We start from the raw sequence: 115,343 nt of genomic DNA, 5'->3' as shown, positions 1-115,343 counted from the left end.
TCAATCTCGACAACGATCCTAAGTACAATAAAAGATTCAAGCGCCGCATGAACTACAGAGACATGCAGACCATCCTGTTTGAGCGTTTCCCTGATCTGAAGAAAGCCTATGAACTGAAAGAAGGCTATATTCTCTTCAACGAGTCCTGCTGCGTGCAGAATGCAAAGGAAAAGCTTGCAGATCAGATCCGGCAGTTTGCAGATTCCGGAATCAGTGAATATGCTGGCTTCTACAATCTTTTGATTAACTGGAATGAAGAGATCGTCCATTCATTTTCTGCTGTCAGCGGCAGAAGAATCAACAACAGCTATATTGAATCAAGAAACAATCAGCTGGAAAGACTGATGATGAATGCAAACGGGTTTAGAAATTTCAAAAGAACCCGTAACAGAATACTTTACTGCCTGAATAAAAAAGACACTTTTAAAATTTAAAAACAGCTACAGTATATAACGATAATACAAGTGATTTTGAACAGAAAAGGCGATCGAACCGATCACCTTTTTCCTCATATAAACCACAGATTTGTCATAGTCATACCACACACTCTGTTATAACTTTCCACATGGTTGTGATAGCCTGACCCACACGCTGTTTATAGCCTAGACCACAGAATTATTTAGAATCCCCTATTTTTGATATAGCTCTTCTCTTACTTATTCAGATTTTTTAGATTTAATTTCTTTTACTTCGAAGATGATACCACTGAAAGGTGCAATTTCAATTTCACAGCTGTAATCCAAAAAATTATGAGGTACTTTTTTTGTACGTAAAGCTTTTTTATTTCTAATATTGCTTCCGCTATAAATATCCGTATCTGTATTTAGTACTTCCTTTAGTGTTGAATTTTTTTCCACACCGATCCTGAAATTAGCATAGTGGTTTGGTGAGAAATTCAAAACAATAATAAATTTCTGATCCTCATTCATACGCTGATAGATAAACATATTATCTGCCTTATTATCAGCATCGATCCACTTAAAGCCTTCCCATGTATAATCCAGTTCATAAAAAGCAGGATTCTCAACAACGAGTTTATTTAAGTCTGCAATGTAATGTGAAAAGGAATCATGCATTGGATATTCTAACATAAACCAATCATTTTCTTTTTCTTCATCCCATTCTCTAAATTGAGCAATTTCATTACCCATGAAATTTAATTTCTTTCCTGGATGTGTCATCATATACATATACAATGTTCTTGCTTGGGCAAATTTCTGTTCATAATTGCCCCACATCTTATCTACGATCGTATGTTTTCCATGAACAACTTCATCATGTGATAAAGGCATGATAAATTTTTCAGAATAGAAATAAGCCATTGAAAAAGTAACCTGATTATGATGATATTGACGATAGATCGGATCTTTTTCAAGATATTTCAACGTATCATGCATCCATCCTAAATCCCACTTGTAATCAAATTCTAAGCCGCCATCCCATGCAGGTGCGCAAACTTTTGGAAAATCACTCGAATCTTCTGCAATTAAAAATACTTCCGGATGGAGCTTATGAAGATTATTATTCATTCGCTTGATGAAATATAAAGCTCCTTCGTTGACTCCCTTATCCTTATTTCCTTGCCAAAAGATCATATTTGCGATCGCATCCATGCGCAATCCATCTACATGAAAAATATCTAGCCAGAAATTGGCTGCTGACATCAGGAATGAGCGTACCTCTTCTCTCCATAAATTAAAGTTGCTGGTTCCCCACTGTGAATTTGCATCATTATCATTATCATATTCATATAAAGGGGTCCCATCAAAGTAATTTAATGAATAATTATCCTTAACAAAATGTACAGGTACAAAATCCATGATGACACCAATATCATTCTGATGAAGGCGATTGATCAGTTTCTTTAAATCATTGATCTTTCCATAACGGCTTGTCACTGAAAAATATCCGCTTGTCTGATATCCCCATGAACCATCAAAAGGATATTCATTTAACGGCATGAATTCTACATGCGTATAATTCATTTTCTTGACATAATCAATTAACTCATCTGCAATCTCATCATAATTAAACCACTTACGTCCATCTTGAGGCTTTTTCCATGAGCCAAAATGCATCTCATAAATATTCATTGGCTGATCAAGATTACGAGTACGTTTTTTCATCCACTTAGAATCCTTAAAAATCGGTGTATGAATCTCTTCGATCACAGACGCAGTATCAGGTCTTAGCTGTGAGTAAAAAGCATAAGGATCTGCTTTGTCAGCTGTATTGCCTAATGCCTGAATGATACGAAATTTATATAGCTGGCCTTTTTTAGCACCGCCAATAAATAATTCATACACTCCTCTCTCATCGATGCGTTTCATCTTTGATTCTTCACTATCTGTCCAGTCATTGAATTCACCGATAACATAAATATTCTGGGCATGAGGTGCATATGTTCTGAATACAACTCCGTCATTTTCTATATGTGCGCCAAAATACTCATAAGCGTTGCACATATTTCCTTCAAAAAATTCTTTTAAATCCATTGCCTTCACCTCTCTATTGGATGGCATCAGACATGGCCTTCTGATATGCTTCTGTCTTCTCTTTAGCCTCCTGAATGGAATTTCCTTTTACACAATAATAAAATTTACATTTTGGTTCCGTACCGCTTGGACGAACCGCTACCCAGCTGCCATCTTTTAGATAGAATTTTAATACATCTGAATTAGTAAAACCATTCAGATCCGTTTCCTGTCCATTTTCAACTCGTTTAAGTGTCTTATAATCCTCATAAGCCACAACAGCTGTTTTGGCAATTTCTTTAGGTGTATGTTCTCTTAAAGTTGCCATGATCTGTTTGATACGCATAGCACCTTCCTGTCCTGCTAAGGAAAGTGATGTCTGGCTTTCCTGATAAGTACCTAATTCAGCATACAAGCCATTCAGCACATCTACCAGTGTCTTGCCTTGCGCATGATAATAGCAGGCAGCTTCCGCAAGCATCAAACAAGCCTGAGGAGCATCTTTATCACGTACAAATGGTGAAATGAGTGATCCATAACTTTCTTCATAGCCAAAAACATATTCTTTTTCATGAGTCACTTCATATTTCGCAACCTTTTCACCAATAAATTTAAAGCCTGTCAACGTCTTTTCTGTTTCTACACCATATTTAGAAGCAATCTTCTCACCTAAATCACTAGTCACGACCGTATTAAACATAACAGCATTTTTTGGCATTCTGCCCTTTTCAGTTAACTGTGAGAAAATATATTCAATCAAAACAGAACCTGACTGGTTGCCCGTCAAAAGCACATATTCACCATTATGTTTAACAGCAACGCCCATACGGTCAGCATCCGGGTCACAGCTCAGTACAATATCTGCATCTTCTCTAACTGCATATTCTAAAGCTAAATTATAAGAAGATGGTTCTTCCGGATTAGGAGTTGGTGTATTTGAAAAATCAGGGTCTGGTGTACACTGTTCTTCTACAGCCACATAATGATATCCTGTACGATCATAAATTTCTTTTACCGGAATATTGCTTGTTCCATGCTGAGGTGTAAAAATAATTTTGATATCATCTTTATTTACATCTGGATTCAATTGAATCGCTAAGACATTCTTGTAATATTCTTCATCAACTTCTTTGCCAATGATATGAATCAAAGATTCATCTGCTTTATCCGTCTTAATTGCCAATTCATCTTCTACTGCATTGACAAGGGCAATCACTTTACTAGCCAAAGCAGGAACCAGCTGGCAGCCCTTTTCATCATAAAGCTTATATCCATTGTATTCTTTTGGATTGTGAGAAGCAGTAATCATGATACCGCCTGCACATCCTAAATGACGTACAGCAAAGCTCAGCTCCGGTGTTGGTCGCAGGCTTTCAAAAACATAAGTCGTAATTCCAAAGCTAGAAAGTACTTTTGCGCTATCCATCGCAAATTCATAAGACATATGACGATTGTCATAGCCGATTGCAACGCCTTTATCCTTCGCATCTTCACCTAACGATAAGATATAATTCGCAAAGCCTACATTGGCTTTACGGATCGTATGTACATTGATACGGTTCGTACCGGCTCCTAATAGTCCTCTCATCCCTGCTGTACCAAACTCAATGTTGGTATAAAAAGCATCATTTTTTGTTTTTTCATCCATGTTTAAAAGCTCTTCTTTTAAAGCTGGATCGATATTTGGATGGTTCACCCATCTATTATATTGTTCTAAAATCATATGATTCCCTCCTGATATTTTTATTATACAACATGTGAAAGCGTTTTAGTTAAACAATTTTCTTTTTTTGTCTTGTTTTCTTTTAAATCTATTCTAATTCAAGTTATATTTTTTGATATAATAATATGTTGTGAGGTGGAAATTATGAATCAATCTGCTAATTTAGGACAAGGATCAGTAGGAAAACTCCTATTTAAGCTTGCCTTGCCTGCCATTGTTGCGCAAATCATCAATGTTTTATACAACATGGTCGATCGTATGTATATCGGCCATATTGAAGGCATCGGGGATATAGCCTTAACTGGTGTTGGTGTGACGATGCCGATCATCATGGCCGTGAGTGCCTTTGCTGCTCTTGTAAGTATGGGGTCTGCCCCAAGGGCCAGTATCATGATGGGACGCAAGAAAAATGATGAAGCTGAAAATATCCTTGGTAATAGCTTTGTACTGCTGATCGTTATTGCTATCATCACTACAGCACTGATCCTAATTTTCGGCTGGGATCTGCTTCTTTTCTTTGGTGCGAGTGAAAATACTGTTCAGTACGGATGGAGTTATCTTCAGATTTATGCATGTGGAACTATCTTTGTACAGCTGACCTTAGGACTTAATGCCTTTATCAGTGCTCAGGGTTTTTCAACTGAAGCTATGAAAACAATTTTGATCGGTGCTATTCTTAATATTATTTTAGACCCTATTTTTATGTTTCCATTGAATATGGGAGTTCAGGGGGCAGCACTGGCAACAATTCTCTCACAGGCTGTTTCTTGTGTATGGGTCATCTTATTTCTATGTGGAAAGAAAACTTCACTGAAATTAAAAAAGAAATATATGACATTAAGACCATCTGTTTTCTTGCCTTGTATTGCATTAGGTTTATCACCTTTTATCATGCAATTTACAGAAAGTGTCATTACGGTTTGTTTTAATACTTCATTATTAAAATATGGCGGCGATATCGCTGTTGGGGCAATGACGATCCTTTCCAGTGTCATGCAATTTTCAATGTTGCCGCTGCAGGGTATGACCCAGGGCTCGCAACCCATTGTATCTTATAATTATGGAGCTGGAAATCTAGATAGAGTTAAAAAGACCTTCACTTATCTTTTAGTCAGCTGTATGATCTATTCGACAACTCTTTGGGCCATCAGCGTATTTACACCTCAATTGTTTGTCAGTATCTTCACTGATAAGCCTGAACTGGCTGCTTATACTCAACACGCCTTACAAATTTACATGTCTACAAGCTGTTTATTTGGGGCCCAGATTGCCTGTCAGCAGACTTTCATTGCTTTAGGAAATGCGAAAACAAGTGTATTCCTGGCTGTTTTACGAAAAATTATCCTGCTGATTCCATTGATCTATATTCTTCCAAATTTCTTTGCCGATCAGGCAATTGCCGTCTTCATGGCAGAACCGGTAGCAGACTTTTTAGCTGTATGCACGACTGTTACATTGTTTACGATTTATTTCAAACATTTATTAACTCAAAAAGCAAATTAACGTTTGCTTTTTTTTTACATTCTTAAGCACTCTGTAAGGATTTGAGCCACCTCCTGGATCTTTAAATGACAATTCTGATCCACCCATTTTTTCAAAGTAATCGTAAATCCTGCCTGATAACAGATAAAGCGTAATGCCATCACCTCTTCATCATAAATACCGCGATCATGAAAATAAGGTACGATTATTGCTTCCCACATTTCTTCTAAACCATCTTTTAAAGGAAAAGTAGTATTCATTTCAAAATATAGCTTATAAAAATGTTGATTTTCTTTCACATGCAGAGCAAAGATCTCATAAGAACGAAAAGACATAAATTCTATCTTTTCAGGTTCGTTGTCATACGTCTTTATTAACTGTTTAAATATGGAAGACTGTACATCTTCGATCAGTTCAACAATATCTTCATAATGCTGATAGAAAGTTGTCCGATTGATTCCTGCATGACGACAAATCTGAGCAATATTTACTTTCTTTTTTTCATAAATGATTTCTAAAAGAGTATCTTTAATTTTTTGATGTGTCTGCTGATAATGCTTATTCTTTTTTTGATTCATATTTCCTCCAAATAGTCAACACATGATGTATTTTTGATGATTGATGAATTCATTTTATGATTTTATAATAAATTTAGCAAGTATGCTTGATTAATGGAGGTTTAAAAAATGAGCAAAAAACTTGAGAATAAAGTCTTTCTAATTACCGGTGCCGCAAGTGGCATGGGAAAAGCAACGGTTACCAAATTTGAAGCTGAAGGAGCTTATATAGTAGCTGTTGACCGTAACACATCTGTTATAGAGGTATGGGACGGACATGATCAAATCACTCCTTTAATTGCTGATGTCACAAAGCTGGATGACATTAAAAATATGGCGAAAACAGTCAAAGAAACCTATGGTCATCTTGATGGAGTATGTAACATTGCAGGTATCAATGATTTAAGTTATCCATTATTAGAAACAGATGATGAAAGGTGGGATAATGTTATGAACATTGATTTAAAGGCACCTTTTAGAATTCTTAGAGAAATGATGCCATTGATGATTGAAAATGGCGGTGGAAGCATCGTCAACATCGGTTCTTACGCTGCTTTAAGGGGTAATCATGGTCCTAGCTATACGGCTGCTAAAGCTGGACTGGAAGGATTAACAAGAAGCATTGCCTTTAGTTTTGCGAAAAATAATATTCGCTGCAACATTGTTCATCCTGGTGGATGTGCTACAAATCTTACTCTAGGCGGTCAAAAATATCACGAAGCTCAAGCATGCTTATCAAATCTAATCAAAGCAATGCCAGTCAAAAGCTTTGGACAGCCTGAAGAAATTGCGAATATCTGTGCCTTCTTATGCAGTGATGAAGCGACATGGATCAATGGTGCAGTAATTTCAGTTGATGGCGGTATGTCTGCTTGTTAATTATATATAGTCCCTCTTTTAAGAAAAAAGAGGGACTTTTTATAAAAAATCTGTCCTAAGACAGATTTTCTGAAGAATTAACTTTAGGTTTTCTATAGTATATTATAGAAAATAATAAGATTGATAAACATCCAATCAAAAGTCCGATTAGAATATCACTCAGATATGAATATCCCAAAATAAGCTGACTGATTGCAGCAAGCAAGATCCAAGAAAAACTAATCATAGATAGAATTGTTTTTCTGTCTCTAAATCTTCTGGCAAATTCCGGTACCAGATTGATAAGCAAGATATCCGCTGTTAAAGCCATAGTAATAGAAGGAAAACTTCTATTCAAAAAACCTGTTGGCTCAAAAGAAAAACCTGACAAATACCATGGTTCAAAAACATTCACTGTTCCATCTAATCTACGAAAAGGTATTCGATCAAAAAAAGCAGTACCTATTAGTGTAATAAATAAAATCAAAGCAAAACTGCTAAGCCCTAACTTTGAAGCCTTCCTAAGTGCTAAAGCATCATGATCACAAATTAACTTTGTTACCATATAACAACATACAAATATGCCTATATCTATTGCCATTATCAAAGTGATAGAATAAAGTCCAAGATTATAAAGAAAAACGTAACCACAAAGAAAACCAAATACTGCTGTTAATAGAAAACCACCTGCTGCACTTAACATTGAATAAGCTGAATAATCCCTGCTGCGGCTATTAAAGATACCAGCACTGAAAAAAGCCATCAAAAGATATGCCGGCAGTTGTGCAAAGACATGAATGCTTCGGCATATAAGCGAAGAACGATTGTACAATTCTTCACTGATTTGATAATCAAAATAATATGAAACTACAAGAAGCATGACCAATATAACAAAGAATATTTGAAATTCTTTTCTAATTTTCATTGTAATCACCTGACTTAATAATAGGGAGAAAAGAAATAAATGTCAACCTAAACTGATTTATTTATGATCCGTACTTCCAAATCCTCCGCTTCTTTCACCTTCACTGCGATCATCATCCGCTTTCTGATATTTCATGAAAATCGCCTGCCCGATTCGCTCATGTTTAGAAATCATAACCGGTTCATCTTTGAAATTATAAAAAGCAAATTTTATTGCTCCATCGTTATCGCTATTCCCATAGTAATCTGCATCAATGATACCTATGCTATTAGCCATCACAAGCCCCTTTTTAAATGGATTAGAACTACGATTACATAACATCAAAAACTCATCTTCTGGCATATATGCTTTAAGACCTGTTTCCACCAAATAAGGTTTATCCCCTAATTTAAAAGGCATGATCACACAATCTTGCGCAGCTTCTATATCATATCCCGCTGATCTCTGTGTACTTCTTTGCGGAAGACAGATATTCATATCCTCAAACCCTTTCGCAACTTCAAATCCTCTATTTCGCATGTCGGCCCTTCTTTCTGTTCTTAAACTCCTGAAGTCTTTCTTCCAGCAACGGTCTTACTTTCTTCGAAACATAAACCTCATCATCACTTGTAAGCTTAACACGATATCCTCTTAAAAACTTCTTCTTATCTTCTATTTTTAATACACTGCGGTATTTGAACATTTTCCCTGCATAAAGAAAACCATTATCATATAATACAAGCGTACGTGTCAGAACTGATTCTGCAATAAACACTACACAAAAAAATGCTAAAACGATAAACATCATGCCATACAAATAATTCTGATCCATGAAAAAATAGATTCCAAATACGACCATTAACACAGCAAATACAACATATGCAAGAACTATATGCATATAATCTTTACAAATTTGAACATTTTCTTTATTCTTTTTAATTTCTTCTACTGTTTTACGCATTACAATAAGTCCGCTAAATGCTTCTTTACCTTCATACACTAAAAAAGCAGCGACCAGCAATATGATGATCAAACTGACAATATCCATAATAACCCTCTTTCCTAATGCTAATAATATATCATAATCACACTCAAAAATGTAGTTTAATTTTATAATTCAATGAAACGAATATTATTCATCTGTTTCATAAATCATATCCCCTTCATAACAAATCATGATTGATAATTCATTAAAGTCATTTTGTTTGGGAAGCATAAGATAGCCATTATATACTGCAAAGTTGTATCCATAACTTTCACCAATCACTTCAAAAGAAAAATCTTCATATCGCTTGAGAAACTCTGTCAAAGTCATTTTATGTCCATAAAATTCACCTAGTTTACCATTATTATTTAATAAATAAACAAAACAAAAATCAAGGTTGATCTTTTCTAAAAGAATCGTACCATCAACCTGTTTATATGGTTTTTTAGATTGTATAAAACCATGTTCAAAAAATAATTTTAATGAATGATCCATCACTTTCATTTTTTCTATTCGCATATCATGAAGACTGTATGGTACATCCGCTTATATCGTGTTTTCATTTTATAACCTCATTAAAATAAAAACATATCGAATCGATATGTTTTTATTGATCTTCTTTAATTATGCGATGATTTTCTGAGCACGCAGAATATCTTCGATAGCTGTCATAGCAGCTTCTTCATCTTCACCATTGAAAGTGATCGTAATTTCAGACTGCGTAGGAATACCCAGTGACATAACACCCATAATAGATTTCATGTTTACTTCACGGCCTTTAAAAGCTACGCTAACCTCACATTTAAATTTACTTGCAGCGCTTACAGCCACTGTTGCAGGACGTGCATGTAATCCAACTGGATCAATAACTTGAACAGTAATTTGTTTCATATTTTACATTTCCTCCTAAATAATCATCATTTGTATTTTAACCCAAATTGCAAACAGTTACAAGCATATTTTCTCATTTTCTTATTCAATTTCTTCACTAGAAAAACATCTGATTCCATTTTCTTCCAATAGCTGTGTACAAATTCCTTTTCCGGCAATCTTTTTTCCGCTAAAAGTGCCATCATAAACCCAATGAATACCACAGCTAGGAGAATTCTCTTTTAAGATTGCTGCCCTGCATCCATGCTCCTTTATGATCTGAAGAGCTTTTTCAGCGCCAAGATGAAAAGCTTCGTCAACGCTCTTTAGTGACTTTGAATATACTTTACCATCAATGATCTCACTAGGCTCACGGGGAATCGGCAAACCACCAAGACATTCCGGACAAATAGCTACAAACTCTTTATCCTTTAGATAAGCCATAATTTTCTCATCCTTACAATGACCGCCATCATATCGACAGTTCTCACCCAAAAGACATTTACTAACTGCTATCATTACATCACCTCTCAAATTATATCAAAAACTTAAAAATATCACGATTCAATAATTTTAATTTCACACTCTAACTTCTTAGATGTTTTTTCATAAACAATTTTTTGTACTTTCTGGATCAGCGTTAAAAAATCATGAAAGCTGGCATGTCCACGATTGATCAGAAATCCCGCATGTTTTTCTGATACTGCCGCATCACCTACACGATAACCTTTTAAATTGCAGTCATTAATAAGCTGGCTTGCATAAAAATCCGGACCTCTTTTAAATGTTGAACCCGCACTATATTGATCAAGCGGCTGCTTTTCGATCCTTTTCGCAATCAATTCTTTCATTTTCATACGAATCATTTCCGGATCGCCTTTTTTCAGCCGAAAAACTGCCATCGTGATGCATTCATCATTATCAGAAAAGATAGAGTGACGATATTTAAATGCACATTCTTCTTTAGAATATTCCTTTTTGATCGTTTTTACACGTTCAACGACATCACTGATTTCCCCGCCATAAGCTCCAGCATTCATCAATATTGCTCCGCCAGTGCTCCCTGGTATTCCATAAGCAAATTCCAGCCCACTTAAACCTTTTTGATAAGCAAACAGGCAGACATCCATAAGTTTCGCACCTGCATCAGCAATAATCATATCTTTATGACATTCAATATGATTCATTTGTGTCAGAATCATAGCTGTTTCAAATTCACGCTCATCACTGATCAATACATTGCTGCCATTTCCTAAAATGATCGGCTGATAAACCGCTAAGATTTTTTTTACTTCTTCTTCATTTTTGGGAAAGAAGATCTTTTTACATTTTCCTCCTATATGAAGTGTCGTATATTCTTTTAAATATTCATCTTTTCTTATTTCAATCTTGTCCATACTTTTATTATATGGAAGAATATGATAAATGCCTAATAGAATGCCTAAACCAATTAAAATATTTTATTTCTATGTACGCTTTATTTTGCATTCCTTCATAAGTGACATAAAATCTCTCAAAGAAGGATTTCCTTGCACTGATTTATAATAGATACCAAAAGAAACATCTTTGATACCCCTGATAGGAATACGCTGCACATTCATATCTGGCGGTAAAAATAAATCAGGTAAAATCGATATTCCTAATCCTGCCTGAACTAAAATTGTCACCGTTTCTGCACTCTCACAAAAATAGAAGTCCGAAGGCGTCCTGCCATCCATCAGCTCCCCTTGAATACGGGCAACATCATGCTGGGCTTTAGCAGGATCTAACAACACGAGTTTTTCTTTTTTTAAATCATCCATCGTAACCATCTTCTTTTTGGCAATCGGATGATCACAAGGAGCTGCACAGACAATAGATACTTTCGCAATCTCACGATAATTAGCACGTATTCTTTTTGAAGAAGATCCTTTAAAGCCAATAATTGCGTCAACATCATCTTCTTCTAACAGTCGATATAAATGTGCAAACGGAACAACCTGCAGACGTGGATGAAGCCCTGGATGAAGTTCTACTAATTTTTTTAAGATATCAGGCAAAAGAAATAAATGAACATAGCTATAACAGCCGATTGCAAGAAATTGAAGATGCTCATCACGGGGATCTTCAAATCTTTTTATGGCACGCTGAGAAAGTGCCACGATCTGCTTTGCATCATGAATAAATATTTTCCCCTCTTCTGTCAGCTTGACCGTACGTGTCGTCCGTTTAAACAGTTTTACATTTAAATCACTTTCAAGCGAACGAATCTGCTGAGTGACTGCCGGCTGGGTTACATGTAACTGTTCAGCAGCTCTGGCAAAATTTAAAGTTTCTGCTACCGCTAAAAAACAGGATAATTGAAAGGTATTCATCTTACACCCCCATTAATAAGTTTTCCTTATTAATAATAGCATTTTCTAAATTCGCATTCAAGCTTGTATCACTATAATAGTTCAATCTTCTTTTTTCCAAAAAATTATTAAAATTCTACAAAAAAAGACAAACCATTCTGGTTCATCTTTTCTACCATAATTATTATCATATTTACTTATTTGGCCGATACGTTTTAAAAGTAAAACCTTGTATCGTTTCTTCACCCATAACTTCTTTCTTTTTTATCGAACGATTCAGTGTCAATGTATTTAGATTAGTAAACCCTAATTTATGATATAAACGAAGTGCTTCAATATTAGCAGGAACAACCTCTAAATAAAGCGTTTCAAATCCTTGTTTTCGAATATATTCCCATATCCATTCAATGGCTTGTGAACCAATACCTTGACCACGATATTCTTCTCTTACAAAAATATCCTCCAACCAATCAATACCCGACCCACGACTTCCTAAATGAACAAATCCACACATAAGACCATCCACATAAATAAGAAATAATAGATGTCCAATACTGGTCCAATGTTTCAAGTCTTCCAAAGCATCACCTTCTGTTGGTTCGCAGTTGTGTGTTTTCCAGAAAGCTATGATATCAGCAATTAATTCTTTCTCATATTCATTCGTATATAATTTTAAATTTACTTCCATAATTCCCTCACTCATTTAAGATTGACTGTGTTTTCTGTGCAATTGCCTGTGACGTAAATAATTCATAATACATCCCTTTTAGCTTCATCAATTCACTATGCGTTCCCTTTTCCATGATCTTACCATGATCCAGTACTAAAATCATATCTGCATCAACGATCGTAGAAAGACGGTGTGCTACTACAAAGCTTGTCCTGTCTTTCAATAAAGTTGCAATCGCATTTTGAATCAGCTTCTCACTTTCTGTATCAATACTGCTGGTAGCCTCATCAAGAATTACGATGCGCGGATCAGAAAGTAACGCTCTTGCAAACGAAATCAATTGTTTTTCTCCTGTTGAAAGAAGATCGCCACCTTCACCTACTTGACTATCGTATCCTTTTTCCATCTTCATGATAAATTCATGAGCATGGATCAGCTTCGCAACTGCAATCACTTCCTCTTCACTGGCCTCTGGTTTTCCAAATCGAATATTATCTAAGATCGTTCCAGAGAAAAGTGAAGGTGTCTGTAAGACATAACCGATATTCGAATGAAGCCAGCCAATGCTACGATCCTGTACATTATGACCATCGATCCATATTTCACCTTTTTTCGGTTCATAGAAACGACATAAAAGATTCACGATCGTACTCTTGCCACTTCCTGTTTCCCCTACTAAAGCTACCATGCTTCCCTGCTTCACATGTAAATCAAAATCACGCAAGACCGGTTCATTTTCATTATAATAGAAATCAACATGGTTAAAATCAATATCACCATATAGTTTTTCATAGTTTTCCACCTTAGGATTCAACAAGGTTCCATATTTTTCAATAACATCTTCACGATCTTGTATTTCTATCGGTTCTTCAATCAGTGAGATAATACGTTCCCCATTTGCCTGTGCTACCTGAACCTCACTCATGATTCGAGCAATCTGTTTAAGTGGTTCAAAGAATAAATCAGCATAGTTGATAAACAATGAAAGAGTTCCAAACTCAATCGTTTGTAAAAGAACTTCCTGTCCGCCAATCGTCATCAGCATTGCAATGACCAAAGCTGCCAATAAAAAGACAATCGGCTGAAAGATAGAATTCAAATAAACCGCTTTTAAAGAATGTAATTTAAAAGAATGGGTCTTTTCCATGAATTCTTCAAAGTTTCTTTCTTCAACACCTAATGTTTTCGTAGTTTTGGCACCATTGATGCTTTCTGAAAATCCTGCTGTTACTAAAGAATTAGCTTTACGAGTCGCCCTTTGTTCCCGCAAGATTCTTTTTTGAAAATACAAAGAAACAACAAATAAGATAGGTACGATTGCCAATACTGCAAGTGCCATCTTCCAATCAATGATCAACATAACGATCGTCAATTCAACGATCAAAAAAGCTCCCCAAATCAAATCGACAAAGCTCCATGCCAATGTTTCCGCAATTCTGCTGCAATCTGAAGAAATCCTTGCCATGATCCATCCATTGGCTGTACGATCAAAATACGGAAAAGATAACTGTTGTACATGATCAAAACATTTTTTACGGAGATTCTTTCCAAAATCACTTTCCACATGTCCTGCATACTTAAAAAATGAAAACAGACAGAATGATTTAAAAGCAATCATACCAATATAAACAATACAAAAAACAGTTAAATTTGCATTTTCTCCTTTATTGATAGCAAAATCATTAATAGCACTTCGATTCAATAATGGAAATATGACATCATTGGCTGCAATAAAAATATTAAAAATAATGAGCCAGATTACCAGTCTTTTATGCTCCCATAAAATTTTAAATAGTTTTTTCCACAAAACTAAATCAAATTTTTCAGACGTATATTCTTTCTCCTTTAAAATACTACTCAAAAGAATCACCCCCTTCATTTTGAATTTCATAAATTCGCTTATAAATGCCCTCTTGATGAATCAGTTCATCATGGGTTCCCTGCTGAACGACACGGCCTTCATCTAAAACAATAATCTGATCAGCACTCTTAGCAGAATTGATACGATGCGTGATCATAAGTGTAGTAACCGGATAATCCAGTTCATTAAGAGCTTTTTGAATCGCTGCATCTGTTTTAGAATCCAAAGCACTCAAAGAATCATCAAAAACAACGATAGGACTCTTTAAAATCAAAGTTCTTGCGATTGCTACACGCTGTTTTTGCCCTCCTGAGAGCGTCACCCCTTTTTCACCAACTTCTGTATCATATCCTTGGTCAAATTCCTGAATAACATGATCGATACTTGCTGTCTTTGCGACACTGCGAATTTCTTCAAAAGAAGATGTCACAGCTACCCCAATATTATCCTTGATCGTTTTAGAATATAAAAACGGTTCCTGTAAAACGATCTGTACATTTTTTCTTAACCAGGATTTATTAATATCACGAATGTCGATGCCATCAATCGTAATACTTCCACTATCATAATCATAAATCCGATTTAACAAATGAATCAGCGAGCTTTTACCACTGCCTGTGGGTCCCATAATAGCCACTTTGGTATGTGCTTTGATACGAAAACTAATATCATGCAGCGTTGCAACTGTCGCATCCGCATAAGCGAAATTCACATGAGAAAACTCAATATCCCCGATAATTTCAGGCTTTATGCCACTTTCTAAATCCTCACATTCTTCATTTAATACCTCTTGAATACGGCCAATAGAAACGCTAATCTTACCCATATCAGAAATAATACGGCCCAACTGTCGAATTGGCCAGATAATCATACTTTCATAAGAAATGAAAACCGAAAATGTTCCTACCGTGATTTCTCCATTCATTGCCATAAAAATGCCAGCAAGCACCATGATAAAAATCTGAATCGTACCAATCAAATCACTCACAAACCAATAGATAGCCAAGACATGAATCATTCGATAAAGAAGATTTCTGAATTCTTCATTTGCAGTTTCAAATTTTTCAATTTCGTGAATTTCCTGATTAAAAGCCTTAACAATTCGTGTACCATTTAAGTTTTCCTGAATAACAGCCATCATTCTAGCTTCACTTTCATCACATTCAAGAAAAGCCTTCTTTGATACCTTATAAAAAATATAAGTAACAAGAAACGTTAATGGTGTCATACATAAAGCAATTAACGCTAAAGGTATATTTCTTGAAAATAAAACAGCAGCACTTAATCCTATAATGATAATGGAATATAATAATTCTGAAATCTGTCCAGATAAAAATCTACGTATCGTATCTATATCAGAAGTACTTCGCTGAAGCAGATCCCCGCTATCCTTCATCTTATGATAACGAAACGGAAGCTTCTGCATATGATTATAAAGTTCATTACGTGCATTCTCAGCAAACGTTTCCGATAAAATACCACAGTTTCTAGCTCGGCGATGAATTCCAAAACCAACAAGTGCATATGCAGTAATGACCAGTAATCCGCCAATCCACAGATTCGAACGCAGATGATCAATTCCACCTAAAGCATTCACAATATTCAACACCAGACCTTCTTCTAATGGAATTCCCTGAATCACATTATCAATCATATAAGAAAGAATTAATGGAGCTGCCAGAAGTCCTGAGACATAGATGACAACATCAATTAAAAGCGCTGCTACCTTAAACTGATGTGGTTTAGAAAACCGTATAATAAATTTTAAGTCTTTCATATTATCCCCCACTTACCTACAAAAAAAGGTGCACACAAGTGCACCCTATCTATACGATATCAAAAAATCAATGAGTCTTGACCTCAATCGCATATTGAAAAAATACACCTGAAAATTCAGTATCTACATAATTTAATTCCATCACTAATGAATCTTTAAACATGAACATGTATTTACCTCCTTTCCTGTGTACTTTATGTACAGCCTATTTCATCATACTATCAATTTGTTATAAATGCAACCATATTTTTCCACGATATATACATCTTCTGGTTTCCATTCATCAAAATAGTAGTAAATCACAAAAAAATAAAACAGATCATCGTATTTGCTGATGACCTGTTTAAATTGTTTTTTATAAGACTATGCTTCTATATACTCATTCACAACTTCGTTTTCTTTTTCTTCTTTTTTATTCAATTTTAGTCTTTTTTGAGGTAATGGAATCTCTACTCCTAAGATTAATTTAGTAGCCCAGTATAATATGAGAAAAACCAGAATTGGTATAAAACATGAAGTAATGATCATGACTGCCACCGTTTCAAGAAGATTGCTTAATAAAGCTTCTCCTTTATTTACCAGATCGCTGACACCACTCGTTAATGAAGAAATTCCATCACCAATCATATTTCCCAGATTATCCAGCCAGTTACCTTCTCCTTCTTCATTTTCAATTCCCTCACTTTCTTCCGTCAGTGAATCACTATCTTCAATATTCTGCTGGAGCGAAATTTGATGTGTTTGATCGATCAGCTTAGAAAGCTGTACACTCGTAGGCACCACTAATATCAAAACGACGCTAAAGGCACAAAGCTTTTCTCCAATCATTTTAGCCCTTTGACTTTTTAATAAAATATATCCTATACCGCAAACACTGGCAATAGGGATCAAGAAATTGAAAACAATGTATCCCGATATCGTAAGTAAATATTTTTCTATAAATATTCCACACAAAAATAATTAGAAAATATAGATTAAAATCCATTAACTGTTCAGCAATAGGTGCTCCTGCATCAGTGGGTATCAGGGATATAGCTGCCGAAGCAGCTGTTGTAGAAGCACTTAATGTAATAATATCACTACTTTTTTGATCGAGATAGATAATGCTTCCGGCATGCATGTCAACATTTGTAAATGCCGGTTCTAATACGAAAACTGATACCAGAATTCCTAAGATCAGGAATATGATCATAATTATTTCTGCTTTTGTAAGATTTTTTAATTTATCGAATAATTTCATACTACCATCTCCCTTTACATCAACAATCACTATTCAATAAAATTTGATGATTCTATCCCATTATTTTCCATGCTTCTACAACATAGCAATTCTATTTTTTCCCATTACTTATTAAACTTCTTAACTCTATAATACTTTCCACATATGTTTTCTCACTATTTGCTGTGGGTGGGGCAGGCATACCATGATCAAGAATCCACGTAATCAGGTTTATCTGTTCTTTCAATTTTGTGATTTTATTTTCTATAGCCTCCTTCCGTTGTAATAAAATCACCTTTTGCTCATCACTTGATACATGTAAAATATTTTTGATTTCTTTTAGTTCAAACTGTATTTCCTTATAAACTAAAATCTCCCAAATCCTTACAAGATCCTGCTGGTCAAAGATACGATGATTATTTAATGATCTTTCAACTAAAAGTAACCCCTCATCATCGTAATACTGTAGTGTCCTTCTACTTACACCTGTCAGCTTGCTAACTTCACTTATACCTTTCATTACGGCCTTTCCTTTCCCCGCATCTTAAGCTTACACTATCACGCAAACGTGATAGCAATACATGCGGCATAAAAGGACATGTAAATTCTGCGCATAAAAAAAACAATCCCACATGAGCAGGACTGTCCTCTTGTTGAATAACTCTTATTTTTAAATCAGATGCAGTTGAACAAAAGCATTATAAAGGCCATCTTCATCGACCCCATCTGTCACCATATCTGCCATGGCTTTAATTTCTTCACCGCCACTAGCCATCGCTACACCTAGCCGACAATACTCTAGCATTGGTATGTCTACCTTCGCATCACCAAAAGCAATCGTATCTTCTTTTCTTGCACCGATATGTTTTAAAAGTTTTTCAATTGCATAAGCTTTTGTCACATCTTTTACACCAACATCTCCAAATAAAGCAATTTCTCCTTTACCTCCCCATGTTGAACATTTTAAATCCTTAAATTCCTTTATAGAATCAAGATGATCCTGATAACTATTTAAAACAAAACTAATCTTACTAACATCCTCACGATATAAACAAGCTCCAAAAATCATATCCGGAAAGACATCACGAACACTTATCTTTTCAATATGATCTTTTCCTTTACGTCGGGAATACTCTTGAATTGCCGACCTTCCCCTTTCTTCAAAATTTTCACTGGCAAATAAGCCATTCTTACTTTCTAAATAAAATTCAAGATTCCTTGATTTCAGCCAATCTACAATATGTTTACATTCCTCATAGCTAAGTTTCAAATCTAAAATAGTTTTCCCATGATCTTCTATATAACCGCCATTGGCCCCAATCATACCATCTAAGCCAATATTCCAAATCTCGTCATAGACTTCCGCCTTGCTTCTTCCTGTACATATATAAACACGATGACCATTTCTTCTTGCTTTCACAATCGCTTCTTTTGCGGAAGCAGGAAGATTATTTTCATAATCCACAAGTGTTCCATCTACATCAATAAAAATGACCTTACATTCCATAAAAGCCTCCTAACCAGGTATATTATATCACCTAAACAAAATTAAATCAGTTTAAAAAAACACCTGAACGGTGTTTATATTATCATATTTATGCTTCAATAATATTTTCTTTAATATATTTAAAAATTGCTTCATCTAAACGTTCATACCATTTTCTTTTCAAACCTGCAAAGATACGATACTCCATCATCACTTCAACGATTGATGAAAAAGTATCCATTACATTTACGATCCATGCTTCTCTGCAAGTAGGTGGAATAACCGTCAGAGGCCACATATGTTTCTTTATAATTTCTTCTTCTATTTTATTTAATTGATAATCTTGACGAGCATTCACAAGTGCAAATGTAGGATGACGAAATCCATGGAACCGATGCCACTTCTCTGAAACATGCCAGTCATAAAGAAAATAGTCATGTAGAAGTGCTCCTCTGATCAGTGAAATTTCATCAGCCTTCAATCTGAAACGTCGGTTTAAACGCCAGCTGTAATAAGCCACCATCAAAGAATGATCTAAGGTCGTAATACTTCCATGCTGGATATAACGATGCATTACATGCAACTGTCCTTCACTCATTAATTGAATGACTGTTTTAGAAAATAATGTAAGCTGTCTATCTGACATCGAATCCCTCCTGCATGTTCTATTATACTTATTTTGTCGATAAATGCTACAGGATTTTTAAACCAGTTCACTTTGATTAACAAAAAACTTTTAAACATATTCAATGGCTTTTTTCCCTGACATATGTTCAATATCTATACGTACGATCAAGGCTGCCGGACCTGCTTTTCTTATTTCTTCATTCTTTAAATGCTCAGCAACATCTTTTGAATACTTATTAGCTAATGCATCAAAAGCTTTTCTACGTTCATCTTCATCATTAACGATCAATGCTGACCCATAAACAATGACACTTTTAAAATAAGTCGTAAACTTTTCAGGTACGATCGTATCATCATCCACAACACAAAAAGATACTTTAGGATTTTTTAAAATAGCATCAATCTTATGTCCGCTTTTGGCACAGTGAAAATATAATGTTTGATCAACTTGCACATAGCTTAATGGAATCGGATAAGGATAACCTTCTAGTCCATATACACTTAATATGCCATGAGTATTTCGATCGAGTATTTCAACAATTTCTTTTTTATCCATTTTCTGTTTAAATCGTCTCAACTCTTTCATAGTTCCTTCCTGCTTTCTTTTCAAATTTAATAATTCTGCTATTTCATCAACAACTTTTTCCACAAATAAATGGTATTTATTTTGACCATGATCTTCTTTAATTAAAAGTTCATTTTCTCCAGGCTCTTCAAGATCATAGAAAAATACATTAGAAAGATTTTTAGAAATACTGTCCAAAGGCTGAGATGCAATAAATTTCTCATGACTTTCATCACATAAATAAAAGCTTTGATCTTTTGAAATATCTTTATCATCACGACAGTATTCAAGCTCACCATCAGCCAGTGCATATGCATCGATCCACGCACAGCGTAGCTTACCGCCATGCTTACAAGCTAACTGTTGATAATAATTTTTCATTTCAATAGGACTTAATTCTTTTCCCTGGGGACTTTTCACATGTGAACCGACTTGTATCGGATGATCTATGGGAAAGTCCAGAAAAAGAAGTGAACTATCTAACGCTATAGCTGGAAGATTACTTTTTCTTGAATAATGATGTGCCTTGATCAAAGCATTTTCATAAGAAGTTAGACCATTTTCAACAGGTTCTTCAATTCCTAAATCTTTTCCCAAAACAAATTCACAATCATAATCCTTAAAATATTCTTCAAAATATATCTTCTTTGCCATTGAAGAACTGCCAACAACAATTTTCATTCTAATACCCCAGATTTTGATTTACACATATAATATGTATTCTTTTTTCAATAGCACTGCTCGTAATCAATGTATATTCACGACATATTTTTACCGGTGAATTACAATGAACACAGTGTCCTGCCTGTACACAGGGATTTTTCTTATTTAAACGGATATTATTTTTTACAGCTGCAACTTCCTCTACTCTTTTTACAGCTTCATCAATGTTTTCAACAATTTTATTAACACCTATAATTACAATGACCTTTTTAGGGCCAAAAAGCATGGCAGCTACACGATTTCCATTACCATCAACATTATATAATTCACCTTTTTTTGTAATGGCATTTGAACTTGTCAGATAAACATCCGCACTAAAACATTCACGATAGAGTTTTTGCACATCTTCACAGTTTTCACGATCCAAATAAGTAATATCTTTTCGACTTTTTAAAAGATCGATAATGCCACATTCATTTAAAGTTACGCTGCCGCCATGACTGACAACATCGCCTTCATGGATCATTTGATTCACTAATTGACAGCCTTCCTCTATCGTTTCCACATAATCAAAACCAAAACGATTAATTTCACAATTTCTTTTTAATTCATCAATAATCATAGCGCCCTCACATTATAAACATTACTAAAAACTGGGCAATAAAATACCCTAATCCCATCGATAACGCAAATAAAAGGATTTGTACCTGCACAGGTTTTTTCACATTACAGAATTTTTCGAACTGAATGCTGCTAAGTCCAATAAATGCAAATGCAAAACTAAATAAATAAATAAAAACGCTTAAGATTTTATATAAATTCATATCAAAACCTCCACATCATCATTATACACTAAAAATTAAACCATTGCCTTATAAAAGATTTTGGTTTTACCTCTGCCATACAAAAACTGTTCTTTACAAAACTGCCTTCTATTTTAATTCCTTTAGTATCTCCCAAATAGAAAAACAAGGTCGATTTATAAAAATAAACTTCACGATCCTCAGTCGTTAGTTCATCTACAGCATTTTCAAGCAATTCATAGAAACTATTTTCACCAACATGATCTAACATATCATTAACAAGATCAACAATTTCTTTTTTTCTTTCTATCAATTCATCTTCATTAGAATCAAAAACAATTATGAATCTCAAATCTTTTGATTTAGATTCTACAGGCATACTAAAAAATAAAAAACACAATAAAATTGATAAAATCGCTTTCCGCATAAGATCACCTAATTAGATATTTCCCCGGAAATAAAAAAATATACAAAAAGCATTCAATGATGAACATCAAATGCTTTGTTTTCTTAATCATATGGTTTATAAGTCACTTCTTTTGTATTAAAATCAATAAAAAGCTGAAAGGCATTACGATTCTCATCTTCATCCCAGATTTCCACAAACTGCGGCGTTACTTCTATCAGAATTTCTGTATCAACATGAGAATAAGCATTATAACTTTGCCATAAATATTCTTTATATTTCTTTTCGAATACCCTTCCTTCTTCATCAACGACCAAGCCTAGATTTTTCGCAATTCCTTCTACTTGAACACCGTTAAAGCACATTGCTACTCGATTATTTTGAAAAAGCTGCTGTGTCTTACGGAAGTTCTTATCTGTCTTAAAATAGATCTTATCATTATAGAAAATACAGCTGACATTACGAACCATTGGATAATTATCTACACAACTTGCTAAAGCCATAATTTTCCAGTCACCTAATTTTTGATCCATCAATTTTTTTGCTTCATTAAATTCCATCATTTTTCACTCCTTTATTCTATATAATTCCCTGTAATGCTAGTACTACAAAGAATGCCGTAGCTATAATAAATAAGCCAAGAATTATAAATCCAGTATTACTTTTGCCATTATTATCCTTCTTTTCAACTAAGTTAGTATAACGCAAAGCTCCTACGATCGGTTTGTATAATAATAACGTAATACCTGCATTTAAACCACTTTTCAAAAGATTAAAGGGGATAATTCCTGGAAGCATCATGGCTACTACCGCTTCTCGAGGCATTCCATAATATATCGGTGTCACAATGTAATTCCAAATGACCATCATGACGGTCATACTAATAACCCCGGCTACTAATCCTATTAATGCACCTTTTTTATTATGCATCTTCTTATAGATAAAGGCAGCCGTACAGGCAAAGGCACAAGTAGATACCATATTCATCACAACATCTAATATCGTTCCGCCACGATACATTAATTCAAGTACAGATGTAATTCCGCTCATTAAAAGTGAAATCATTGGTCCATAGATAAATCCGCCAATTACGATAATGATATCTTTTGGATCATAACTCAAAAAAGAAACAGCTGGAACCATAGGAAAATGAATCAATACATTGATGACAACCGCCATGGCACATAGAATACCTATTGTAGTAATTTTCTTTGTATTCATCGTATCCCTCCTATCACAAAGAAAAACGTGCCTAAAATATCCTTCTAGGTACGTATACTTGCTATATAGGAATACAACAAAATACTCTTCTTTCATCCAGACTTTAACTGTTGCTATCGGAGTTTCACCGATTCGGCCAATCATTTGGTTCGCGGAGTATACCGCCAGTAGAGAATTTCACTCTGCCCTGAAGTTATTTTATGCATTTTTATAATACTCCTCTTGTAAAGAATTGTAAAGTACCTTTGAATAAAATTGAAGAAACTATTGAAAAAAAGAAATTAGAGAAGTACAATAATAAAGCAATCGGGATGTAGCACAGCTTGGTAGTGCGCTTGTTTCGGGAACAAGAGGTCGTCGGTTCAAATCCGGTCATCCCGACCATGAAATTACAAGTGGGTAGGACCCACTTTTTTAATAATAAAAGAGATCTCCAATAATAGAAATCTCTTTATAGAATTACACTTTTTTTATAAACTTGTAACAGGCATTACGATTGGCTGCCCATTTTCATCAAGTAATGGTGTAAAGCCAGCTACATTTCCGTTTCTATGAAATATATAATTGACACCTGTTTCTGTATCTACCCAGATTTCAAATACTTCAAGACTACCCTGCACATAAGTTTTCTTAAAACGGTCCATACAAATTACCTCCTGAATAAGGGTTCATGAACCTTATTTCTTTTCATATTATATTTATCTTCATCTTCATTCTCAATAAATCTCACATTTTTGTCATAAGTAATAAAAAAGGAGAATTACTCTCCTAAATTGTTAAATATAAATAACATTCGGTCTTTACCGCTCATATCTTTGATTACTTCTATACGGCTATTTGGAAAATACTGTCGTGCTAAAGCTGTTAGATTTTCCTTCTGATTATAACCCATCTCAAAAGCCAGCATACTTTTTTCTTTTAATAATAACTGACTTCTCTCAAAGATAACTCGATAAAACTTTAAACCATCTTCACCGCCAAATAAAGCTACATGTGGCTCATAATCTTTTACACTATGTTCCACTTCTTCATGAGTTGGAATATAGGGTGGATTTGAAACAAGAATATCAACTTTCAAATTCTGTTCAATGAGAGGTTCACACATATCACCTACTAAAAAACTCACATCAGCATTTAGATTTTCTGCATTTTTCTTAGCTGTTTCTATAGCTTTTTCTGAAATATCACTGGCTGTTACCTGAAGATTATTTTCTTCTTTTTTTAAGGTGATCGCAATGGCTCCACTGCCTGTACCAATATCACATAGCTGCACTTTTTTACCACTAAAATATTCATCATAGTAAGCCAGTACATTCGCAACCAACTCTTCAGTTTCAGGACGTGGAATCAAAACATCTTCATTAACAATAAACTTATAGCCATAAAAATATTCATAGCCTAGAATATGTTGTAAAGGTTCTCCCGTCAGCAACAGTTCAAATTTCTCATTAAATTCTTTAAGAACATCTTCACTGATTTCATCTTCAAATTCCATGTAAAGATCATGATTTTCTTTACCGGTAATTTCCATCATCAAAAGCATAGCGGCATTTTCTGAGAGATTTCTTGCCACCATCTGCTTTTTCGCATTCATCAGACATTCACGATAATTCATTTTTATTTTCCTGCCAGTTTTAATTTCTGATCATATTCTTCTAAGGCAGCTAAAATATCTCCTAACTTACCTTCCATGACACGATCTAACTGATTCAATGTAAAGTTGATACGATGATCTGTCACACGGTTCTGTGGATAGTTATAGGTACGGATCTTTTCACTACGATCTCCTGTACCGATTTTATTTCTTCTCTCTTCACCAGCTTTTGCTGCTTCTTTTTCCATGTGATCTTCATAGACACGGGCACGAATCAGACGCATCGCTGTTTCTTTATTTGCATGCTGACTTCTACCGTCCTGACACTTAACAACAATACCTGTAGGCTTATGAACGATACGTACAGCAGAATCTGTTTTATTAATGTGCTGTCCGCCTGCTCCGCTTGAACGGCAAGTTTCAATTTCCAGATCGTTTGGATCAATTTCAAAATCAGCTTCTTCTACTTCTGGTGATACTAATACTGTAGCTGTAGAAGTATGAATTCTTCCTGCAGATTCTGTCTTAGGTACACGCTGTACACGATGACTTCCACTTTCAAACTTTAAAGCACCATAGGCATGCTGTCCTTTAACCATAAAACTGATAAGCGAAAAACCTCCTGCTTCTGCAGGACTTTCTTCCATCACTTCTATCTTCCATCCAACAGTTTCTGCATAACGGCTATACATACGATACAAATCACCAGCGAAAATATTTCCTTCATCACCGCCAGCTGCTCCACGAATTTCCACAATGGCATTATTTTCATCCATAGGATCTTTTGGTATCAATAAAATTTCTAATTTCTGATGAAGTTCTTCTTTTTTAGGCTCCAATTCTTCAATTTCCATCTTTGCCATTTCTTTCATTTCTTCATCTTTTTCCATAAGTAATTCATGAGCTGCTTCTAATTCTTCATTTACTTTTTTATACTCAGCATATGTTTCAACAACTTGTGTCAAAGACGCTTGTTCTTTGGCATATTTTGCCATCAAACGATTATCTGATAATGTTTCAGGCTTCAATAAAAGCTCTCCCAATTCATTATATCGAGAAACAATGCTTTCAAGTCTTTCTATCATTGGATTCATGAACATTCCCTTCCTTTCTTATTAACAAAATTATAAATCACATTAAAACTAAGATTTTTCACCAATCGTTTTTTTCCCTGGAACACAATGACAATGACGACAACGTGCCTCATAAGATTCACTTGCTCCTACAAGAATTACCGGATCCTTATAATTTGCCGGTTTTCCGTTAATAATTCGCTGCGTACGAGTAGCAGGAGCTCCACATTTTGTACAGACGGCAGTCAGCTTCGTTACAAACTCTGCTTGCGTTACTAAACGTGGCATGATACTAAAAGGCTCTCCACGGAAATCCATATCTAAGCCGGCACACATCACACGTTTTCCCTGATCAGCAAGATAATTACAGATATCTACGATCCCTTCATCAAAAAACTGTATTTCATCAATCGCAATTACTTCTGCATCTTCACAAAGTTTTAATATCTCTGCCGAATCTTTGATTGCATAGCTTTCAATGCTTGTACCAGCATGCGAAACCACCTTATCTACGCTATAACGGTTATCAATGCTTGGTTTAAATACAACGATTTTCTTTTTCGCAAATTGTAAAACATTGATTCTTCGAATCAGTTCTTCCGTTTTGCCCGCAAACATGCAGCCGGTAATAACTTCAATCCAGCCCTCTTTATATTGTTGATACATAATTTCACCTCGAATACTCATACATTATACACAAAACTCAGGCAAGAAAAAAGGACTTAATGTCCTCTTTTTCTTATTTAAGTCCGTATTTCTTATTGAATTTCTCAATTCTACCTGCAGCAGCTGCAAATCTCTGTCTTCCAGTATAGAATGGATGACAGTTTGAACAAGTATCAACTCTTAATGATTTAGCAGTTGATCCTGTTTCAAATTCAGCGCCACATGAACTACATTTCACAGTAATGCGATTGTAAGTAGGGTGAATTCCTTTTTTCATCTTTCATTCTCCTTCCGCCTTGAGTGTCTTATCGACCCAAAGTAAGTGCTAATACATGATACCATCAAAAGAAAGTTAAATCAAGTATTTTTTATGATTTCATCAATAAGAAATGTTTAAATACAGATAGTCCGGAAGAGGCATTCGTGTATCTTCTTGATTCATCCGTAAAAAACCATGAACTGACCCTTAAACTAATGAACTCTCAAAAAAGAGAACAGATTGAAAAATTATTTGTTCACGCTACAAAAACATACCTTCAGGCTTTAATTGAAAATAAAGTTCATGATCTTTCACTTAATTATAGTGATGTTGAAGTAGCTCTTAACTTTTATGCCTTTGGCATAAGTGGTCTGTTACTGATGTATTGTCAGCAAAAAGATCTGGATACGAAAATTCTTGCCAAGCAAATATGTCGCTTCCTTCCATCTCAAAATCAGTTATAATCAATAAATATAAAAAGGCATCAGCTGATGCCTTTTAGTTTGCAGATACTATTATTCAAGATTTTCAAGCCATCTTCTGGTCAATTGTTCATAATGCTTATACAACAAACCAAAACGATAAGGATAGCGGGATTTCCATGGTTTAGCCCGACCACAGAAATGAAGGATCACCGTATGTGAAAATATCCAGTTTATATCTGTCTTTCCTGAACTGCGAGCTAAGTAGCTATTATATTTACGAGCGTCATAATTCCAGATCGAATCATCTAAAGGTAAAATTCTATGACCAAACATTGCATTAAGAATATCCTGATCAGGAAGTACCAGACTCATACGCCGAGTTGTGGAAAAGGTGATGACTTCCTCAGGTATGATTTCCTTTCGACAAGCCTCTAAATCTATTAAAAGAACACCTGAATTATAATAATCACTATCAGTACCTAAACGTAATCGATTCACATTATTAGCTAATTCTGTTAAACCTGTATGTGAAGCTGCCGCAAAAAGATTACCTTGCATTTCTGTTTCCCATAAAGGACGTAAATCATTGATAACGATAATATCAGGATCTAAATATAGTATACGTTTTAAGTCTTGCGGAAGAAGATGTGCAGCTAATAAACGATAATACATTTCCTGAGGATAACGTTTTGTTTCAGGAGCATTGCTAAAGATTGCAGAATCTACAGCAATTGAAAAAAATCCATAATCAAATGATGCACATTGTTTTTTTACACTTTCTAATTTTTCTTCAGGTATATCACTGTGCATCAGATAAATTTCCATTTTCTCTTGAGGATTATTTACTGCAATTGATGTTAAAAGAACTTGAAAGCGAAATAAATAATTTTGATCTAAAGAAACGAGGATTCGAATGATATCCTTTTCTGAACCTCTTTTATAGATCATCTCCATTCACCACACTTTCATTATCACTTTGAGATTGTATATCACAAGAAATCTTGAGTGATTTTCAATTATAGAATAACAGAAGATCACAGAAAAAGATACATAAACATTTACTTTTTTTTCTTTACAAAAATATAGTTTTGTCGTTCTTTTTTACATTTTTCAAATTCTGTTCATACAGATCTTTAAAACTGCAAATGGAACAATAGAATATGTTTTGATATAACATATTCATCGAAAGGAGCAAGACTCATGAAACTCAGTGAAGAAATATTTGCAATCAAGCTTTATGAACTAGAACAACAGTTTGGAAAATTGCAAAGCCAGCTTTATATCTGTCAGCAGCAAGATCACTCTAAAATCAAGCAGCAGCTTCAAAACATAACAGATGAATATCTCGAAAATGAGCTGTTATTAAAGAAAAGTGCAGCAGGAAGCCGATCATCGACAGTGACTTTATTGGCAGTAAAACCGTATGCGAGGCTGACCTAGAAGAAAGTATTGAGGTTGTTATTGCTGGATATCAGAAGAAAAATGCCATCTTAAGCGATAAAGAAAAGATGATCGTAGCTTATCATGAAATCGGTCATGCCTTAGTTGCAGCGATGCAAAACCACTCTGCTCCCGTACAAAAGATTACGATCGTTCCTCGTACTTCAGGTGCCTTAGGTTATACGATGCAGGTTGAAGAGGGTGAACATAACTTAATGAGCAAAGAAGAAATAGAAAATAAAATTGCTACTTTAACCGGCGGCAGAGCTGCTGAAGAAGTCATTTTCAATTCAATTACTACAGGTGTCTCCAATGATATTGAACAAGCTACTAAATTAGCCCGGGCAATGATTACACGCTTTGGTATGAGTGATGAGTTTGATATGACAGCTATGGAAACTGTCACAAATCAATATTTAGGTGGTGATACTTCCTTAGCCTGCTCCGCTGAAACTCAGGCTCAGATTGACAAACAAGTGGTAGCTTTAATTAAGAAACAGCATAATAAAGCTTGTCAAATATTAACAGAAAATCGTCACAAGTTAGATGAATTAGCAAAATTCCTATACGAAAAAGAAACAATTACCGGAGAAGAATTTATGTCTATCTTAAATGCATAAAATATCATATTTTTGATGTTTTTATTTTCAGATAATCTAAGATCCAAAATATCATTGGTTTAAACACAACATAAAAAATATACCCAATGATTCCTCCCATCACATTTGTAATGATATCTGTTATATCTGAAGCTCTGACATCACTGATCATAGGCTGCAGGATTTCTATACCTAAGCTCATCAGAAACACCCACAATATCGTTTTAGAAAATGAACCCTTCCTATTTTGTGTGATTGGAAACAGAAAACCAAAAGGTATGGTCATGATCACATTCAATATGATTTGTCTTAAAAAATCACCTCTTTCTTTTGAAACATCAATAAATGGCACCAGATTCATAGGTACATAAGAGTGATTGAGTATAAATGGGATAGAAGTTATCATTGGCATCAAAGTAAAATACAGAACGAAAGAAAGATATATATACATAAGCGTATTGACGAATAATACATCGTTACTTTTTCTTTTCCACCTTCTAAAAAAGACACAAATATACAATAATGTTAAAAACATAAAATCTATCAGATATTTCATCATAACACCTCATAAAATTATCTCAACATCTTATAAAAGAGCGAAAGCAATTAATGCATTCGCTCTAAAATTATGATCTAAATAAAAATAGAGGAGCGATTTTTTTCTTCAACTGACCATCGCCCATTTAAGATCACTAACGCAAATAAAGCCAGGTATCCAAATAAGATGGCAAAAGCAATCATATTCCCTTCATGAAGCTTCTGCCAGAGAAATATAAATTCATTCTCAAAGCTGTTCATCCATCTTCCCTCTGCAACAAACAGAAAATTCAATAAAGGTAATGCTAAAGTAAGCAAACACTGAACCATACTTGATATGATCAAGGAATGGTTTTTATTCTGATTTCCTTTAGAAAAATATGCAAATGATGTAAATAAAGCAATCATCATTAAAATCCAATATATATAAAACATAACTACTCCTTTATTTGATTTATCAATGTATTTAATGATGTCGCATCTTCTTTATCAAGATAAAAATAAACCATTCTGTTATCATTACTTCCATTACTATAAACAATATCTAAAGTAACACAAGAATCATTAACATAATAATATCCATTATTCATTTTATGATTTAACGAAGCCTTGTTTTGAAGCACTTCAATATAATCAAATAGTGCTTTGTCATTTTCATCCATATTCTTTACCAGTACCCGTACATCCTTATCAAGAATTTCCGTACAGCCATTAGCTTCATCGCCATAAAACTCAAAAGTAACGGCCCTATATTTCGAATAATCAATGACTTGACGATTAATTCCAAAAAATTCTGTATTTCTAGAAATAAAATTAAACCCATTAAACAATACCATTAAAATGACAAACTCTGCCACCATCATAGGCGTCAATCTCATGCTTCTTCTTGCGATTCCCTTAACAATAAAGAAAATGACAAACAAAGATACAACAATTAAAATATTTACTGTTAAATCATTGCCCATTAAATTAAAACAAAGTATCAAACTTGCAAGAGCTATATTAGAAAGCAATGGATATGTGACAAAATCTGTTGTCAGCTGTTCAGCACTTTCACCTTTTTTATTTTTAAAGATGAAATAAGCACCGGCAACTGCTCCGCAACCGAGCACTAGATAATAACCCATCATGATCCAGTCAACTTCTGAATAAAGAAACTTATTTTCAAATGGCAGCACTCGTACAATTGAACTTACTACAACCAGTCCATTCATTGGTGATAATAGTTTTAAGACCAGATCAGGAATGTTTGAAACCGAAACCATCCCATTATTTACTGTCTGTGTACTTAAAAAGATATTAACGGCCAAAAATACAAAGATCGGCAAAATCGTTACTGCTGCACTGATGATGCAGGCATCAAGAACATTGTTACATTTCAAAACAAAGAATGTATTGATACTATAAATTATAACAAATACCGCAAAAGCCATAAGAAGTATAAGCAGTAAATTAAAGTAAACATATACACTGCTGTGATGGTTTACTAAAAGAAGCAGTCCGCCAATAAGATAATTGATCAGGATTGGCACACATACCCCTAGTATTGGTGCAATAAAATGAGTTTTAAAAAGATGATCACGATTAATCGGAATCGCATAATACGTATCAACATGACGTTTCGTCAGTGAAAACTTAAATGTAAAGATAGGCAGCACGATCGCAAATATCCCTAATACAAATAGACAAACATTAAATATAAAGACGGTAATCTGAACATCGCCAACACCATTGGTAGTTAGTAAATTTGTAAACATGACAAAGGGATAAGCCATGAAACATACAAAGAAATATAGAATCAATAGCTTCTTTTTTCTAAGGAATAAGTTTTTAAAATAATTTGTTGTTACCTTATTCATTAACAAATACCCCCTTTCTTTCCATTTCATAAATAAAGATTTCTTCTAAATTTACAGGTAAGATATCCATCATTAATGGATCTAAAGATTGAATCTGATGCTTAATTTCTTCCAGATTACCTTTTACTACAAGGGTAATGATTCTTCCTGTTTTCGCATAATGCATAATATCCAGTGATTCAAAATCTTCACGATTCTTTTCTTCTCTAAAAGCAATCTGTATTTTATGAATAGCTTCTTTGGTATCATCGATCATACCGCTTGTTTCAATATGAGCATCTTCAAGTATCGCAAAAGCATCACAAATATCCTCTAGCTCTCTCAAGTTATGTGAAGAAATAATAATGGAAATATCTTTCTTCTCGATACATTCACTGATTGCTCTTTTAAATAATAGACGCATCATTGGATCAAGTCCGTCAAAAGACTCATCTAAAAGAAGGAGTTTTGGTGATATTGCCAATGCCATAAGAATAAAAGCCTGACGTTTCATACCTTTAGAAAAGTTATTCATGACCTTATTTTCATCCAATTTGAAGATTTTCAAATATTTCTGATAAAGCTGTTCATCAAACTGTGGATAAAAGATCTGATAGAACTCTTTCATATCTTTGATCGTTGCATTGTACATATAATATGGATCATCACTAAGATAAAGTATATTCTGTTTTAAATATTCATTTTCATGAATCGTTTCCCCATCTAAGGTAATACTTCCTTCATCACACTGATATACATCACAGATACATCTTAATAGTGTTGATTTTCCTGCTCCATTAGGACCGATCAAACCTAAAACTGAACCATTCTGTACCGTCAGCGAGCAGTTTTCAAGTACGGTTTTATTGCCAAGCTTCTTTGAAACAGCTTCAACCTTTAGCATATCCATCATCCTCCTTGTAGACCTTATTAACAACTTCCAGAATTTTCTCTTTTTTAATTCCGACGTTCTTACAATCTGCCATTTTTGTTTTTAATTCCTCCAGCTTATGTTCATACACCAGATCTGTGACATTTTCACTCTTTACAAAAACACCTTTTGCCGGTACGGTGTAAACATAGCCTTGCATTTCAAGATTCGAATAGGCTTTCGCAACGGTATTGGGATTGATACCAAGTTCTTTTGAAAGTGTACGTACTGATGGCAGCTGATCATCTTTTCTTAAAATGCCTAATGCGATATAATCTAAGACCTGATGCTGCAGCTGTATATACACAGGTGTATCATCTTTAGTTTGAATGACAAACATGTTTTTCCTCCTTCCGTCTTACTGTACTATTACAGTATTACAGTTTTATTATTTTGTCAATCCTTTTTATGAAACAAATGGAAATATTCACAATTTGGATTGTTTTATTTGCCTATTGATAACAATTTGTCTACAATATGATAGAGAGAGGTGATTTTATGGAACAAGAAGCTATACGTGCTTTAATACTCTCAACACTTGCCGGATTTTCTACAATGATCGGAGCACTGATCATTTTCTTTTCTGATCGAAAAAATGAGAAGCTAGTTTCAGCTTCATTGGGTTTTGCTGGGGGAGTCATGATCTCTGTTTCTTTCATGGAACTGCTTCCTAGTTCAAAATCTTATTTCAGTACATTTGCGAATGAACAGCTCAGTACGATATATATGGTGATCAGTTTGATACTGGGTGTATTGTTTGCTTCCTTATTGGATAAATTTATTCCCCATGAAGAAGAAAAGGATACACATGAGCTGAAGCATGAAAATCTTTATCGTGTTGGAATTGTCAGTATGATGGCGATTGCAATTCATAACTTTCCAGAAGGTATCGCAACCTTTATGGCAGGCTATGATTCTGGTTCATTAGGGATGGCCATTGCTATTGCGATTGCTTTTCACAATATTCCTGAAGGTATTACTGTTGCTTTACCAGTCTATTTCGCAACGGGTTCTAAGGGAAAGGCTATGTATTATACTTTTCTTTCCTCAATTTCAGAACCGATTGGGGCTTTGATGGCATTTTTAGTATTACGCCCATTTATCAATGATGTTACTTTAGGAATCATTTTTGGTATTATTTCTGGAATCATGCTGTATATTGCTATTGAAGAGTTGCTGCCTTCAAGCAGAGATTATGGCTATCCACGCCTTGCCTTATGGGCTGCTTTTGCCGGAATCTGTTTAATGCCATTGACATTAATGTTTTAGAAAAGAGACTCGAGTCTCTTTTTTCTTGTCAAAAAAATGAAAAAAGCGCATAATAATCTTAAAAAAAAGATAATCCAACTGACAGTTGAGTAAAATACAACGAAGCGTTGATAGATTCAACTGGCAATCTGTTCTCTTTTCCTCTTCTTAATTCTATAATGAAGGCATGAAAGGTGGTAGAAACTATGAAATACTATTATCATGAAGAAGAAGTCAGAGATGAATTGAAAAGAGAACAGGAAAAAATGATCGCAGCTCTTCTGAGAAAGGAAAGATAGCCATGAAAACACTAGGAACAAAAATTGCCGAATATCGCAAGCTTAAGAAAATGACACAGGAAGAATTAGCTTCTAAGCTGAATGTCTCCTCACAGGCAGTCAGCAAGTGGGAGAATGATCTAAGCATTCCCGATCTGCCGATTCTGATCGAATTATCGGATATTTTCAATGTATCTTTGGATGAACTGATCCGCCAGAAAGAGAATGCAGAAATAGCAAGAGTCGTAGAGCCCCAGCTAAGAAAGGATCCGGAGCAGATGATGGTGAAGATCGTGATCAATTCAAGCGATGGAGATAAGGTGAGGATCAATCTTCCCATTCCGCTTGTCAAGGCAGGGATGGCGATTGGAATGAGCATGCCCCAGGTAAACGGCAAGGAAGCATTGCAGGGGATTGACTTTGAACAGATCATGAAGCTGGTAGATCAGGGGCTGGTAGGAAAGCTGATCGAGATTGAAAGTGCAGATGGAGATCACATAGAGATCTTTGTGGAGTAATATGAAAATCTATATACATGAACCAAAAGAAGAGAAGGACATACGGCTTACAATCCCCAATGGAGTGATCTTCAACAAATTAGGAGCCATGATCGCCGGCAAAGTCATTGAAGAGAATACTCAAGAAAATACGATCACCAAAGAACAGCTAAAAATACTGATGAAAGAAATAAAAAGATATGTCAAACAATTTGGACATTTTGACTTGGTACATATCGAAACAAGTGATGGAGAAATCATTAAAATCACTTTGTAGGAGGTGTTTTATGATGAAATTAAAAGGAATTATAGAAACAGATTTTAGATTTGCCTTAGTACAGATTGCATTTGGTGAAAAAGATGGGAAAGATTTTGGACAAGTTTCATTCCCTATAATGGGTGATATGCATAACGATGTTGATGAAGCTAAGTTAACAGATACTACAGCTGATTTCATATTTGATATCAACGGAATGCCTAGCAATATTCATTTAGAAATAAATAATGACCAATAGCAAGGCACTTTTGAAATGAAGTCAATTTCATTAAAGTTAGACCTTACGATCAAACAAATCAGTGATGAACCAGATTTCGCAGAGCACGCTTATATCATTCCTCAAATCAACATAGAAAAGCTTCGCCAACACAATGAATATATAAATGAGCCTTGTAAGGAAATCTTAAAATATGAATTAAATAATCAAAAAGTATTTAATTATGTCAAAGAAAAAGGAATTGATGTTGAAAATCATCATAACTTTTCAACTGTTTGTGCTCTACAAAAAAAGGTGGCTGAAATCTACCACCATGATGGTGCTAACTATAGTCATGATAAGGAAAATATCGGTACGATTGCCCAAATTGAGTTTGCACAAAAACAAAATAATTATACAAACTGTCGAGGCATGGCAATTATTCTTTCTGGTGTTTTAAGAGCCTATGGTTTCCAGGCAAATGTTGTCGAATGCCATAGTGATGATGTTAACAGTCCGGAAATTCATGTAGTTTGTGAAGTCTTCTGCGAAGATTTAAATAAAACGGTTCTTTTAGATCCTTCTAATAATCTGATTTATTATCTAAACTCTCAGCCCCTTTCTCTTATCGAATTAAGAGAAGCTATTATCAATGATCAAAGTGAAAAGATTACCCTAAATGAAGATTCTTCTCATAATGGTGAAGATGTTTCAATTATTCAATTATTAGCTTATATGAGTAAAAATCTGATGTTTCTGGTAAAAGGAATCAAATCAGATGAAACTCATGAATTGCGTGATGAAAACAGAATCTGTCTGGTACCTGCAGATTATTTAGATAAAGATTATCCAAAAGCTTCCCTTCGTACAAATAATATTCAAAAGTTTTATATTTCGAAATAATACTAAAAAGCTCTTATCAGGGTATTCTTACCTCTAATAAGGGCTTTTTATTTTTCCTATTCAAATGCATCCACTAAACGAATTGCTTCTAATACATCATCTCTTTGAATGACCATCGGCATCCGATTCATGGAGTATTTTTTACTCATGCTATCATCGATCATTTCCAATAACTCTTCATCACTAACATCATCAAGACCAAGATCTTTCAAATGACAAGGTAACCCAACAATATGATAGAATTCCCTAAGCTCATGAATACTTTCATCATTTTCCATGAAAAGCTGTATTAACAAAGAAAAAGCAACCAGTTCACCATGCAAGGCTTTCTGACATCCCTTTGATAATCCATAACTCAAAGCATGAGCACCACTACCGCCACTATTCGCAAAAGATATTCCACTCATATAAAGAATAGCTTCAAAACACTTTGATAAAGCTTCTGACATGAGACCTTCTTCAAAATCGGCTTTTGCCTGGATTCCATACTTAAGAATCGTATCTTTACACATACAACATAATGTTTCGATAGAAGCAGGCAGTTTATAATGCCTTGATTCATAATAAGTAGATAATCCGTCTCCTAAACCACTGATAAAAAATCGTAAAGGTACCTGTGAAAGGATTACTTCATCTGCCAATACTTTTTGTGGACATCCACATTCAATATATTCTCCATCAATTACCGCAACCGAAGTACATGGGGCATCCGTAGCAGGACTTGTTGGTACTAAGATGCAAGCAGCATCATGCTGATGAGCCGCAAACTTTGCCTGATCCATCATTTTGCCTCCGCCAATACCTACAACAACATCACAGTCTTTTATATCTTGCATGTCAAACACAAACTCGGTATCTTCTCTCAATCCATTCACAATCGTTTTACGATATTTTTCAAATACATAAACATCTGCAAGGACACTTATCTTTTGATACTCACTTACATATTCTTTTAAATGAGATAAAAGTCCATCTTTTTGAATATATAAACCAACATTTTTTATTTCCATAGCAACTCCTTTTTAATAATATACCACTTTTACTTTTAAGATGATAGTGATAAAATACTCTCATGAAATATTGTGTTGAATGTGGTACAAAACTGATTTATAAAGAGCTTGAACATGAAGGAATGATTCCTTATTGTGAAAAATGTCATGAATATCGCTTTCCCATTTTTTCAAGTGCTGTAAGCATGATCATCTTAAATCCTCAAAAAGATAAGATCCTGCTTATTAAACAATATGGAAGACCTTTTTATATATTGGTCGCTGGTTATATTAATAAAGGTGAAAATGCACTAGAAGCTGTAAAACGTGAAGTTTTTGAAGAGGTTCACTTACATGTTCATGACTTATCATTTAATTCTAGCGAATATTTTGAACCGACAAATACCTGTATGTTTAATTTTTTATGTATTAGTGACAGTGAAGATTTTTCATTAACAAATGAAGTCGATGAAGCAGCATGGTTTTCTTTTGAAGAAGCACGTCAATTTATTAAAGAAAACTCTTTAGCTAAAAGATTTTTGATTCATTATTTAGATCATCAATAGTTATTTATTTTCTCGTATGATCCTACACGGATTGCCAGCTGCAATAACATTGGCTGGCATATTTTTTGTTACTACACTGCCGGCACCAATAATAGTATTATCACCAATCGTTATACCTGGAAGTATCGTACAATGACCTCCTATCCAGACATTTCTGCCAATAGTCACCGGTTTTCCAAATTCCACATCCTGTTCCCTTTCTTTCGCATTTAAAGCATGCATCGCTGTATAAATATGTGTACCCGGACCTATTAATGTATGTTCACCAATCTTAATAGGACATACATCTAAAAATACACAGTCATAATTTATCAGCACATTTTTTCCTAAATAGATATTATAACCATAATCACAATAAAAAGGTGGCTTGATCCAGAAATTACCCTCTGTATGCAATAACTTCCTCATTCGTCTTGATCGCATATTGATTTCATTCAAGGCTTTTTTATTGTAACGAGCACAGATGCGATTGGCTTTGGCACGCTCTAATACTAATTTGGGATCAGCAGCATTATAAACTTCACCTCGTATCATTTTTTCTTTTTCACTCATAATAATTTCTCCTTTTCGTATCTCTATTATATACGATAATACGAAAAAAAGCTCATGCTTCTTATTATCTGCATAAGCCTTTTATGATATTTGATCTTTGACAAATATATCATTGGTGTTTCTCACACTAAGTATTCAGCTAAGGGCGTTATTCTGTCAAGAGAACTGCGATTCCTTGCAAGCGAGCGACACTTACGCAATCACAGCTAAGCGTTAGCTTCAAAGCTCTGAATCCTCCTGGGACCAACGTTCAGGGACATAGGATCTTCCATCTGCTAATATAACCTTTGTGCAGTTTTCCCCTACTTGCACGATCATCCGGACTTATAGAACATTGCTGTTCATCAACTGCAAAGGGCTTATTTGGTATCTATAGCTAGTCACTGGCTACCACCCCATTAACATCACTACCCTACACATACACTGTACTGTCGGCGATGACCCCATCTGGATGATCTACATTACGATAATAACTGAACCCTACTTCAAACTTATTTTTGAGTGTTGTCACTCATCCAAAAACAACATTACTGGTGTTTTAACGATACCCTTTAAGAGCCTCCCCTTAAACTCATCGTTTCAAGCCTGATCCTTATAGGAGTGTCTCTCCTATCTTTCATAAGGTTCAATGATATATTTGTCAAAGATCAGCAGGATTTCCCTTGCACAATTATTATAAATTAAAATCAATAAAAATAAAATGGTCGAATACATTAATTCCACGACCCCATTTTATATTATATTTAAATATTATTTTTAGTTTTTTATATTGAAATATAACCCCTTTTTAGGTATATTATTCTTATGAGCGAAAAAATAAAAATATATCTTACAAATGAATTAAAAGAAACTTTATTAAAAGATGCTTCAAATTTTGGTTTTCTCAAATCTAATGGAGAAGTGAATATAAATAGCTTTCTCAATACTTTAATAGTTAACTATTATGATGAACATCAAAATAAACAGAAATATCTCCATACATTGATCCAAAATATCCTCAATCACTCTTCTCTTTCTACTGAAGAAAATCATCGTCTCTCAGAAGAGATTACACATCAGATTCAAAATGTTAAAAACCAGCGGATATCAAAAAAAGCATCTGTTTCTATTTCATTTAAACCTACTAAAAAATCTGAGACAACGATAGAATATATTGAAAGAGTTTTACTTCAGAATCAAAGCATATCTTCTTATTATGCTTCCATGTTTGCCTCATATGCATCATTGCCGCAAGATAAACGTGAACTGATTCTTTTCAAGGATTTAAAAGAAACCTTAGACGAAGCCATCAAGAAAAAACAAACGATCATTTTTACACTTAATAAAGGAAAAGATAAATACATGGCTGCACCTTACAGGATTGCCGCATCCTTTGAAGAACTACATAACTATGTTTTAGCAACCATCCTCAATTATAATGACACTGTAACATTACAGCCTTCAACATTCCGTCTTTCAAAAATTGAAAGATTAAGCATTCATGATCATAAACATGAATTTAGTGAACAAGAGAAAAATGTTTATACAAGAGCTTTACGTAATGGTGTACAATTTCTTTATCATCCAAATGATCAGCTCGTTAAGGTACACCTCAATGAGCCTTATGGAAGAAGAATGTTTGAACGTTTTTATGTCCATCGACCACTGCCACTCAAAATTGAAGGAAATGATTACTATTTTGACTGCTCTTATGACCAGCTCATCAATTATTTTGCACGTTTTGGAAGTAATGCAATCATTGAATATCCGGCTGATCTTGCTTCAAGAATGGGAGAACTGTATTTCTGGGCATCTAAAAAATATCCATATGAACCTAATAAATAGTATTTAAAAAGAGATTATTTTATATCTTTAGTGATAAATAATCTCTTTTTTACTATTCTTATGAAAAAATGATAATTAATACTGTAAGTGTAATAATACTGATGATCATACTTAATGAACTAACAGCAGCCGGTACAGGTGTTTTAGAATCAATCATATAAGAATAAACCGGGGCTACAGAAGAAATTGGCGCAAATAGACTTAATACGATCATCTGCTTAGCAGCAGTTTCAACAGGAAGGAAAATGAATACCAGAACTGATATCAGGATCATCAAGCCGTATCTTCCTATCAGAATATTACGAATTTTTATCACTTGTGATAAATCAAGTTTTATTTCCAACGAAATACCAATCATCAACATTGCCAGAAAAGCATTCGCATTACCAGCAATACTGGTGACACTGATTAATTGGGATGGCAATGTTAAATTCAATAATGACATGATAAATAAAATAACATAAGTACAAAACGGGACCGAGGAAAGAAGTCTTTTTATAAATTCAATAACGATCTTGATCCCTTTTGATTTAACCACCATAGAACTCGCTACAGAATAAGTGCCACCTAAACACATGATGGCATTTCCAGTATCAAACATAATAACATAGGCTAATAAATTTGATGGAAAAAAACTTTGTACAAAAGGTAAAGCAAATGTGCCAATATTATAGCCCGACATATTGATCATATAGATAGCTTTTTCTGTCAATGTTCCATTTTTAGCCATGATGAACCCCACAAGAATCGTTAAGATATTAGCACCAAATCCAATAACTAAGGCCATTAACAGAGATGATGAAATATCAATATGACCTACTGAGCTAAATAGTGAACATGGCAGTGTAATATTCATAATGATAAATGATAAAAACCGAGCATGTTCTTTTTGAAAGATTCCTTTTGATTTAAATATATATCCTATGATGATAATAAATATAAAACCTATTGCTTTAATCAATATATCCAGCATATTTTCACCCCATTTAAATACTGATTTATTTTACCACTTTCTCCATTAAATTTAAAATGAAAAAAGCAATCAAAGGATTGCCTTTTCCATTAATCTCAGCAATTCCTTGATTACTCCTTGATTTTCATTTGAATCAATCATTTTATCAGCAGCTTGTTTCGCTTCTTCACCTGCATTAGCTACCGCATAGCCACAACCAGCCATAGACAACATCTCTACATCATTTCCCCCATCACCAAACGCAATACATTCATCCAGCGATATATCAAGATCATGACATAGTTTCAAAAGAGCATTCCCCTTATTTTGTCCTTTGACAATTAAATCGATACATCCCTGACCACCGCTTGTTGGAACAATATGATCAGGTAAAGATAATTGACTCATCAGTTCATTTGTCTCATCAAAAGGACACATCAGTGCAAACTTTAATATATGATCTCTGACAATTCCTTCTTCAAAATTTTTGACTCGTTTTAGTTTATGATAATAACGATGGATTTGTTCATAAAAAACTAAACCGTCTTTCTCTAAAACATATGCCGAATTTTTACCACATACCACTATTTTTATTTGCCTATATTTCTGAAGTTCCGCCAAAACATCTCTAACTGTTTTAGGATCTATAACTCCACAATAAAGCTCTTTACCTTCACTCATGATCCATGCACCATTTTCCGCAATATAACTGATCTTATCACCATATTCTTCAAAAAAGCTTTTTAGCTGATAATACTGATTCCCAGAAGCAACGGCAAAGTGGCCATTCTTCTGATGAAAGTATTCAAAAAAGCGATGGAATGATTCTCGATCATATGTTTTATCATGGGTAAGAAAAGTGCCATCCATATCTACGGCAACAAGTTTTATGCTCATGCTTTCTTATCTTCCTCTTCTTTCTTTTTCAGATCACGCCCATAATATTTATCAATTTCTTCTTTCATGTTGTCAGGTATTTCTTTAGGTATTGGAATCACAAATGAATTTGCCATTTCACTTACAAATTCACAGATAAAAGAGGTGTCCTGAAGAAGCATTGATTCAGATAGATGTTCCATTACATCATAACGTGAATGAATTTCTCCAGTACCCGGTGAAGTAATACGTGCAAAAGATACTGCAGGTACACCATTATCTGCAAATGGTGTAGAATCACTCGAATAAACTCCCTGAGATACTTCAATCGGAAATCCTTTGATCTTTCCAAAATAATCCATATAATGAACAAGTGACATATCACTTGTACAAACTGCAATTCTACGTCCCATAATAGAACCAATCATATCAACATTGACACATAACTTGATATTTTCCATTTCTTCCTGGTGAGCTGCTACATATGCTTTTGATCCTAAAAGACCTCTCTCTTCGCTGCCACACCAGATAAGACGTAGATTATGTGCTAATTTTTTATCTTTTAATTCTTTCGCAAGTCCATACAGACAAACACTACCCGTCGCATTATCATAGGCTCCCTTTGAATGTGGCACAGAATCATAGTGGGCAGTACAAACGATCATATCCTCGCTTTCTTTTGTAATATCACAAATCAAATTGTGCGAAGATACTTTTTCAATCGTCTGTTCCACTACGATACGAACTTCACTAGCTCCCTTAGCTACCATTTCCATTGCATCTTCTACCCTGATATTGACACCTGGCAGGTTGCCAAACTCTTGTAAAGATTCACGCAATTCTCTTGGATCAAGATCATTTTCTTCTCTATCAATATTACCATTATAAGTAATAAAGCCAACAGCTTTTGCTTCTGTAATAGCTTTAAAAGTTTTCATACCTAAATATCCATTTACCAAAGCTATCTTACCACAAACCTGTTTCTTACTGACTGCGTTATCGCTTTCAAAATAACAAAGTTCTCCAACAAGCCCTTGCGTATTGACACAGCCCATATAAGCCGTTGCTTCATATGTTTTTTGATATGGTTTTAACACCTCTAAAGAAACCTTTGATACATGATTGGTTACTACATCAAAATCCTCGATATAACTTTCTAATCCTAATTGTTTCAATTCATCTTGAATGATATGACAAGCCTCCAGTTCTTTGTCAGTGCCACCTATTCTTTCAAAATATAACTTTTCTAATAATTTATATTCTTTGCTTTCCATGATACTACCTCCAATAATGCTATTATAAACTTATTTTATATAGCGGTAAACTACCAAAGTACAGTTTAAAGATACATTTTATAGGATATGTTCTCTTTTTTCATTCACAAGTCTGATAAATTCATCATTTTCTTTTAATGAAATATACATTGACTGATTTTTTGTTTCTATATAGATCCTATCTAACGAATTTGCGCTGGATGCGATAAAACTATGACTTTTCTTAATCGTTTTTATATCCTTCAACATAACCTTTTGCTTACTGAACATATAATGAAAAATAAAATAATCATCATATAATTCAATTTTATTATTTATCATACATGGAATAAAAATCAAATCACCAATCAAATAATAAATAACAAGTATAATCAGTAACCCAAGATCCCATGGCCAAGAAGCAAAAGGAATCACATTATATAAGATAAAAGTGAAATAAAACCAAACAGCATTTTTCCCTTTAAATGTCCTCATAAGATTACTCCTTTTACTGCTCCCATTATAGCACCATTTATTTTAAAAAGATAAAATCTGTATAATTTGTCACAATAAATTGAAATAAGCAAAAAAAACGCATTTATTATGCGTCTTAGGGAAATGAATTTCTCCCTCACTTATAGTACGATGTTAATTCTATTCTTTATTCATTTCTTAATTCTATTAACATATCACGTAGTTCTGCAGCTCTTTCAAAATCAAGATCCTTCGCTGCCTGCTTCATTTCTTTTTCCAGTGAAGCTAACAGTTTATCCTTCTCTTTCTTGCTCATCTTACTTTTCTTCTTCAAATAATTTGCACTCATCTGCTGAGTTTCTTTTGAATGCATGACTTCCTGTACAGGTTTCACAATTGTCTGTGGTGTAATATGATGTTCTTCATTGAACGCCTCTTGAATTGAACGACGACGATTTGTTTCCTCAATTGCTTTGCGCATACTTTCAGTCATAGTATCTGCATACATGATAACTTTACCCTGCGCATTACGGGCTGCACGTCCAATGATCTGAATCAAAGAGCGTTCACTTCGTAAGAAACCTTCTTTATCGGCATCTAAGATGGCAATGAGCGACACTTCAGGAATATCTAGACCTTCTCTTAATAAATTGATACCAATTAAAACATCAATTTTCCCTAAACGAAGATCACGAATAATTTCACTTCTCTCGATCGTTTTGATTTCATGATGTAGCCAAGCTACTTTTAAATCTAACTGTTTTAAATAATTTGTAAGTTCTTCAGCCATTCTAACAGTCAAAGCAGTGATCAGAACTCTTTCATTCTTCTGGATTCTTTCGTTGATTTCATCTACCAGATCATCAATCTGATGTTGAGTTGGACGAACCTCTACAATTGGATCTAAAAGTCCTGTTGGACGAATAATTTGTTCGATGACTTCTCCATGCGTCTGTTCAAGCTCATAATCTCCTGGAGTTGCCGATACATAGATGACCTGATTGATCTTTTCCTGAAATTCCTCAAAGCGCATTGGACGATTATCTAAAGCACTTGGTAAGCGGAAACCATAATTTACAAGTGTTTCTTTACGGGCACGATCACCATTATACATACCTCGTATCTGTGGTAATGAAACATGACTTTCATCAATGATCAACAAATAATCATCCGGAAAATAATCTAATAGCGTGTAAGGACGTTCTCCTGCCTTCCGGCCATCGATATGTCTTGAATAATTTTCAATTCCTGAACAAAACCCAAACTCTCGTAAAGCTTCTACATCATAACGGGTACGCTGTTCCAAACGCTGTTTTTCTAAAAGCTTACCTTGCTTTTCAAGTTCATCCAGTCTTTCCTCAAGTTCTTCCTCAATCGTATCACAGGCGTGAAGAATGATGCTTTTTTCAGTTGCATAACCACTTGCAGGATAAACAACATATACGGTATAAGCATTTAATACTTTGCCGCTCACAGGCTCAACTTCGCAGATGCGTTCGATCTCATCATCAAATAGCTCAATACGCAATACATAGCTATCTGTATGCCCTGGTGCAATTTCAATAGAATCACCTCTTACACGAAAGCTGGCTCTTTCTAAATCAATATCATTTCGATGATACTGTCTGTCTACTAATTTTTTTAATAATTCTTTACGATCGATCGTTTCTCCTACTCTTATCGTAAAAAACATATCCTTATACTGTGCAGGATTGCTGGCACCATAAATACAAGCAACCGAAGCTACGATGATCGTATCTCTTCTTTCCAAAACTGCATTCGTTGCAGCCATTCTAAGCATATCCAGCTCCTGATTTGTAGTTGCTGTTTTATCAATATATATATCACTGCTTGGAATATAAGCTTCAGGCTGATAATAATCAAAATTTGATACGAAATATTCTACACGATTATGTGGAAAAAACTCTTTTAATTCCGCATAAAGCTGTCCTGCCAAGGTTTTATTATGAGCAAATACCAATGTTGGTTTATTAACCGCTTGTATGACATTGCTGACTGTAAATGTCTTACCAGTTCCTGTCGCTCCTAATAAAACCTGACTTTTCTTTCCCGATTTTATACCTTCTACGAGTTTTTCGATTGCCTGAGGCTGATCCCCTTGAGGCTTGTAATTGGACACGAGTTGAAAATCCATATAACGCTCCTTTCTGATGAATGAGGCATAGATTAAATCTATGCCCGTTTTATTTATTTAAATTCTTCAAGTGCTCTTATTTTCTGTATATCTTTGCTTTCATCTACACGGCTGACATAAATAACCTTAGAGAGAATCACTGTTAGAAGTTCATCATCCAATTCATCCTGAGCTTCTAATCCATAATCTGCCTCGAACTGTCGCATTGCCTGTAGTGTTTGTGTAGAGAAATAACCATCTTGACGATCAATATCATAGCCTAAATAATCTAAATAAATTTGCATTACTTGGCAGGCTGTGGATACGCTATCTACACTTACTGCCTCAAAATCCTGAGGAGCAGCGGTTAAAAGAGCTTCTTCTGTTTCTACCAGAATATCCGGAGTAATTCCAACATTGTTGATTGAATTACCATTTGGTGACAGCCAGATTGCTTTTGTATACTTCAGCATGCTTCCATCACTAAATGGAATCGTTGTCTGAACCGTTCCTTTACCATAAGAAACATCTCCGATAATGGTTGCATTTAACGTTTCTTTTAAGGCAAGCGCTAAAACTTCAGCAGCACTAGCTGTATCCTGATTGATCAAAACTTCAATCTGATCATATTCATAGGGCTCTATATCTGAATTTGTTCTATCTTCAATAATATTCTTATCTTTATCCTGTTCCTGTAAGACAATACTTCCTTTTGGAAGGAAATAAGATGCGATATCAACGACCGAAGTTAAATAGCCGCCGCCATTATCTCGCAGATCAATCAATATTTTTTTGATTCCCTGTTCCTCAAAATCAGCAAGTATCTCTCCGACAACAGAGGCTGTATTATCCGCAACTGTCAAAATTTCCAATACACCGACATCTCCGCTGACATAACCATTCGCACTTGAATTTACATCACCACGAGTACACTCAAGATCAAGCATTTCATTTCCACGCTGTACAGTTATCGTTACCTGACTTCCCGCTTCACCTTTTACTGCTCCTGAAATGTCTTCAATCTCTTCAACGGCAACACCATCCACTTTGCGAATAATATCGCCTACTCTCATTCCTGCATTCTCAGCAGGAGAATCTTTAAACACTCTTAAAATAATATAGTCTTGGGTTGCTGTTGAATATTGAACACCTATGCCTACAAACGCACCTTCCATGCTTGAAAGAAACTGCTGTGCATATTCACTATCTAAATATTGAGTGTGAATATCAATTTCTTGTGTAGTAATACCATAAATCGCATCATCAAGCAATTCTGTAGAAAGATCATCGATCTCATCTCCGAAGTACCATAATTCATTCATAATTTTGAGAATCATATTTAATTTGCTGCTTGTAAGGCTCTTAGACTCTTGAGGCTGTGCTATAAGTGCTCCTGCTGTCATTCCACTTAAAAATAAAACAACCGCTAAGACGACACCAAGTGCTCTCTTTATATATTTTCTATGTCTAGCCTGTCTTTCATCCGGCCATTCGTGTTTTACTAATTTTACTTTTACTACTTTTTTTTCTTCGCTCATAACCATACTCCTATAACTTTTGTATTATACCACGAAATATCTAATTATTACATCCATACATAAAAAGAATGTCATTCCACATTCTTTTCTTTTACTTCTTTAATTAATCTTTGAACATTAAACTTATTAACGAGTGATTCATTAACTGAATGTAATATTTTAGTCAGCGGATCATTCGTATCTACCTTTTGATGAGTCACTGCTTCTCCATTATAAATCGATAAGATACATGCTTCTAAATCTTCAATATAATAATTATAAGCTTGTTCGATCGGATATGCATGAACTTGCAGACGTATCATCTGTGTAATTTCATTCATTGAATAAACCTGTTTAAAAATACATACTACAATCAAATAAGCTAAATGTGTTGTCGTATATCTTCTTTTTTTTGGTGCTTCAACAATCCCATGCTTAACGTAATTGTTGATCATTGATTTCGTAATTAATTTTTCATCACTGTGGGGGATAAAATCGAGCCATTCTTCTAACAAAGTCACTACTTGATCGATATATAAATCAATCACTGGTAATTCTTCCCACCGTGGTAAATGTATCGGTTTTTCCATGATTTCACCCTCTTTTGATATTTTATCATAGACTTTTCTATTGTCAACTATTGACAATAGAACATTTACAAGTTATTCTAGTATTGAATACTAGATAGTATAGTAAGGAGAACTTATGACACAAATAATCAGCGATACCTCAACTCTTTATAGTGTTAGCGAAGGTAAAGAAAAAAATTTAATCATTCTACCTTTACAGATTGCCATTGATCAGAAAACTTATTATGAGTATGAAGAAATTACTACACCACAGCTTCTTGAAAGAATTGAAAATGGTGCTATCCCTTCTTCATCTCAGCCTTCTATCGGCGATGTATTAAACGCTTATGAATCAAACCCTGATCAGCCATTATTGAATATTACGATGGCGGATGGTTTAAGTGGTACTTATCAAAATGCCGTCATGGCCCAACAGCAATGTCCAAAACAAGATATCACCGTATTGAATTCTAAAACTCTTTGCGGACCACATCGTTATCTTGTCAATAAAGCATTAAAGCTTGCTGAAGAAGGAAAAAGCAGCGATGAGATCGTTGCTGAACTCATGCCTTCGATCAATAACAGTATTTCTTTTTTGATACCACAGAATTTTGAATTTTTGAAAAGAGGCGGTCGTTGTTCTGCTTTATCTGCATCTGTTGGCGGTTTATTAAGATTGACCATCGTAATGAAACAATCTGATGACGGTAAGATCTTAGAAAAGCATGCTGTCGCAAGAACTTATAAGAAAGCTCTTGCAAGTATTGCGGAAGCCTTCAAAGAAAAAGGAGTGGATGAAAATTATATCATCACTATTTCACACGTAACTACTGAAAAACAAGTAATGGAAACAAAAAACTATTTCCAAAATGAATTTCCTCATACTGAAATAGAAGTTTATGAGTTAAGTCCTGTTTTTGTTACACAAGGCGGCCCCGGATGTTTAGCAGTTCAATGTATTAAAAAATAAGATTTCGCAAAATTGCGAAATCTTTTTAATATGGAATATAATCTTCAGGCCTTTCACGGCAGATAGGTGCTTTATTGCTGCATTCCCATCCATAAGCATGATAACTCATACCAAAGGTATAATTACCTGTATTACGCACATAATTGTACGCTTCTTCGACAGTCATAGAACCAAGATTATATAAGTCTATATGTACGTGTGGTCCCGTTGAATTTCCTGTTGAACCTCTTGCTGCCACAACCTGCCCCTGGGTTACGACCTGTCCTGGTGATACGGTAATTGAATTATACTGCAGATGCAGCATATGGATGGCATATGTCGTGCCATTCACTGTACCAATGATCATGACATTATTTCCTGTAGCTGGATTTTTCGTACCTTCTACTGAAGTTATGTTCTGTGCGATCGCAACAATACCATTAAAAGAGGCATAGACAGGTGTTCCTCGAGAACCTGCAATATCCATTCCAGAGTGTCTGGCACCACCAAAACTTGCTGGATAATACCATGTTCCGGCTGAACGATAACCTGAAACCACCATACCAAATCCAGTAGTGTCTGAAATATCACCATCTCCAACACTAAAAGATGGCATACTGTTACGTATTGAATTTACCGTTGATTCTAACCGGCTATATTCATCCATCAAATCAGCTTCTTTTTCATGTTGTTCAGCTATCAGCTGATTCTGATAGGATTCAAGAGCAGCAAGCTCACTTCTTTCACTATCCAAAACAGATTTTTGTGCTTCAACTCCTTCTTTTTGTACCTCAAGCTGGCTTTGATCCAGTTCAAGCTGGGCAATATCCGCACTTAATAAATCAATTTGCTCCTGTTCTGAAGCTGTAATCTGATTCATGATGCTGAATCTGCGAATCAGATCTACAAAATCAGTAGCTCCCATCAAAAAATCAATAAAACCAAAAGTTCTTTTGAATGTTTGTGTTTCAACCATTGTTTCTTTGATCTGTGCATCACGCTGTTCAATATCTTGCTGTTTCACAACGATTTCTTCTTCTAGAACAGCGATATTGCTTTCCAACTCATCGATCTGATTTTGAAGCGTCTGAATTTCACTATCCTTATCAGCAATCTGACTTTGGATTCCTTGCAAAACTTCAAATAAACGATCAATATCTCCCTGAATAGCAGCTATTTGTTCATCAAGACTATCCATGCTGCTTTCTACATTATTGGCTTTTTGCGTCAAATATGCATTAAATCCCTGACAAGATGCAATTAGATCCTCTGTAATCCGGCCATTACATACACTGTACCAGTAATCCTCATCCTCACTATAATCAACGGCATATACCTTTGAAAGTGAACATAAAAGCATTGCACCAACAACTAATATACTGATCTTTTTTTTCATCGCTTCCACCTCAAATACTTATTTACCGCAAAGAAACTTCCTAACATTCCAACAATCATTCCTGTTGCCAAAAGGGCTACAGAGACATAGATTGCAAATGGTATGACCGGCTGCATCTTAAACATGGAAATCAGCAACACACCATTCAATGCATTATATAAATAACTATATCCAAACAATGTAATAAGAATGGGCACGATGGCTCCAATCATACCGATGACCATTCCCTCTATCATAAATGGCATCTTAATAAAACCATTTGTAGCGCCTACATTACGCATAATAGAAATTTCATTATTTCTTGAATAAATAGCACTTTTTATTGTATTTGAAATCAAGAATATTGCCAAAACACTTAAAGCAATCACAAAGATACCGCCAGCGATACGGATACCATCCATCGCTCTTACCAGCATGATAACACTGTCACCGCCATAGGCTGCTTCTAGAATTTCTTCTCTTTCTTGTAAAGCTGCACTGACCTCTTCCAGGTTATTTCCACTATCAACTTCTATGATAAAAGCATTTTTTAGTGGATTCCCCTCTCCGCTATAAGCTTCAAACAATCGTTGTGAAGCCTCATCTTCATTATTTCCAATATAATTTTCTAGTTCTTGTTCTTTATCTGAAAAAGTAACATTTACTACATGATCCATCGCTTCTATTTCAGACTGCAGTACGCTTATTTCTTCTTCACTCACTGTATCTTCAATCGTCGCATAAATCTGTAAAGAATCCTCAATACTATATGTAAAGCTCGACACGTTGCCCGCCAACACTAAAAACACCATCAATAAAGTCAATGTCACACTTACTGCACTTGCACTTGAAAAAGTCAGCGCTAAGTGTCGGGCAATGCTTTTTAATGCCGTTTTTGTGTGATAAGGAAGTGATTTAAAAAATTTAATCATTTTTTAAATATCCTCCTTTCTTAATATCAGCTACGATATACCCTTCTTCAAGTGCAATCGTTCTTTTCTTGATATTGTTTACGATTGTTGAATCATGTGTAACCATAACGATCGTTGTTTTTTCTTTTTCATTGATCTTCTCCAAAAGTTCCATGATTTCCTTTGACATTTCCGGATCAAGATTCCCCGTTGGTTCATCAGCAATCAATACTTTTGGATGATTGGCTATTGCACGTCCAATCGTCACACGCTGTTGCTGTCCGCCAGATAATTCATTTGGAAATGACTTTGCTTTATCTTCCAGCGAAACTAGTTCCAAAACTTCTCTTACACGTCTGCGAATCGTTAGTTTATCTTCACCAATGCATTCCATCGCAAAAGCAATATTTTCAAAAACTGTCAGACTTGGCAACAGACGATAATCCTGAAAAACAATTCCTAAATTCCTTCTATATAATGGTACATGTTTATGCTTTAAACTTCCTACATCCGTATTTGCTACAACAACTTTTCCTTCATCAGGAATTTCCTCACCATCTAAAAGTTTGATCAATGTTGATTTTCCCGATCCAGTAGGACCAATAATATAAACGAACTCACCTTCATCAATATATAATGAAATATTCTTAAGAGCATTCACACCGTTTTTATACGACTTGGAAACATTCTCTAATAATATCACTCTATCACATCCTCCAGGTTATTATAACATATATTCTATTTTCATGAATTCTTAAAGCGAACTTTTTTCGTGGTAAATTGTGGGATAGATTTGTGATAAATTGTTCTAATAGTTAATTTTTTATCTTTATTTATATTAAAAAATGAAAAAAAGCATCATACAGATGCTTATCCCTTTACTTTCATTGTTCTTTATGATGAGGAGCAATTTTTTCAAGTTCTTTATAATATGTAAATCCATTTCCCGTAACCTCTTGTGCATCCTGTACCACTAAGAAAGCATTAGGGTCAATTTCATTTATAAGTTTATTTAATTTTGGATATTGTTTGTTATCAATAACGACCAAAACAACTTCCCGATCTTCTCGTGTATAACCGCCTTGTGCATGAAGCAATGTAGCACCACGATCAATTTCCGCTATGATTGCTTTCAGCATGGCCTCATAATGACTTGAAATGATCATCACCGATTTGGTCTTCTGGCCACCAAAACTAATAGCCTTATCAATCATAAATGAACTTGCATAAACTGAGATCAAACCAACAAGCGCAGCTTCCAGCGAATATGTGGAAATACCTAAAATCACTGTCAGTCCATCAATGATCAGACAAGCTGTAGATAAAGGAATATGTAAATATTTTTCCATTAATAAAGCCGGAATATCCATACCGCCTGTACTTGATCCGGTCCTAAAAACAATACCAACGCCTAATCCTACAAATATACCAGAATATAATGAAGCTATGATAGGACTATCGGTCAAAGGTCTTCCCTGTACCAAATAAGTCAGTAAACTTAAGAAAACAGGGTAACAAAGAGTACTTAGCAATGTTTTTAAGAAGAATGATTTCCCTAATAATAGAGATCCCACTAAAAACAAAGAGATCGTTATGATATTAATTAACAGAGTTGTATCGACAAAAGGAAAAATCGGATGTAAAGCAACGGCAACTCCGGCAACGCCTCCTGACAAGATTTCATTGGGAACAATGAAACACGCAACAGATAATGCCACAAAAAAATTACCCGCTAAAATTAATATAACATTTACAATTGTATCTTTCATCGACTTTCCTCCTTTAAAAAGAGTAGACATCGTCTACTCAATCTGCGATTTCAAATATGCGAAAATAAAGCCATCCAAATCACCGTCCATGACAGCCTGAACATTTCCAGCTTCATAGCCGGTTCTTAAATCTTTTACCATTCGATAAGGCTGAAATACATACGAACGAATTTGTGAACCCCATTCAATTCTCTTTTGTTCACCCTTAATAGAAGCAAGCTTAGCTTCCTGCTCTTCAATTTGAAGCTGATATAACCTTGATTTTAATATCAGCATTGCCTGTTCTCTATTTTCATGCTGGCTTCTTCCTGCCTGACAGGTGGCAGTAATACCCGTCGGCTTATGAACGATACGTACAGCAGAATCTGTTTTATTAACATGCTGTCCACCGGCACCTGAAGCACGATGGGTATCAATTTCTAAATCATTTGGATTGATTTCAATTTCAATTTCATTATTGAACTGTGGTACGACATCAACACTTGCAAATGAAGTATGTCTCCTTCCGCCACTATCAAACGGTGAAATACGAACCAAACGATGCACCCCTTTTTCTGCTTTTAAATAGCCATAGGCTAAATCGCCTTCTATAAGCATTGAAACTGATTTGATGCCGGCTTCATCTCCCGCTAAATAATCTAAAACGGTTACTTTATAGTTATGGCTGGCAGCATAACGTGAATACATACGATACAACATTTCCGCCCAATCCTGACTCTCAGTACCTCCAGCTCCTGGATGAATTTCTAAGATGGCATTAGAATGATCATATTCATGTGAAAGCAGCACCTTGATTTCAAAATTCTCAAAACTCTGTATACTTTCGGTATATTCCTCTTCCAAAAGATCCATCAGATCCTGATCCATCTCTTCTTTTAAAATAGCTGCCGTCTGAGAAAATGACTCAAATGTCTCATCTAACTTTTTATAAGCATTTACTAAGTCTTTTAAATGGTTACACTCATTGATGACTTTCTGGGCTGCTTTAGGATCATCCCAAAAGCCTTCTTGTTCCATCTGCATTTGAAGCTGTGATATCTTTGCCTCTTTTTTTTCAAGATCTAAGGATTCGCCCAGCTGTTTTAAACGTGAACAATAATGATCGATTCCTTGCCTAATCTCAAATAATTCCATTATTTTTTATACTCTCTATGTCTTACTTCAATTTTCATTCTATTGGCAAAGAATACAACTTCACGAGCAATATTTTCCATCATTTCTTCAAACATTGCATAACCTTCTTCTACATAAGCCTGCAATGGACGATTTTGCGCATAAGAACGCAAGTAAATACCACTTCTTAATTTATCCATAGAATCAATATGATCGATCCAATTACGATCCATATTCTTCAATACGATCGTTTTTTCAAAAGGAAGGTAATTCTCCTTTACATCTTCAATTTTATCATTGTAGAACTTCCAGTCTCTTTCAAGACATAAATCCACAACACTCTTCTGATCCTTACCATTGATCTCTTCCAATGTTACCATACCTTCAGGACATCCCAGTACCTTTAAACCAGCCAGAAGCTGTTCACCAATGACCTTTGAAGATTTTGGATCGGAATTATTGGCGACAACCTGGTTGAAGACTCTTGTAAACATTTCATATACAACAGAATGAACATCATCATTATTTAAAACATAATCTCTTTGTTCATACATAACTTCACGCTGCTGTCTTAAGACATCATCATATTCCAGCAATGACTTACGAATATCATAGTTTTGACCTTCAACACGTTTCTGAGCACTTGAAATAGCTTTTGTTACCATATTTGATTCAATCTGCTCATCGCCCATTTTTTCAAATAGTCCTTCCAGTCTTTCACTACCGAAACGCACCATCAATTCATCTTTCAATGAAACATAGAAACGTGAGAATCCAGGATCTCCCTGACGTCCGCTTCGTCCACGAAGCTGATTATCAATACGGCGTGATTCATGTCTTTCGCTTCCTAAAACAGCTAATCCTCCTAAGGCACGCACTTCATCATCGATCTTAATATCGGTACCACGTCCGGCCATATTGGTAGCAATCGTAACAGCTCCCTTTTCACCGGCATGCTTGATGATCTCAGCTTCACGAGCATGATTTTTCGCATTCAATACCTGATGTTTGATTCCTTCTTTCGTAAACATTTCAGACAATTTTTCTGAAACTTCTACAGAAATCGTACCAATCAAAACCGGCTGACCTTTTTCATGCAGCTGCTTGGCTTCTGCCATCAATGCATCAAATTTAAGTTTTGGTGTACGATAAACTACATCTGGATAATCAATTCGCTGAATTGGACGGTTTGTAGGCACAACCAATACACGCATGTTATATGTATCCAGGAATTCTTCTTCTTCAGTTTTAGCTGTACCTGTCATACCAGCAAGCTTCTCATAAAGACGGAAGAAGTTCTGATAAGTGATCGTTGCAAGAGTTGCTGTTTCTTCTCTGATCTTGCAGCCTTCTTTTGCTTCCAAAGCCTGATGTAAACCATCAGAGAAAGCACGTCCTTTCATGATACGTCCTGTAAACTGATCAACGATTACGATCTCACCATTGCTAACCACATATTCTACATCTTTAGTCATGATATAATTAGCTTTTAATGCCTGCTGAATATGATGTACCAGCTGAACATGCTTCAGATCATACAAGTTATTGATCTTAAACATCTTTTCTGCATGATCAACGCCTGAATCCGTCAAATTGATTGCCTTTGACTGAACATCAATTGCATAGTCTTCCGGAGATAATGACTTAGCAAAAATATCTGCCTGGCGATAATAGTCAGCCGTCTGTTTCTTACCACCAGAAATAATGAGTGGTGTACGTGCTTCATCAATTAAAATAGAGTCAACCTCATCAATGATTGCAAAATGCAGACCACGCATGACACGATCCTGTGGACGTGTCACCATATTATCACGAAGATAATCAAATCCTAATTCTGCATTAGTCGTATATGTAATATCACAGTTATAAATATCCTGCTTCTGATAGATATTCAGTTCTCTTTTATTAACACCTACCGTTAAACCTAAAAATTCATAAATCTGTCCCATCCATGCAGCATCACGTCCTGCCAGATAATCATTGACAGTAATGACATGAACACCCTTACCTTCAAGTGCATTCAAATACACACACATAATTGATGTTAATGTTTTACCTTCACCAGTTTTCATCTCGGCAATATCACCGCCATTTAAAATCAAGGCACCTAAAATCTGCACATAGAAAGGGAATTCTCCTAAGACTCTCTTAGCAGCTTCACGAATCGTTGCGAAAGCTTCAGGAAGGATATCATCCTTTGTTTCACCATTCTTTAATCTTTCTTTAAATTCAGCTGTTTTTGCTTTTAGTTCATCATCACTTAAAGCAGCCATAGCTCCTTCATAGGCAACAACTTCATCTGCCTTCTTTTCGTATTGTTTCATTATACGTTTTTCTTCATTAAATATATTGGTTAAAAATCCCATCTTTATACCTCCATGTCTATATAGATATAGCATTACTAATTTATTATATCAAAATTATAAACGCAATTAAACAAAAAAGTGAGACAATGCCCACTTTTTTTCAGTTATTTCTCATTTTTTTATAGTTTAACAATATTGTGAGCTTGCGGACCACGATCTGTCTCAACGAGCTCAAATTCAACGGCCGTATCATTTTCAATTGTCTTGTATCCTTCCATTACCAGCTGTGAATAATGAAAAAATACATCTTTGCCGCCTTCAACAGTAATGAAACCATACCCCTTTTCCTGGTTAAACATCTTTACTTTTCCTTGCATAATCTTATACCTTTCTATGAAGCAACTTCATACTCATCATTATAAATGTTTTTTAATTCTTTTGCAAACAAAATTCAGACAACACTTATTTCTTTTTTTACTACATTTTTAGCTTGCAGACCTTTTTCAATTTCAATCGGATCAAACTCTACCAAAGCACCCTCTTCAAGAGTTTTAAAACCTATAATTTGAATCTGTGTATAATGTACAAAATATTCCTTATTGTCATCTCCTACAATAAATCCAAATCCTTTTTCCTGGTTAAACCATTTCACTTTGCCTTGCATATTTACTCCTTTCTGCACTTTCAGTATAGAAAATTCCGATTTCACTTACAACTATTGTTTATCGCATATTTCGACAAAACGAGGATGTACGCTTAACACATATGCTTCAATCATTTCTTCTTTTTTCTTTAATAAAGAAGCCGCTGCTAACAGCGTATTCCCACTTGTAACCACATCATCAAATAAATAAAAATCTTTACATGGAAAAAATGATAACTGCATAACTGAATGAATCTTTTCCCTGTTTTGTGCACGTTGTAAGCTTTGCTTGTAATTTTTCGTTTTGATGAAACAATCGCATATCTCAACTTTGCTGCATGCCAGTATTTTTTTAAGATGATGAAATCCTCTGCTTTCCAGCTTCTCTTTACTGCTGGGCATGATAACACATTGATGCTGTCGAAATATGTCAACCATTTTTTTCCTTTGTTTCCACAAGAAGACATCCGCCAAAGCCACATCTCGTCCTTCTTTGAACTGATATAAAAGACTTTCCATAAAATCATCATACTGATAGAACGCATGAACTTTTAAATTTTTATATGTATAGATGCGATCATTTTTTATAAAGCGATGGCGGCAATGTCCGCAAATGATATCTTCTTCAAAAAGATATTCTTTCAAAGTGACTCCTTCATCCAGAGCATTCATGCAAATCAAGCAACGATTCATTCATTTTCTGCAATGCATAGATACATCTTTTTATCGCATGATTTTTCTTGTCAGCATATAGAAGTGCATGTCCTGTTGGATTATTTGGATCTCTACCGACACGCCCGACGATCTGTATCAGGCTCGACTCATCAAATACCGGATGAGAACTTTGTAAGACAGCAACATGAACTCCTTTAAAAGTAACACCTCTTTCAAGAATGGTGGAGGTAAATAATACAGTCAGCTGATGATTTTTAAAACGATCCAATATTTCTTCTTTACACAATGTTTTTGAAGTAAATGAAGAACAAGGCATGAAAACAGATAACCATTTTCCATAAGCATCAGCCATTGCGATCGTAGGCACAAAAACAAGCCACTGACCACCATGCCTTTTCATAAAGAACAATAAATGTATCAATTGAAAAAAGTCTGCAAGAATAATACATCGAGGAACGATTAACGGATGCCCATGCGGTCGAACAAATAATTCTATTATTGAAAGCTGACCGTTTTCTGCTTTTAGAAGCAATTGCCTAGAGGGAGTAGCACTTAACATCACTTTGACACCTTTACAAGCATTTAAAGCTATTGCTTCCAGCATATCGTTATTTTTATAAGGAAAAGCATCTACTTCATCAAGAATGAGAAGATCGAAAGTCTGATGATAACGATAAAGCTGGTGCATCGTACAAACGATCAGATCACCATCATCAACATCCGTATGACCTTGACAGACTGCAATCACTTTCAGCCTTGGATAAGCTTTCTTTAGTCTTTCGCAGATTTCCAGCACGACCTGTCTTCGAGGAATCGCAAAACCGATTTTCTTACCTGCATTAAGAAAAGCTGTGATCGTCTCAAAACAGATTTCTGTTTTACCCGCCCCACAACAGGCATATACCAAAGAATCAATTCCTTTAAGCGCATTCTCTTTCAGCTGAACAGAAGCCTTCTTTTGGGCATCTGTTAATTCAAAATTTAAATGAGCTTTTACACGGTGTTTCTTACACTTATAGGTTTTAGGCTGAATGACTTCATCAATATTGACCCTGCCAAATTGAATGCATTTACGACAGTAAATCTGATTTTCGTCCCGATAAAAATATTTTGGATCTTCATTCTTGCAGCGAGGGCACTGCATTTATTCACCTCCTACTATTTTATATGCACTCAATCGTCATTTTTCCCACTTTTCTTTAAAAATTTTTACTAAAATGTTTTTTCGCAACTAAATATGCCCCATAAACTGGCTTATATGTTTTTATAACTTATTTATAATTGCATGTTAATAAAATTTTAGAATGAATTTTTTAGTTAGGTATAGGATCAAGATAAAATCCATATAATTCATTAGTTTCTATTGACAAAGACCCCTAAATTAGGTAAATTTATACTATCCTTTGAGGGAGTAGTTGGCTATTTAGCGGTAATATCAACATACTGATGAAAATCTGGTGTTATCTTAAACGACAAGACTCATGGACAATGGTTCTTTTCTATTGTTCATGAGTTTTATTTTGGGAGGTTTACATGGACACATTTACTTTAATTACTTGCGCACTTGGATTATCAATGGATGCTTTTGCGGTTTCAATCTGCAAAGGACTTGCCTTAAAAAAAATCGATTTTAAGAAACAGCTTTTAGTAGGCTTATGGTTTGGTGGTTTTCAGGCATTGATGCCTTTGATCGGCTATCTTTTAGGAATCAATTTCACAGATTACATTACTTCGATCGATCACTGGATTGCCTTTATTCTTTTAGGGTTTATCGGGTTAAACATGATCAAGGAATCTTTGCAAAAGGATGAATGTGAAGAATGTGGTGATGATTCTCTTTCTTTTAAAAGCATGCTTATTCTAGCAATCGCAACGAGTATTGATGCTTTAGCTGTCGGTATCACTTTTGCCTTTTTAGAAGTAAATATCGTTACTGCAGTATCTTCTATCGGGATCATTACCTTTGTTCTTTCTGCAATCGGAGTTAAAGTTGGACATGTTTTTGGTTCCCGCTTTAAATCAAAGGCTGAGCTTGCTGGGGGAATCGTATTAATTTTATTAGGTGTTAAAATATTGTTAGAACATTTAGGGATATTATAAAAAGCACAATCCAAAATTGAGCATTGTGCTTTTTTTTTACATTTTTGAAAATATTAATTTTTTTGGGAAATTTACCGATTTGATGGATATATAAGAGTGGGTGTGTGTATGAGCAATCTCAACAAACAGTATGATACATTTTGTAAACAGATCCTCGCTCGTCCTATCTTTCTCTCATATATCCTTAAACGCTGTATTCATGAATTCAGTAATGTTGATGTCTTTATCATTGCCAGCAAGTGTATCCATGATATCTCTGTCAATCAGAAAGAAGTCCATCGTCTGTCACCTTTCATTACCCAGTTTGAAGATGATACTCTGGAAGAAGGAAAAGCTGTCTTTGATATCTTCTTTATGGCACATCTGCCTGAGAGTGATCAGGATATTGACTTCTACATCAATATCGAAATTCAGGATGACTTCTATCCCGGCTATCCTTTATCGGCAAGAGGGGTCTATTATGGCGGAAGGATGCTTTCCATGCAGTATGAGGATCAGATCAAAGGTTCCCATTATGAAAATCTCAAGAAGGTCTATTCGATCTGGATCTGCCTCAATCCTCCCAAAGAAGAAAGAGGCAGCATAACAGAAATCTCACTGGACAAAAAGGTTCATGTTGGCTACAATAGAATTAGAAAAGAAGACTACGATAAGCTGTCAGTGATCCTGCTTTATTTAAGCAGGGAAAGCGAGGAAGAGATCCTGGGATTCCTGCAGACACTGCTGGATGAAACGATTCAAAGCGAGAGAAAGCTGGAAATTCTAGAAAAAGACTATGGCATCGTCATGGATAGCAAAACTAGAAAGGAGATCAGAGAGATGTGCAACTTAGGTGATTATGTAGAGAATAAGGGCATTGAAAAAGGGCTGGCAAAAGGTATAGCCAAGGGCATTGAAGAAACAACAGCAGAATTTGCATCTTTTATTCAGAATATGATGAATCAGCATCATTTCACTGCTGAGGAAGTATTTGATATGATGCAAATTCCAGAAGAAAAAAGAAAGAAATATCGTCAATATTTAAAAAATCCTTCATAATCATTCTCTTTTAAATATTTTTTAGAATAAGATCTGTAAGACTGATATCTGAGTTTTAGAGATCTTATCTTTTTTTATATCACGATGAGCACTATAAAACCACTTGTCCTGGTTTTCCTCAGTTAACAGAAGATGAATATGGTTATATCCAATGTACTCGTTAGTATAAGCTTCAAAACTTTACAGAAGGCTGTTCTTTTTCATGATGACCAATTATTTTCTCCATCCAGATCATATCATACCAATGCCCAAATTTATAACCACATTGATGAAAGGTTCCTGCCTTTTTAAATCCTAAATGAGCATGAAACTCAGCACTGTTTTTATTCAAATATTTATCTTCAACCATTGGATAAGCAATACAGGCATAAAGGTTTAAGATGCCCATATCCTGTAATCGTTTTTCTAGTTCTTCATATAATTTCCTGCCTAGACCACCTTTTTGAACAGCAGGATCAAGGTAAATCGTTGTTTCACATGACCAGTCATAAGCATCTCTTTCTTTAAAGGGTTCTGCATATGCATATCCTTGAATTTTTCCATCTTTTTCAATAACTAGATAAGGATAACGCTGCATGATATTTTCCATGCGGTTTTGAAAATTAGCTAGTGTTGGAACATCATATTCAAATGTGATAGCAGTATATTCTACATAATAGGCATATATCTCTAATATCTGTTTTGCATCTTCAAGCGTTGCATTTCTGATTCTTATATCATTCATAAAATTCTCCTTACTCATTTCAAAAAAAGGCTCAGTCATCTGACTGTCAGCCTTCTTTTATTTAAACCAATGTACTCTTCCTTCTTTAATTTCTTTTTCTTTTGGCACTTCATTTGCATGACCTACAGCCAGTGCTCCCACAATGATCTTACCTTTGAGGGAAAGTTTCTGGAACAGCTCATCAAATGCAGGATCATCCACAACATCTTTCAGCTGATTGATCCAACAGCTGCCAAGGCCCAATGCATGTGCTGCCAGATACATCTGTGTCATCGCACAGCTGCCATCATGAGCCGCATATTTATTATCAGGATCACTGTAAACAACAATTAAAGCAGGTGCATGATAAAAGAATTCTCGTCCCATCAGCTTTTCCAGTTGTGTTAAAATTTCTTGGTCTGTAATTACACAAAGCTGGATTCTCTGCGTATTCATTCCACTTGGTGCCAATAAACCACATTCAACGATTTCTTTTAAATCTTCTTCTTTTACTTTTTCTTCAGTATAACTACGAATGCTTCTTCTGCTTTTAATCATATCGATCATAGATTTTTCACCCTCTTTACAAAATGATAAGCATCTTTACACATATCTTCCAAGTTTTTTGTAGCCTCCCAGCCAAGTTCTTCCTTTGCCTTTGTCGCATCTGCATAACATGCTGCAATATCTCCTGGACGACGTTCTGTAATCTGATATGGCACATCTACATGATTTACTTCCGCAAATGTCTCAATGAGTTCAAGTACGCTTGTTCCTTTACCTGTTCCTAGATTATAAACTAAGACCCCTGTTTCATCTTTGATCTTTTCAATAGCCTTGATATGCCCTAACGCTAAATCTACGACATGAATATAATCTCTGACTCCTGTTCCATCTTTCGTATCATAATCATTTCCAAAAACATTTACTTGTGGCAATTCCTTAATCGCTACCTTCATGATATAAGGCATCAAATTATTAGGAATATCATTTGGATTTTCACCAATCAAACCTGATTCATGAGCTCCTATAGGATTAAAATATCTTAAAAGAACCACCCCTAAATCTTTATCAGCATAAGCCAGATCTTTTAATATACGTTCAATAAACAGCTTTGTCGTACCATAAGGGTTGGTTGTTGACAATGGGAAGTCTTCCTTAATTGGTAAGCTTGCCGGATCACCATAAACCGTTGCACTTGATGAGAATACGATCTTATGACAGCCAAATTCCTTCATTACCTTTGCAAGAATCAAAGTACTATCCAGATTATTCTGATAATACATCAAAGGTTTTGCGACACTTTCACCCACAGCCTTATAACCAGCAAAGTGAATGACTGCATCAATCTTATTTTCACTAAAGATCTTTCTCATAGCTGCTTCATCACAGCAATCATCTTCATAAAATTTAAAATCTTTTTTTGTGATCTCTTTGATTTTATCTACAACATCTTTTTGTGAATTATAGAAATTATCCACAATGACAACCTCAAAATTTTGATTCAAAAGTTCTACTACGGTATGTGAACCAATAAAACCGCAGCCTCCAGTAACTAATATTTTCATAAATTCCCTCGCTTTACGTTTCCATTTTAACACTTGCCTACTTTGCAATCAATATAAATCGTTTTACTTTACTTTATCCACAAATCAGTTATGATGGTACTATGAAATATCTACAAAGAAAATATCAAATTACATACCCTTTTGAATCTGAAATAAGGTTTCATAATCAAACACCTTTTATCCATATTCAAATGTCCCATCAGTCATTTCTTGTATTAGCAGGTCAAAAAATCAGTCTGCTTCCATTAAACATCAAACCTATCCATCCAATTACCATTTTCCCTGACTGGCAAAAACCCAATGAAAATCAGCAAATTGCCTTTAATCAAGCTACAAAGAAAATCAAAGATGTACATTTTGAAGCTTTATGTATATTCGAAAACCAATATCTATGTATCGGCTATAAAAATCAACAGCCCATATCTTTAGTCATCCTGCATATTGAATTAAACACCAAAGGATATCATGAAATTCAAAAAATCGTAGACATATTAAAAGGTGAAGATTAACCCTTCACCTGTTTTTTCGGATCCTTTACAAAGGCTAAAAGAAGTGCACCAATCACCAATGATGGAATCAATCCTAAAATACCATACTCTGCTCTTTCTGTAATCGTAACTACGATCGTAATAATGAATGGTCCCAGAATAGCTGAGAACTTAGAAAAGATTTCAAAAAACCCAAAGTACTCATTTGTATCTTCTTTACTTGGAATCAATAGCGTGTAGTAAGAACGAGATACAGCCTGAATACCGCCTTGGAAACAGCCTACTAAAAAGCCCAATGCCCAAATTAAATTCGTATTTCTATAAATTTGTGAACCAACAAGTACGACGATAAAATATCCGGCAATTGCCGTAAAGATCATTGGTTTTCCACCAAATTTATCCGTCAGCTTACCAAAAATAATGGCTCCCGGACAAGCGATGATATTAATGAAGATAACGACCATAAGCGATACGACATCACTGACACCCATATCTGTAACTAAAGAAACAGCCATGGATATAACCGTATTAACCGCATCGATATAGAAGAAATAAGCAATACAGAAAATAAAGATATTTCTATTTTTCTTAATATTTCTAAAAGAATCTGCCAGACGCTGGAAACTCTTGCGAACAAAATGGTCTTCTTCCTCATGATAATGAAGCTGTTTCACATTTTTAATAAACGGACGGGAATGATAAGCCCACCAGAATACTGCCGCCAGCATTGAAATCATGATAGCCATACGATACGTCAGCGTAAAGCCACCTAGCACCAAATCACCATTCGCATCTCCAAAAAAAGTTACGATTGCAAATGGAATGATGAAAATACAGAATGGAATAGCACTGCCAATATAACCCCATGCATATCCTGCACTGCTCACCTTATGCATTCTTTCATCTGTAGTAACATCCACTAAAAATGCATCATAGAAAATATTAGCAGCAGTATAACCAATCATCGCAATGACATAAATAACAACACATGTGCGATAATCAAAGATTGGTAAGGCTAATAAGAAACCTCCAATAATTCCTACCGCTAAGAAAAACTTGAAGAATTTCATCTTCTTGTCCTTATAATCAGCAATCGTTCCTAATACCGGAGAAAGAAAAGCCAGAATCAACGCATAAATCGTATTTCCCCATCCGACCCAGATACTTCCTTCATTTTCAGGAGCAATAAATCCAATCAGAAGTGGGAATAGCACTGTCATCGTTGTCAATGTCTGTGCTGAATTGGCAACATCATAAAGAATCCAGCTGCTTTCTTGTAAATTAAACCCCATCTTTTTCAATAGTTTTATAAACATATTTTCTACCTCTATTCACATAATACTTTTTAATTTTATCATATTCATTTATTTTTAAACAGTATCCTTTTGCAAAGAATATGTAAAATCAATGGAAATAAAGGGCTTTCCAATGATTGAAACAGCTTCATCTTTGTGATATGATTGAAGAAGCAAAGGAGTGAGAAGATGAAGAATGCGTAAGAAAACATGAAAGTTGAATCTTTGTTTAGATGTTTTTTATTGCGCACTTTGTCATTCATACCAAAGGAGGTATGAAGATGCTCACTGTTAAAAATTTAACGATTACAAATCATTTAGGAAAAACATTACTTGATCATTTTGATATGGTTCTTAACGATAAAGACAAGATGGCTATTATCGGAGAAGAAGGTAATGGAAAAAGTACGCTTATGAAGGCTCTTTTAGGTATGGAGCTATCTTATGTCAATATAAGTGGAAGAATTGATCGGACACATGAAAATATCGGTTATCTTTCACAAGTGTTTGATCCTTCATGGAATCAAAGCACACCTTATGAATATTGTTTAAAAGAAAATGTGAATGACATCATTGCGCCAGAAAAATATAATGAACTTCAAAAAATCAAAGAATTATGTATAAAACTACATTTATCAAGTGATTTTGTGGAAAGAGAAACATTGATTCAGCATTTAAGCGGTGGTGAAAAAGTTAAGCTACAGCTATTAAAAATACTAATGGAGCCTGTAACGATGCTGTTTTTAGATGAACCTACCAATGATTTAGATATATCAACATTAGAATGGCTGGAAAATTTTATGATTGAATATGAACATGGTATCTTGTTTATCTCTCATGATGAAACCTTGCTTGAAAGATGTGCGACTGATATTCTCTTACTGGAACAGGTCAATAAGAAAACAAAGGTTCGGCATTCCTTTTATCATGGATCCTATTCTTCTTTTTTAGAAACAAGACAAAGATCGATTGAAAGAGAAGAACAGTTAGCTCATAAAGAGAAGCAGGAATATCTTGAGAAACAACGAAAGCTCAATGATATCATGAATAGTGTTCATCATTATCAAAATACGATCACTCGTCAGAATCCAGCAAAAGGACGACTCTTAAAAAAGAAGATGCATTCCTTAAAATCTATGGAAAAGCGTTATGAAAAAGAAGGTTACACAAAGCTGGATACATTAGAAGAAGCAATCGATGTCTACTTTGATCCTTTCGATTGGAATAAACAGAAAATCATCTGTGATCTACATTATGACTCTATTCATGCTGATGAGCATCTTTTAATTCAAGATGTCAATTTATTTGTCAAAGGAAATGAAAAAGTTGTGATCATTGGTGATAATGGCTGTGGTAAAACAACGCTCTTAAGAAAAATCTATGAAGATTTAAAAGATAGAAAGGATTTAAAGATTGGCTATATGCCACAAAACTATATTGAAAAGATGAATCCTGATGATTCACCCCTATCCTTTTTAGCTTTTGAAAAGACAAGTGAACAAATTACTCAAGCTCGTACGATGTTAGGAAGAATGAAATTTACTCGTGATGAAATGGTTCAAAAGATTCAAGAGTGTAGTGAAGGACAAAAAGCTAAACTATTTTTAATTCGTTTTATCATGGAAAAGTGTAACGTTCTTATCCTGGATGAGCCAACCCGTAACTTATCACCACTCAGTAATCCAATATTAAGAAATATTTTAAATGATTTTGATGGGGCTATTATTTCTGTAAGCCATGATCGTAAATATATTGATGAGGTCTGTGACAAGGTTTATCAGATAAAAAATGAAAGACTAATTCTATTGGAATAATAACAAGGAGATGTATTATGGAATATAATATTGATATTTTAGTTGCTGGATGTAATACGAGTTGCCAGCACTGCTATGTAAATGGAGGCTATGAAAAAATCATGTCCTTCAGCGATTATCAGAAATGTATTCAAAAACTAAGACCAGTTTTTGAAAAATTAAATAAATCTTGTTCTTTTACTTTAGATAATGAGTTATATAATCATCCACAAGCTCTAGAAATACTGCAATTCACCCATCAAGAAGTTCATGATTATTATTATCATCATGGTTCAACAACGGGAATTGCCTTAATGAAAAGAAAAGATAAAGATGATATTTTATCATTATTAGTCAAATACGGTACACCCTATGCTGGTTTAACTTTCCATGGTGGAAAGAAACATCACAATGAAATCGTTCATAACGAACAAGGATTTGATGTATTAAAAGAGACAGCTATTTATTTGCATAATAAAGGGATCAAAGTCTTTTTAAGCTTTATGATCAGCCAATATCTAATCGAAGATCTTGATGCTATCGATCAGCTTCTTCATGAAATACCTTATGATGATTTTTTCTTTGTGATTCCTAATTTTATGCCTACGACTCGTATGATAAACTATCAGAAATTACGTCTTGCACATGAAGATTATCCTATTTTATTCGATTTCATGGATCAAAGGCATATTGACAGCAGTGAAATCAAAAAACAAGTAACAAACTTTAATGAAAAGAAAATATTGGCATCACTAAGTGAAGAGTATTTAAAAGATTTCTTTGAAAATGAACCTAAACAGGCCTTTTTCAAAGTTGATCAGCAGCTTAACTTCTATTATGGCAATACTGGTGCTACTTCACAACTTATCGGTAACCTTAATGATTTAACATCTGAAGAAATTCTTCAGTCGATTCTACAAGCTAAACCTAACTACTATGACAGTAGTCATATTCATCTAAAAAATTATTCTTATGATCAATTATTTGGCTTGACACCTTCTGACAAAAACTATGTTTATCCGGATATTGCTAGTTGTCTCTATTATTTGCTTCTAAAATAAAATCGGCGCTTTAAAAAATAGCGGGGAAAAATAAAAAAACCTTTAAATATTAGCGGGGTGAATTTACCCCGCTGAAATTTTAAAGGAGCCTACTTTCATTCTAAAAATCAATCATTAATTAAAGGTTATTTATGTTTCCTATAGGTGCCTCTTTTGGCGCCTTTTCTTTTGACTTTTGTCTTCTTTTCAGTAATAGAGTAAGTTTCATATAGGTTCTGCGAATAAAGAAACTTGTTCCTTGCTCTCTCAAAATTAGTAAATCCGTTGGCATTGCTGATGATCTTTTTTATATAAGTATTCTTTCCTTCGATAGGTCCGTTTGATAAACGCCTTTCATCAATCCATACAAATGAATTTAGGATTTCCTCCTTCCAGCTTCGAAGAGTCCCCGCACATCCCTTCATTTCCTCAATGCCTGAATCGAGCATATCCTTGAAAAGTTTATTCAGCTCTTCTTCTTTTGTCTTCCGATTGGTGAAACGCTTCCTGTCGCTGCTGTTGAAGCGAATAAATCTTTCCTTTAGAAAATAAGCTGTTTTTAAATGGCTATCCATTTGAAGAAGCAGATCAGCCAGATCCCTTTCTGTGATGGAATAACCCAGAATCATATCCTTTTTCTTCTTTTCGAATTCCAGTTCATTTCGATTCTTCAGTAACAGCTCGTATCTGTTTTTCAGAAGGCTGTAGGAAAACATATCACCGTTTTCTTTCTTCCTGCGCATGATCCGTTTTCTCAGAGTGTTCAGTGCATCATTGACTCTTTTAGCAGCGTGGAACGGATCGATGCAGACAGCAGCATCGGGGAAATACACAGAGGCAATATCCCTGTAGTTGCGGTACATATCGATGATGATATACTTTACAGCTTTTCTTTCCTGCAAAGGGATGGAATAGAAATAGTCACTTAAATGTTGGACATGTCTGGATTCAAAAATATCGAGGATGACTTTCTTATGGAAATCCATCATGATGAAAGCATATTTATAGCGTGAGCGCCGGTTGAAATAGAATTCATCCCAGCACAGGATATCTGTTAAGTGTTTTCTTGGGATTTGGACATGTTTATCAAAGATATCGACAACCGTTCCGACCGAGAGTCCGTAAGTGGACGCAACAGAGGAAAACGTAGAGTTGTAAGGCTTCAGAGCTTCCAGCACGCTGATGATCGTGGAAGGAGCCACCGACTTGCGGGTGGAACCGAAAGGATGGTTTTCCACAAAAGACTTTCCACAGTGTTCGCATTTCAGACGTCTTCGCTTATAATAGACAATAGAATTGAAGCGAATAAAGATCTTCATGTGGAGCTTGCGGATCTTATAGTCCTTGATGGAACGAGTCAGAGAGCCGCAATTCGGACAGATATGGTCTTTGAGATTCAGAGTGATGAGGAAATCCTCATTATGAAAGGAAGAAACAGACTCAATGGAATCAATTTCTTCCTCTTTTAAATTTAAAGCATTAATGATAGAATGATTCATAGCTACCTCCTTTGATAAGAATGAAATAGACCAGTAAAATTCTATCAAAGCGAGGTAGTTTTTTTAACCCCATCTAAAATTTAAAGCGAGGAAAGTCTTATCCCACTCAAAATTTAAAGCAGGGATCATTTCCCACGATAATTTAATATACCATAAAATCCTGCTATTGGTTTATTCCAATAACAGGATTTTTTACTACAGTCCCATTTCTTTTTTCATTTTTTCAAGTTCATCTTCAACAGTTGCAGATGCACCTGAATATTTTGCTTCCAGATCTTCCACAGGATCTAATTCTTCATTTAATTCAGCCATAGCATTTGCCTGATCCAACATACGATCGGCTTTTTCTTCCATTCTTTCAAAAGCTCTCATAGAACTGCTTGCAGCATCCATTGAACCTGTAACCTTATTGATCTTTTCCTGTGTCTTCGCAACAGCTACCTTAGCCTTTACATTTGCTCTGCGCTGTTCAAGTGTCTGAATATCTTTTGTCAGTTTATCATGCATTTCACGCATCTTTGTAGCGTTCGCATGAGCTATATCATATGACTTTTGAATATCCGCACCATTTGTTACATATTCTTGCTTCTTTGTTAGAAGAATGCGTGCATCATCTTCATTTCCAGCAGCCAATGCCTTTCTAGCCATTGTATCATATTTTTCAATTTGTTCATTATTTTCATCCAGCATACGCTTTGTACGCTTTTCTTCGGCCATGACACCTGCTGTTTCTTTTTTCACATCAGCTAATTCTTCTGTTAACTGACGCATATATTCATCAATCATTTTTGCCGGATCTTCGCACTTATCCAAAAGCGCATTAATGTTGGCAGACATAATATCTTTAAATCTTGCAAGTATTCCCATAGTGTATGTTCTCCTTTCACTCACCATATTTTTCTTCCAGATCACTTGTATCTGTACCGAATGTTTCCAAAGGTTTCTCTAAAATTTCCTTTGTATATTCCTCTTTTTCTTTTTCTCTTTGATGCTTGCTCTTGATGATCTTATAAATTATAAAGACAACAAGAACAGCTCCACCGGCAATCACCACAATTTTCATAACATCCCAGCCATTAGTAGGACGACTCATGATAGATTCTCCAGTATCTTTAAAAGTTTCACCAATCATTTCTTCAATTGATAAGGAAGTATTATAATAGTTCTTTTCAAAATTTCCCCATAAAATTGAAATAGCTTCATTATCCATAATGCTGTCAGCAGCATAGCCACTTAGATAACGGAATTCTCCATCCATTTCATATTCTGAATCATTAGGACAAGAGAAATAGGCAAAAATGAAATGCCCTTCATCTGTAAATCTTTCATCATATAAAGTTTCCAGATAATTATCTGCCGCTGTAGGATCAAATGTACTTCCGTTCCAATATTCATCACTGTACCCAAGTAGAACGACATAAGGCTGAATACCTGTATCAGTATAGAAATCTTCCAGACCATCAATAAGCACATTACTGCTTCGTATCCATCCTAGTTCATCTTCATACCAGTCTGTTTTGTTGACAACTCCAGCCAATGGCTCTCTTTGTGTTGTATTCTCTGGTATATCAGATGAAGAATTGAACAATCCGCCTATTGTTAAAGTGCCAAATAACGTTATGATGATAAAACCAAGTATGATAAATGCTAGAATCGTGCCAAATATCGAACCGCCAGAACGATAATAACGTGGTCCCCGATATCGTGGCCCCCTTATAAATACCGGTCCTCTTGGTCTTGGCGGTGGCGGTGAATGATGATAACTATTTGAAGATCTTCCAAAAGATGACCTTCCAAAGGATGAACGTCCGCCTCCTCTGAAGCCTCCAGAAGAACGACCTCCTCTAAATCCGCCTCCGCTTCGGGACCCGCCGCCACTGCGGCCTCCACCACTTCTGCCCAAAACATCACCTCCATTTTTATGAATCAATTATATCAAAAATAAAATTCAAATACTATTTGAAATGACAAAAGTGTTATTGTTTCATCAGTGTTATATCTAAAAGAAAAGGATCAAAAATGATCCTAAATTTATAGAATTAATTTCCCAGTCACAAAATTCATCAACTACCAATGGCGTTACGATGATACTTAGTGAAATCAAATTTAGGCGAGCATAAAGACACACCTTTCTATTTCACCTCTAACTAACAACATGCCTTCTTTCTTTAATATAGCCAATCACAAATATGACTAAACTTATTATTAGCCAAAGTGAGGCTGTCAAAATCAGCGACGACGCCATAACACCACCTATGCTTTTAAATTCACCCCACCAAAGGTCAGTACCATAAACAATCATACTTGGAATATTTTTATATGGACCTGGCCAATTTCCTGTAAAAAACGGAAATAAAAGAATACACAGACTGACAATAGCACTTGCAAAGCGATTTTTAGTAACACAAGATAAAAAGCCTGTCATAGATGCCGTTGCCAATAAAGCTGTCAAAAGTACACCTATATTGTTTAAGATCAGCTCTTTATAAGTAAAAAGAAAGAACTGTGATTCTGAAACTAAATTCCAGTTTCTTATTGGTACAAGATATCTTACATAGCCTACTGCCATGATCACATACCCAATACAAATTAATATGGATAGAATCAGCATTGTGATCCATTTCGCAACATACACCTGTCGATTTCCTTTTTGTGAACAAGCTAATAGCTGATCGACATAATTTGATCTTTCAATAGAAAATACATCTGCACATAAAACAACTATCAACAAGATCAGCAGTAACCGGCTCAATACCATGCTCGAATCACCAATCATCCTATTTAATGTTTCTAAACCAACCTCTGAATCAGCATAAGTAGAATTTGATAAGAACTTATGGTTCAACCAGTTTACGTAATCTTCATTTAATAAGGCAAGCTCATCTTCTGTTATATACTCTGCCCGTAGAAAACCTGAATGAAAGTCAATACGACTACTATCATATTCATGCATCTCATAATTTTTATTTTTTATATCATTATAATTAATAAGATGTTCTTCTTTATTTGCCAGCATTTCATAAGAAGGACTAAATAACATCGACAATATTCTAGATTTATCCTGATTCTTATAGAATATATTTAATGAAAATGTTCCATCTTCATTATAATAAATATCTGGCCAATATACACCATATTGGATTTCAGAACTATCTTGTGCATCATATATTTTTTGTCGTAACTCTTCAATTTCACTTTCAGACATGCTACCATTCATTCCAGCTTCTATGATTTCAAGATAATTATCTCCATATGCCTTTTTCATCAATTCATCATCCAATTCATCCATTTGGAACTTTTCAATATAAGAGTTATATAAATCCTGCATTTCTTTAAGATAATTTTCATCTACATTTCCAGCATGAAGATGTTTGAACTCATCTAAATATCGCATTGTTTCGATATCACTTAAAGTTTCTCCTTCTAATGAAATATTTTCTCCTTCAAAAGGATAATAATGACGAGATGACTGTTCTCTTATCATATAGAAACATGTACCAAATATCAAAATCAACAATAACAGATTAAATTTACTTTTAAATATTTTCTTTAATTCGAATTGTATTAATTTTATCATAGTTACCTCACGATGTGTCTTTGTTGTTTTATATAACAGCCAATCATAAGAATAATTGAAACAATGATCCAGAATAGACAGACAAGGGTTGCGGTATGAATGATTGTACCGCCTAGATCAACAATGGGAGAAATTAAACCAGCCATACCATAGTTCAAACTAAAATACGTTGTGGTATGATTCATAATTAACGGCATAAGGGAAAACAATATGTTTCCGTTTGTGAACATTGGTAAAAACATCGGTAATACTACAAACATCATCATGAACACCGCACTTATAAAGCGACTTTTCGTAAAACATGATAGAAAAGCACTCAATCCTGCCACACACAAAAAGCTACAAAATATCAATCCCATTTGCCTTGCTAATAATTCATAACAAGTATACAAGATTACTGTCAATCCAGAATAAATGATAGAAAAACCATAAGATGCAAGATGAAGATTTTTGATTTGAAATGATGTTAAAACAGAAATAGAGTTTATAAATATGCTTAACAAGAATACTGTGAGGCTTAACAGAAACATCGTCAAAATTTTAGCCATTGTTATTTTTTTATACCCTTTGGAACATGCTAAGAGCGCATCCGTTTGCTTATCATTTTCACACACAAATAAATTCGAGCATACTACAATGAGCCATAAAAAATAAATTAAATTAATTATAAATTCACCAAATGCATGATTAAGAATTCCTGCCCCTATTGTAGTATCCATCAGAGATGGTACATTTTCACATTTTACATTTAACCAGTTTATTTGATTCATATTCAGCTGAGAAATAAGTTCATATTCAGGATGATCCAAATATTCCAAGAAACCTAAATCTTTGATTTCTACTTCACCGTCAATCTCGGAAGCTATTATTTTATGATCTTTTGATTGGTTAAGAATATTCAAATAGTTATTTTCATTTTCAAAGTTGGAACCAAAGTATAATTCTTTTAAGGTATATACATATTCTTCCATTTCAGACTCAAAATATAGATCAATATGAAAATTATGAGGATTTTCTTCAGAAAAAGATATCGGAGCATACTCTAAATTCAATTTCTGACTCCTTTCTTTTACAAAATCAACATAGGCTTGTACTTCTTCCTTATTCAATGTTCCATTTTCTCCTGCGATCATCATTTCTTTATAGTTATCACCATATATTTGAATCATTTTTTCCTTATCAAGAACTTCATCTAATTTATCATAATATTCATGTTTCCATTCATTGATATATTCATCATTTACAGTACCTTGATGCTGGATATAAAAATTATCATAATAAAGATACATATCAATTCCTGACAGAACAGTATTATCTTTCATTTGAAGAGTAGGATATTCAGAATTAAATACATATTTATTTAGCATAACACATTGAAAAACAATCGCTATGATCAGTAATATCAAATTAAATTTACTTTTAAATATTTTCTTTAATTCAAATTGTATTAGTTTTACCATAGTTACCTCACGATATGTCTTCGTTGATTTAAAAGACATAAGATACACAATACTGCATCTATCAGACACCAAAGTACACATGCACAGAAGGCTTTAGATACGATCATAGTGCCCACTTTCATCATATTGATACCCATGACACCATTCCAGCTTAGATAATTCATCGTTGTTAACATCATACCTGGAGTAAAGATATTTTTATATAAAGTCATCACAACAATTATAGATGAAACTAGCATGAGCCCTATAAATTTATTTTTGAAAAGCGTCGAAACAAATGCAGCAATACCAGAAGCAGCCAAAAATGACATAAATATCAAAGACATCTCAGTAAACAAAATTTCTTTATATGTATAAATACCTTCAAATATAAACGGACGATTTTCAATCCACTCAACATAAACAATATCCAGATTTCTTATAGGAACGATCACGCTGACAGTTATCCACGCTAAAAAAAGATAGATCAGAAGCAGTGCTAAAGGAATTAAGCACGCCGTTATAATTTTAGCGATCATAACACTGCTGTAGCCTTTTTTTGAACATAAAAGCATTGACTCCATTTCATAGTCATGATCAATTGTAAAAACCTGACAAACAAGGATGACAATACATAGAAGCAGTACAACTAAAAGTGGATTATTTTGAGTAGTTAATGCTTGTACAAACATCGTCGCACCTACTCCAGAATCAGTTCGCTCTGGAGCATTTAAATATTTCTGATTCTGCCATTCAATATATTCTTCTTCGATATCTTCACTTACACGCCAATAATTCGTATTACTAGCATTTCCTCCTACGATATAATTCTTTGTATCAGCAACCTTCTCTTCTTTATGATGAAGTAATTCTACTGTATATTCATTTGTATAAGATTGGCTTCCATATAAAAGAAGATTTAATAGATTTCGGCTTTCTTCTTTTTCATAAAAATATCTTATCGTAAATGTATGATCTTCTTCATTGACTTCTTCTATTCCATATTTTTCATAAGCAACCTCATTGGATGTCAAAATACATGATTCCGATTTACAAATTTCATTATTTTCTTTTGCTTTCTCATTGATTGCGAAAATTTCATGATCACTCATGCTTCCATCAATACCTGCCTGTATGATCTCTTGATAGTTTTTACCATACGTCATGATCATTTTTTCTTCATCAATTTCATCAAGCTGATATTCTTGAATGATTAAATTTTCTGCTTCTTTTAAATTATTGATATATTCATCATTAACAATACCTCTATGTTCATGAAAGAAAGTATCTACATATCGATAAACTTCTTTATTATTTAGAGTTTCTCCCTCAAAAGAAGCATATTGCCTGCTAGAAGATAATCTATTTGTATTTTTTATAAATAAAATTCCTAAGCAAAGAATAAATGTTAATAAGATCAAAAAACAATTAAATTTAATCTTCATTAGTTTTTTTATTTCAAAATAAACAAGCTTCCCCAATGCATTCCCCCCTTTCATGTTTCAAATTTTCCCATTTCACTCTACTCTATCTTCCATTTATAATTGATCACTTAAACGTTCCATCGCCTCATCCTGGAAATGATATAAATACAAGTCATCTAGTCCAGGTTCAACCGTTTGAGCATTTTCAATTGGCTTATCTGATACGATACGTAAAACATATTCGTCCTGATGTTTTTTCACATTGACAACAATATGATTCATCATATATTCTTCTGCCTGCTTTCGATTACAGCTTGCTTCAAAGACTTTGTTTTCCATTTCTAACAGAAGCTTATCCGGCTCATCATAATATAATACTTTTCCTTTTTTCATTAAAATAATCTGATCAGCAATGGACTCTACATCACTTACAATATGTGTAGAAAGTAAAACAATAGCTTCTTCACCAATACGAGAAATCATATTTCGCAGCACGATCCTTTCTTTTGGATCAAGCCCTGCCGTTGGTTCATCTAAAATCAGGATCTTTGGTTCATTTAATAATGCCTGGGCAATTCCTAAACGTCTAAGCATGCCTCCCGATAAGCTTTTGATCTTAGCCTTTCTCTTATCCTCTAAATTCAACCGTACCAAAAGCTCATCAATCTTCTTTTTATAAAATTCCTTTTTTAATCCTTTGACTACGCTCATATATTCTAAAAATTCCTGTACGGTAAAAGATGGATAAAACCCTAGCTGCTGTGGCATATAGCCTAAGTTTGTCACATAACTGTCATAATTTTTTAAAATTTCCTGATTATCATAATAAACATGACCTGTTGTTGGTGACAGTATCCCACAAATCATTTTCATGATCGTCGTCTTACCGCTCCCATTCGCACCTAAAAGACCGATCACCCCTTTGTTGAGTTTTAGATCTACATGATCGACCGCTACTGTTTTTGAATATTGTTTTGTTAATCCTTCAAGAATAAGTTCCATAAATTATTTCCTTTCTCAATTGAAATTCGTGTTGAATGAACATAAATGCTTATGCAGTATATACCAAACGATATGAATAAAAGAAAAAGAATAAAAGCATTGCTGATGATTCTTACATCATATTGATTTAAAAACAACAACACAACTAAATAACTGCAGGCATAAGTAATGATCAATGTCATTTTATTACTGATCCTGTCTACGATCAAAAGAGCCAAACCACTAATAAAATAAAGAGGAATCAAGCTATATAAAAGCGTTGGTAAAAAAGAAAAGTTGTTTTGAACACAAAATATCACATTCAAAAATAATGTACATACAATGCTGACCAGAAGATATATATTTGATTTATAAACAAAAATCTTGGATGAGTTATACTTAACACATTTCAACAGTTCGTCCATTCCCATGATGCTTCCGTGTATATAATCATATAAGATCAGTGTTCCTAAAACACCAGCATTTATAAGACAAATACTGTAGCCATTCATTGGCTGAATAAATGAAATAAAACAGAAGAAAAGCGTTGATAAAACAGATAACCCGCAAAATTTCATGCTTTCCATCTTAAAGAAGCTCAGCCAGATCTGATGTGTATTTTCTTCATACATGACCTTTCGTTTAGAAAGTTTTAGCTTTGAAAGTTCAATCGTTTTTTTCATATGTTCTTCATCAATTTCAATAAACTGTTTGTATTTCGCTTTTTCTTTCATCCAGCACGCCTCCTTTCATCAATTCCTCTAATTTCATCAATGCTTGTCGATGTCTTGATTTAGCTGTTGATTCCGGTATTTTTAAAATATCAGCAATATCTTTAAATTTCATCTCATGATAATAGCGAAGAATGATAATTTCCCGGGAAATTTCACTTAACTGTGAGATATATCTCATCATGATATCGTGATTCGCTTTTTTCATTACGATCGCATGAGGATCTTCTTCTATAATGATCCTTGATTCATCCAATTCTCGATCATCCAAATAATTCAAGCTTTTATAATAATTGTTGGCAAGATTGATACCAATGCGAAATAGATAGTTGAGCAGCTTATCTTCTTCATTATATTGATCGATATTTTCCACAAATTTTAAGAATACCTCTTGGGTAATATCTTTGGCTCGATCATTCTGTTTCATCTTGCGATACAGAAAAGCATACACCTGTGGATACATTTCGGTGATAATTGTTTCTAATGCTTCCTGATTGCCATTTTTTATTTGTAAGATAAGCTTTCGTCTGTTCATATTTGTCCCTTCACTTATATAACAATTCTACCATGAAAAAAGTTTGGTTATTTTCTTAATTTTTGTCAAAAAATTGAGTCTTTACTTCATCTTTCAAAGTTGATAAGATAATAATTAATAAATGAGGTACTAAACATGGGAAAAATTGCGGCTTTTTTTGATATTGATGGAACTTTATATCGTGAAGGATTGATTACTGAAGTATTTAAAAAATTTATCACACATGAATTAGTAGATGAAAGACTTTGGCATGATGAAGTAAAACCAACGTTTATGAAATATGATCGTCGTCAGGGAGAATATGATGATTATCTCAATAAAATGGTTGATATATATAAGTCAACACTTATTGGTTTATCCAATGAACATATTCTGCATATTGCTGATACGGTCATCAAACAAAAAGGGGAACGTGTTTATACATTTACTCGTGATGAAATCCTCAATCATAAGAAAGAAGGACATCTTGTATTTGCTGTTTCTGGTTCACCCCTTGAATTAGTAGAGGCTATGGCTCGTAAATATGAGTTTACCGATTGTAGAGGTACGATTTATGTGACGGATGAGCATGGACGTTATACAGGAGATGTCATTCCTATGTGGGATCACAAAAGTAAAAAGAAAGCTATATTAGAGCTTGTTGAAGATTATGATATTGATTTAAGTCAAAGTTATGCCTATGGGGATACGACCGGTGATTTTACGATGTTTGAGCTGGTAGGTCACCCTTATGCCATGAATCCTACAAAAGAGTTGTTAGAGAAAATAAAAGCCTCCAAAGAGGTATCAAAGAAAATATCAATTATTGTAGAAAGAAAAAATGTCATTTATCAGATGAATGAGAATCAGTTAAAACTGTTATAATCTAGATTAAAAAAATTCACGTGAATTCTTTCATTAGAAATTCACGTGAATTTTTATTTGCATTTTATTTTATTCTGTGGTAACAACCTGATCCAATAGAAGCTTCATCTTCAAAGCTAATCCTTTAGCCTTCTCAACACTTAATGAACAGATACCTACACGAATTCCTTTATTGACTTGAACTGTAAAAATATTATTTTCCATTAAAAGAGTATGGTATTTTTCTTTTAAGTCATTATTTTCTATTTTGATCGTGACAAAGAAACCTTCCTTATATGGATATACCGGTAAATTACAAGCTTTAGCTTCTTCCATGAAAATAGAACTTCTCTTTTTTAATAAATGAATATATTCTTTCTTTTCATTTAAAAATTCTTCTTTATGATCTTTTACTACATTGACAAAATTGATCATAGCCGCATTATTGACATTGCTCCAAAGGGCACGAGCACTCTTTTCAAAAACAATTTCAGCTTCTCTTACGCTTTCTTTAGAATGAGCACAGATCACGGCTGCTCCACAGCGCAATCCATAACTTGTTAATGTCTTGGAACAGCTCATAGCAATTACCGCCATGACCTGATCGCTCATACCTTCAAACTCACGCATATAATCTCTTGAATGTTCAAGATCATAAGCATAATCGATATAAGCAATATCATTCAAGATGATACATGGCGTTGTCTTAGCCACTTCATTTAGAAAAGCAATCAATTCATGCCATTCTTGCTTTGTCATCGTATAGCCTGTTGGATTGTGACAAGGATCATTAATGACCACAACAATACGATTCTGCTTGCCAGCTAAGGCATTAACCTGTTTCTTTAATGAGTTTAAGTTGAAATGATCATTTTCAAACATTTCATAAGTGACTGCTTTCAATTGTTTATCCTTTGCCATCAAAGAATAACTTCCCCATGCGATATCTGGAAGGATCACTGTTTCATCGGTTTCTAAAAATTCACTCATCACTAAGGATACGGCACCTGTACCGCCCGGAGTTGCGATCACACTGCTTTCCAGATTGACCTTACCCTGACCTAACGTCCATTTCTTTACTAATTCTCTAAAATCAGGATTGCCTCTGAAACTATCGGCATAGGCAGCCTTCTGTGCAGCAGGTATCTGATCAAAGCTTTCAAATACACTATGGAATGCAACGATATGTCCCTGTTCATCATATAATGAACCTATGGTTGCATCTATGACGTTTTCATCCCCATACTTTTCCTTTGCTTCTTTTGCTTTTGCGACAATCGCAAACACAGTATCCACAATCGGTTTTTTGTCAGCACTTTCTTTAATAAAATTCATTTAACTCTCTCCTTTCACACATCCGATAATCTTTAACTCACAGTGTTTCCCACATTCTCTAAAGCAGGCTTGCACTCTTTCATCTGCAAGATCACCTTCGATCTCTACATAGAAATAATATTGCCATGACTGATTACGACATGCTCTTGATTTAATGCTTGTCATATTTAATGAATAATCCGCAATGATCTGCATGATTTTTGCCAGAGCTCCTGATTCATGATTGACCGTGAACATGATCATAATTAAATCGCCTGATTTTAAGCATTCATTTTCTATTACGATAAAACGGGTCACATTATCACTGCTGGAATTGATATTTTCCATTAGAATCTCTAATCCATATTCTTCAGCACTTTCCTTAGCAGCAATCGCTCCTATGCTTGGATCAGCACATTCACTGACATATCGTGCCGCCAATGCGGTATTCGCATAAGGAATCAATTCAAAATCAAAAGGCTTTAATGTTTCAGCACATTGTTCCAAAGCCTGAAGCTTTGAATACACCTTCTTGATATCACTTAAACGGCTGCCCTTGATCCCCATTAGATTCTGATCAACCTTAAGATCATAAAAGGAAGTTATTTTCACATCATACTTATATAATAGATCAAAAACCTCGCCTACTTCACCGGTTGTAGAATTTTCAAAAGGTAAGACGCCTTTTTCAATTTCATGATTTTTAACTCCTAGAACAACATCTTCAAAACGCAAATAGCTTTTTTGCTGACCGCTAGGGAATAAACGTGAAGTCGCAATCTGGCTAAAAGCACCTCTGACTCCCTGATATCCATAAATGCCTTGATGAAGTATGGCATTCTGATATTCTTTTGATATGCGCATCATCTGATTGAGACAATCTTTAAAATAAGGCTTTAATTTTTCATCATGAAGGAAAGAAAGATTTCTTTCAATTACCTGTTTTTCTCTTTTTTCATCATAGATAGGCAGATCATGCTTCATCTTATAACCAATAACTTCTTCTACAGCTTTCATTCTTTTCTCAAAGCTTTCCGCAATCTTCTGATCTGCTTCATTAATCTTTATTCTTGCTTTTTCTAATTCGTTCATAGTCACCTCATTGCCCTTATTATAGCACGATTTAAAAAGAGTAGCATTCATTTTCATGAATAGATTGAAAATGCGAATTAGCTTTTCATGAAAATCGTAATATTTCTTTCAAAAGGGCTTGATTTTATGTGAAAAAACGAGTAAACTAAAACCATGAATACATTTAAACAAGCATCTAGCTTTTACTTTTATCGTTAAGCCCCTAAACAAGCCAATTCATTGATTGGTACTTTTGTTTATATGGGGCAAGCGGCATCAGTAAAGTGATGCTTTTTTTATTCATTGGGGGTCATATGATGGAATTTACTGTACAGCTTAAAGATGCGTCAAGCCGTGTCATTATTGAAAGAGAAAGTCATCTTCATTTAAAAGACTATATCAATTTTAACTGTAAAGTCATGGTAGTCAGCGATACACAGATACCACTTTCTTTAAAAGAAGAAGTAATGGCACAATTAGAGAATGCTACATTAGTAGAAGTGGCAGAAGGTGAGGTTTCCAAAGGATTTGATACTTATCAGATGCTTTTAGAAAAACTCCTTTCACTTCATTTTTCAAGAAAAGATATGGTACTTGCTTTAGGAGGCGGTGTCATTGGTGATCTTGCAGGTTTTGTAGCGGGTACATATAAAAGAGGATGTCGTTTTGTTTCTATTCCTACAACGACACTTTCGCAGATTGATTCCAGCATTGGCGGCAAAGTGGCGATCAACTTAAACGGCATTAAAAATTGTGTAGGCTGTTTCTATCATCCTGAAACTGTGATCGTTGATGTTGATACGTTAAAAACTTTATCCAAGCGTCATTTCTATAATGGTCTGGTTGAGGCTTTAAAAGCCGGATGTATCCAGGACCCTGTTATTTTTGATTTGTTTAAAGAACATATTGATGAAATCGATGTTGAAAGTCCTTATTTAGAAGAAATCATCGAACGATCTTTATTCATGAAAAAAAGAGTGGTCGAAAAAGATGAAAAGGAACAAAATATTCGAAAGATCTTGAATTTTGGACATACGATCGGTCATGCCATTGAGAGTATCTATCATCTTCATGATTATTATCATGGCGAATGTGTCGCAAATGGGATGATCATGATCGAGGAAAATGAACAGATACGTCATGATTTAATTGAAATTCTTAAAAAGATGAACATTCCTTTTGTAACTTCTCTTGATTGTGAAGAATGCATTCGCTTCATTAAGAATGATAAAAAAGCAAAAGGGAATGAAATTGATATCGTCAAAGTAAATGAGCTTGGCAAAGCTGTCATCGAAAAAGTTAAAATTGATGATCTTCGTCAATATATCAGGAGGTCTTTATGAAAAGTGTCATTGGAAAAAATATAACGATTGCTTTATATGGTGAAAGCCATTGTGAAGCAATGGGGGTTGTGATTGACGGACTTCCTGCCGGTATTGTCATTGATCGTGAATTTATACAGGCACAATTAGAAAAACGTAAGCCTAAAGGGAAAATATCTACGCAGCGTCATGAAGCTGATGATTTTAAGATTACGAGTGGTGTTTTCAATGGTTATACTACCGGAACTCCGATCCATATTGAGATCGAAAATAAAAATCAGCGTAGTAAAGACTATCATCCTGAACTTCCTCGCCCTAGTCATGCCGATTATGTCGCCCATGTTAAATATAAGGGATATGAAGATTATCGTGGAGGCGGACATTTTTCAGGAAGACTGACAGCACCGCTTGTTGCAGCCGGAGCGATTGCTTTAGATCTTTTAAAAAGAAAAAAGATTCTGATTGGTACGCATATCTTGCAGTGCCAGGAAATTAAAGATCGCTCTTTTGTAGATCATGCCTTAGATATAGAAAAGTGTAATGCGTTAGATTTCGCAACATTAGATGATCCTATCGGTCAGCAGATGATCCAGCGAATTGAAGACATTGCGAAAGATCATGATAGTGTCGGAGGCATTCTTGAAAGCTGTGTTTTGAATATGCCTGTTGGCATTGGTGAACCTTTTTTTCATTCAATTGAAAGTCAGCTAAGCAGTTATTTATTTTCTATTCCTGCTGTAAAAGGTATTGAATTTGGTCTAGGCTTTGATTTTGTAAATTATAAAGGCAGCGAAATCAATGATGAATGGCAGATCGAAAAAGATAAGATAACAACACGTACAAATCATAATGGCGGTATCAACGGTGGTATTTCAAATGGCATGCCAATCTTGATCAAACTGGTAATCAAACCTACTGCTTCTATCTTTAAGAAACAAAATACCGTTAATCTGGGCACAATGGAAAATGATACCCTGACCTTAACCGGACGTCATGATCCTGCCATCTTTCATCGTGCAAGAGTCGTTGTAGATAGTATGATTGCCTTAGCACTATTAGATTTATGTGTTGAGCATTTTGGAGAGGAGTGGCTATGTTTATGAAAGTTGGACTGATTGGCGGAAAATTAGGACATAGCTTTTCTAAGATCATTCATGAACAGATTGCTCCTTATCATTATGATCTGATTCCCTTAAGTGAGGATGAATTTCATCATTTCATGAAGAAAAAAGACTTTGATGCAATCAATGTTACGATTCCTTATAAAGAAAAAGTCATTGAATATTGTGATGAGATTGATGATAAAGCCAAAAAGATTCATGCCATTAATACCATTAAAAATGTCAATGGTAAGCTCATTGCTACAAACACGGATTTTGATGGCTTAAAAAGAATGATCGAGCATCATTTTAATATCGAAAATAAAATAGTTGCTATATGCGGCAGTGGCGGTACGAGCAAAACTGCTTATGCGGTTTGTGAAGCATTGAAGGTCAAAGAAATTATTCAGGTAGCCAGAAATCGAAATACACCTTATATCACCTATGAACAAATGAAAAAACGGTATGATATTCAAATCATTATTAATACGACCAGTGTTGGCATGAGTCCGGATATTCTTTCTCAGATCGTGGATCTTGATGATTTTGAAAACTGTGAAGGTGTCATTGATGTCGTTTATAATCCGTTGCTGACAGCTTTATGTTATCAAGCAAAAAAGAAACATATTCCTTATGTCAACGGATTAGAAATGCTTGTTGCACAAGCAGTAAGTGCCTGTGAATTCTTTATTGGAAATCAGATTGATCCTTCTAAAATCGATGAATTGACAAAACAAATCTATCATGATAAACAGAACATCGTTTTGATTGGTATGCCTAGCTGTGGCAAGACAACCATTGGCAAATGTTTAAGTGAGAAAATAGGTTATGATTTTATGGATCTGGATCATGAAATTGAAAAATTGGCCCAAAAAACGATCCCTGAGATCTTTGAAGAGAGTGAAGAAGCTTTTCGTGATTTAGAAACACAGGTATGTTTAAAAGCAAGTTTATTAAATCATACTGTGATCAGCTGTGGTGGCGGAGTCATAAAAAAGGAAATCAATATGAAAGCTTTGTCTTTAAATTCATGGATCGTTTATATCAAACGTGATGTCAGTCAGCTTAGTGTTGGTAATGGACGACCGCTAAGCAAAGACTATGAGACTTTATGTAAGATGGAAAAAGAGCGAGAGCCTTATTATATAAAATATAGTGATGTTTGTATTGAAAATAATCATTCTATAGAAAATACTATAAATAAGCTTGTGGAGGTGTGGAATGAAAATACTGGTGCTTAATGGTCCTAATATCAATATGCTGGGCATACGAGAAAAACATATTTATGGAAGTGAGACTTTTGATACACTTATTCAAACCTGTTTGAATTGCGGCAAAGAGTTAAAAATTGAGATAGAGTGTTATCAAAGTAACCATGAAGGGGATTTAGTGGATAAGATCCAACAGGCTTATGGGAAAGTAGATGGCATCGTCATCAATCCGGGAGCTTATACCCATACTTCAATTGCTCTTTTGGATGCGTTAAAAGCAGTCAGTATTCCTGCTGTAGAAGTTCATATTTCTAAGGTTGAAGAAAGAGAAGATTTCAGACAGATTTCTTATGTACGGCAAGCGTGCTTTAAAACGATCAGCGGTCAAGGGATACAAGGATATGTTACGGGTATCAAAGCTTTAAAAAATAAATTAGAAATGTACAAGGGGGAATGTATATGATCATCACATGTAAAAAGGGTGCACCACAAAGTGAAATTGATAAGATATTGAGTGAATTTAAAACAAAGGGACTGGAAGTTAATCTGATCACCGGTACAAGCTATAATGTTTTTGGTATCGTGGGTGATACGACTGTCATTGATGATCGTCGACTGATGAGCAATCCTTGGGTAGAAAATGTTACCCGTGTGGCTGCTCCTTATAAAAAGGTGAATCGCTTGTTTCATCCTGAAGACAGTATCATTGATGTTGATGGCATCAAGGTAGGAGGTCATGAAAAAATTGTTGTTATTGGCGGGCCTTGCAGTGTGGAAGGATTGGATCAGATTTGTGAGCTGGCACAGGATGTGAAAGATGCCGGTGGCTGTATGCTGCGTGGCGGGGCTTATAAGCCAAGAACTTCGCCTTATGCTTTTCAAGGTCTAGGAACAGAAGGCATCATGGATATGGTAGAAGCAAAAAGACGTACGGGCTTGCCAATCGTTAGTGAGATCATGAGTGAAAACAAGATTGATGAATTCGTAAAATATGTTGATCTGATTCAGGTAGGGGCAAGAAATATGCAGAATTTTGAGCTGCTGAAAGCCTTAGGAAAAATCAACAAACCAGTTCTTTTAAAACGTGGTTTAAGCAATACTATCGAAGAATGGCTGATGAGTGCTGAATATATCATGGCCGGTGGAAATGAAAATGTCATTCTTTGTGAAAGAGGGATTCGTACTTTTGAAAAATATACTCGTAATACGCTGGATTTAAGTGTTGTACAGATCGTTAAAAAGAAAACTCACTTGCCAATTATTATTGATCCATCACATGCAACAGGCAGCTGGGAACTGGTAGAAAGCATGTCTCTGGCAGCGATTGCCGCAGGTGCAGATGGATTGATCGTAGAAGTTCATCGCAATCCGGAATGTGCTTGGAGCGATGGTGCGCAATGTTTAAAACCAGATAAGTTTAAAGCAATGATAGATAAAGCAAGAGCCATTGCTCATGTAATAGGAAGGGATTTATAGTTATGATCGTTACAGTAAAGAAAAATGCTGATCCTGCATTGATCAGCGAACTTATTCAAAATTTTGAAAGCCAAGGCTTCCAAGTCAATGATTCAGTAGGAAGCGATTATCATATTTTAGGTTTGATTGGTGATACTACCTCCTTAGATGAAAGAAAGATCAAAGCCAATCCGATCGTTGATAACGTTACTCGTATTGCTGCACCATATAAAAAAGCGAATCGTTTATTTCATCCGGAAGATACGATCGTTGATGTGAATGGGATTAAAGTTGGCGGACATGAAAAAATCGTTGTCATTGGCGGACCTTGCAGTGTAGAAGGATTAGACCACATCTGTCAATTAGCACAAGATGTCAAAGAGGCTGGTGCCTGTATGTTACGTGGCGGTGCTTATAAGCCAAGAACTTCTCCTTATGCTTTTCAAGGATTAGGAACAGAAGGAATTTTAGATATGGTAGAAGCCAGAAAGCGTACAGGATTGCCTATTGTCAGTGAATTGATGGATAGTGATCAATTAGATGAATTTGAGGAATATGTGGATGTCATTCAAATTGGCGCCAGAAATATGCAGAATTTCTCTTTGCTGAAGGCTGTTGGAAAGAGTCATAAACCCATTCTATTAAAAAGAGGGTTAGCTAATACAATTGAAGAATGGATCATGTCCGCAGAATATATCATGGCAAGCGGTAATCCAAATGTTATTCTCTGTGAAAGAGGGATTCGTACTTTTGAAAAATATACTCGTAATACATTAGATTTAAGTGTCGTACCTATCATTAAAGAAAAAACTCACCTGCCTATCATCATTGATCCTTCACATGCAACAGGAAATTGGAAATACATTGAATCTATGTCATTGGCAGCTATTGCAGCAGGCGCTGATGGTCTGATCATTGAAGTACATGAACATCCTGAATGTGCATGGAGTGATGGCGCCCAGTGTCTAAAACCAGAAAAGTTCAAACAACTAATAGATAAAGCTAGAAACATTGCCCATGTAGTGGGCCGTGATCTCTAATGAAAGCGATCATTCGCCCTTCCAAGTGTAAGGGGATGATAAAAATTCCTCCTAGCAAAAGCATGGCCCACCGTGCCATCATCTGCGCTTCACTTGCAAACGGGAAAAGTTATCTTTCTAATATTGACTATTCTGTAGATATTCAAACAACGATAAAGTGTATGCAGAAGCTGGGAGCAAAAATTGAATGTTTCAAAGATTCACTTATTATTGAAGGAATTGCTGATTTTGCACACCTTCAGGATCATCATATCGAATGTAATGAATCTGGTTCTACGCTACGTTTTTTAATCCCGATCTTTTCACTTACTAATGAAAAAATTACATTCACAGGAAAAAATCGTTTATTAAAACGTCCTCAAAAAATTTATGAGGATCTCTTTACCAAAATAGGTGCATACTTTGATCAGAATGATGAGCGAATCGAAATCCAAGGAGCATTCGTAAGTGGTGATTACACCCTTCAAGGAAATGTCAGTTCACAGTTTATCAGTGGTCTTTTATTTACACTTCCTTTGCTTAAAGGAAATTCAAGAATTCATATTCTTCCGCCATTTGAAAGTAAAAGTTATATCGATTTGACCATTCAAATGATGAAAAAATTTGGTATCATCATTGAATGGGAAAATGATTTGACATTATTTATTCAAGGAAGTCAAAAATATCAGCCGAAAAATGTTATAATTGAGGGGGATTTCTCACAGTTTGCCTTCTTTGGTGTGCTAGGTGCCATTAATGCAGAATTAGATATTGCAGGTATGGATCCCGCTTCTTTACAGGGAGACAAACAAATCTTAGATATTCTTCACGATTTCAATGGCTGTATAGAAGAGAATAATGGTATTTATCATATCCAGCCTGCTTCTCTTATCGCAAATGACATCGATTTAAAGAATTGTCCTGATTTAGGACCGATTCTTTGCATTCTAGCTATGTTTTCAAAAGGAATTACGCACATTAAAAATGCTTCACGCCTTCGCTTAAAAGAAAGCGACCGTATTGAAGCAATGGTCAACGAATGTGCTAAGATGGGATGTACAATTGAAGCCTATCATGATGAAATGATCATTCATGGTGGCTATCATAAGCCTGTGCTCCCTTTATCCGGATGGAAAGATCATCGTATTGTCATGGCTTGTGCGATTGCTTTAAGTGTATTAGGCGGTGAAATTGAAGGCTGTGAAGCTGTTTCTAAGAGTTATCCTTCTTTTTTCGAAGATTTGAGATCTATAGGAATCGAGGTGTCACTCTATGATGAAAGATAAAAAATTTCTAATTGTTGGATTAGGTCTTTTAGGCGGAAGCATTGCTCTTGGTTTAAAGAAATGGAATCATGAAATTTATGCGATTGATATCGATCCAAAGGCTATTGCCTATGGTTTAGAACATCATATCATTGATGAAGGCAGTTGCGAAACTGATCCTGAATTAATTCAAAGAGCAGATGTCATCATTTCCGGTCTTTATCCTACTACATTTATCAATTGGATCAGTGATTATCAACATCTTTTTCATCCAAATACTCTGATTAGTGATGTTACTGGAGTCAAAGGTGCTATCGTATATAAGATACAAAGCTTTTTACGTGAAGACTGTGAATTTATTCCTGCTCACCCAATGGCTGGTAAAGAAGTCAGCGGTGTACAATACGCTGATCCATCAATCTTTTTACCTGCCAATCTGATCATTACTCCTACACATCAAAATACTCAAGAAGCTATTGACTTCATGGTTGAATTTGGCAAAGAACTTCGATTTAATCATATTTGTCAATTAACTGTAGAGGAACATGATGAAATGATTGGTTATCTTTCACAATTGACCCATGTCATTGCAGTTTCCTTAATGAACGCCAATGATTCTACACATTTAAAAGAATATACGGGAGATTCCTTTCGTGATCTTACAAGAATTGCGAAAATCAATGAAAATCTATGGACAGAGTTATTCTTATTAAATAAAGAAAATCTCATCAAAGAAATCGAGTGTTTTGTCAATGAAGTAAATGATTTCAAAGACGCTCTTGAAAAAGAAGACATTAATAAGATGAAACAAAAATTCATTACTTCTACCCAGAGAAGAAAATATTTTGATCTTTAAGCATAGTTGAGCTATGCTTTTTTTATTCAGTAACCTCTTGACTTTCCTTTTCTACGTAGTATTATAATTCTGTTAGATTTGGTTAACAAGAAGGAGGATAAGCATGACCTTAGATGAATTGGAAGTTGGCGAAGAAGCCATTATTACAGCTGTAAATGGTGAAGGGGCTTTAAGAAGACATCTTTTGGGAATGGGATGTATTCCTAAAACCAGAGTTCAGCTGCATAAAGTAGCACCTATGAAAGATCCTATTGAAATACGTCTGCGTGGTTATCTTCTGACGCTCCGTGTAGAAGACGCTAAAAATATTGAGGTGAGCAAATTATGAATTTTGCGTTAATTGGTAATCAAAATAGCGGTAAGACCACTTTATTTAATCAGCTTACAGGAAGTAACCAGCACGTTGGTAATTTTCCAGGTGTTACGGTTGATAAAAAGGAAGGAACGATTATCGGACATTCAGACTGTACTTTGGTTGATTTACCCGGAATTTATTCATTATCACCTTATACCAATGAAGAGATCGTTACCCGTGACTATCTTCTAAGCGGGGAAGTCGACTGTATCATCAATATACTTGATGCAACAAATATCGAAAGAAATCTGTATCTGACATTACAGCTTATTGAACTGCAGATCCCTATGGTCTTAGCAATCAATATGATGGATGAAATGAAAACAAATGGCGGTACGATCAAAATCAACCGGTTTAAAGAAATGATCGGTGTTGACTGTGTTCCTATCAGTGCAGCTAAAAATGAAGGTATCAGTGATTTAGTCAATTGTGTCATTCAAGTTGCGAAACAGAAAAAACAGCCTGCTCGTCTTGATTTTTGCAGTGGAGCTGTTCATCGCTGCATCCATGGTATTTCGACGATGATCGAAGATCATGCACAAGAGATTCATATGCCTGCCCGCTTTGCAGCAAGCAAACTCATTGAAGGTGACAAGCCTCTTGAAAAGCAATTAAAGCTTACAGACAATGAAATCGATCTCATTGAACATTCGGTTAAAGAAATGGAACGTGAATGTGATATGGATCGTGAGGCTGCAATGGCTGATATGCGTTATACTTTCATTGAAAAGTTATGCAAGGATACAGTTATTCGTGCTCACGAAAGCAAGGAATATCTGCGTAGTGTTAAAATAGATGCAGTATTAACAAGTAAATATTTTGCTATTCCTAGTTTCATATTGATCATGGCGGCTGTTTTTTATTTGACATTTGGTCCGGTTGGTACATTTTTAAGTGATGGCTTTGCAATTATCATTGAATATATCGTCACTTTTATTTCACAATTTTTATTGGACTATGGTTTAAATGATGTTGTCTATTCTTTACTGGTTGATGGCGTATTTGCAGGAGTCAGCTCAGTCTTAAGTTTTATGCCAGTAATCGTTGTTCTTTTCTTTTTCCTTTCTATATTGGAAGATAGTGGTTATATGGCACGTGTGGCTTTTATCATGGATAAACCTCTACGTAAGCTGGGACTTTCTGGAAAAAGTTTTGTTCCTATGCTGATTGGCTTTGGATGCAGTGTTCCAGCTATCATGTCAACAAGAACTCTTTCGTCAAATCGTGACCGCATCATGACAATTTTATTGACACCTTTTATGAGCTGTACGGCTAAGGTTCCGATTTATGCAGTATTTTCACTGGCATTTTTCCCAAATCATGCAGCAGAAGTTATGATTTTATTATATACAACAGGAATTTTAGTTGGGATCATCGTTGCTTATATTATGAAATCAACGCTTTATACCGGAGCTCCGATACCATTTGTCATGGAAATGCCTAACTATCGTCTCCCAAGTCCTAAAAGTGTCCTTTTACTGATGTGGGAAAAAGCAAAAGATTTCATTACCAGAGCTTTTACCATCATCTTTTTGGGCAGTATCATCATCTGGTTCCTGCAGAACTTTGATCTGCATCTCAATCAGGTAGCTGATAGTGCTGATTCTATACTTGCTCTCATCGGTCAATCCATTTCCTTTATCTTTAAACCCCTTGGATTTGGTGACTGGCGTGCAGCTACTGCTTTGATCAGTGGCTTTACAGCCAAAGAATCCGTCGTATCTTCTTTAGCTGTTCTGATGCAGACAACAAGTGAAAACTTACCTGCTGCTTTAGGTACGATGTTTACACCAATTAGCGCTTACGCCTTTTTACTATTTACCCTTCTTTATTCACCATGTATTGCAGCTATAGCTGCTGCTAAGCGTGAAATGGGAATCAAATATACGCTTATCATGATCATCATGCAATGTTCTATTGCCTGGATCGTTGCCTTTATTTTCTATCAGAGTGCTACGCTCATATTATAATCAGGGTTTAAAACCCTGTTTTTTTAATGAATCTTACTTAAAACCTCTTCTTTTGGCCGATCACCTAAATAAACAATAAATGCGTTGCATTTATTCGGTTCCATGAGATTTTTTCCATCAGCGTTACAAAGATTTGCTTTTAAACGAATTGTCTGATCTTGAAGTTTTTTAGGTGGATCTAAGTAAAAGCAAAAACCATAGCAACGCAAGATCATATCATCTTCTATTCTCATCTTTTCTTCATGAAATAAATTGAAAGCATCCGTTAATTCAGTCGGTAACATCCCACTCTCTTCTTGTGGGCACATCTTAATCTGTACACCTACTACGATTTTATGTTTTTCTTCAATATTCGGAGTGCGGGCCTCTACACAAAAATCATAATCTTCAGTACATCCTTCTTCACCTTTTTTGATGATCTTATCAATGTATTTCTCCATGACTTCTTCAAAATACACATCATTAAATTCATCTAAATGTTCACACATCAATGCCGCAATACATTCTTTTTGTATAAATGTATTGCAAGATAATTTTAAAATAATTTCCTCAGTTAAATTTTTCATAAAAATTCCTCCTACTATTTTATATCCACTAAAACTTCATTTTTCCCAAAATATTTTTCATTTTTATCATAAATTTCATTCAACTATTAGTTGAATACCTCTTTTCAACTAACAGGTTATTGGCAAAAAGGACTTTTGTATTTACGATATAGGTATCCAGTCAAGGGAGGAGATACCATGAGCAAATACTATGATGAAAGAGAATATGAAAAAATGAAAAATGAACTGATCAAAGATGTGACAACTTTTATTTATATGACAAGGAGGAGATAAGAGATGAACAAGATAGGTAAAACCATTGCTGATCTGAGAAAAGCCAATAATATGACCCAAAGCGAAGTAGCCGATATCCTGGGCGTCAGCTATCAGGCTGTCAGCAAATGGGAAAGAGATGAATCGCTTCCGGATATTGCCCTATTGCCGCAGATTGCCGATCTTTACCATATTTCGATCGACCAGCTGTTGCGGGGCAGCTTTGAAATGAAAGAGGAAGAGGTCGAACAGGCCAAGGAGATCGTAGAAGAAGCCACACAGGACGAGCCTTATGAAACAGAGAAGTTTGATCCCGGGCGTTTTTCAGAAGATCTGACCAGCTATATCAACAAGGAACTGAATGATGCCTTTGCCAGTGCTTTTGAGAATCTGGCTCCCTTTATGAAGCCTAAAAAGATCCACAAGGTACTGAACAGAAGGAAGATCAAGCTGGGATCCTTTTCCAGAAACGCCTACGAGTACTTTGATTCCGATACGATCAGCGACATGATCGATTCGATCGGGAATGTAGATGAAAAAGTATTCGATCAGCTGCTGGAACTGCTTCCGATATGCAATAGCGAGAGCAAGGACAAGATCCTTGATCTGATCATAGAAAGCGACATGACAAGGCTGGATATCAGCGAGATGCTGCCGTTTTTAAATAAGGTTCAGATCAACCGTCTGCTTGAATCGTATCTTGAGAAAGAAGACCGTCAGAAAACACTGGAGAACATGGAAGAGTTTCTGCCGTTTATCAATCATGAAGGGAAAAAGCTCGTGATTGACTTTCTGACAGAAGGAAAATTAAATGAATTTGATCTGGAGGAATATCTGCCGTTTTTCAATTCGGAAGAGAAGTCACGGATCGTATCCTGGATCACATCGCAAAAGGAAGAAACCGATCTGGACGAGATCATACCTTTTTTAAATTCAGTGCAGAGAAGAGAGCTGCTGAGATGGGCGATAGAAACTATGGAGTACGATGAAATATCGGATTATGGACATTATATGGAAGAGGATATGATAGAGGAGCTTGTCAAAAGATATATCGAAGAGAAAAGAGAAGATGATTTAAGTGATTTCTATGCATTTATGAATACAGAAACAAAGAATGCGCTTATCAGATATTATCTCAGCAGGAAGATGAATGATGAGCTGATGGAATTGCTTTCGTTTATGAAATAATAGGGTAGAGGAATAAATTCACAGATTTACTGCCCCTCCCGTTGAACCAAACGTACGGTCCTCGTATTTGGCTCTACATTTATATCGAAACTACAAACTCTTAAGATAGTAGTTAAGGGGATTGACTAAACCCGGTCTGTCCCCTTTCTCTTTGCCTAGAACTGCTGGTGATAGTATGAAATTGACTACATCTAATCCACTTCTTCTGTACCATCCTAATCTTGAATTTGCGCATTTATAGATATCTTCTTCGTTAAATCTGCATTTATATTTAATATTTAATACCTTTAGATTTCTATAGATAGTCATAGGTCTTTTCCATTGCTTGATGATAATACATCTTATTTTATGGCGTAACCATTGTCCGAATTTTTCAAGAAATAGCTTTATGCTTCCTATCTTAAAACAGTTTATCCATCCTCTTACTATTTGATTGACCTTTGTAAATGTAATTGATAGACGTCTTGAAACAGCTTGTTTTCTTGATAAGACTACTTTTATCTTCTCATATAAACATTTCTTTCTATTTTCAGTAGGTCTGCATTTCCACCCCTGACTATCCTTATAAAAGGAAAACCCCAGGAACTGTCCTTTCATTGGACGTACAACCTTTGTTTTCGTGGCACTAACCTTCAAGAATAGTTTCCTTTCCAGCCATGACATCACTGTCAACAGCTTGTGGTTCACTACACTTGGCGGTAAATATCTGTGGTTGGTTTATCTCCAACTGAATTCATGCCATGCCCGACACACATAAAAAAGCTATTAAGAAAATGAACTTCTTAATAGCTTTTTATCTTTTAAAATCCACCCAAGTATTTTTGATGTGCTTCCATCATTTCATCTAAAATCACTTTTGCTTTATCAACATCCTGTACTTGTGGATTTGCAGTCATTGCCATTAAAGCAATATTTTTATCTTTCTTGACAGCTGCTTCAGCTGTTAATCTTTCAAAAGTCTTGATTTCTCGGCAAATACCTTCTACCTGTATTGGCAATCTTCTCATAGTAAGTGGAATAGGTCCCTGTTTTGTGATCACACAGCTGATTTCTACGACTTCATCATCGTCAAATGATGCACAACCACCATTATTCAAAGTATTTACTACCTGTATATCCTTTCGATCATTATAGATCGAATCGATAAGATTACATGCGGCATCACTATAATATGCCCCACCTCTTTTTTCAAGCTCTTTAGGTTTTACATCTAATGCTGGATCAGCATATTTTTTAAATAAATCTGCTTCAATCTTTTTAACGACCTGCGCACGACAACGATGTTCTTTCGCATCTTCCAGTACATGGGAAAGCATCTTTTCCTTTGAGAAGTAATAACGCAGATAGGGACTAGGTATACAATTCAATTTTCTTATGAATTCAGGCAAGTATGGAATAGATTCAAATCTTTCATCAAATGCCTTATCTTGATTATATTTACATAAAGCTTCAATCACTTGATCAGATATATCCTGTCCTTCATAATATGTTTTTAAACCAAACACCATATGATTTAAACCTGCAAAATCAATTCTCACTTTCGATGGTTCTAAGTTCATAAGCTCACATACATGATGACGAATCGTAATTGGAGAATTACACAAACCAATAAATTTTTTCCATCCCGTATATCTAAGAACCGCTTCAGCATTTAATCCAGCAGGATTTGTGAAACTGATGATCCAAGCATCCGGACATAATTCTTCACAATCTTTTACAATATCCAATAATACAGGAATCGTTCTTAAAGCATTGAACATACCACCAGGACCATTTGTTTCCTGCCCAAGCACACCATACTTGGCTGGAATCAATTCATCTTTTTCTCTGGCATCTAACAATCCCACACGAAATTGAGTCGTCACAAAATCAGCATCTTTTAGTGCTTCTCTACGATCCAAAGTCGCATGAATTTCAATATCCGCTTGAGCTCTTCTTACCATTCTTCTTGCTAAATCAGCAATGATTTCAAGTTTTTCCTTACCATCTTCAATATCCACCAGCCATAATTCCTTTACAGACAAACTATCAATTCTTTTTATAAAGCCTTCAATGAGTTCTGGTGTATAAGAAGATCCTCCACCAATCGTAGCAATTTTTAAGCTTTCTTTCATCTATGTACCTCTCTAGTTAAGCATATACATTATCTTTATTAAAAATGCATCATTTGTTATTCTTATGTCAAATTTGCAAAGCACATACAAATATAAAAAAGAAAAAATCCCTTTAACAACTTTTTGTAATGGGATTTAAATTCTATATCTTTATCTTTTCAAACACCTGTGTCAATACATCGCCACATTTCTCATGAATTACACAATCTGCCATATCATCATAAGGTGTCTTCTGCAAGTTGATCAAGATACACTTATTTCCTAAATAATAATTCATCAGATTTGCGGCAGGATATACATTTAAAGAAGTTCCTGCAACAATAAATACTTCACATTTTGAAACATAATCAATGGCTTTTTCAAAGACACCTGAAGGTAATGCTTCACCATAAAAAACGATATTAGGACGTATTAAGCCACCACAGGTACATCTTGGAACCCTTTCTTTTTTTAAAAGCTCAAATACTTGTTTTTCACTGTATTGTAAATGACAGTGATCACAGGAATAGGCTGCTGTTGTTCCATGCAGTTCAAGCACATTCTTACTTCCTGCCATTTGATGCAGTGAATCCACATTTTGAGTAATCACTGCTTTGCATTTACCTAATTTCTCAAGCTGTGCTAACACTTTGTGTGCACGATTCGGCAATGCATTCGGATGAATAAATTCATGAATATAGTAATCATAGAAAATATCCGGATGCTGACGAGCAAAATCAATGCTTAGACATTCTTCAGCACTGACATTTCGTCCATTACACATATACTGCTTTTTATAGATTCCCTGATCACTTCTAAAATCAGGAATACCTGATTCTGTAGATACACCGGCACCACCAAAGAAAACGATATTATTACTGTTTTTTATCCATTCTGTTATCAGCTCAATTTTTTCAACCATAAATCATCGCTTCCCTTATTCTGTTAAAGCTATAATAAGTACTGCCAGGATAAATACAACGACTACTACGATAATAGCAACTGAAAAGGCATAAACCAGAACTTTACGTGCACGATAAAAACTATCTGTTTCAGCTCTTTCATCAAAATAATAATTTCCCCGATAACGACGAATGACCCGCTGAGCACATAAACTGCGAAATAACTGTGTATTACCGGTTTCACTCAAGACCATCTCTTTAGGAATTGCATTATCTTTATCAAAAGCATGATATTTAGAAAAAACGCTTTTGATATCTGCTAATTTCGCATCCACATTCTGATAAGAAGACGGATCATCTATACCTCTGTCATTTCTAATATTACGAACAACACTTTGTATTCCAATAAAAGCAAAAATAATCGAAATAACATAATCCTTGATCATTCCTAAAATTAATTCATCTGAACTAAAAAACCACTTATAATAAGTCATATTTAATGCAAAGCCGTCTTTGGCAAGATAAACAAGCGGAATAATCACAAAATTCGCAACACTTACAACAATAAGCGTTATAAAACCTATGATCCAAATCGTACTCTTATTTACTGGACCATTTAACTTTTTATAGCCAGCGTACGCTCCACTTGCAATCAAAATGGCTGCTAATGAAGAAATCAGATTTAAGAATACATATGCCACGATCCATGGAATAGCCGCAATCAATCCGCCAATTAACGCTCCAACTATTCCACTAAAAATGTTCCCCTTATTTTCCTGCATAATATTATTCTCCTATACGTTTATAATATTGAATGGCAATACAGCCAATACCCGTATGACAGCCAACTGTGCTAATTAAAGGAATTAATTGCGAAGAAGCAGTTGGAAAAGCTTCTCTGATCTTATTCAGCATGACTTCACAATTACTTTTTTCCTTTACATAAGCAACATAAACATTATAGAAATCTCCAACACCCTGTTCTTTCATAAAAGATATGACACGATCCATGGCTTTATTTAATGTTCTTACTTTATCAAATACATCAATTCTGCCGTTTGTTGTCTGATCAATTCTTAAAATGGGACGAATCTTCAATAAACCTGCCAGTTTTGCCGCCATTGGTGTCAATCGTCCGCCACGCACCAAATGATCAAGATCCATCGGCATTAAAATTGTTGATGCACTTGCAATCACCTTATCCAACTCTTTGAGAATTTCATCAATAGATTTACCCTCTTCATACATTTTCTTCGCCTGTGTTACACAATAAAACTCTACTTCTGCTGTCACATGCGTATCAACAAAGATAAACTGCAATCCAGCCTCTTCACAAGCTAAGCGAAAAGCATTCCCTGTTCCGGATAATCCAGAACAGATAGGTACACAGAAAACAGTATCATACCCTTCTTTTTTTATTTGTTCAATCGTATCATGAATCATTCCCAATGGAGGTAAACTCGTTTTTAACGGTTCCTGTTTTGCAACCTTATCATAAATTTCTTCAATACTTTTATCTTCTAATTCAAGATAATTCGTACTTTCATCACTGATCTGCAGCGGACAGCTGTAAATCCCTAATTCCTTTAACTGTGCTACATTCCTTCCTGTACCACTGTCACATACAAATGCTACTTTCATAACTGCCCTCCTTTAAATTCTCTTAAATGCTTGAATACCAATACAGTCAAGTCCTGTATGAACAGAAATGACACTTACAAGAGGAACGATCCTGATTTCATGATTTGGGAAAGCTTCCTGTAGCTTTTCTTTCGTCAAAAGTGCATGTTCCATTCCATTACTTTGAGCTACACGAAGAATAAAGCTTTCATCAACACCACGATCCTTTAACTCTTTCACAACACGATCGACAGCTTTATTAAAAGTTCTGATCTTATCAAATACATCAATCTTTCCATCACAGCTGGCATCGATTTTCAATACTGGTTTGATCTTTAAAAGCCCCGCTAATGTAGCCGCCAATGGTGTTAGACGTCCACCTTTTTTCAAATGATCTAAATCATTTGGAATGACAAAAGTCATACCTGCATCCGCCATTTCTTGAATAACACTTTTAATTTCATAGATATCTTTTCCTTCATCATACATTTCTTTTGCACGTGTAATGGCATAAAGCTGTAATTCAGCTGTTGTATGAACATCTACATGGATATATTCCAATCCCATTTCCTCAGCTGATAAACGCAATGCATTGTAACAGCTGCTTAATCCTGGATTGATAGGAATACAGAAAACAGCATCATAACCCTCATTCTTTAATTCCTTGAATGTCTGATTGATCAATCCCAATGGCGGAATTGATGTACTCATCATGATTCCTTGTTCAATATATTCATAAATCTTTTCTAAAGGTGCATCAACAAAATCTAATAATGCATTTTCCTGATCTGGAAGTACAATCTGCAAAGGCAGACTGATAATTCCTTTTTCTTTCATCTTATCTGGATGAACCCCACATGAACTATCTGTAATAAAAGCAACTTTCATTCTATTTACCTCGTTTCTGCTCTTTATTATACACCAAACATTTCTTTAAATGAAGCAATTTTAAACTCTTTGAATGAAGAGCAGATTTTGTTATAATAGGGACATGCCAAGAATCAAAAAAGAAGTCATTCATGAATTTACAATCGAAAAAAGCCGCTTTATCACATATCTGGAACGGATTGAAAATGAAGAAGAGGCTAAAATGTACATCACCAAAATCAAAAAGCTGCATCCTAATGCGAATCATCACTGCAGTGCCTTTATTTATGGCACTCACAATGAATTTCAAAGAAGCAGTGATGATGGTGAACCCAGCGGTACAGCAGGTGTTCCTATGCTTGAATGTCTAAGAAAAAATGATATGCAGAATATCGTAGCAGTCGTAGTTCGCTATTTTGGCGGTATCAAACTTGGGGCTGGTGGTCTGATCCGTGCTTATTCTAAAAGCATCTCACTCGCATTAGAAGATGCTATCCTTGTTGAAGCTAAAAAGATGCAGGAATACATTTGCACTTTTTCTTATGATCTAATTGGACCTTTAGACTATTACTTTTCTAAAAATAATATTCAGATACTTGATAAACAGTATGAAGAAAAAGTTTCCTATACCTATATCTGTGAACATGATATTACAGATGAACTCATGGAAATGAGCAAAGGAAAAATCATCAATCTATATCAAAAAGAACGAACCATTGAATGCGAAATATAGCTATTTTTATATAACAAATGTACTTTGAACATCAAAAAGGAAATATGCAGCCTATTATTGAAGAACTTCCCGCACAAATCATTCATTCTCCACAGTATTATCCAGAATACTGTTCGGATTATTATGCTCTTTTTTTCAAAGATTCTGAAGGCATTGAATATGAAATTGTCAGTTTCAATAGAGGGCATTACTTTCCCTAATAATACAACTAAATCAAGCATAGGCAGGAAATCATAAAACAGATTTCCTGCTTTTTTACAAGACTATCGAATAAGATGATCAGGGGAAGCAGATCAAGAAAGAAATTATGCAAGAGAAAATTTTAAAATTTTTAGCACTCTTATATTGACAGTGCTAAATTGTGTGATATAATATAATCGTAGTTAAGGAAAAGCCTTAACTCAGGTATGAATTTTATATCCCAGCGTTATCACTGAGATCAAAAAGAAAGAGGCGATGTTTTATGAAATTCTACCCAACAATGAATACTGTATTTGATGATTTATTCTATGATCCGTTTATGAGCCGTTCTGGCAATAACATGAGAACTGATATTATAGAAAAAGAAAATGAATATGAATTAAGCATGGAATTGCCTGGCTTCAACAAAGAAGATATTCGTATGGAATTGAAAGACGGATATCTTATGATCAGTGCTAATAAGAATACTGATAATGATGTCAAAGATGATGAAGGTCATATCGTTCGTCGTGAACGTTATCAAGGCAGCTGCAGTCGTAGCTTCTATGTCGGTGATATGAAAGAAGAGGATATCAAAGCTTCATTCAATAATGGTGAATTAAAGGTATCACTTCCTAAGACTGGCATTAAGAAAGCTGAGGAAAAGAAATATATTGAAATCCAGTAATTAAAGCCAACTTATGTTGGCTTTTTGTGAAAAGAGGCGTCATTTATGTTTTATCGGGATTTTGATTTTGAAGAAGAATTTAAATTAAATTGGAATAGAAAAGTGAAAAGAATGCGTTGGATCTGTTTATTACTAGGTCTGGTGATGATTGCCATAGGTGCAGCTTGTATCTTTTATCCTATTCAAACATTTGATGTCATGAAAACGATCGTATCTGTCATCATTATTGGATTTGGAATTTACTCAATTATTAATTATTGTTTGACTTCTTCCTATTTTAAAGAGCCTATCAGTATTATTACAGGCATCATCAATATTTTATTTGGTATCTTACTGCTGAAAACACCTTCAGCAATAACTGCCGTTACTTTAACATTTATGTTTGCGATCATATTGATGTTTTATGGAGCTGAGAAGATTGCTTTTTCAAGAAGATTTAGTTTCTTTGGAATGATCAATACAAGTGCATATACTTTCAGTGGTATCATTACTATTCTTCTTTCAATTATCTTTCTTATCCTTCCATGGACATCTGCCATTATTATTAATTATGTTTTAGCGGCTTATTTGATTATTGATGGTATAACTTTATTAATAGATGCAATCAATATGAAAAAAATATATTAATTAAATTTTCTCATATAAAATATAATTCCTATCACTAAAAAACTGCAGGTAACTGCAGTTAATTATTATTTTGAGAGCATACAGCCATATCAACAGCTAATGCTATCAACAGACATAATTTTTCATTTATGTCATCATATATTGTCAGACAATACTGATCTGTAAATCGAAATAATTCCTTAGAAAAAGTCATGATCGTATTACCCTGACCATCAAATACTTCATAATCCAGACCGAATAAATCACCTTCTATACGCCAGTCATTAAAATCTAAATAATATTTAGGTCTAAAGAAAGAAATCTCTTTTACGATATTTCCAATTTTCTCATCATTTAAATAAAAGGAAAATTCTGGTTCAAAAAATTTGAAATGCTGTTCTACATGTCCAAACTGAACATCACCCTCATAAATTCTCAATTGATGAAGGATAAATGTAAAATCACATTTGGCAAAATATTTTGGATAACCCGATTCATCATAAATATCATAAGTATCCGTTAATGTTAGAAATTTCTGTTTAATATACAATTTTTTCATTCTCTATCTCCTATAATTTTATTATAACAAAATCATTTGAAAATAGAATTACATATTTGTTATTTGCGTTGCTTCAGATAAATTGCTAATACAGCTATATCAGCAGGATTCACCCCTGAAATACGACTTGCCTGTCCTAAAGTGAAGGGTTGTATTGCCTTTAACTTAGCTCTTCCTTCTAATGAAAGGTTTTCTACTTCATCATAATTTATATTGATGAGCTTTACTTTTTCCATGGATTGAAGACGAGCTGCCTCCTTTTTTGCTTTTGCGATATACCCAGCATACTTTACTTCAATTTCAATCTGCTTTGCTACTTCATCAGAAATCTCTAAATCCATATAGGGTGATAAGCCTCGAATCGTAATATTAGGACGTCGTAACAGTTCAAGTGCACTCATGCCATCATGTAAGGCATCAAAACCATTTTCCTGAAGATATTCAGATACAGAGGACTTAGGTGTAAAACGTATCATGGATAGTTTTTCAGTATATTCCTGGATATCTTGTTGTTTCTTTCGATAAGCATCAATTCTATGCTTAGGCAAAAGACCAACGGCATACCCCTTTTCACTCAGTCGGGCATCTGCATTATCATGACGTAATAGAAGACGATATTCAGCCCTAGAAGTTAAAAGTCGATAAGGTTCTTTTGTTCCTTTGGTAACTAAATCATCAATCAAAACTCCAATATAAGCTTCATCACGGTTTAAGATCAATGGTTCTTTTCCTTGTAGCTTTAAAGCACAGTTGATGCCAGCCATTAATCCTTGTCCAGCCGCTTCTTCATAACCACTTGTACCATTGATCTGTCCAGCACAGAATAAATTTTCAATTTCTCTCAATTCCAATGTTGGCTTTAACTGTAAAGGATCAATAGCATCATATTCGATAGCATAGGCATATTTTTTGATGCGGCAATTCTCAAGACCCGGTAAGCTTTTCAGCATTCTTTCCTGAACATCATGAGGCATAGAAGTTGAAAAACCTTGAATATAGGTCGTATCTAAATCTTTTGATTCAGGTTCTAAAAAAATCTGGTGTCTTTCTTTATCGGCAAAACGTACGATCTTGTCTTCAATAGACGGACAGTAACGTGGTCCCACTCCTTTTACTAAACCTGAATACATCGCACTTTTCTGTAAATTATCTTGAATGATCTGATGTGTTAAAGGAGTTGTATAGGTCAAATAACAATTCCATTGTTTCTCATAAGGAAGCACATCTTCTTTTTTTGTATCATAAGAAAAACAAACAAAGTCTTTTGTTCCCGGCTGTACCTCTGTCTTTGAAAAATCTATGGAATCTGTATATACACGTGCTGGCGTTCCTGTTTTTAAACGGAATGTTCGGATTCCCTGATCTCTTAAGCTTTGAGATAAGTTTTTTGTTGTTGGTTCATCTTCAGGTCCTGATTCAGTTGATGTATGTCCAACTAAAATATTACTGCTCATAAATGTACCGCTTGTTAGAATAAGTGCTTTACATTCAATTACACTGCCATCACTTAATGTAACACCTGTTACTTTTTTATCTTTAAAATTTATTTTTTCAACAATACATTCCTTCACTTCCAGGTTGTCAGTATGTAGACAAACATCCTGCATATATTTCCGGTATGCAAGCTTATCCGACTGTACACGCAATGACTGTACACCCGGTCCTTTATTCGTATTCAACATTTTTAGCTGTAGAGCAGTATGATCAGCTGCCTTACCCATTTCCCCACCTAAAGCATCAATTTCACGTACAACGATTCCTTTGGCAGGTCCACCTACACTTGGATTACAAGGCATAGATGCAATCATATTGATATGCATCGTTAAAAGCATTGTCTTTTGTTTCATACGGGCACACGCTAATGCAGCTTCTACTCCCGCATGTCCACCACCTAATACAAGTACATCAACCATCCAATCACCTCAACTTAGCTCAACTATCATACCACTTTTAGAATAGAAAAAAAAGTATGAAGTACAAAGCTATCCTATAGATCTTATATTATAGAACAATCTTTATATTCCTACTTTTTAATGAAACTATTCTACATTATAACCGATAACACTTAGGCATACGTTTAAAATCATTTTCTATTATTTCTTCAAAATTGTAGCCAAAATCAATCCTATGACTCATAAGTAATCCATCATAAATTAAAACGTTCTTAAATGGCATAATTGAAGTAGTAACTATATATGGTAATTGTTTATATGAAATAATATCATCTATGTTACTTTTCAATCCTTTTACCATATACACTTTCTCTCTATTCATAAAGGCTGTATATTCTAAATCATATTTGACAATCACAAATGTATCTCTAAAACCTTTTGCCATTTCACTTGTAGTTTTTAATTCTTCTTTACTAAATTTAAATGGATTTTTGAAACAGAATTCTATAATAATCGCTTCTTTATTATCCCAAAATTTTTCAATGATATCATTCATCACATATAAATCATTACCCATTTGATTATATATTTTTAAGAATGGCTTTATTTTATATTTGTTATTTGTAAATTCAAGTAAAGCAAAATAAATTTTATAAAATAGATCTGAGTCTTTTTCCGATAAACGGGCATTCTTTTGTTTTTTATATTTTTGATCTTTTTTTATTCTCATTTCAATAATCTTAGAAGTAATTTTTCTAGCCTCATTAGGCGTGAACCCATTCAATGCTCCAGAAGGCATTTCATCCATGGCTTCATCCATAAGTGTAAAGAAATCAGTTAAGTCTATATGTTTTAGTGCAGGTGTATTTTGAAATGATTCTTTTAAAGTACTTCTATCAAGATTTAACATGGCATACTCTCGAATTGGCTGAATTGCTGAAAATGAAAAGAAAGGCAAGTTATTCAATTCATCTAAAAACTTCTTTATCTTAGGATTTTCAATATCAAAATCATTATAAAATAATCTTCTATAAATACCTAAATCTATTTGCTTACCACCTGATAAACCCTGCAACTGTCTTTGATGATCCAATTCATCTTCAATTTCATAAAAATCCTGATGTACCGCAACCAAGATATCTTTGCCTAAACTTTCAATATCTTTGCTGTAAATAAGCACATAATAATTAAACAATTTATTACATAACATAAAATTCCATAATACTTCCTCTTTTATGCCTGTAATACTCGATCCAAGCGAAGCAACTGTCTGAAGTAAAGAAGAACCCTGTATTTTACAATAACCCACTAATAATTCATTCAGATCATCTACTTTCTTTTTCTCATTCCAATTGACATGATCAATAGCTTCTTTCACATTTTCCAGTATTTCTTCCGGAATTGAATAGTTATCCCTCCTGGAATATATTAAAAACTTCTTATATAGTTGAGTTCTTTCCCCGTCATATTTTTTCTTCATTACCTGTTTTGAATCTTTTAAGAGCATTTCTAAATACTTTAATTCTTTTGTAGTGCATATATCAATTATATTATGATAATTGCTGTAAACATCATAAATTTCATCTAACATCTTTACTCTAGATATCTTTTCGTAGTCTTTAAAATTTTCTACGATCCGAGTATATTGTTCATAAACAAAATCTTTTTTCAGATATTTTACTTCATCATGCATCTTCATAATTTTTACTCCTTGATTATTATATGTTATGAATTTTGTAAACCTAATTTAAGTATAACATTTTTATCAATAAGTGCAAATAATCAAGAAAATGATTTTGTAACCAAAATCATATGCAAATAAGCGACTCCCTATCTGCATACCCACCTGCCTTTCTAGCGGCGTGGTTCCACCGGCACCTTCACATCTCCTTCTTTTGCTCCTCTCTGAAGCGTAAGGCATTGGCGAAATGTTCCAGTGTCAGCTTATTATTTTTTTCTGGCAGGATTCCATCCCTTTGCCATGCTTCCATCTTCCAGTGAATCGCATGACTGCCGGGTCCTGCTTCTTTTCTATCTGAACAGGCATAAATAGGGAGTTCTCTGACATTCCTCCAATGTCGCTTTCCCCAGATCCCTGATCACTTCTTTCCATTCCCTGTATTCATGATATTCGTTCGGTATCCTTTCCCGGTACCCTTCTCCCCTCCTTGCAATCACATACGCTGCACTGTGGTGGATGCTTAGCCCTAGCCGCTTCGCATATTTCAGCTTCCCGATCTGCGTTGTGTGCCTTGGATCCACCTTCCTTAAATATACTCCTTTTTCCATGCATTTCCTTTCAATCTTCTCCTCCAGCCTCTTATATGCAAATGTTCCCAGCATCCGGTTATAGTTCCTGTCCCTGTACAGGCTCTCTTCTTTCTTCCTCTCGAATTCTAAATCTTCCATGATCAGATTCTTTTTCTTGCCCGCACATTCCTCTACGATCCGTTTCACTGCCACATACCTTTCATATTCCCTCTGGTTCCTTGTTCCTCTTTCTTTCAACGGAATCCTCCATGCCTTTACCAGATTCCCTTTTCTGTCGGTTTCTGCCAGCGCTATATGATCCCTGTTGATATCCATTCCGATACTTCCTCTGCCGGATGGTAATACCGGCTCGCCAGGATATTCAGCAATTGCTTTGATGATAAAATATTCTCCATGATCATACAGCTCATACGCAATGGCCTTCCCGGGAGTATTGTGCTTCATTCTTACTGCTCTTTCTATATGCTCCCTGTGCTGATGAAAAACAACCGGCATCCTTATTTCCTGTCTGATTCCCCGGTAGACAAGAACCCCTTCATCGATATGATATTTGAAAAGATTATTGCCGTACTTTCCCTGCCTTCTTCCGCAGATCAGCATCCTTTTTCTGCGGTTATAGCGGTAGGTATCCATATCATGCTTCAGATTCTTCCTTCCTCCGAAGCATACGCTTTTCGGCTTTTCCATGAATCTTTCCTTTTTCTGCTTTTCTCCTGTTAACCGATACTTTAATAGTTTGATCTGATTCTTCAGATTCTTTATTTTAGGATCGATCACAGTTGCTTCATACAGATAGTCCTTTTCTGTAGTTCCATGCAGTTTCGTTTTCCGGATCATCTTTTCCTTTTCACAGATGACCTTTTCCAGTTCCGTTTCCTTTTCTCTGATCTTCATTCCGATCCTATTCATTCTTTTTTCTGTTTTCTGGATCAGTTTTTTATTCAAGGCAGCATTAGCCTTTAGCAGGGCCTTGGCTTCATGGACAGCAGACAGAGGGATATAGTCATTGAGATGAAACTGCTTTTTAAGAAGCTGGTGAAGCTCGCTGTCCTTAAACGCGGCTCCCTTATAGGCACGATCGTAAAGACATTTATAGGCCTTATGAAGGACACGGTTATAGACAGCAAGATCATGAAGAACGGTGTTCTTCAGATCAGGGAATTCGCGGTAATAGAAACGGTTGGAAAGAGAAAAGACTTTCATGATGCCTCCTTGACAGAAATGAGATGTTTTGTACATATATTATATCATATTAATAACTATAATGATACTATAATTTCAAATTGATGATATATATTATCATAACATAAATCACACTTAACTTTTTTTATTTTCTTTTATCATCTTTCTATCAATCAAAAATGAAATTTCCTAATATATAAAAAAGATCCAATTAAGGATCTTAATGCTGTAATGACAATTTCTTTTTATAGAAATAGAAGCCTACACCTAATATAATTATCGCAATAACACTCACTGCAATTAAAGCTATTCTCATCATATTTAATTCATTGCTCATTTCATCTACACTCTCTTGTTTAAGGGCAGCAGCACCTGAGTACAGCTGAATGACACCTTCAGTAGATTCATACTGATACAGATGTATATCCCCTTTTTCATCCATTAAATATAACAAAGAATAGTTACTGAAAGTTTCATCTTCAAAGACCCATCCGTCATATTCAACATCATCTATCGTAATTTGCTGTTGGATAAGACCTGTCATATTTTTCATATCATCTGGTATTTCCAAGGAAATAAATGTTCTTCCAGCTATCGTTATAGGTAGATATTAAACCCTTCTAACGCTTCACTGCCATGAAAGCTTGGATAAACTCCTAGCTCCATATTGTTATGCGTCAGAAAGACCTTTGGTTCTTCTTCTACATATACTTGAATACGATAAGTTTTTGTCGTACTTGTTTCAGAATGATGGGTCGTTAATTCAATAACATTATTACCTTCATGAACCTCATGCTCTCCAACACCCTGAATAGAAACTTCAGAATCAGCAGCAGTAGCATTGATCGTTACAGATGTTGTTCCCTTAGGTAATTCAACACTATAATCTACGGTATCACCTGAAAAATCTGGCGATAAAACAGCTCCATCCACCTGAATACTGCTAAGATTTAAATTAAATGTTTTTACTGGCTTAGAATTCGATGAACTTGGCGTTGATGGTCTTGATGAATTAGAAGAAGTTGGTTGTTGAATTGTTACTGAAACACTAGCACTACTTGTATCCGCAACAGCATTTCCCTGTGGATCTGATAGTCCTTCACCAGGAGTTGCTCTAACCCTTACAACCCCACTTGAACCTGCTGTAATCGTTACAGAAATAGAGTTATTTTCAATCCAAATCTGGCTCTCTGAAGCAGTTCCATTTTCAACATTGATAAAAACATTACCTGTTACATTTCCACTAAGTGTAACGACAAAGGTTCCTCCTGGAGAAACTGTATTTGTTGAAGCACTCATAGAAAAAGCTGCAGCTTTTATCGGCGTTATAGTCCCCAGATAAAGAAATACCCCTATAACTATTAAAACAAAATTTTTTACCCATTTCATTATGAATTCTCTCCCTCTCATGAATTTTTATTCATTATATAATTTTTAATTCTTACATAGTCTGTCGGCAATATTTTCCCATCTTCGTTATAATCAGCAGCTTTTGCATATGCACCATTCAACCTCGCTCCAGTTTTCATAATATGGTTTTTTATTAGCACATAATCGGTTGGTAATATTTTTCCATCGCCATTGACATCTCCCTTTATTGAAAGAATAAAGGTACATTTTTGTTCTGTTTCACCATTCTTAAGTATTACATCCATTTTGTAGCCAGTCATCAAGCATCCATTATCCAGCACATTTCCATTTGCATTCATAATGGTTATTTCGGCTGTTTCATCAGCTTTTTTCATTTCATCCACAAAGCTTCCTACCTGAGTATCAACAGAAATGTTATAAAGAATATTTCCTTCATTCTTATATCCTGTTTTTCCAATAAACTCCACAAATTCTGAAGGTATCTCTTCAATTTCCTGATCTTCTTCTGCCAATTGATCATAGATCTGTCCTACAAGCTGTACAAATGCTTCCCAACCCATCGTACCTTTTGTACCATCATTGATATTATGCGGACAGTTTTTATCCGACCAGTCGCCATGTTTACGTATCGCATCTCTTGGCATTCCATTCTCATAAAGAATCTGAGCTGTCAAATAAGCTGCATTTCTTTCTGCCTGAGCATAATTACCATCATTGTTTTCACAGATTTCAATCGCAATCGTATTCCCATTTCCCATCATGGATCCATCTCCTGCATGCCAAGCCACTTCATCCATTGGAACACTCTGATAGATTGAATGATCATCTACTTGAAAATGCCAGCTTGTCCAAATATCGGCTGAATTACGTCGATTGTATTGAATTTGTGCATGTGCCAAGGCATCTGCGCCATTACTGGTATTTGCAGTGTTATGTATCGTTACATATAAAGGTACATTTGAATATCCTGGTCGTACAACTCGATTATAATTAGGAATCATATAGCTAGTATTAACAGGAATGCCATTGATTTGGGAAACACTTAATGTCTGCACATCACTTTCAAAAAATGTAAATTTCCCACTTACATAGTTATAATCACTATCACGATTTGGATTGACCCATACATTCGTACCATCTTCTTTAACAATACCGATCCATCCAACACCAATCTTATTCACCTGATAAGTACCTGCTTTGATAATTTCACCAGTCTCAAAAGCATGGTATTCTAATGGTACCTTATGTCCCATGCAATCTTTTGTTAATGTGACTGTCTGTGTGTCAATAGATACCGCCTGTATTTCAACATAATCCCCATTATTCGGATTCTTAACGATTCGTAGCTGACTGCCATCTTTTTTTGTAAAGTATTTGACGATACCACTTCCATTCTCCCAGCGAACACTTAAATGAGTTGCTTCAATCAGCGTACGAGCAGGATCACTATCTTTGACAAGATAAAATTCCCCATCTCTTTCATGTCTTCCTTCAAAACGCAGCCTAGGATCTGTTACAAGTTCCCAATACTCATATCCGTTTTCTTCCCCCTCTTCTTCATTTGCGAAAGCATGACCTGTAAATAAAGAAATAACCAAACAAACACATAATAAATAAATGATTTTTTTCATACCTTCATTATAAAATAGTTTGCTTAAAAAGAAAACCGCATTTAAGCGGTTTTATCTTACAATACTTCCTTTAGGCAAATCACATGATGCTAATGCCAGCTTTTCATTATCTGATGTTTCACCTACTAAAATCATACCTTGGCTTTCAACACCTCTTAGCTTAGCAGGTTTTAAGTTAGTTACAACAATAACTTTTTTGCCTTTCATATCTTCAGGTGTAAAGTGATCGGCAATGCCACTGACGATCTGACGAACATCACCATTGCCACAGTCAATCTGTGAAACTAAAAGGCGATCTGCTTTTGGATGTTTTTCACACGAAAGAACTTCGCCCACCTTCAGCTCAAGCTTTGAGAAATCATCAAACGTAATCTCTTCTTTCTTTTCAGCTTTAGGTTCTTCTTGCTTAGGAGCAGCATGATCAGCTGCAATCTTTTCCAGCATTTCTTTTTCATCAATACGAGCGAATAGGATTTCTGGTTTTTCAACTACCTTGATGCCACATTCTAAGTTACCAAATGTCTCACAGCTTTCAAAAGTTCTTTGCTGGGTATTCAATGAATTTAATATCTTCTCACCTGTTTCTGGAAGGTAAGCACTCAGCTGAACAGCTGCGATACGGATAGATTCTAATAGATTATATAAAACAGTTGATAAACGATCTGTCTTGCCCTCTTTAGCCAATGTCCAAGGTGTCGTTTCATCGATATACTTGTTGCAGCGTTTCAATAAAGTAAAGATCTCACTGATTGCATCACCTACACGAAGCTCATCCATCTTCTTTTCAACCTTCTTAGGTGTTTCTAAAGCTAATTCAATAAGTTCATGATCAATTGCTTCACTGCATTGAGGATTGCTGATCACACCATCAAAATATTTGTTTGTCATTGAAATCGTACGATTTACTAAATTACCTAATACATTGGCCAGATCAGAATTAATTCTTTCGATCATTAATTCCCAAGTAATCGTACCATCCTGTGCAAAAGGCATTTCGCTCAAACAGAAGTAGCGAACAGCATCAACACCAAAATAATGTACCAGTTCATCTGCATAGATAACATTACCCTTTGATTTTGACATCTTTCCATCACCTACTAATAACCATGGATGTCCAAAGACCTGTTTTGGCAATGGTTCACCTAAAGCCATCAGCATGATTGGCCAATAAATCGTATGGAAACGTAAAATATCTTTTCCAATAACGTGTACATCTGCAGGCCAATATTTTTTATACTTTTCACCATGATTACCATCAGGATCATATCCAAGACTTGTAATATAGTTACTTAAAGCATCGATCCATACATAAACAACATGCTTTTCATCAAAATCTACAGGTACGCCCCATTTAAAAGTAGATCTTGATACACATAGATCTTGAAGTCCAGGCTTTAAGAAATTGTTGATCATTTCATTCTTTCTTGATTCTGGCTGAATAAATTCAGGATGAGATTCGATATGATCGATCAGACGTTGTGCATATTTCTGTAAATTAAAGAAATAAGCTTCTTCTGTTGCTTTTACAACAGGACGTCCACAGTCAGGGCATTTACCATCTACAAGCTGACTTTCTGTCCAGAAAGATTCACAAGGTGTACAATATAAACCTTCATATTTGCCTTTATAAATATCTCCTTGATCATATAGTTTTTTGAATATCTTTTGTACTGTCTTTACATGATAATCATCCGTTGTACGTACAAAATAATCATAATCGATATTCATTAACTTATAGTTTTCTTTGATGACTTCAGCTATAGAATCAACATATTCCTGTGGACTTACGCCTGCTTCTTTGGCCTTTTCTTCAATTTTCTGACCATGTTCATCCGTTCCTGTCTGAAAGAAAACATCATATCCTTGTTTTCTACGATAACGTGCAATCGCATCTGAAAGGATAATTTCATAAGTATTACCAATATGAGGTTTTCCTGATGTATAAGCAATTGCAGTTGTTAAATAGTATTTTCCTCTATTCATAAAATCTCCTCCATAAAAAAATAAAAGATTCCGTCAAAGGACGAAATCTCGTGGTACCACCTTTATTCGTGCATTCCTGCACCTCTTTCACTTAACGCGTGTTACGGCTTTCCCTCTTAGAAAAAGCGGTTCAGAAGCCATCTTCATCTGTTTTCTCACGCACTCTTCCACCACCCGAGCACTCTCTATGCTTTAAAAACAAACTACTCTTTTCGTCATAACCTTTCCCATATTATAGGTGAACTTTTTAGGTTTTTCAACCTTTTTCATTCACTTTTGGTTCACTCTTTTTTAAACAGCGACTGATTAAGATCGCTAAAAGTTTTTCATATTTGCTTTCAGCCTTAGAATCACCTAACTGAATCATCAATTCATTATCTCCATAGTAATCACTGCCACAGCTTACAAAGCAGGCACACTCACGGGCAACCTTCAGATAGCGTTGAATATCTTCTTCTTCATGATAAGCAGAGAAGATCTCCATTCCCTCTACACCTTGTGAAAGTATTTCCTTTAAAAGCTCAACATCATCACCACAGCTCTTCTTTGGATAAGCTAATATCGCAATACCATCAGCTGATTTGATCGTTTCTAGCACACTTTCCAATGACGGCAAAGGCGTATTCACATAACAAGCTTTCTTAGGTGCAAAATAATCTGCATATAAATGCTGATAGGCATTTTCATCATCTTCACGATAAGGTTTTAAGAATTCAACATCTTCATACAATGGATTTTTCAAGACTTCCTGAATGATCATCTCAGGAGTAATAATTCCACTTGTTGTTTGATTAATAAGTCTTGAAAGGTTCATGTCAATGCCACTGATCTCTTTAAACTTTTCAATCCTCTGAACAGATGCTCCACGCTGCAGCTTCAAATGCTCATTTCCCATCTCAACAAACAATGGATTCTTATAATCAATACCATACCCTAAGATCGTTAATGGATAACCTTTATATTCACAATCCATCTCAATACCTGAAATATAAGAAATACCATAAGGCTTACTTAAGACTTCTGCTTCAAAATTCGCCTTTACACTAAACTTATCAGCAATACTTAAAACTTCAATACCAAGAGCACTTGCCTTTTGAAAGATTTCCTCCACAGTATCCATACCATAGACACTATATTTAGAATGAGCATGTAAATCATAATGATAAAAGTTTTTACCTTTTTCCAATACGGGCAACTCTTCTTCGACTTCGTCTTTTTTTTTCGTATCATCTGCTTTTTCTGAAGTCACAGCAATACTGATTGGTTTTGTACGACAGATAAAATCAGCGATGCCTCTTGAATTCTTATCCAAAAGAATCACAATTAAATTTAAAACAATATAAATAGGAATTCCTATCCCATGATAAATATAGAAACATCCTAAAAATGCTAATCCGCCTAATAATTCACGAAGCATACGCTGTGCTGGTGAAGCCTTTTTATTCGACATAGTCAAAATATGAATATCAAAAACACTCTGTCCCAATGTTTTTCCATATACATACGTAATAAAAGGATTTGTAATGACAAAAGATGCATAGATGACATAACGGATGACATCATCTAAAAATGTCATGACCGATGCCGGCAAAAATCCAGCCAATACTATGAAAATGATGAGGTCCCACACTAAAAGAGGTATAAGAGCAATGACCAAATCAGTCAATGTTGCCATAAATCTTGAAAATATATTTTTTTTCATCATCAATCACTTCCTTTTATTATTATATACGATAGATGCTCATATTTCAAAACTATTCGTCCAAACAGCCCAAAATTTCAAGGATTCTGTTTAAATCATCAACTCCATGATAAGAAATCACAATTTGCTTTGCATCAATTTTAACTTTTGTCTGAAATTTATCTTCCAATCGATGATTTAAACTTTCTATAAACGGATCTTCTTTTTGCTCCGTTTTTTTCTTTTTTGGAGCATTCATCTCCTTAACCAATGCTTCAACTTTACGTACGCTTAAATGTTCTTTTATAGCCTGATTCGCTAAAAGAATCAGATCCTCCTGATTTTCTACTCCTAAAAGAGCTCTAACATGTCCCATTGACAATTTTCCATCTAAAACCATTTTCTGAACAGCTTCAGGAAGTTTTAAAAGACGCAGCATATTCGTCACATGCTCACGGCTTTTACCAATTCTCTTAGCTAATTGTTCCTGTGTCATATCCAGTTTTTCAATGATTTTCTGATATCCTTGAGCTTCTTCAATAGCATTAAGATCTTCACGCTGCACATTTTCCAGCAAAGCAATTTCCATCATTGCTTCATCATCAAAATCAACGATAATAGCCGGAATCGTTTCTTTGCCGGCCATTTTACTTGCACGAAGCCTTCGCTCACCCGCTACCAATTCATAACCGGATACTGCTTTTTTTACCAGGATCGGTGTAAATACACCATGGATGGCAATTGAATCAGCCAGTTCCTGCAATTTTTTCTCATCAAACTGCTTTCTAGGCTGATAAGGATTCGGCTTGATTTCATTGACATTGATTTCAGTTGCGGAAGTGCTGTTATGCTGAATATCTTCAAGCAAATCTGTAATGTTCTCACCAAAGATCGCATCTAATCCTTGCGTTGCTGCTTCCAGACCATGTCCAAGTTTACTTTTCTTTGCCATTCTATGCCTCCTTTTGATTCTGTTTTACAACTTCACTAGCAAGACCTGCATATGCCTTTGCTCCATCACATCTTACATCATATTCAAATATGGTCTTTCCATGAGAAGGACTTTCTGATAATTTTACATTACGTGGTATATAATTACGATATACTTTTTCTTTAAAGTGCTTGCGAACATTCTGTTGAACTTCCACACTTAAATTCGTACGTGCATCATACATGGTCAGCAAAACTCCTTCAATCACTAAATCAGGATTGAATAACTGCTGGACAAGACGAATCGTTAAAAGAAGCTGTGTCACTCCCTCTAATGCATAATATTCACACTGAATAGGGATCAGCACTGAATCAGCAGCTGTCAAAGCATTTGTATTCAATAAACCTAATGAAGGAGGACAATCGATGATAATAAAATCATATTGATCCTTAACTTCATCAAG

122 protein-coding genes, 1 tRNA gene, 1 riboswitch and 1 other annotated feature (2 of these 125 running past the window's edge) are annotated in these 115,343 nt (G+C 34.9%); of the genes, 35 read left to right on the top strand and 88 right to left on the bottom strand.

The window, feature by feature from the left end; all coding sequences use genetic code 11:
* A protein-coding gene (locus BQ5367_RS03870) for an ISL3 family transposase (RefSeq protein WP_071440743.1) crosses the window boundary here: on the top strand, positions 1-434 show its 3' end. 865 nt of this gene lie to the left of the window's left edge; only the last 434 of its 1,299 coding nucleotides appear in the window; its start codon lies beyond the left edge, outside the window; the stop codon is at positions 432-434.
* A gap of 222 nt (positions 435-656) precedes the next feature.
* Here the strand turns inward: BQ5367_RS03870 and glgB are convergent, their stop codons facing one another.
* Together glgB and BQ5367_RS03860 are read right to left on the bottom strand one after the other, a co-directional pair.
* On the bottom strand, positions 657-2,495 hold the full coding sequence (glgB, locus tag BQ5367_RS03865; protein WP_071441241.1) for a 1,4-alpha-glucan branching protein GlgB: 1,839 nt from the start codon (positions 2,493-2,495) through the stop codon (positions 657-659).
* A 13-nt stretch (positions 2,496-2,508) separates the two neighbouring features.
* On the bottom strand, positions 2,509-4,197 hold the full coding sequence (locus BQ5367_RS03860) for a phospho-sugar mutase (protein ID WP_071441240.1): 1,689 nt from the start codon (positions 4,195-4,197) through the stop codon (positions 2,509-2,511).
* Positions 4,198-4,341: 144 nt separating this feature from the next.
* On the opposite strand from BQ5367_RS03860, the gene BQ5367_RS03855 reads away from it, so the two are divergent.
* Positions 4,342-5,700 (top strand): MATE family efflux transporter, encoded by a 1,359-nt coding sequence (locus BQ5367_RS03855; protein WP_071441239.1) that lies wholly within the window; start codon positions 4,342-4,344, stop codon positions 5,698-5,700.
* 14 nt (positions 5,701-5,714) lie between these two features.
* Here the strand turns inward: BQ5367_RS03855 and BQ5367_RS03850 are convergent, their stop codons facing one another.
* Entirely contained in the window at positions 5,715-6,257 is a 543-nt protein-coding gene (locus tag BQ5367_RS03850; RefSeq protein ID WP_071441238.1) for a TetR/AcrR family transcriptional regulator, read from the bottom strand.
* A 108-nt stretch (positions 6,258-6,365) separates the two neighbouring features.
* Between BQ5367_RS03850 and BQ5367_RS03845 the strand changes: the two genes are divergently transcribed.
* Positions 6,366-7,115 (top strand): SDR family NAD(P)-dependent oxidoreductase, encoded by a 750-nt coding sequence (locus BQ5367_RS03845; protein WP_071441237.1) that lies wholly within the window; start codon positions 6,366-6,368, stop codon positions 7,113-7,115.
* 55 nt (positions 7,116-7,170) lie between these two features.
* Here BQ5367_RS03845 and BQ5367_RS03840 read toward each other — a convergent pair whose 3' ends face one another.
* From BQ5367_RS03840 to BQ5367_RS03735, 22 genes are all read right to left on the bottom strand, one after another.
* Entirely contained in the window at positions 7,171-8,019 is an 849-nt protein-coding gene (locus BQ5367_RS03840; protein WP_071441236.1) for a phosphatase PAP2 family protein, read from the bottom strand.
* A 57-nt stretch (positions 8,020-8,076) separates the two neighbouring features.
* Complete coding sequence (locus tag BQ5367_RS03835) at positions 8,077-8,538, bottom strand: dCTP deaminase/dUTPase family protein (RefSeq protein ID WP_071441235.1); 462 nt, start codon at positions 8,536-8,538, stop codon at positions 8,077-8,079.
* Entirely contained in the window at positions 8,528-9,046 is a 519-nt protein-coding gene (locus BQ5367_RS03830) for a hypothetical protein (RefSeq protein ID WP_071441234.1), read from the bottom strand. The genes BQ5367_RS03835 and BQ5367_RS03830 overlap by 11 nt, the downstream gene beginning before the upstream one ends.
* 84 nt (positions 9,047-9,130) lie before the next feature.
* Positions 9,131-9,502: a hypothetical protein gene (locus BQ5367_RS03825; protein ID WP_143052343.1), complete on the bottom strand. Its 372-nt coding sequence runs from the start codon at positions 9,500-9,502 to the stop codon at positions 9,131-9,133.
* 105 nt (positions 9,503-9,607) lie between these two features.
* Positions 9,608-9,874 (bottom strand): HPr family phosphocarrier protein, encoded by a 267-nt coding sequence (locus BQ5367_RS03820; protein ID WP_071441233.1) that lies wholly within the window; start codon positions 9,872-9,874, stop codon positions 9,608-9,610.
* 81 nt (positions 9,875-9,955) lie between these two features.
* The gene (locus tag BQ5367_RS03815) at positions 9,956-10,372 is read right to left on the bottom strand and encodes a 2-thiouracil desulfurase family protein (RefSeq protein ID WP_071441232.1); all 417 of its coding nucleotides are present in this window, start codon (positions 10,370-10,372) and stop codon (positions 9,956-9,958) included.
* A gap of 38 nt (positions 10,373-10,410) precedes the next feature.
* The gene (murB, locus tag BQ5367_RS03810; RefSeq protein ID WP_071441231.1) at positions 10,411-11,250 is read right to left on the bottom strand and encodes a UDP-N-acetylmuramate dehydrogenase; all 840 of its coding nucleotides are present in this window, start codon (positions 11,248-11,250) and stop codon (positions 10,411-10,413) included.
* Between the two features lie 69 nt (positions 11,251-11,319).
* Entirely contained in the window at positions 11,320-12,207 is an 888-nt protein-coding gene (locus BQ5367_RS03805; RefSeq protein WP_071441230.1) for a LysR family transcriptional regulator, read from the bottom strand.
* Between the two features lie 172 nt (positions 12,208-12,379).
* Positions 12,380-12,874: a GNAT family N-acetyltransferase gene (locus tag BQ5367_RS03800; protein ID WP_071441229.1), complete on the bottom strand. Its 495-nt coding sequence runs from the start codon at positions 12,872-12,874 to the stop codon at positions 12,380-12,382.
* A 7-nt stretch (positions 12,875-12,881) separates the two neighbouring features.
* Entirely contained in the window at positions 12,882-14,717 is a 1,836-nt protein-coding gene (locus BQ5367_RS03795) for an ABC transporter ATP-binding protein (RefSeq protein WP_408033453.1), read from the bottom strand.
* Positions 14,710-16,494 (bottom strand): ABC transporter ATP-binding protein, encoded by a 1,785-nt coding sequence (locus tag BQ5367_RS03790; protein WP_071441228.1) that lies wholly within the window; start codon positions 16,492-16,494, stop codon positions 14,710-14,712. Before BQ5367_RS03790 ends, BQ5367_RS03795 begins: the two co-directional genes overlap by 8 nt.
* Before the next feature lie 363 nt (positions 16,495-16,857).
* Positions 16,858-17,322 (bottom strand): hypothetical protein, encoded by a 465-nt coding sequence (locus BQ5367_RS03785; RefSeq protein WP_071441227.1) that lies wholly within the window; start codon positions 17,320-17,322, stop codon positions 16,858-16,860.
* A gap of 1 nt (position 17,323) precedes the next feature.
* Positions 17,324-17,734: a hypothetical protein gene (locus BQ5367_RS03780; protein WP_071441226.1), complete on the bottom strand. Its 411-nt coding sequence runs from the start codon at positions 17,732-17,734 to the stop codon at positions 17,324-17,326.
* Positions 17,735-17,825: 91 nt separating this feature from the next.
* A complete protein-coding gene (locus tag BQ5367_RS03775; protein WP_071441225.1) occupies positions 17,826-18,233 on the bottom strand; it encodes a MerR family transcriptional regulator in 408 nt (135 codons plus the stop codon).
* A 150-nt stretch (positions 18,234-18,383) separates the two neighbouring features.
* Entirely contained in the window at positions 18,384-19,220 is an 837-nt protein-coding gene (locus tag BQ5367_RS03770; protein WP_071441224.1) for a Cof-type HAD-IIB family hydrolase, read from the bottom strand.
* A gap of 88 nt (positions 19,221-19,308) precedes the next feature.
* Positions 19,309-19,845, bottom strand: coding sequence for an HD domain-containing protein (locus BQ5367_RS03765; RefSeq protein WP_071441223.1), 537 nt, complete (start codon positions 19,843-19,845; stop codon positions 19,309-19,311).
* A gap of 90 nt (positions 19,846-19,935) precedes the next feature.
* Positions 19,936-20,412, bottom strand: coding sequence for a pyridoxamine 5'-phosphate oxidase family protein (locus tag BQ5367_RS14005; protein ID WP_071441345.1), 477 nt, complete (start codon positions 20,410-20,412; stop codon positions 19,936-19,938).
* A gap of 661 nt (positions 20,413-21,073) precedes the next feature.
* Positions 21,074-21,676 carry a lactate utilization protein gene (locus tag BQ5367_RS03755; protein ID WP_071441222.1) on the bottom strand — a complete coding sequence of 201 codons (603 nt, stop codon included), beginning with the start codon at positions 21,674-21,676 and terminating at the stop codon, positions 21,074-21,076.
* Between the two features lie 7 nt (positions 21,677-21,683).
* Positions 21,684-21,878, bottom strand: a complete 195-nt coding sequence (locus BQ5367_RS03750; protein ID WP_071441221.1) for a DUF1146 domain-containing protein — start codon at positions 21,876-21,878, stop codon at positions 21,684-21,686.
* Positions 21,879-21,906: 28 nt separating this feature from the next.
* A complete protein-coding gene (locus tag BQ5367_RS03745) occupies positions 21,907-22,284 on the bottom strand; it encodes a hypothetical protein (protein WP_071441220.1) in 378 nt (125 codons plus the stop codon).
* Positions 22,285-22,367: 83 nt separating this feature from the next.
* A complete protein-coding gene (locus BQ5367_RS03740) occupies positions 22,368-22,826 on the bottom strand; it encodes a pyridoxamine 5'-phosphate oxidase family protein (protein ID WP_235858727.1) in 459 nt (152 codons plus the stop codon).
* 16 nt (positions 22,827-22,842) lie between these two features.
* Positions 22,843-23,484 (bottom strand): ECF transporter S component, encoded by a 642-nt coding sequence (locus BQ5367_RS03735; protein WP_071441219.1) that lies wholly within the window; start codon positions 23,482-23,484, stop codon positions 22,843-22,845.
* A gap of 80 nt (positions 23,485-23,564) precedes the next feature.
* A riboswitch (FMN riboswitch) is annotated at positions 23,565-23,683 on the bottom strand.
* Positions 23,684-23,791: 108 nt separating this feature from the next.
* On the opposite strand from BQ5367_RS03735, the gene BQ5367_RS03730 reads away from it, so the two are divergent.
* Positions 23,792-23,868: transfer RNA gene (locus tag BQ5367_RS03730), tRNA-Pro, on the top strand.
* Positions 23,869-23,954: 86 nt separating this feature from the next.
* Here BQ5367_RS03730 and BQ5367_RS03725 read toward each other — a convergent pair.
* The 5 genes from BQ5367_RS03725 to rpmE all read right to left on the bottom strand — a co-directional run bounded on the left by BQ5367_RS03725 (position 23,955) and on the right by rpmE (position 27,094).
* Complete coding sequence (locus BQ5367_RS03725; RefSeq protein WP_071441218.1) at positions 23,955-24,128, bottom strand: DUF6440 family protein; 174 nt, start codon at positions 24,126-24,128, stop codon at positions 23,955-23,957.
* Between the two features lie 116 nt (positions 24,129-24,244).
* The gene (prmC, locus tag BQ5367_RS03720; protein WP_071441217.1) at positions 24,245-25,099 is read right to left on the bottom strand and encodes a peptide chain release factor N(5)-glutamine methyltransferase; all 855 of its coding nucleotides are present in this window, start codon (positions 25,097-25,099) and stop codon (positions 24,245-24,247) included.
* A 2-nt stretch (positions 25,100-25,101) separates the two neighbouring features.
* Positions 25,102-26,172, bottom strand: coding sequence for a peptide chain release factor 1 (gene prfA / locus BQ5367_RS03715; protein ID WP_071441216.1), 1,071 nt, complete (start codon positions 26,170-26,172; stop codon positions 25,102-25,104).
* Positions 26,173-26,220: 48 nt separating this feature from the next.
* Entirely contained in the window at positions 26,221-26,817 is a 597-nt protein-coding gene (locus tag BQ5367_RS03710) for a thymidine kinase (protein ID WP_071441215.1), read from the bottom strand.
* 73 nt (positions 26,818-26,890) lie between these two features.
* Positions 26,891-27,094 (bottom strand): 50S ribosomal protein L31, encoded by a 204-nt coding sequence (gene rpmE / locus BQ5367_RS03705; RefSeq protein WP_071441214.1) that lies wholly within the window; start codon positions 27,092-27,094, stop codon positions 26,891-26,893.
* A gap of 86 nt (positions 27,095-27,180) precedes the next feature.
* On the opposite strand from rpmE, the gene BQ5367_RS03700 reads away from it, so the two are divergent.
* A complete protein-coding gene (locus BQ5367_RS03700) occupies positions 27,181-27,540 on the top strand; it encodes a TetR-like C-terminal domain-containing protein (RefSeq protein ID WP_328586468.1) in 360 nt (119 codons plus the stop codon).
* Positions 27,541-27,591: 51 nt separating this feature from the next.
* On the opposite strand, the gene BQ5367_RS03695 is transcribed toward BQ5367_RS03700, so the two are convergent.
* The gene (locus tag BQ5367_RS03695; protein WP_071441212.1) at positions 27,592-28,449 is read right to left on the bottom strand and encodes a glycosyltransferase family 8 protein; all 858 of its coding nucleotides are present in this window, start codon (positions 28,447-28,449) and stop codon (positions 27,592-27,594) included.
* Positions 28,450-28,701: 252 nt separating this feature from the next.
* Here BQ5367_RS03695 and BQ5367_RS03690 point away from each other — a divergent pair, with 252 nt between their 5' ends.
* Together BQ5367_RS03690 and BQ5367_RS03685 are read left to right on the top strand one after the other, a co-directional pair.
* Positions 28,702-28,941 carry a hypothetical protein gene (locus BQ5367_RS03690; RefSeq protein ID WP_071441211.1) on the top strand — a complete coding sequence of 80 codons (240 nt, stop codon included), beginning with the start codon at positions 28,702-28,704 and terminating at the stop codon, positions 28,939-28,941.
* Entirely contained in the window at positions 28,863-29,561 is a 699-nt protein-coding gene (locus BQ5367_RS03685; RefSeq protein ID WP_202615262.1) for an ATP-dependent metallopeptidase FtsH/Yme1/Tma family protein, read from the top strand. The genes BQ5367_RS03690 and BQ5367_RS03685 overlap by 79 nt, the downstream gene beginning before the upstream one ends.
* Positions 29,562-29,565: 4 nt before the next feature.
* On the opposite strand, the gene BQ5367_RS03680 is transcribed toward BQ5367_RS03685, so the two are convergent.
* The 5 genes from BQ5367_RS03680 to BQ5367_RS03660 all read right to left on the bottom strand — a co-directional run bounded on the left by BQ5367_RS03680 (position 29,566) and on the right by BQ5367_RS03660 (position 33,186).
* Positions 29,566-30,099, bottom strand: coding sequence for a VanZ family protein (locus BQ5367_RS03680; RefSeq protein WP_083383147.1), 534 nt, complete (start codon positions 30,097-30,099; stop codon positions 29,566-29,568).
* 74 nt (positions 30,100-30,173) lie between these two features.
* The gene (locus BQ5367_RS03675; RefSeq protein ID WP_071441209.1) at positions 30,174-30,512 is read right to left on the bottom strand and encodes a hypothetical protein; all 339 of its coding nucleotides are present in this window, start codon (positions 30,510-30,512) and stop codon (positions 30,174-30,176) included.
* Between the two features lie 2 nt (positions 30,513-30,514).
* Positions 30,515-31,936 (bottom strand): hypothetical protein, encoded by a 1,422-nt coding sequence (locus tag BQ5367_RS03670; RefSeq protein WP_071441208.1) that lies wholly within the window; start codon positions 31,934-31,936, stop codon positions 30,515-30,517.
* Complete coding sequence (locus BQ5367_RS03665; protein WP_071441343.1) at positions 31,929-32,819, bottom strand: ABC transporter ATP-binding protein; 891 nt, start codon at positions 32,817-32,819, stop codon at positions 31,929-31,931. Before BQ5367_RS03665 ends, BQ5367_RS03670 begins: the two co-directional genes overlap by 8 nt.
* Positions 32,806-33,186, bottom strand: coding sequence for a GntR family transcriptional regulator (locus tag BQ5367_RS03660; RefSeq protein ID WP_071441207.1), 381 nt, complete (start codon positions 33,184-33,186; stop codon positions 32,806-32,808). The genes BQ5367_RS03665 and BQ5367_RS03660 overlap by 14 nt, the downstream gene beginning before the upstream one ends.
* Before the next feature lie 158 nt (positions 33,187-33,344).
* Between BQ5367_RS03660 and zupT the strand changes: the two genes are divergently transcribed.
* From zupT to BQ5367_RS03635, 5 genes are all read left to right on the top strand, one after another.
* A complete protein-coding gene (gene zupT / locus BQ5367_RS03655) occupies positions 33,345-34,115 on the top strand; it encodes a zinc transporter ZupT (RefSeq protein WP_071441206.1) in 771 nt (256 codons plus the stop codon).
* A 280-nt stretch (positions 34,116-34,395) separates the two neighbouring features.
* Positions 34,396-34,890 (top strand): helix-turn-helix domain-containing protein, encoded by a 495-nt coding sequence (locus tag BQ5367_RS03650; protein ID WP_071441205.1) that lies wholly within the window; start codon positions 34,396-34,398, stop codon positions 34,888-34,890.
* A gap of 1 nt (position 34,891) precedes the next feature.
* Positions 34,892-35,146 carry a hypothetical protein gene (locus tag BQ5367_RS03645; RefSeq protein WP_071441204.1) on the top strand — a complete coding sequence of 85 codons (255 nt, stop codon included), beginning with the start codon at positions 34,892-34,894 and terminating at the stop codon, positions 35,144-35,146.
* A gap of 10 nt (positions 35,147-35,156) precedes the next feature.
* Complete coding sequence (locus tag BQ5367_RS03640; protein WP_071441203.1) at positions 35,157-35,384, top strand: hypothetical protein; 228 nt, start codon at positions 35,157-35,159, stop codon at positions 35,382-35,384.
* 15 nt (positions 35,385-35,399) lie between these two features.
* The gene (locus tag BQ5367_RS03635) at positions 35,400-36,245 is read left to right on the top strand and encodes a hypothetical protein (RefSeq protein ID WP_071441202.1); all 846 of its coding nucleotides are present in this window, start codon (positions 35,400-35,402) and stop codon (positions 36,243-36,245) included.
* Positions 36,246-36,301: 56 nt separating this feature from the next.
* Here BQ5367_RS03635 and BQ5367_RS03630 read toward each other — a convergent pair whose 3' ends face one another.
* On the bottom strand, positions 36,302-37,255 hold the full coding sequence (locus tag BQ5367_RS03630) for an iron-containing alcohol dehydrogenase (RefSeq protein ID WP_071441201.1): 954 nt from the start codon (positions 37,253-37,255) through the stop codon (positions 36,302-36,304).
* A 62-nt stretch (positions 37,256-37,317) separates the two neighbouring features.
* Between BQ5367_RS03630 and BQ5367_RS03625 the strand changes: the two genes are divergently transcribed.
* Complete coding sequence (locus tag BQ5367_RS03625) at positions 37,318-37,800, top strand: NAD(+) diphosphatase (RefSeq protein WP_071441200.1); 483 nt, start codon at positions 37,318-37,320, stop codon at positions 37,798-37,800.
* Here BQ5367_RS03625 and BQ5367_RS03620 read toward each other — a convergent pair whose 3' ends face one another.
* Positions 37,801-38,352 (bottom strand): sugar O-acetyltransferase, encoded by a 552-nt coding sequence (locus BQ5367_RS03620; protein WP_071441199.1) that lies wholly within the window; start codon positions 38,350-38,352, stop codon positions 37,801-37,803.
* A gap of 804 nt (positions 38,353-39,156) precedes the next feature.
* Between BQ5367_RS03620 and BQ5367_RS03615 the strand changes: the two genes are divergently transcribed.
* The gene (locus BQ5367_RS03615; protein ID WP_071441198.1) at positions 39,157-40,176 is read left to right on the top strand and encodes a WYL domain-containing protein; all 1,020 of its coding nucleotides are present in this window, start codon (positions 39,157-39,159) and stop codon (positions 40,174-40,176) included.
* 58 nt (positions 40,177-40,234) lie between these two features.
* Here BQ5367_RS03615 and BQ5367_RS03610 read toward each other — a convergent pair whose 3' ends face one another.
* The 7 genes from BQ5367_RS03610 to BQ5367_RS03580 form a co-directional block, all read right to left on the bottom strand.
* Positions 40,235-41,149, bottom strand: coding sequence for an AEC family transporter (locus BQ5367_RS03610; RefSeq protein ID WP_071441197.1), 915 nt, complete (start codon positions 41,147-41,149; stop codon positions 40,235-40,237).
* A 69-nt stretch (positions 41,150-41,218) separates the two neighbouring features.
* Complete coding sequence (locus tag BQ5367_RS03605; protein WP_071441196.1) at positions 41,219-42,025, bottom strand: Cof-type HAD-IIB family hydrolase; 807 nt, start codon at positions 42,023-42,025, stop codon at positions 41,219-41,221.
* Entirely contained in the window at positions 42,022-43,278 is a 1,257-nt protein-coding gene (locus BQ5367_RS03600) for a M28 family peptidase (RefSeq protein WP_071441195.1), read from the bottom strand. Before BQ5367_RS03600 ends, BQ5367_RS03605 begins: the two co-directional genes overlap by 4 nt.
* A 78-nt stretch (positions 43,279-43,356) precedes the next feature.
* A complete protein-coding gene (locus BQ5367_RS03595) occupies positions 43,357-43,752 on the bottom strand; it encodes a PH domain-containing protein (RefSeq protein WP_071441194.1) in 396 nt (131 codons plus the stop codon).
* A gap of 166 nt (positions 43,753-43,918) precedes the next feature.
* Positions 43,919-45,886, bottom strand: coding sequence for an excinuclease ABC subunit UvrB (gene uvrB, locus BQ5367_RS03590; RefSeq protein WP_071441193.1), 1,968 nt, complete (start codon positions 45,884-45,886; stop codon positions 43,919-43,921).
* Positions 45,887-45,939: 53 nt separating this feature from the next.
* On the bottom strand, positions 45,940-47,403 hold the full coding sequence (locus BQ5367_RS03585) for a S41 family peptidase (RefSeq protein WP_071441192.1): 1,464 nt from the start codon (positions 47,401-47,403) through the stop codon (positions 45,940-45,942).
* A gap of 71 nt (positions 47,404-47,474) precedes the next feature.
* Positions 47,475-47,972, bottom strand: coding sequence for a DUF1836 domain-containing protein (locus BQ5367_RS03580; protein ID WP_071441191.1), 498 nt, complete (start codon positions 47,970-47,972; stop codon positions 47,475-47,477).
* 115 nt (positions 47,973-48,087) lie between these two features.
* On the opposite strand from BQ5367_RS03580, the gene BQ5367_RS03575 reads away from it, so the two are divergent.
* Positions 48,088-48,921 (top strand): DegV family protein, encoded by an 834-nt coding sequence (locus tag BQ5367_RS03575; protein ID WP_071441190.1) that lies wholly within the window; start codon positions 48,088-48,090, stop codon positions 48,919-48,921.
* 25 nt (positions 48,922-48,946) lie between these two features.
* Here the strand turns inward: BQ5367_RS03575 and BQ5367_RS03570 are convergent, their stop codons facing one another.
* The 10 genes from BQ5367_RS03570 to BQ5367_RS03525 all read right to left on the bottom strand — a co-directional run bounded on the left by BQ5367_RS03570 (position 48,947) and on the right by BQ5367_RS03525 (position 58,836).
* Positions 48,947-50,296 (bottom strand): murein hydrolase activator EnvC family protein, encoded by a 1,350-nt coding sequence (locus BQ5367_RS03570; protein ID WP_071441189.1) that lies wholly within the window; start codon positions 50,294-50,296, stop codon positions 48,947-48,949.
* Positions 50,293-51,207, bottom strand: coding sequence for a permease-like cell division protein FtsX (gene ftsX / locus BQ5367_RS03565; protein WP_071441188.1), 915 nt, complete (start codon positions 51,205-51,207; stop codon positions 50,293-50,295). The genes BQ5367_RS03570 and ftsX overlap by 4 nt, the downstream gene beginning before the upstream one ends.
* The gene (gene ftsE / locus BQ5367_RS03560; RefSeq protein WP_071441187.1) at positions 51,200-51,889 is read right to left on the bottom strand and encodes a cell division ATP-binding protein FtsE; all 690 of its coding nucleotides are present in this window, start codon (positions 51,887-51,889) and stop codon (positions 51,200-51,202) included. The genes ftsX and ftsE overlap by 8 nt, the downstream gene beginning before the upstream one ends.
* A 181-nt stretch (positions 51,890-52,070) precedes the next feature.
* A complete protein-coding gene (locus tag BQ5367_RS03555) occupies positions 52,071-52,955 on the bottom strand; it encodes a YitT family protein (RefSeq protein WP_235858726.1) in 885 nt (294 codons plus the stop codon).
* A gap of 33 nt (positions 52,956-52,988) precedes the next feature.
* The gene (gene prfB, locus BQ5367_RS03550; RefSeq protein ID WP_074021987.1) at positions 52,989-54,089 is read right to left on the bottom strand and encodes a peptide chain release factor 2; all 1,101 of its coding nucleotides are present in this window, start codon (positions 54,087-54,089) and stop codon (positions 52,989-52,991) included.
* Positions 54,089-56,434 (bottom strand): preprotein translocase subunit SecA, encoded by a 2,346-nt coding sequence (secA, locus tag BQ5367_RS03545; protein WP_071441185.1) that lies wholly within the window; start codon positions 56,432-56,434, stop codon positions 54,089-54,091. The genes prfB and secA overlap by 1 nt, the downstream gene beginning before the upstream one ends.
* 119 nt (positions 56,435-56,553) lie before the next feature.
* Positions 56,554-56,751: a cold-shock protein gene (locus BQ5367_RS03540; protein WP_071441184.1), complete on the bottom strand. Its 198-nt coding sequence runs from the start codon at positions 56,749-56,751 to the stop codon at positions 56,554-56,556.
* A 74-nt stretch (positions 56,752-56,825) separates the two neighbouring features.
* Positions 56,826-57,038, bottom strand: a complete 213-nt coding sequence (locus BQ5367_RS03535) for a cold-shock protein (RefSeq protein ID WP_071441183.1) — start codon at positions 57,036-57,038, stop codon at positions 56,826-56,828.
* Positions 57,039-57,089: 51 nt separating this feature from the next.
* A complete protein-coding gene (locus tag BQ5367_RS03530; RefSeq protein WP_143052342.1) occupies positions 57,090-57,662 on the bottom strand; it encodes a ComF family protein in 573 nt (190 codons plus the stop codon).
* Between the two features lie 10 nt (positions 57,663-57,672).
* Positions 57,673-58,836: a helicase-related protein gene (locus BQ5367_RS03525; RefSeq protein WP_071441181.1), complete on the bottom strand. Its 1,164-nt coding sequence runs from the start codon at positions 58,834-58,836 to the stop codon at positions 57,673-57,675.
* A gap of 389 nt (positions 58,837-59,225) precedes the next feature.
* Here BQ5367_RS03525 and BQ5367_RS03520 point away from each other — a divergent pair, with 389 nt between their 5' ends.
* Together BQ5367_RS03520 and BQ5367_RS03515 are read left to right on the top strand one after the other, a co-directional pair.
* The gene (locus BQ5367_RS03520) at positions 59,226-59,792 is read left to right on the top strand and encodes a manganese efflux pump MntP (RefSeq protein ID WP_071441180.1); all 567 of its coding nucleotides are present in this window, start codon (positions 59,226-59,228) and stop codon (positions 59,790-59,792) included.
* Positions 59,793-59,900: 108 nt separating this feature from the next.
* Positions 59,901-60,830: a hypothetical protein gene (locus BQ5367_RS03515; protein ID WP_071441179.1), complete on the top strand. Its 930-nt coding sequence runs from the start codon at positions 59,901-59,903 to the stop codon at positions 60,828-60,830.
* Between the two features lie 172 nt (positions 60,831-61,002).
* On the opposite strand, the gene BQ5367_RS03510 is transcribed toward BQ5367_RS03515, so the two are convergent.
* Genes BQ5367_RS03510 through galE form a run of 3 tightly spaced genes read right to left on the bottom strand, consistent with a single transcriptional unit; the run spans position 61,003 to position 63,101 of the window.
* Positions 61,003-61,554, bottom strand: a complete 552-nt coding sequence (locus BQ5367_RS03510; protein WP_071441178.1) for a GNAT family N-acetyltransferase — start codon at positions 61,552-61,554, stop codon at positions 61,003-61,005.
* 57 nt (positions 61,555-61,611) lie between these two features.
* Positions 61,612-62,100: a nitroreductase family protein gene (locus BQ5367_RS03505; protein ID WP_071441177.1), complete on the bottom strand. Its 489-nt coding sequence runs from the start codon at positions 62,098-62,100 to the stop codon at positions 61,612-61,614.
* Positions 62,097-63,101: a UDP-glucose 4-epimerase GalE gene (gene galE / locus BQ5367_RS03500; protein WP_071441176.1), complete on the bottom strand. Its 1,005-nt coding sequence runs from the start codon at positions 63,099-63,101 to the stop codon at positions 62,097-62,099. Before galE ends, BQ5367_RS03505 begins: the two co-directional genes overlap by 4 nt.
* A gap of 101 nt (positions 63,102-63,202) precedes the next feature.
* On the opposite strand from galE, the gene BQ5367_RS03495 reads away from it, so the two are divergent.
* A complete protein-coding gene (locus tag BQ5367_RS03495; RefSeq protein WP_071441175.1) occupies positions 63,203-63,610 on the top strand; it encodes a hypothetical protein in 408 nt (135 codons plus the stop codon).
* On the opposite strand, the gene BQ5367_RS03490 is transcribed toward BQ5367_RS03495, so the two are convergent.
* Positions 63,607-64,905 (bottom strand): MFS transporter, encoded by a 1,299-nt coding sequence (locus BQ5367_RS03490; RefSeq protein WP_071441174.1) that lies wholly within the window; start codon positions 64,903-64,905, stop codon positions 63,607-63,609. The two genes, BQ5367_RS03495 and BQ5367_RS03490, sit on opposite strands and share 4 nt — an antisense overlap.
* A 260-nt stretch (positions 64,906-65,165) precedes the next feature.
* On the opposite strand from BQ5367_RS03490, the gene BQ5367_RS03485 reads away from it, so the two are divergent.
* Both BQ5367_RS03485 and BQ5367_RS03480 read left to right on the top strand, forming a co-directional pair.
* Positions 65,166-66,698 carry an ATP-binding cassette domain-containing protein gene (locus BQ5367_RS03485; protein ID WP_071441173.1) on the top strand — a complete coding sequence of 511 codons (1,533 nt, stop codon included), beginning with the start codon at positions 65,166-65,168 and terminating at the stop codon, positions 66,696-66,698.
* A 17-nt stretch (positions 66,699-66,715) separates the two neighbouring features.
* The gene (locus tag BQ5367_RS03480) at positions 66,716-67,738 is read left to right on the top strand and encodes a radical SAM family protein (RefSeq protein WP_071441172.1); all 1,023 of its coding nucleotides are present in this window, start codon (positions 66,716-66,718) and stop codon (positions 67,736-67,738) included.
* Between the two features lie 125 nt (positions 67,739-67,863).
* On the opposite strand, the gene BQ5367_RS03475 is transcribed toward BQ5367_RS03480, so the two are convergent.
* The 9 genes from BQ5367_RS03475 to BQ5367_RS03435 all read right to left on the bottom strand — a co-directional run bounded on the left by BQ5367_RS03475 (position 67,864) and on the right by BQ5367_RS03435 (position 77,903).
* A complete protein-coding gene (locus tag BQ5367_RS03475) occupies positions 67,864-69,216 on the bottom strand; it encodes an ISL3 family transposase (RefSeq protein WP_071440948.1) in 1,353 nt (450 codons plus the stop codon).
* A 195-nt stretch (positions 69,217-69,411) separates the two neighbouring features.
* Positions 69,412-70,083, bottom strand: a complete 672-nt coding sequence (locus BQ5367_RS03470) for a PspA/IM30 family protein (RefSeq protein ID WP_071441171.1) — start codon at positions 70,081-70,083, stop codon at positions 69,412-69,414.
* A 16-nt stretch (positions 70,084-70,099) separates the two neighbouring features.
* Positions 70,100-71,119: a hypothetical protein gene (locus tag BQ5367_RS13635; protein ID WP_071441170.1), complete on the bottom strand. Its 1,020-nt coding sequence runs from the start codon at positions 71,117-71,119 to the stop codon at positions 70,100-70,102.
* Positions 71,120-71,359: 240 nt separating this feature from the next.
* Entirely contained in the window at positions 71,360-72,793 is a 1,434-nt protein-coding gene (locus BQ5367_RS03460) for an MFS transporter (protein ID WP_071441169.1), read from the bottom strand.
* 2 nt (positions 72,794-72,795) lie between these two features.
* Positions 72,796-74,253, bottom strand: coding sequence for an ABC transporter permease family protein (locus tag BQ5367_RS03455; protein WP_071441168.1), 1,458 nt, complete (start codon positions 74,251-74,253; stop codon positions 72,796-72,798).
* Between the two features lie 2 nt (positions 74,254-74,255).
* Entirely contained in the window at positions 74,256-75,731 is a 1,476-nt protein-coding gene (locus BQ5367_RS03450) for a hypothetical protein (protein ID WP_071441167.1), read from the bottom strand.
* A 39-nt stretch (positions 75,732-75,770) separates the two neighbouring features.
* Positions 75,771-76,658: an ABC transporter ATP-binding protein gene (locus BQ5367_RS03445; RefSeq protein WP_071441166.1), complete on the bottom strand. Its 888-nt coding sequence runs from the start codon at positions 76,656-76,658 to the stop codon at positions 75,771-75,773.
* Complete coding sequence (locus tag BQ5367_RS03440; protein ID WP_071441165.1) at positions 76,634-77,371, bottom strand: hypothetical protein; 738 nt, start codon at positions 77,369-77,371, stop codon at positions 76,634-76,636. Before BQ5367_RS03440 ends, BQ5367_RS03445 begins: the two co-directional genes overlap by 25 nt.
* The gene (locus BQ5367_RS03435; RefSeq protein WP_071441164.1) at positions 77,337-77,903 is read right to left on the bottom strand and encodes an RNA polymerase sigma factor; all 567 of its coding nucleotides are present in this window, start codon (positions 77,901-77,903) and stop codon (positions 77,337-77,339) included. The genes BQ5367_RS03440 and BQ5367_RS03435 overlap by 35 nt, the downstream gene beginning before the upstream one ends.
* Positions 77,904-78,038: 135 nt before the next feature.
* Between BQ5367_RS03435 and BQ5367_RS03430 the strand changes: the two genes are divergently transcribed.
* Positions 78,039-78,767: an HAD-IB family hydrolase gene (locus BQ5367_RS03430; RefSeq protein WP_071441163.1), complete on the top strand. Its 729-nt coding sequence runs from the start codon at positions 78,039-78,041 to the stop codon at positions 78,765-78,767.
* 69 nt (positions 78,768-78,836) lie between these two features.
* On the opposite strand, the gene BQ5367_RS03425 is transcribed toward BQ5367_RS03430, so the two are convergent.
* Both BQ5367_RS03425 and BQ5367_RS03420 read right to left on the bottom strand, forming a co-directional pair.
* Complete coding sequence (locus tag BQ5367_RS03425; RefSeq protein WP_071441162.1) at positions 78,837-80,081, bottom strand: pyridoxal phosphate-dependent aminotransferase; 1,245 nt, start codon at positions 80,079-80,081, stop codon at positions 78,837-78,839.
* Positions 80,082-81,152 (bottom strand): bifunctional chorismate mutase/prephenate dehydratase, encoded by a 1,071-nt coding sequence (locus BQ5367_RS03420; protein ID WP_071441161.1) that lies wholly within the window; start codon positions 81,150-81,152, stop codon positions 80,082-80,084.
* Between the two features lie 293 nt (positions 81,153-81,445).
* Between BQ5367_RS03420 and aroB the strand changes: the two genes are divergently transcribed.
* The 10 genes from aroB to feoB all read left to right on the top strand — a co-directional run bounded on the left by aroB (position 81,446) and on the right by feoB (position 91,684).
* Positions 81,446-82,474, top strand: a complete 1,029-nt coding sequence (gene aroB / locus BQ5367_RS03415; protein WP_235858725.1) for a 3-dehydroquinate synthase — start codon at positions 81,446-81,448, stop codon at positions 82,472-82,474.
* A complete protein-coding gene (gene aroC / locus BQ5367_RS03410) occupies positions 82,471-83,556 on the top strand; it encodes a chorismate synthase (RefSeq protein WP_071441159.1) in 1,086 nt (361 codons plus the stop codon). Before aroB ends, aroC begins: the two co-directional genes overlap by 4 nt.
* Positions 83,553-84,794: a shikimate kinase gene (locus BQ5367_RS03405; RefSeq protein ID WP_071441341.1), complete on the top strand. Its 1,242-nt coding sequence runs from the start codon at positions 83,553-83,555 to the stop codon at positions 84,792-84,794. The genes aroC and BQ5367_RS03405 overlap by 4 nt, the downstream gene beginning before the upstream one ends.
* Positions 84,775-85,227, top strand: coding sequence for a type II 3-dehydroquinate dehydratase (aroQ, locus tag BQ5367_RS03400; RefSeq protein ID WP_071441158.1), 453 nt, complete (start codon positions 84,775-84,777; stop codon positions 85,225-85,227). Before BQ5367_RS03405 ends, aroQ begins: the two co-directional genes overlap by 20 nt.
* On the top strand, positions 85,224-86,240 hold the full coding sequence (aroF, locus tag BQ5367_RS03395; protein ID WP_071441157.1) for a 3-deoxy-7-phosphoheptulonate synthase: 1,017 nt from the start codon (positions 85,224-85,226) through the stop codon (positions 86,238-86,240). The genes aroQ and aroF (BQ5367_RS03395) overlap by 4 nt, the downstream gene beginning before the upstream one ends.
* Before the next feature lie 2 nt (positions 86,241-86,242).
* Positions 86,243-87,259: a 3-deoxy-7-phosphoheptulonate synthase gene (gene aroF / locus BQ5367_RS03390; RefSeq protein WP_071441156.1), complete on the top strand. Its 1,017-nt coding sequence runs from the start codon at positions 86,243-86,245 to the stop codon at positions 87,257-87,259.
* On the top strand, positions 87,259-88,524 hold the full coding sequence (aroA, locus tag BQ5367_RS03385) for a 3-phosphoshikimate 1-carboxyvinyltransferase (RefSeq protein ID WP_071441155.1): 1,266 nt from the start codon (positions 87,259-87,261) through the stop codon (positions 88,522-88,524). The genes aroF (BQ5367_RS03390) and aroA overlap by 1 nt, the downstream gene beginning before the upstream one ends.
* Entirely contained in the window at positions 88,511-89,359 is an 849-nt protein-coding gene (locus BQ5367_RS03380) for a prephenate dehydrogenase (protein WP_071441154.1), read from the top strand. The genes aroA and BQ5367_RS03380 overlap by 14 nt, the downstream gene beginning before the upstream one ends.
* A 103-nt stretch (positions 89,360-89,462) precedes the next feature.
* A complete protein-coding gene (locus BQ5367_RS13630; protein ID WP_071441153.1) occupies positions 89,463-89,687 on the top strand; it encodes a FeoA family protein in 225 nt (74 codons plus the stop codon).
* Positions 89,684-91,684: a ferrous iron transport protein B gene (feoB, locus tag BQ5367_RS03370; protein WP_071441152.1), complete on the top strand. Its 2,001-nt coding sequence runs from the start codon at positions 89,684-89,686 to the stop codon at positions 91,682-91,684. Before BQ5367_RS13630 ends, feoB begins: the two co-directional genes overlap by 4 nt.
* A 23-nt stretch (positions 91,685-91,707) precedes the next feature.
* Here the strand turns inward: feoB and BQ5367_RS03365 are convergent, their stop codons facing one another.
* Complete coding sequence (locus tag BQ5367_RS03365; protein WP_071441151.1) at positions 91,708-92,250, bottom strand: hypothetical protein; 543 nt, start codon at positions 92,248-92,250, stop codon at positions 91,708-91,710.
* A gap of 276 nt (positions 92,251-92,526) precedes the next feature.
* Between BQ5367_RS03365 and BQ5367_RS03360 the strand changes: the two genes are divergently transcribed.
* Positions 92,527-93,690, top strand: a complete 1,164-nt coding sequence (locus tag BQ5367_RS03360; RefSeq protein WP_071441150.1) for a helix-turn-helix domain-containing protein — start codon at positions 92,527-92,529, stop codon at positions 93,688-93,690.
* Positions 93,691-93,780: 90 nt separating this feature from the next.
* On the opposite strand, the gene BQ5367_RS03355 is transcribed toward BQ5367_RS03360, so the two are convergent.
* The 6 genes from BQ5367_RS03355 to BQ5367_RS03330 form a co-directional block, all read right to left on the bottom strand.
* The gene (locus BQ5367_RS03355) at positions 93,781-94,287 is read right to left on the bottom strand and encodes a group II intron maturase-specific domain-containing protein (RefSeq protein WP_235858723.1); all 507 of its coding nucleotides are present in this window, start codon (positions 94,285-94,287) and stop codon (positions 93,781-93,783) included.
* A 203-nt stretch (positions 94,288-94,490) separates the two neighbouring features.
* Positions 94,491-95,804: a 6-phospho-beta-glucosidase gene (locus tag BQ5367_RS03350; RefSeq protein WP_071441149.1), complete on the bottom strand. Its 1,314-nt coding sequence runs from the start codon at positions 95,802-95,804 to the stop codon at positions 94,491-94,493.
* Positions 95,805-95,946: 142 nt separating this feature from the next.
* Complete coding sequence (locus tag BQ5367_RS03345; RefSeq protein WP_071441148.1) at positions 95,947-96,705, bottom strand: NAD-dependent protein deacylase; 759 nt, start codon at positions 96,703-96,705, stop codon at positions 95,947-95,949.
* 15 nt (positions 96,706-96,720) lie between these two features.
* Entirely contained in the window at positions 96,721-97,467 is a 747-nt protein-coding gene (locus tag BQ5367_RS03340) for a hypothetical protein (protein ID WP_071441147.1), read from the bottom strand.
* A gap of 4 nt (positions 97,468-97,471) precedes the next feature.
* Positions 97,472-98,326, bottom strand: coding sequence for a DegV family protein (locus BQ5367_RS03335; protein WP_071441146.1), 855 nt, complete (start codon positions 98,324-98,326; stop codon positions 97,472-97,474).
* 12 nt (positions 98,327-98,338) lie between these two features.
* Positions 98,339-99,193, bottom strand: coding sequence for a DegV family protein (locus BQ5367_RS03330; protein ID WP_071441145.1), 855 nt, complete (start codon positions 99,191-99,193; stop codon positions 98,339-98,341).
* A gap of 103 nt (positions 99,194-99,296) precedes the next feature.
* On the opposite strand from BQ5367_RS03330, the gene BQ5367_RS03325 reads away from it, so the two are divergent.
* The 3 genes from BQ5367_RS03325 to BQ5367_RS03315 all read left to right on the top strand — a co-directional run bounded on the left by BQ5367_RS03325 (position 99,297) and on the right by BQ5367_RS03315 (position 101,400).
* Positions 99,297-99,905 carry a YigZ family protein gene (locus tag BQ5367_RS03325; RefSeq protein ID WP_071441144.1) on the top strand — a complete coding sequence of 203 codons (609 nt, stop codon included), beginning with the start codon at positions 99,297-99,299 and terminating at the stop codon, positions 99,903-99,905.
* 463 nt (positions 99,906-100,368) lie between these two features.
* On the top strand, positions 100,369-100,773 hold the full coding sequence (locus tag BQ5367_RS03320) for an Hsp20/alpha crystallin family protein (protein WP_071441143.1): 405 nt from the start codon (positions 100,369-100,371) through the stop codon (positions 100,771-100,773).
* A 45-nt stretch (positions 100,774-100,818) separates the two neighbouring features.
* Positions 100,819-101,400, top strand: coding sequence for an HdeD family acid-resistance protein (locus BQ5367_RS03315; RefSeq protein WP_071441142.1), 582 nt, complete (start codon positions 100,819-100,821; stop codon positions 101,398-101,400).
* 58 nt (positions 101,401-101,458) lie between these two features.
* Here the strand turns inward: BQ5367_RS03315 and BQ5367_RS03310 are convergent, their stop codons facing one another.
* The 11 genes from BQ5367_RS03310 to BQ5367_RS03260 form a co-directional block, all read right to left on the bottom strand.
* Positions 101,459-101,938 carry an LURP-one-related/scramblase family protein gene (locus BQ5367_RS03310; RefSeq protein ID WP_071441141.1) on the bottom strand — a complete coding sequence of 160 codons (480 nt, stop codon included), beginning with the start codon at positions 101,936-101,938 and terminating at the stop codon, positions 101,459-101,461.
* A 59-nt stretch (positions 101,939-101,997) separates the two neighbouring features.
* Positions 101,998-103,851: a tRNA uridine-5-carboxymethylaminomethyl(34) synthesis enzyme MnmG gene (gene mnmG, locus BQ5367_RS03305; protein ID WP_071441140.1), complete on the bottom strand. Its 1,854-nt coding sequence runs from the start codon at positions 103,849-103,851 to the stop codon at positions 101,998-102,000.
* A 136-nt stretch (positions 103,852-103,987) separates the two neighbouring features.
* Positions 103,988-105,529 (bottom strand): hypothetical protein, encoded by a 1,542-nt coding sequence (locus BQ5367_RS03300; RefSeq protein WP_071441139.1) that lies wholly within the window; start codon positions 105,527-105,529, stop codon positions 103,988-103,990.
* 332 nt (positions 105,530-105,861) lie between these two features.
* On the bottom strand, positions 105,862-107,304 hold the full coding sequence (locus tag BQ5367_RS03295) for an IS200/IS605 family accessory protein TnpB-related protein (protein WP_071441138.1): 1,443 nt from the start codon (positions 107,302-107,304) through the stop codon (positions 105,862-105,864).
* Positions 107,305-107,503: 199 nt separating this feature from the next.
* On the bottom strand, positions 107,504-107,836 hold the full coding sequence (locus BQ5367_RS03290; RefSeq protein ID WP_071441137.1) for a hypothetical protein: 333 nt from the start codon (positions 107,834-107,836) through the stop codon (positions 107,504-107,506).
* Positions 107,837-107,880: 44 nt separating this feature from the next.
* Entirely contained in the window at positions 107,881-108,672 is a 792-nt protein-coding gene (locus BQ5367_RS03285; protein ID WP_071441136.1) for a cadherin-like beta sandwich domain-containing protein, read from the bottom strand.
* Positions 108,673-108,689: 17 nt separating this feature from the next.
* Positions 108,690-110,285 carry an N-acetylmuramoyl-L-alanine amidase gene (locus BQ5367_RS13785; protein ID WP_071441135.1) on the bottom strand — a complete coding sequence of 532 codons (1,596 nt, stop codon included), beginning with the start codon at positions 110,283-110,285 and terminating at the stop codon, positions 108,690-108,692.
* Between the two features lie 51 nt (positions 110,286-110,336).
* A complete protein-coding gene (gene metG / locus BQ5367_RS03275; RefSeq protein WP_071441134.1) occupies positions 110,337-112,268 on the bottom strand; it encodes a methionine--tRNA ligase in 1,932 nt (643 codons plus the stop codon).
* A 33-nt stretch (positions 112,269-112,301) separates the two neighbouring features.
* Positions 112,302-112,496, bottom strand: a binding site (T-box leader).
* 28 nt (positions 112,497-112,524) lie between these two features.
* Positions 112,525-113,970, bottom strand: coding sequence for an RDD family protein (locus BQ5367_RS03270; RefSeq protein WP_161940466.1), 1,446 nt, complete (start codon positions 113,968-113,970; stop codon positions 112,525-112,527).
* A 52-nt stretch (positions 113,971-114,022) separates the two neighbouring features.
* Positions 114,023-114,901, bottom strand: coding sequence for a ParB/RepB/Spo0J family partition protein (locus BQ5367_RS03265; protein ID WP_071441132.1), 879 nt, complete (start codon positions 114,899-114,901; stop codon positions 114,023-114,025).
* Between the two features lies 1 nt (position 114,902).
* On the bottom strand, positions 114,903-115,343 hold the 3' portion of the coding sequence (locus tag BQ5367_RS03260; RefSeq protein WP_071441131.1) for a ParA family protein. Its footprint extends 336 nt past the window's final position; only the last 441 of its 777 coding nucleotides appear in the window; its start codon lies off the right edge, out of view; the stop codon is at positions 114,903-114,905.

Origin of the sequence: Traorella massiliensis, assembly GCF_900104665.1 — a bacterium.
Taxonomy (GTDB): domain Bacteria; phylum Bacillota_I; class Bacilli_A; order Erysipelotrichales; family Erysipelotrichaceae; genus Traorella; species Traorella massiliensis.
The sequence above is the reverse complement of the archived record's forward strand: the minus strand, read 5'-3'. Positions and strand labels throughout refer to the sequence as shown.

Coding starts and splice junctions, on each gene's coding strand:
- glgB (WP_071441241.1), bottom strand. CDS start 2,495: ATGGATTTAAAAGAATTTTTTGAAGGAAATATGTGCAACGCTTATGAG.
- BQ5367_RS03860 (WP_071441240.1), bottom strand. CDS start 4,197: ATGATTTTAGAACAATATAATAGATGGGTGAACCATCCAAATATCGAT.
- BQ5367_RS03855 (WP_071441239.1), top strand. CDS start 4,342: ATGAATCAATCTGCTAATTTAGGACAAGGATCAGTAGGAAAACTCCTA.
- BQ5367_RS03850 (WP_071441238.1), bottom strand. CDS start 6,257: ATGAATCAAAAAAAGAATAAGCATTATCAGCAGACACATCAAAAAATT.
- BQ5367_RS03845 (WP_071441237.1), top strand. CDS start 6,366: ATGAGCAAAAAACTTGAGAATAAAGTCTTTCTAATTACCGGTGCCGCA.
- BQ5367_RS03840 (WP_071441236.1), bottom strand. CDS start 8,019: ATGAAAATTAGAAAAGAATTTCAAATATTCTTTGTTATATTGGTCATG.
- BQ5367_RS03835 (WP_071441235.1), bottom strand. CDS start 8,538: ATGCGAAATAGAGGATTTGAAGTTGCGAAAGGGTTTGAGGATATGAAT.
- BQ5367_RS03830 (WP_071441234.1), bottom strand. CDS start 9,046: ATGGATATTGTCAGTTTGATCATCATATTGCTGGTCGCTGCTTTTTTA.
- BQ5367_RS03825 (WP_143052343.1), bottom strand. CDS start 9,502: ATGCGAATAGAAAAAATGAAAGTGATGGATCATTCATTAAAATTATTT.
- BQ5367_RS03820 (WP_071441233.1), bottom strand. CDS start 9,874: ATGAAACAAATTACTGTTCAAGTTATTGATCCAGTTGGATTACATGCA.
- BQ5367_RS03815 (WP_071441232.1), bottom strand. CDS start 10,372: ATGATAGCAGTTAGTAAATGTCTTTTGGGTGAGAACTGTCGATATGAT.
- murB (WP_071441231.1), bottom strand. CDS start 11,250: ATGGACAAGATTGAAATAAGAAAAGATGAATATTTAAAAGAATATACG.
- BQ5367_RS03805 (WP_071441230.1), bottom strand. CDS start 12,207: ATGAATACCTTTCAATTATCCTGTTTTTTAGCGGTAGCAGAAACTTTA.
- BQ5367_RS03800 (WP_071441229.1), bottom strand. CDS start 12,874: ATGGAAGTAAATTTAAAATTATATACGAATGAATATGAGAAAGAATTA.
- BQ5367_RS03790 (WP_071441228.1), bottom strand. CDS start 16,494: ATGAAAGACTTAAAATTTATTATACGGTTTTCTAAACCACATCAGTTT.
- BQ5367_RS03785 (WP_071441227.1), bottom strand. CDS start 17,322: ATGATTGGAGAAAAGCTTTGTGCCTTTAGCGTCGTTTTGATATTAGTG.
- BQ5367_RS03780 (WP_071441226.1), bottom strand. CDS start 17,734: ATGAAATTATTCGATAAATTAAAAAATCTTACAAAAGCAGAAATAATT.
- BQ5367_RS03775 (WP_071441225.1), bottom strand. CDS start 18,233: ATGAAAGGTATAAGTGAAGTTAGCAAGCTGACAGGTGTAAGTAGAAGG.
- BQ5367_RS03770 (WP_071441224.1), bottom strand. CDS start 19,220: ATGGAATGTAAGGTCATTTTTATTGATGTAGATGGAACACTTGTGGAT.
- BQ5367_RS03765 (WP_071441223.1), bottom strand. CDS start 19,845: ATGTCAGATAGACAGCTTACATTATTTTCTAAAACAGTCATTCAATTA.
- BQ5367_RS14005 (WP_071441345.1), bottom strand. CDS start 20,412: ATGAAAGAGTTGAGACGATTTAAACAGAAAATGGATAAAAAAGAAATT.
- BQ5367_RS03755 (WP_071441222.1), bottom strand. CDS start 21,676: ATGATTATTGATGAATTAAAAAGAAATTGTGAAATTAATCGTTTTGGT.
- BQ5367_RS03750 (WP_071441221.1), bottom strand. CDS start 21,878: ATGAATTTATATAAAATCTTAAGCGTTTTTATTTATTTATTTAGTTTT.
- BQ5367_RS03745 (WP_071441220.1), bottom strand. CDS start 22,284: ATGCGGAAAGCGATTTTATCAATTTTATTGTGTTTTTTATTTTTTAGT.
- BQ5367_RS03740 (WP_235858727.1), bottom strand. CDS start 22,826: ATGATGGAATTTAATGAAGCAAAAAAATTGATGGATCAAAAATTAGGT.
- BQ5367_RS03735 (WP_071441219.1), bottom strand. CDS start 23,484: ATGAATACAAAGAAAATTACTACAATAGGTATTCTATGTGCCATGGCG.
- BQ5367_RS03725 (WP_071441218.1), bottom strand. CDS start 24,128: ATGGACCGTTTTAAGAAAACTTATGTGCAGGGTAGTCTTGAAGTATTT.
- prmC (WP_071441217.1), bottom strand. CDS start 25,099: ATGAATTATCGTGAATGTCTGATGAATGCGAAAAAGCAGATGGTGGCA.
- prfA (WP_071441216.1), bottom strand. CDS start 26,172: ATGAATCCAATGATAGAAAGACTTGAAAGCATTGTTTCTCGATATAAT.
- BQ5367_RS03710 (WP_071441215.1), bottom strand. CDS start 26,817: ATGTATCAACAATATAAAGAGGGCTGGATTGAAGTTATTACCGGCTGC.
- rpmE (WP_071441214.1), bottom strand. CDS start 27,094: ATGAAAAAAGGAATTCACCCTACTTACAATCGCATTACTGTGAAATGT.
- BQ5367_RS03695 (WP_071441212.1), bottom strand. CDS start 28,449: ATGATCTATAAAAGAGGTTCAGAAAAGGATATCATTCGAATCCTCGTT.
- BQ5367_RS03690 (WP_071441211.1), top strand. CDS start 28,702: ATGAAACTCAGTGAAGAAATATTTGCAATCAAGCTTTATGAACTAGAA.
- BQ5367_RS03680 (WP_083383147.1), bottom strand. CDS start 30,099: ATGATGAAATATCTGATAGATTTTATGTTTTTAACATTATTGTATATT.
- BQ5367_RS03675 (WP_071441209.1), bottom strand. CDS start 30,512: ATGTTTTATATATATTGGATTTTAATGATGATTGCTTTATTTACATCA.
- BQ5367_RS03670 (WP_071441208.1), bottom strand. CDS start 31,936: ATGAATAAGGTAACAACAAATTATTTTAAAAACTTATTCCTTAGAAAA.
- BQ5367_RS03665 (WP_071441343.1), bottom strand. CDS start 32,819: ATGCTAAAGGTTGAAGCTGTTTCAAAGAAGCTTGGCAATAAAACCGTA.
- BQ5367_RS03660 (WP_071441207.1), bottom strand. CDS start 33,186: ATGTTTGTCATTCAAACTAAAGATGATACACCTGTGTATATACAGCTG.
- zupT (WP_071441206.1), top strand. CDS start 33,345: ATGGAACAAGAAGCTATACGTGCTTTAATACTCTCAACACTTGCCGGA.
- BQ5367_RS03650 (WP_071441205.1), top strand. CDS start 34,396: ATGAAAACACTAGGAACAAAAATTGCCGAATATCGCAAGCTTAAGAAA.
- BQ5367_RS03645 (WP_071441204.1), top strand. CDS start 34,892: ATGAAAATCTATATACATGAACCAAAAGAAGAGAAGGACATACGGCTT.
- BQ5367_RS03640 (WP_071441203.1), top strand. CDS start 35,157: ATGATGAAATTAAAAGGAATTATAGAAACAGATTTTAGATTTGCCTTA.
- BQ5367_RS03635 (WP_071441202.1), top strand. CDS start 35,400: ATGAAGTCAATTTCATTAAAGTTAGACCTTACGATCAAACAAATCAGT.
- BQ5367_RS03630 (WP_071441201.1), bottom strand. CDS start 37,255: ATGGAAATAAAAAATGTTGGTTTATATATTCAAAAAGATGGACTTTTA.
- BQ5367_RS03625 (WP_071441200.1), top strand. CDS start 37,318: ATGAAATATTGTGTTGAATGTGGTACAAAACTGATTTATAAAGAGCTT.
- BQ5367_RS03620 (WP_071441199.1), bottom strand. CDS start 38,352: ATGAGTGAAAAAGAAAAAATGATACGAGGTGAAGTTTATAATGCTGCT.
- BQ5367_RS03615 (WP_071441198.1), top strand. CDS start 39,157: ATGAGCGAAAAAATAAAAATATATCTTACAAATGAATTAAAAGAAACT.
- BQ5367_RS03610 (WP_071441197.1), bottom strand. CDS start 41,149: ATGCTGGATATATTGATTAAAGCAATAGGTTTTATATTTATTATCATC.
- BQ5367_RS03605 (WP_071441196.1), bottom strand. CDS start 42,025: ATGAGCATAAAACTTGTTGCCGTAGATATGGATGGCACTTTTCTTACC.
- BQ5367_RS03600 (WP_071441195.1), bottom strand. CDS start 43,278: ATGGAAAGCAAAGAATATAAATTATTAGAAAAGTTATATTTTGAAAGA.
- BQ5367_RS03595 (WP_071441194.1), bottom strand. CDS start 43,752: ATGAGGACATTTAAAGGGAAAAATGCTGTTTGGTTTTATTTCACTTTT.
- uvrB (WP_071441193.1), bottom strand. CDS start 45,886: ATGGATTTTCAACTCGTGTCCAATTACAAGCCTCAAGGGGATCAGCCT.
- BQ5367_RS03585 (WP_071441192.1), bottom strand. CDS start 47,403: ATGAGCGAAGAAAAAAAAGTAGTAAAAGTAAAATTAGTAAAACACGAA.
- BQ5367_RS03580 (WP_071441191.1), bottom strand. CDS start 47,972: ATGGAAAAACCGATACATTTACCACGGTGGGAAGAATTACCAGTGATT.
- BQ5367_RS03575 (WP_071441190.1), top strand. CDS start 48,088: ATGACACAAATAATCAGCGATACCTCAACTCTTTATAGTGTTAGCGAA.
- BQ5367_RS03570 (WP_071441189.1), bottom strand. CDS start 50,296: ATGAAAAAAAAGATCAGTATATTAGTTGTTGGTGCAATGCTTTTATGT.
- ftsX (WP_071441188.1), bottom strand. CDS start 51,207: ATGATTAAATTTTTTAAATCACTTCCTTATCACACAAAAACGGCATTA.
- BQ5367_RS03555 (WP_235858726.1), bottom strand. CDS start 52,955: ATGAAAGATACAATTGTAAATGTTATATTAATTTTAGCGGGTAATTTT.
- prfB (WP_074021987.1), bottom strand. CDS start 54,089: ATGGAATTATTTGAGATTAGGCAAGGAATCGATCATTATTGTTCACGT.
- secA (WP_071441185.1), bottom strand. CDS start 56,434: ATGGGATTTTTAACCAATATATTTAATGAAGAAAAACGTATAATGAAA.
- BQ5367_RS03540 (WP_071441184.1), bottom strand. CDS start 56,751: ATGCAAGGAAAAGTAAAGATGTTTAACCAGGAAAAGGGGTATGGTTTC.
- BQ5367_RS03535 (WP_071441183.1), bottom strand. CDS start 57,038: ATGCAAGGCAAAGTGAAATGGTTTAACCAGGAAAAAGGATTTGGATTT.
- BQ5367_RS03525 (WP_071441181.1), bottom strand. CDS start 58,836: ATGCAGTGCCCTCGCTGCAAGAATGAAGATCCAAAATATTTTTATCGG.
- BQ5367_RS03520 (WP_071441180.1), top strand. CDS start 59,226: ATGGACACATTTACTTTAATTACTTGCGCACTTGGATTATCAATGGAT.
- BQ5367_RS03515 (WP_071441179.1), top strand. CDS start 59,901: ATGAGCAATCTCAACAAACAGTATGATACATTTTGTAAACAGATCCTC.
- BQ5367_RS03510 (WP_071441178.1), bottom strand. CDS start 61,554: ATGAATGATATAAGAATCAGAAATGCAACGCTTGAAGATGCAAAACAG.
- BQ5367_RS03505 (WP_071441177.1), bottom strand. CDS start 62,100: ATGATCGATATGATTAAAAGCAGAAGAAGCATTCGTAGTTATACTGAA.
- galE (WP_071441176.1), bottom strand. CDS start 63,101: ATGAAAATATTAGTTACTGGAGGCTGCGGTTTTATTGGTTCACATACC.
- BQ5367_RS03495 (WP_071441175.1), top strand. CDS start 63,203: ATGAAATATCTACAAAGAAAATATCAAATTACATACCCTTTTGAATCT.
- BQ5367_RS03490 (WP_071441174.1), bottom strand. CDS start 64,905: ATGTTTATAAAACTATTGAAAAAGATGGGGTTTAATTTACAAGAAAGC.
- BQ5367_RS03485 (WP_071441173.1), top strand. CDS start 65,166: ATGCTCACTGTTAAAAATTTAACGATTACAAATCATTTAGGAAAAACA.
- BQ5367_RS03480 (WP_071441172.1), top strand. CDS start 66,716: ATGGAATATAATATTGATATTTTAGTTGCTGGATGTAATACGAGTTGC.
- BQ5367_RS03475 (WP_071440948.1), bottom strand. CDS start 69,216: ATGAATCATTCTATCATTAATGCTTTAAATTTAAAAGAGGAAGAAATT.
- BQ5367_RS03470 (WP_071441171.1), bottom strand. CDS start 70,083: ATGGGAATACTTGCAAGATTTAAAGATATTATGTCTGCCAACATTAAT.
- BQ5367_RS03460 (WP_071441169.1), bottom strand. CDS start 72,793: ATGATAAAATTAATACAATTCGAATTAAAGAAAATATTTAAAAGTAAA.
- BQ5367_RS03455 (WP_071441168.1), bottom strand. CDS start 74,253: ATGGTAAAACTAATACAATTTGAATTAAAGAAAATATTTAAAAGTAAA.
- BQ5367_RS03450 (WP_071441167.1), bottom strand. CDS start 75,731: ATGAAAGGGGGGAATGCATTGGGGAAGCTTGTTTATTTTGAAATAAAA.
- BQ5367_RS03445 (WP_071441166.1), bottom strand. CDS start 76,658: ATGGAACTTATTCTTGAAGGATTAACAAAACAATATTCAAAAACAGTA.
- BQ5367_RS03440 (WP_071441165.1), bottom strand. CDS start 77,371: ATGAAAGAAAAAGCGAAATACAAACAGTTTATTGAAATTGATGAAGAA.
- BQ5367_RS03435 (WP_071441164.1), bottom strand. CDS start 77,903: ATGAACAGACGAAAGCTTATCTTACAAATAAAAAATGGCAATCAGGAA.
- BQ5367_RS03430 (WP_071441163.1), top strand. CDS start 78,039: ATGGGAAAAATTGCGGCTTTTTTTGATATTGATGGAACTTTATATCGT.
- BQ5367_RS03425 (WP_071441162.1), bottom strand. CDS start 80,081: ATGAATTTTATTAAAGAAAGTGCTGACAAAAAACCGATTGTGGATACT.
- BQ5367_RS03420 (WP_071441161.1), bottom strand. CDS start 81,152: ATGAACGAATTAGAAAAAGCAAGAATAAAGATTAATGAAGCAGATCAG.
- aroB (WP_235858725.1), top strand. CDS start 81,446: ATGATGGAATTTACTGTACAGCTTAAAGATGCGTCAAGCCGTGTCATT.
- aroC (WP_071441159.1), top strand. CDS start 82,471: ATGAAAAGTGTCATTGGAAAAAATATAACGATTGCTTTATATGGTGAA.
- BQ5367_RS03405 (WP_071441341.1), top strand. CDS start 83,553: ATGAAAGTTGGACTGATTGGCGGAAAATTAGGACATAGCTTTTCTAAG.
- aroQ (WP_071441158.1), top strand. CDS start 84,775: ATGAAAATACTGGTGCTTAATGGTCCTAATATCAATATGCTGGGCATA.
- aroF (WP_071441157.1), top strand. CDS start 85,224: ATGATCATCACATGTAAAAAGGGTGCACCACAAAGTGAAATTGATAAG.
- aroF (WP_071441156.1), top strand. CDS start 86,243: ATGATCGTTACAGTAAAGAAAAATGCTGATCCTGCATTGATCAGCGAA.
- aroA (WP_071441155.1), top strand. CDS start 87,259: ATGAAAGCGATCATTCGCCCTTCCAAGTGTAAGGGGATGATAAAAATT.
- BQ5367_RS03380 (WP_071441154.1), top strand. CDS start 88,511: ATGATGAAAGATAAAAAATTTCTAATTGTTGGATTAGGTCTTTTAGGC.
- BQ5367_RS13630 (WP_071441153.1), top strand. CDS start 89,463: ATGACCTTAGATGAATTGGAAGTTGGCGAAGAAGCCATTATTACAGCT.
- feoB (WP_071441152.1), top strand. CDS start 89,684: ATGAATTTTGCGTTAATTGGTAATCAAAATAGCGGTAAGACCACTTTA.
- BQ5367_RS03365 (WP_071441151.1), bottom strand. CDS start 92,250: ATGAAAAATTTAACTGAGGAAATTATTTTAAAATTATCTTGCAATACA.
- BQ5367_RS03360 (WP_071441150.1), top strand. CDS start 92,527: ATGAACAAGATAGGTAAAACCATTGCTGATCTGAGAAAAGCCAATAAT.
- BQ5367_RS03355 (WP_235858723.1), bottom strand. CDS start 94,287: ATGAAAGGACAGTTCCTGGGGTTTTCCTTTTATAAGGATAGTCAGGGG.
- BQ5367_RS03350 (WP_071441149.1), bottom strand. CDS start 95,804: ATGAAAGAAAGCTTAAAAATTGCTACGATTGGTGGAGGATCTTCTTAT.
- BQ5367_RS03345 (WP_071441148.1), bottom strand. CDS start 96,705: ATGGTTGAAAAAATTGAGCTGATAACAGAATGGATAAAAAACAGTAAT.
- BQ5367_RS03340 (WP_071441147.1), bottom strand. CDS start 97,467: ATGCAGGAAAATAAGGGGAACATTTTTAGTGGAATAGTTGGAGCGTTA.
- BQ5367_RS03335 (WP_071441146.1), bottom strand. CDS start 98,326: ATGAAAGTAGCATTTGTATGTGACAGTGGTACAGGAAGGAATGTAGCA.
- BQ5367_RS03330 (WP_071441145.1), bottom strand. CDS start 99,193: ATGAAAGTTGCTTTTATTACAGATAGTTCATGTGGGGTTCATCCAGAT.
- BQ5367_RS03325 (WP_071441144.1), top strand. CDS start 99,297: ATGCCAAGAATCAAAAAAGAAGTCATTCATGAATTTACAATCGAAAAA.
- BQ5367_RS03320 (WP_071441143.1), top strand. CDS start 100,369: ATGAAATTCTACCCAACAATGAATACTGTATTTGATGATTTATTCTAT.
- BQ5367_RS03315 (WP_071441142.1), top strand. CDS start 100,819: ATGTTTTATCGGGATTTTGATTTTGAAGAAGAATTTAAATTAAATTGG.
- BQ5367_RS03310 (WP_071441141.1), bottom strand. CDS start 101,938: ATGAAAAAATTGTATATTAAACAGAAATTTCTAACATTAACGGATACT.
- mnmG (WP_071441140.1), bottom strand. CDS start 103,851: ATGGTTGATGTACTTGTATTAGGTGGTGGACATGCGGGAGTAGAAGCT.
- BQ5367_RS03300 (WP_071441139.1), bottom strand. CDS start 105,529: ATGAAGATGCATGATGAAGTAAAATATCTGAAAAAAGATTTTGTTTAT.
- BQ5367_RS03295 (WP_071441138.1), bottom strand. CDS start 107,304: ATGAAAGTCTTTTCTCTTTCCAACCGTTTCTATTACCGCGAATTCCCT.
- BQ5367_RS03290 (WP_071441137.1), bottom strand. CDS start 107,836: ATGAAAAATATGACAGGTCTTATCCAACAGCAAATTACGATAGATGAT.
- BQ5367_RS03285 (WP_071441136.1), bottom strand. CDS start 108,672: ATGAAATGGGTAAAAAATTTTGTTTTAATAGTTATAGGGGTATTTCTT.
- BQ5367_RS13785 (WP_071441135.1), bottom strand. CDS start 110,285: ATGAAAAAAATCATTTATTTATTATGTGTTTGTTTGGTTATTTCTTTA.
- metG (WP_071441134.1), bottom strand. CDS start 112,268: ATGAATAGAGGAAAATACTATTTAACAACTGCAATTGCTTATACATCA.
- BQ5367_RS03270 (WP_161940466.1), bottom strand. CDS start 113,970: ATGAAAAAAAATATATTTTCAAGATTTATGGCAACATTGACTGATTTG.
- BQ5367_RS03265 (WP_071441132.1), bottom strand. CDS start 114,901: ATGGCAAAGAAAAGTAAACTTGGACATGGTCTGGAAGCAGCAACGCAA.